Origin of the sequence: Brevundimonas basaltis, assembly GCF_014202075.1 — a bacterium.
Lineage (GTDB): Bacteria > Pseudomonadota > Alphaproteobacteria > Caulobacterales > Caulobacteraceae > Brevundimonas > Brevundimonas basaltis.
In genome coordinates this window covers 1-96,079 of the sequence record NZ_JACHFZ010000007.1, presented here as the reverse complement: position 1 = coordinate 96,079, position 96,079 = coordinate 1, and the positions used below count along the sequence as shown (strand labels likewise).

Annotated in this window: 98 protein-coding genes and 1 pseudogene; 48 read left to right on the top strand and 51 right to left on the bottom strand. The window is 68.8% G+C overall.

The features are described from left to right. Positions 1-156 precede the first annotated feature (156 nt). The 18 genes from ftsH to HNQ67_RS13425 all read right to left on the bottom strand — a co-directional run bounded on the left by ftsH (position 157) and on the right by HNQ67_RS13425 (position 14,906). On the bottom strand, positions 157-2,088 hold the full coding sequence (gene ftsH / locus HNQ67_RS13510; protein WP_183256314.1) for an ATP-dependent zinc metalloprotease FtsH: 1,932 nt from the start codon (positions 2,086-2,088) through the stop codon (positions 157-159). Further along, positions 2,085-3,443 carry a tRNA lysidine(34) synthetase TilS gene (gene tilS / locus HNQ67_RS13505; protein ID WP_425486351.1) on the bottom strand — a complete coding sequence of 453 codons (1,359 nt, stop codon included), beginning with the start codon at positions 3,441-3,443 and terminating at the stop codon, positions 2,085-2,087. The genes ftsH and tilS overlap by 4 nt, the downstream gene beginning before the upstream one ends. After that, on the bottom strand, positions 3,440-4,312 hold the full coding sequence (locus tag HNQ67_RS13500) for a tol-pal system YbgF family protein (RefSeq protein ID WP_183256312.1): 873 nt from the start codon (positions 4,310-4,312) through the stop codon (positions 3,440-3,442). The genes tilS and HNQ67_RS13500 overlap by 4 nt, the downstream gene beginning before the upstream one ends. A gap of 110 nt (positions 4,313-4,422) precedes the next feature. Then, positions 4,423-4,974 carry a peptidoglycan-associated lipoprotein Pal gene (pal, locus tag HNQ67_RS13495; protein WP_183256329.1) on the bottom strand — a complete coding sequence of 184 codons (552 nt, stop codon included), beginning with the start codon at positions 4,972-4,974 and terminating at the stop codon, positions 4,423-4,425. A gap of 125 nt (positions 4,975-5,099) precedes the next feature. Next, positions 5,100-6,476: a Tol-Pal system beta propeller repeat protein TolB gene (tolB, locus tag HNQ67_RS13490; protein ID WP_183256310.1), complete on the bottom strand. Its 1,377-nt coding sequence runs from the start codon at positions 6,474-6,476 to the stop codon at positions 5,100-5,102. Between the two features lie 82 nt (positions 6,477-6,558). Beyond that, complete coding sequence (locus tag HNQ67_RS13485) at positions 6,559-7,353, bottom strand: energy transducer TonB (protein WP_183256308.1); 795 nt, start codon at positions 7,351-7,353, stop codon at positions 6,559-6,561. A gap of 5 nt (positions 7,354-7,358) precedes the next feature. Further along, positions 7,359-7,823 (bottom strand): ExbD/TolR family protein, encoded by a 465-nt coding sequence (locus tag HNQ67_RS13480; RefSeq protein ID WP_183256306.1) that lies wholly within the window; start codon positions 7,821-7,823, stop codon positions 7,359-7,361. 2 nt (positions 7,824-7,825) lie between these two features. Then, positions 7,826-8,572, bottom strand: coding sequence for a protein TolQ (gene tolQ, locus HNQ67_RS13475; RefSeq protein WP_183256304.1), 747 nt, complete (start codon positions 8,570-8,572; stop codon positions 7,826-7,828). Between the two features lie 129 nt (positions 8,573-8,701). Next, positions 8,702-9,151, bottom strand: coding sequence for a YbgC/FadM family acyl-CoA thioesterase (locus HNQ67_RS13470; protein WP_183256302.1), 450 nt, complete (start codon positions 9,149-9,151; stop codon positions 8,702-8,704). Then, a complete protein-coding gene (locus HNQ67_RS13465; RefSeq protein WP_183256300.1) occupies positions 9,148-9,528 on the bottom strand; it encodes a hypothetical protein in 381 nt (126 codons plus the stop codon). Before HNQ67_RS13465 ends, HNQ67_RS13470 begins: the two co-directional genes overlap by 4 nt. A gap of 52 nt (positions 9,529-9,580) precedes the next feature. Beyond that, entirely contained in the window at positions 9,581-10,615 is a 1,035-nt protein-coding gene (ruvB, locus tag HNQ67_RS13460; protein ID WP_183256298.1) for a Holliday junction branch migration DNA helicase RuvB, read from the bottom strand. Then, positions 10,612-10,836, bottom strand: coding sequence for a hypothetical protein (locus HNQ67_RS13455; RefSeq protein WP_183256296.1), 225 nt, complete (start codon positions 10,834-10,836; stop codon positions 10,612-10,614). Before HNQ67_RS13455 ends, ruvB begins: the two co-directional genes overlap by 4 nt. 110 nt (positions 10,837-10,946) lie before the next feature. Beyond that, positions 10,947-11,564, bottom strand: a complete 618-nt coding sequence (ruvA, locus tag HNQ67_RS13450; protein WP_183256294.1) for a Holliday junction branch migration protein RuvA — start codon at positions 11,562-11,564, stop codon at positions 10,947-10,949. Beyond that, positions 11,561-12,067 carry a crossover junction endodeoxyribonuclease RuvC gene (gene ruvC, locus HNQ67_RS13445; RefSeq protein WP_183256292.1) on the bottom strand — a complete coding sequence of 169 codons (507 nt, stop codon included), beginning with the start codon at positions 12,065-12,067 and terminating at the stop codon, positions 11,561-11,563. The genes ruvA and ruvC overlap by 4 nt, the downstream gene beginning before the upstream one ends. 57 nt (positions 12,068-12,124) lie before the next feature. After that, positions 12,125-12,817: an MgtC/SapB family protein gene (locus HNQ67_RS13440; protein ID WP_183256290.1), complete on the bottom strand. Its 693-nt coding sequence runs from the start codon at positions 12,815-12,817 to the stop codon at positions 12,125-12,127. A gap of 68 nt (positions 12,818-12,885) precedes the next feature. Then, positions 12,886-13,281 (bottom strand): cupin domain-containing protein, encoded by a 396-nt coding sequence (locus tag HNQ67_RS13435; RefSeq protein WP_183256289.1) that lies wholly within the window; start codon positions 13,279-13,281, stop codon positions 12,886-12,888. An 80-nt stretch (positions 13,282-13,361) separates the two neighbouring features. Next, positions 13,362-14,060, bottom strand: a complete 699-nt coding sequence (locus HNQ67_RS13430; protein ID WP_183256287.1) for an MgtC/SapB family protein — start codon at positions 14,058-14,060, stop codon at positions 13,362-13,364. Positions 14,061-14,132: 72 nt separating this feature from the next. Beyond that, positions 14,133-14,906, bottom strand: a complete 774-nt coding sequence (locus HNQ67_RS13425) for a YebC/PmpR family DNA-binding transcriptional regulator (protein ID WP_183256285.1) — start codon at positions 14,904-14,906, stop codon at positions 14,133-14,135. 169 nt (positions 14,907-15,075) lie between these two features. Here HNQ67_RS13425 and HNQ67_RS13420 point away from each other — a divergent pair, with 169 nt between their 5' ends. Then, positions 15,076-15,276 carry a hypothetical protein gene (locus HNQ67_RS13420; RefSeq protein ID WP_183256283.1) on the top strand — a complete coding sequence of 67 codons (201 nt, stop codon included), beginning with the start codon at positions 15,076-15,078 and terminating at the stop codon, positions 15,274-15,276. 1 nt (position 15,277) lies between these two features. Here the strand turns inward: HNQ67_RS13420 and HNQ67_RS13415 are convergent, their stop codons facing one another. Then, positions 15,278-15,715: a thioesterase family protein gene (locus tag HNQ67_RS13415; RefSeq protein WP_221247905.1), complete on the bottom strand. Its 438-nt coding sequence runs from the start codon at positions 15,713-15,715 to the stop codon at positions 15,278-15,280. A gap of 76 nt (positions 15,716-15,791) precedes the next feature. Between HNQ67_RS13415 and HNQ67_RS13410 the strand changes: the two genes are divergently transcribed. Genes HNQ67_RS13410 through HNQ67_RS13400 form a run of 3 tightly spaced genes read left to right on the top strand, consistent with a single transcriptional unit; the run spans position 15,792 to position 18,895 of the window. Continuing rightward, positions 15,792-16,919 (top strand): zinc-dependent alcohol dehydrogenase family protein, encoded by a 1,128-nt coding sequence (locus HNQ67_RS13410; protein ID WP_183256279.1) that lies wholly within the window; start codon positions 15,792-15,794, stop codon positions 16,917-16,919. A 48-nt stretch (positions 16,920-16,967) separates the two neighbouring features. Beyond that, entirely contained in the window at positions 16,968-18,467 is a 1,500-nt protein-coding gene (putP, locus tag HNQ67_RS13405) for a sodium/proline symporter PutP (RefSeq protein ID WP_183256276.1), read from the top strand. Between the two features lie 2 nt (positions 18,468-18,469). After that, on the top strand, positions 18,470-18,895 hold the full coding sequence (locus tag HNQ67_RS13400; protein ID WP_183256274.1) for a hypothetical protein: 426 nt from the start codon (positions 18,470-18,472) through the stop codon (positions 18,893-18,895). On the opposite strand, the gene HNQ67_RS13395 is transcribed toward HNQ67_RS13400, so the two are convergent. The 7 genes from HNQ67_RS13395 to lepA all read right to left on the bottom strand — a co-directional run bounded on the left by HNQ67_RS13395 (position 18,882) and on the right by lepA (position 26,224). Beyond that, complete coding sequence (locus tag HNQ67_RS13395) at positions 18,882-19,154, bottom strand: hypothetical protein (protein ID WP_183256272.1); 273 nt, start codon at positions 19,152-19,154, stop codon at positions 18,882-18,884. The two genes, HNQ67_RS13400 and HNQ67_RS13395, sit on opposite strands and share 14 nt — an antisense overlap. Before the next feature lie 680 nt (positions 19,155-19,834). Continuing rightward, entirely contained in the window at positions 19,835-21,061 is a 1,227-nt protein-coding gene (locus HNQ67_RS13390; RefSeq protein ID WP_183256270.1) for a type II restriction endonuclease, read from the bottom strand. Further along, a complete protein-coding gene (locus tag HNQ67_RS13385; RefSeq protein WP_183256268.1) occupies positions 21,039-21,515 on the bottom strand; it encodes a very short patch repair endonuclease in 477 nt (158 codons plus the stop codon). Before HNQ67_RS13385 ends, HNQ67_RS13390 begins: the two co-directional genes overlap by 23 nt. After that, on the bottom strand, positions 21,508-22,689 hold the full coding sequence (gene dcm, locus HNQ67_RS13380; protein ID WP_183256266.1) for a DNA (cytosine-5-)-methyltransferase: 1,182 nt from the start codon (positions 22,687-22,689) through the stop codon (positions 21,508-21,510). Before dcm ends, HNQ67_RS13385 begins: the two co-directional genes overlap by 8 nt. Positions 22,690-22,838: 149 nt before the next feature. Beyond that, complete coding sequence (locus HNQ67_RS13375; protein WP_246347612.1) at positions 22,839-23,687, bottom strand: NYN domain-containing protein; 849 nt, start codon at positions 23,685-23,687, stop codon at positions 22,839-22,841. 21 nt (positions 23,688-23,708) lie between these two features. Further along, positions 23,709-24,413 (bottom strand): enhanced serine sensitivity protein SseB C-terminal domain-containing protein, encoded by a 705-nt coding sequence (locus HNQ67_RS13370; protein ID WP_183256264.1) that lies wholly within the window; start codon positions 24,411-24,413, stop codon positions 23,709-23,711. 2 nt (positions 24,414-24,415) lie between these two features. Next, on the bottom strand, positions 24,416-26,224 hold the full coding sequence (lepA, locus tag HNQ67_RS13365; RefSeq protein WP_183256262.1) for a translation elongation factor 4: 1,809 nt from the start codon (positions 26,222-26,224) through the stop codon (positions 24,416-24,418). A 226-nt stretch (positions 26,225-26,450) separates the two neighbouring features. Here lepA and HNQ67_RS13360 point away from each other — a divergent pair, with 226 nt between their 5' ends. Together HNQ67_RS13360 and HNQ67_RS13355 are read left to right on the top strand one after the other, a co-directional pair. Next, on the top strand, positions 26,451-27,584 hold the full coding sequence (locus HNQ67_RS13360; protein WP_183256261.1) for an efflux RND transporter periplasmic adaptor subunit: 1,134 nt from the start codon (positions 26,451-26,453) through the stop codon (positions 27,582-27,584). A 2-nt stretch (positions 27,585-27,586) separates the two neighbouring features. Then, positions 27,587-30,664: an efflux RND transporter permease subunit gene (locus tag HNQ67_RS13355; protein WP_183256258.1), complete on the top strand. Its 3,078-nt coding sequence runs from the start codon at positions 27,587-27,589 to the stop codon at positions 30,662-30,664. 69 nt (positions 30,665-30,733) lie between these two features. Here HNQ67_RS13355 and HNQ67_RS13350 read toward each other — a convergent pair whose 3' ends face one another. After that, positions 30,734-31,138 carry an Ig-like domain-containing protein gene (locus HNQ67_RS13350; protein ID WP_183256256.1) on the bottom strand — a complete coding sequence of 135 codons (405 nt, stop codon included), beginning with the start codon at positions 31,136-31,138 and terminating at the stop codon, positions 30,734-30,736. Between the two features lie 191 nt (positions 31,139-31,329). Next, positions 31,330-33,948, bottom strand: coding sequence for a TonB-dependent receptor (locus tag HNQ67_RS13345; RefSeq protein WP_183256254.1), 2,619 nt, complete (start codon positions 33,946-33,948; stop codon positions 31,330-31,332). 442 nt (positions 33,949-34,390) lie between these two features. Here HNQ67_RS13345 and HNQ67_RS13340 point away from each other — a divergent pair, with 442 nt between their 5' ends. From HNQ67_RS13340 to HNQ67_RS13265, 16 genes are all read left to right on the top strand, one after another. Next, the gene (locus tag HNQ67_RS13340; protein ID WP_183256253.1) at positions 34,391-37,255 is read left to right on the top strand and encodes a monovalent cation/H+ antiporter subunit A; all 2,865 of its coding nucleotides are present in this window, start codon (positions 34,391-34,393) and stop codon (positions 37,253-37,255) included. Then, positions 37,252-37,599: a Na+/H+ antiporter subunit C gene (locus HNQ67_RS13335; RefSeq protein ID WP_183256251.1), complete on the top strand. Its 348-nt coding sequence runs from the start codon at positions 37,252-37,254 to the stop codon at positions 37,597-37,599. The genes HNQ67_RS13340 and HNQ67_RS13335 overlap by 4 nt, the downstream gene beginning before the upstream one ends. Beyond that, positions 37,596-39,137: a monovalent cation/H+ antiporter subunit D gene (locus tag HNQ67_RS13330; protein ID WP_183256248.1), complete on the top strand. Its 1,542-nt coding sequence runs from the start codon at positions 37,596-37,598 to the stop codon at positions 39,135-39,137. Before HNQ67_RS13335 ends, HNQ67_RS13330 begins: the two co-directional genes overlap by 4 nt. Further along, on the top strand, positions 39,134-39,625 hold the full coding sequence (locus HNQ67_RS13325) for a Na+/H+ antiporter subunit E (RefSeq protein ID WP_183256246.1): 492 nt from the start codon (positions 39,134-39,136) through the stop codon (positions 39,623-39,625). Before HNQ67_RS13330 ends, HNQ67_RS13325 begins: the two co-directional genes overlap by 4 nt. Further along, positions 39,622-39,903: a K+/H+ antiporter subunit F gene (locus HNQ67_RS13320; RefSeq protein WP_183256244.1), complete on the top strand. Its 282-nt coding sequence runs from the start codon at positions 39,622-39,624 to the stop codon at positions 39,901-39,903. The genes HNQ67_RS13325 and HNQ67_RS13320 overlap by 4 nt, the downstream gene beginning before the upstream one ends. After that, entirely contained in the window at positions 39,900-40,337 is a 438-nt protein-coding gene (locus HNQ67_RS13315) for a Na+/H+ antiporter subunit G (RefSeq protein ID WP_183256242.1), read from the top strand. The genes HNQ67_RS13320 and HNQ67_RS13315 overlap by 4 nt, the downstream gene beginning before the upstream one ends. A 67-nt stretch (positions 40,338-40,404) precedes the next feature. Continuing rightward, on the top strand, positions 40,405-41,820 hold the full coding sequence (locus HNQ67_RS13310; RefSeq protein ID WP_183256240.1) for a protein adenylyltransferase SelO: 1,416 nt from the start codon (positions 40,405-40,407) through the stop codon (positions 41,818-41,820). A 301-nt stretch (positions 41,821-42,121) separates the two neighbouring features. Next, a complete protein-coding gene (locus HNQ67_RS13305) occupies positions 42,122-42,544 on the top strand; it encodes a DoxX family protein (RefSeq protein ID WP_183256238.1) in 423 nt (140 codons plus the stop codon). A 75-nt stretch (positions 42,545-42,619) separates the two neighbouring features. Further along, positions 42,620-43,105 carry a MerR family transcriptional regulator gene (locus tag HNQ67_RS13300; RefSeq protein ID WP_183256236.1) on the top strand — a complete coding sequence of 162 codons (486 nt, stop codon included), beginning with the start codon at positions 42,620-42,622 and terminating at the stop codon, positions 43,103-43,105. Positions 43,106-43,109: 4 nt separating this feature from the next. Further along, complete coding sequence (locus HNQ67_RS13295; RefSeq protein ID WP_183256234.1) at positions 43,110-44,897, top strand: acyl-CoA dehydrogenase C-terminal domain-containing protein; 1,788 nt, start codon at positions 43,110-43,112, stop codon at positions 44,895-44,897. A 185-nt stretch (positions 44,898-45,082) separates the two neighbouring features. Beyond that, positions 45,083-46,246, top strand: coding sequence for an acyl-CoA dehydrogenase family protein (locus tag HNQ67_RS13290; protein ID WP_183256233.1), 1,164 nt, complete (start codon positions 45,083-45,085; stop codon positions 46,244-46,246). Between the two features lie 38 nt (positions 46,247-46,284). Next, the gene (locus HNQ67_RS13285; RefSeq protein ID WP_183256231.1) at positions 46,285-46,542 is read left to right on the top strand and encodes a type II toxin-antitoxin system Phd/YefM family antitoxin; all 258 of its coding nucleotides are present in this window, start codon (positions 46,285-46,287) and stop codon (positions 46,540-46,542) included. Beyond that, a complete protein-coding gene (locus tag HNQ67_RS13280; RefSeq protein ID WP_183256229.1) occupies positions 46,539-46,799 on the top strand; it encodes a Txe/YoeB family addiction module toxin in 261 nt (86 codons plus the stop codon). Before HNQ67_RS13285 ends, HNQ67_RS13280 begins: the two co-directional genes overlap by 4 nt. Continuing rightward, positions 46,796-47,554 (top strand): 16S rRNA (uracil(1498)-N(3))-methyltransferase, encoded by a 759-nt coding sequence (locus HNQ67_RS13275; protein WP_183256227.1) that lies wholly within the window; start codon positions 46,796-46,798, stop codon positions 47,552-47,554. Before HNQ67_RS13280 ends, HNQ67_RS13275 begins: the two co-directional genes overlap by 4 nt. 99 nt (positions 47,555-47,653) lie before the next feature. Next, positions 47,654-49,015 carry a glutamate--cysteine ligase gene (locus HNQ67_RS13270; protein ID WP_221247904.1) on the top strand — a complete coding sequence of 454 codons (1,362 nt, stop codon included), beginning with the start codon at positions 47,654-47,656 and terminating at the stop codon, positions 49,013-49,015. 67 nt (positions 49,016-49,082) lie between these two features. Next, positions 49,083-50,693 (top strand): ATP-binding protein, encoded by a 1,611-nt coding sequence (locus HNQ67_RS13265; RefSeq protein WP_183256223.1) that lies wholly within the window; start codon positions 49,083-49,085, stop codon positions 50,691-50,693. Here HNQ67_RS13265 and HNQ67_RS13260 read toward each other — a convergent pair. Next, entirely contained in the window at positions 50,690-50,980 is a 291-nt protein-coding gene (locus HNQ67_RS13260) for a DUF8200 family protein (protein WP_183256221.1), read from the bottom strand. The two genes, HNQ67_RS13265 and HNQ67_RS13260, sit on opposite strands and share 4 nt — an antisense overlap. Before the next feature lie 137 nt (positions 50,981-51,117). Here HNQ67_RS13260 and HNQ67_RS13255 point away from each other — a divergent pair, with 137 nt between their 5' ends. The 8 genes and pseudogenes from HNQ67_RS13255 (at position 51,118) to HNQ67_RS13220 (ending at position 56,419) form a co-directional block, all read left to right on the top strand. After that, positions 51,118-51,705, top strand: a complete 588-nt coding sequence (locus HNQ67_RS13255) for a TetR/AcrR family transcriptional regulator (RefSeq protein WP_183256220.1) — start codon at positions 51,118-51,120, stop codon at positions 51,703-51,705. A gap of 24 nt (positions 51,706-51,729) precedes the next feature. Continuing rightward, a pseudogene (locus HNQ67_RS13250) lies at positions 51,730-51,858 on the top strand (DUF72 domain-containing protein); the annotation flags it as partial. 35 nt (positions 51,859-51,893) lie between these two features. Continuing rightward, positions 51,894-52,448, top strand: coding sequence for a hypothetical protein (locus HNQ67_RS13245; RefSeq protein ID WP_183256218.1), 555 nt, complete (start codon positions 51,894-51,896; stop codon positions 52,446-52,448). Continuing rightward, a complete protein-coding gene (locus HNQ67_RS13240) occupies positions 52,445-53,197 on the top strand; it encodes a DUF72 domain-containing protein (RefSeq protein WP_183256216.1) in 753 nt (250 codons plus the stop codon). Before HNQ67_RS13245 ends, HNQ67_RS13240 begins: the two co-directional genes overlap by 4 nt. Then, entirely contained in the window at positions 53,194-53,565 is a 372-nt protein-coding gene (locus HNQ67_RS13235) for a GFA family protein (protein ID WP_221247902.1), read from the top strand. The genes HNQ67_RS13240 and HNQ67_RS13235 overlap by 4 nt, the downstream gene beginning before the upstream one ends. 61 nt (positions 53,566-53,626) lie before the next feature. After that, positions 53,627-54,685, top strand: a complete 1,059-nt coding sequence (locus HNQ67_RS13230) for an NAD(P)-dependent alcohol dehydrogenase (RefSeq protein ID WP_221247901.1) — start codon at positions 53,627-53,629, stop codon at positions 54,683-54,685. Positions 54,686-54,847: 162 nt separating this feature from the next. Next, positions 54,848-55,573 carry an acetoacetyl-CoA reductase gene (gene phbB / locus HNQ67_RS13225; RefSeq protein ID WP_183256214.1) on the top strand — a complete coding sequence of 242 codons (726 nt, stop codon included), beginning with the start codon at positions 54,848-54,850 and terminating at the stop codon, positions 55,571-55,573. Between the two features lie 99 nt (positions 55,574-55,672). Then, positions 55,673-56,419 carry a DUF4908 domain-containing protein gene (locus HNQ67_RS13220; RefSeq protein WP_246347611.1) on the top strand — a complete coding sequence of 249 codons (747 nt, stop codon included), beginning with the start codon at positions 55,673-55,675 and terminating at the stop codon, positions 56,417-56,419. A gap of 7 nt (positions 56,420-56,426) precedes the next feature. Here HNQ67_RS13220 and gloB read toward each other — a convergent pair whose 3' ends face one another. Further along, the gene (gene gloB, locus HNQ67_RS13215; RefSeq protein WP_183256210.1) at positions 56,427-57,155 is read right to left on the bottom strand and encodes a hydroxyacylglutathione hydrolase; all 729 of its coding nucleotides are present in this window, start codon (positions 57,153-57,155) and stop codon (positions 56,427-56,429) included. Between the two features lie 44 nt (positions 57,156-57,199). On the opposite strand from gloB, the gene HNQ67_RS13210 reads away from it, so the two are divergent. The 5 genes from HNQ67_RS13210 to HNQ67_RS13190 all read left to right on the top strand — a co-directional run bounded on the left by HNQ67_RS13210 (position 57,200) and on the right by HNQ67_RS13190 (position 61,896). Next, complete coding sequence (locus HNQ67_RS13210; RefSeq protein WP_183256208.1) at positions 57,200-57,940, top strand: methyltransferase domain-containing protein; 741 nt, start codon at positions 57,200-57,202, stop codon at positions 57,938-57,940. Positions 57,941-57,989: 49 nt separating this feature from the next. Continuing rightward, a complete protein-coding gene (locus HNQ67_RS13205) occupies positions 57,990-58,493 on the top strand; it encodes a SixA phosphatase family protein (RefSeq protein ID WP_183256206.1) in 504 nt (167 codons plus the stop codon). Further along, a complete protein-coding gene (locus HNQ67_RS13200) occupies positions 58,490-58,846 on the top strand; it encodes a DUF952 domain-containing protein (protein ID WP_183256203.1) in 357 nt (118 codons plus the stop codon). Before HNQ67_RS13205 ends, HNQ67_RS13200 begins: the two co-directional genes overlap by 4 nt. After that, on the top strand, positions 58,837-59,874 hold the full coding sequence (locus tag HNQ67_RS13195; RefSeq protein ID WP_183256201.1) for a quinone-dependent dihydroorotate dehydrogenase: 1,038 nt from the start codon (positions 58,837-58,839) through the stop codon (positions 59,872-59,874). The genes HNQ67_RS13200 and HNQ67_RS13195 overlap by 10 nt, the downstream gene beginning before the upstream one ends. A 66-nt stretch (positions 59,875-59,940) precedes the next feature. Then, complete coding sequence (locus HNQ67_RS13190; RefSeq protein WP_183256199.1) at positions 59,941-61,896, top strand: ATP-binding protein; 1,956 nt, start codon at positions 59,941-59,943, stop codon at positions 61,894-61,896. Here the strand turns inward: HNQ67_RS13190 and HNQ67_RS13185 are convergent. Beyond that, a complete protein-coding gene (locus HNQ67_RS13185) occupies positions 61,854-62,303 on the bottom strand; it encodes a very short patch repair endonuclease (RefSeq protein WP_183256197.1) in 450 nt (149 codons plus the stop codon). The two genes, HNQ67_RS13190 and HNQ67_RS13185, sit on opposite strands and share 43 nt — an antisense overlap. 63 nt (positions 62,304-62,366) lie before the next feature. Continuing rightward, entirely contained in the window at positions 62,367-62,852 is a 486-nt protein-coding gene (locus tag HNQ67_RS13180) for a peroxiredoxin (protein ID WP_183256196.1), read from the bottom strand. A 128-nt stretch (positions 62,853-62,980) separates the two neighbouring features. On the opposite strand from HNQ67_RS13180, the gene HNQ67_RS13175 reads away from it, so the two are divergent. After that, a complete protein-coding gene (locus HNQ67_RS13175) occupies positions 62,981-63,550 on the top strand; it encodes a YqgE/AlgH family protein (protein WP_183256194.1) in 570 nt (189 codons plus the stop codon). Positions 63,551-63,643: 93 nt separating this feature from the next. Here HNQ67_RS13175 and HNQ67_RS13170 read toward each other — a convergent pair whose 3' ends face one another. From HNQ67_RS13170 to coxB, 11 genes are all read right to left on the bottom strand, one after another. Beyond that, a complete protein-coding gene (locus tag HNQ67_RS13170; protein WP_183256192.1) occupies positions 63,644-65,311 on the bottom strand; it encodes a putative bifunctional diguanylate cyclase/phosphodiesterase in 1,668 nt (555 codons plus the stop codon). A 46-nt stretch (positions 65,312-65,357) separates the two neighbouring features. Next, entirely contained in the window at positions 65,358-65,948 is a 591-nt protein-coding gene (locus HNQ67_RS13165; RefSeq protein WP_183256190.1) for a GNAT family N-acetyltransferase, read from the bottom strand. 24 nt (positions 65,949-65,972) lie between these two features. Next, the gene (locus tag HNQ67_RS13160) at positions 65,973-67,184 is read right to left on the bottom strand and encodes a M16 family metallopeptidase (RefSeq protein ID WP_183256188.1); all 1,212 of its coding nucleotides are present in this window, start codon (positions 67,182-67,184) and stop codon (positions 65,973-65,975) included. Positions 67,185-67,234: 50 nt separating this feature from the next. Next, positions 67,235-67,948 carry an SURF1 family protein gene (locus tag HNQ67_RS13155; protein ID WP_183256186.1) on the bottom strand — a complete coding sequence of 238 codons (714 nt, stop codon included), beginning with the start codon at positions 67,946-67,948 and terminating at the stop codon, positions 67,235-67,237. Beyond that, complete coding sequence (locus HNQ67_RS13150; protein WP_343054929.1) at positions 67,949-68,266, bottom strand: DUF983 domain-containing protein; 318 nt, start codon at positions 68,264-68,266, stop codon at positions 67,949-67,951. Between the two features lie 71 nt (positions 68,267-68,337). Then, the gene (locus HNQ67_RS13145) at positions 68,338-69,246 is read right to left on the bottom strand and encodes a cytochrome c oxidase subunit 3 (RefSeq protein WP_183256184.1); all 909 of its coding nucleotides are present in this window, start codon (positions 69,244-69,246) and stop codon (positions 68,338-68,340) included. A gap of 51 nt (positions 69,247-69,297) precedes the next feature. Next, positions 69,298-69,861, bottom strand: a complete 564-nt coding sequence (locus HNQ67_RS13140) for a cytochrome c oxidase assembly protein (protein ID WP_183256182.1) — start codon at positions 69,859-69,861, stop codon at positions 69,298-69,300. Beyond that, entirely contained in the window at positions 69,858-70,034 is a 177-nt protein-coding gene (locus HNQ67_RS13135; RefSeq protein WP_183256181.1) for a hypothetical protein, read from the bottom strand. Before HNQ67_RS13135 ends, HNQ67_RS13140 begins: the two co-directional genes overlap by 4 nt. Before the next feature lie 3 nt (positions 70,035-70,037). After that, the gene (gene cyoE / locus HNQ67_RS13130; protein WP_183256179.1) at positions 70,038-71,006 is read right to left on the bottom strand and encodes a heme o synthase; all 969 of its coding nucleotides are present in this window, start codon (positions 71,004-71,006) and stop codon (positions 70,038-70,040) included. Between the two features lie 78 nt (positions 71,007-71,084). Beyond that, on the bottom strand, positions 71,085-72,749 hold the full coding sequence (gene ctaD, locus HNQ67_RS13125; protein ID WP_183256177.1) for a cytochrome c oxidase subunit I: 1,665 nt from the start codon (positions 72,747-72,749) through the stop codon (positions 71,085-71,087). Between the two features lie 24 nt (positions 72,750-72,773). Further along, positions 72,774-73,769 (bottom strand): cytochrome c oxidase subunit II, encoded by a 996-nt coding sequence (gene coxB, locus HNQ67_RS13120; RefSeq protein ID WP_183256175.1) that lies wholly within the window; start codon positions 73,767-73,769, stop codon positions 72,774-72,776. 241 nt (positions 73,770-74,010) lie between these two features. Between coxB and HNQ67_RS13115 the strand changes: the two genes are divergently transcribed. The 3 genes from HNQ67_RS13115 to HNQ67_RS13105 are packed head-to-tail and all read left to right on the top strand — an operon-like array spanning position 74,011 to position 75,731. Further along, positions 74,011-74,391: a helix-turn-helix transcriptional regulator gene (locus tag HNQ67_RS13115; protein WP_183256173.1), complete on the top strand. Its 381-nt coding sequence runs from the start codon at positions 74,011-74,013 to the stop codon at positions 74,389-74,391. Then, complete coding sequence (locus HNQ67_RS13110) at positions 74,388-74,960, top strand: DUF1700 domain-containing protein (RefSeq protein WP_183256172.1); 573 nt, start codon at positions 74,388-74,390, stop codon at positions 74,958-74,960. Before HNQ67_RS13115 ends, HNQ67_RS13110 begins: the two co-directional genes overlap by 4 nt. 12 nt (positions 74,961-74,972) lie before the next feature. Then, positions 74,973-75,731 (top strand): GIN domain-containing protein, encoded by a 759-nt coding sequence (locus tag HNQ67_RS13105; protein ID WP_183256169.1) that lies wholly within the window; start codon positions 74,973-74,975, stop codon positions 75,729-75,731. 72 nt (positions 75,732-75,803) lie between these two features. Here the strand turns inward: HNQ67_RS13105 and HNQ67_RS13100 are convergent, their stop codons facing one another. Continuing rightward, positions 75,804-76,064 carry a hypothetical protein gene (locus HNQ67_RS13100; RefSeq protein ID WP_183256167.1) on the bottom strand — a complete coding sequence of 87 codons (261 nt, stop codon included), beginning with the start codon at positions 76,062-76,064 and terminating at the stop codon, positions 75,804-75,806. A 161-nt stretch (positions 76,065-76,225) separates the two neighbouring features. Between HNQ67_RS13100 and tldD the strand changes: the two genes are divergently transcribed. Beyond that, entirely contained in the window at positions 76,226-77,656 is a 1,431-nt protein-coding gene (gene tldD / locus HNQ67_RS13095; protein ID WP_183256165.1) for a metalloprotease TldD, read from the top strand. A 34-nt stretch (positions 77,657-77,690) separates the two neighbouring features. Here the strand turns inward: tldD and HNQ67_RS13090 are convergent, their stop codons facing one another. Beyond that, positions 77,691-78,644: a TraB/GumN family protein gene (locus tag HNQ67_RS13090; RefSeq protein WP_343054928.1), complete on the bottom strand. Its 954-nt coding sequence runs from the start codon at positions 78,642-78,644 to the stop codon at positions 77,691-77,693. Between the two features lie 168 nt (positions 78,645-78,812). Here HNQ67_RS13090 and HNQ67_RS13085 point away from each other — a divergent pair, with 168 nt between their 5' ends. Next, a complete protein-coding gene (locus HNQ67_RS13085) occupies positions 78,813-80,849 on the top strand; it encodes a TonB-dependent receptor plug domain-containing protein (protein ID WP_183256163.1) in 2,037 nt (678 codons plus the stop codon). Between the two features lie 6 nt (positions 80,850-80,855). On the opposite strand, the gene HNQ67_RS13080 is transcribed toward HNQ67_RS13085, so the two are convergent. Then, the gene (locus HNQ67_RS13080) at positions 80,856-82,511 is read right to left on the bottom strand and encodes an amidohydrolase (RefSeq protein ID WP_183256162.1); all 1,656 of its coding nucleotides are present in this window, start codon (positions 82,509-82,511) and stop codon (positions 80,856-80,858) included. 86 nt (positions 82,512-82,597) lie between these two features. Here HNQ67_RS13080 and HNQ67_RS13075 point away from each other — a divergent pair, with 86 nt between their 5' ends. Continuing rightward, entirely contained in the window at positions 82,598-82,924 is a 327-nt protein-coding gene (locus HNQ67_RS13075) for a hypothetical protein (protein WP_183256160.1), read from the top strand. Further along, on the top strand, positions 82,921-83,352 hold the full coding sequence (locus tag HNQ67_RS13070; RefSeq protein ID WP_183256158.1) for a DUF488 domain-containing protein: 432 nt from the start codon (positions 82,921-82,923) through the stop codon (positions 83,350-83,352). The genes HNQ67_RS13075 and HNQ67_RS13070 overlap by 4 nt, the downstream gene beginning before the upstream one ends. Here the strand turns inward: HNQ67_RS13070 and HNQ67_RS13065 are convergent. Together HNQ67_RS13065 and HNQ67_RS13060 are read right to left on the bottom strand one after the other, a co-directional pair. Then, positions 83,349-85,523 (bottom strand): 3-hydroxyacyl-CoA dehydrogenase NAD-binding domain-containing protein, encoded by a 2,175-nt coding sequence (locus tag HNQ67_RS13065; RefSeq protein ID WP_183256156.1) that lies wholly within the window; start codon positions 85,521-85,523, stop codon positions 83,349-83,351. The two genes, HNQ67_RS13070 and HNQ67_RS13065, sit on opposite strands and share 4 nt — an antisense overlap. Positions 85,524-85,540: 17 nt before the next feature. Continuing rightward, complete coding sequence (locus HNQ67_RS13060) at positions 85,541-86,746, bottom strand: acetyl-CoA C-acetyltransferase (RefSeq protein WP_183256155.1); 1,206 nt, start codon at positions 86,744-86,746, stop codon at positions 85,541-85,543. A 366-nt stretch (positions 86,747-87,112) separates the two neighbouring features. Between HNQ67_RS13060 and HNQ67_RS13055 the strand changes: the two genes are divergently transcribed. Next, positions 87,113-87,667, top strand: coding sequence for a hemerythrin domain-containing protein (locus tag HNQ67_RS13055; RefSeq protein WP_183256153.1), 555 nt, complete (start codon positions 87,113-87,115; stop codon positions 87,665-87,667). 77 nt (positions 87,668-87,744) lie between these two features. After that, on the top strand, positions 87,745-88,248 hold the full coding sequence (locus HNQ67_RS13050) for a CAP domain-containing protein (protein ID WP_183256152.1): 504 nt from the start codon (positions 87,745-87,747) through the stop codon (positions 88,246-88,248). Between the two features lie 129 nt (positions 88,249-88,377). Here HNQ67_RS13050 and HNQ67_RS13045 read toward each other — a convergent pair whose 3' ends face one another. Next, entirely contained in the window at positions 88,378-89,373 is a 996-nt protein-coding gene (locus tag HNQ67_RS13045; RefSeq protein WP_183256150.1) for a KpsF/GutQ family sugar-phosphate isomerase, read from the bottom strand. A gap of 123 nt (positions 89,374-89,496) precedes the next feature. Between HNQ67_RS13045 and otsB the strand changes: the two genes are divergently transcribed. From otsB to HNQ67_RS13030, 3 genes are read left to right on the top strand one after another with little or no spacing between them, the layout of a single operon-like run. Next, complete coding sequence (otsB, locus tag HNQ67_RS13040; protein ID WP_183256316.1) at positions 89,497-90,285, top strand: trehalose-phosphatase; 789 nt, start codon at positions 89,497-89,499, stop codon at positions 90,283-90,285. Further along, positions 90,282-92,066, top strand: coding sequence for a glycoside hydrolase family 15 protein (locus HNQ67_RS13035; protein ID WP_183256148.1), 1,785 nt, complete (start codon positions 90,282-90,284; stop codon positions 92,064-92,066). The genes otsB and HNQ67_RS13035 overlap by 4 nt, the downstream gene beginning before the upstream one ends. Before the next feature lie 55 nt (positions 92,067-92,121). After that, complete coding sequence (locus HNQ67_RS13030) at positions 92,122-93,516, top strand: alpha,alpha-trehalose-phosphate synthase (UDP-forming) (RefSeq protein ID WP_183256146.1); 1,395 nt, start codon at positions 92,122-92,124, stop codon at positions 93,514-93,516. 6 nt (positions 93,517-93,522) lie between these two features. Here the strand turns inward: HNQ67_RS13030 and HNQ67_RS13025 are convergent, their stop codons facing one another. Beyond that, a complete protein-coding gene (locus HNQ67_RS13025) occupies positions 93,523-94,725 on the bottom strand; it encodes an acetyl-CoA C-acyltransferase (protein WP_183256144.1) in 1,203 nt (400 codons plus the stop codon). Between the two features lie 103 nt (positions 94,726-94,828). Then, complete coding sequence (locus HNQ67_RS13020; protein ID WP_183256143.1) at positions 94,829-95,737, bottom strand: SDR family NAD(P)-dependent oxidoreductase; 909 nt, start codon at positions 95,735-95,737, stop codon at positions 94,829-94,831. Between the last annotated feature and the right edge of the window lie 342 nt (positions 95,738-96,079).

Below are 96,079 nucleotides of genomic sequence, written 5' to 3'. Positions count from 1 at the left end.
TTCAGGACGCTCGATCACGAACCGGGAGCAAGGAAAACAACGGGTTGGGCGTTTTCGATAGGCGGATTGCACATTAACTTGCAGCGCAGCAATTGGCGTTTTCCTTCTCCCTCAAGGGGAGAAGGAAAGCGAGCGCCCATCCTCCGCCGCAGAAGGTCAGTGCACCGTCGAGGGGGCCTCGACAGACGTGCCGTCGGAGACGGGGGTGATGGGGACGGAGACGGACGGGCCGGCGTTGGGAAAGTTGCTCTCGTCGCGGTTGGGGGCGACGCCCTTCTCAAGCAGGTCCTTGATCTCCTGACCCGACAGGGTTTCGTATTCGAGCAGGGCCTGGGACAGTTTCTCGTGGTCCCCGGCCTTGTCGGTCAGAATCTTGCGGGCGGCCTCCCAGCCCTCGGTGACAAGGCGGCGAACCTCGACGTCGATGATGCGCGCCGTCTCCTCCGAGACGTTCTGGCTGCGGGCGACCGAATGGCCGAGGAAGACCTCTTCCTGGTTCTCGCCATAGGCCACGGTGCCGAGCTTTTCGGAGAAGCCCCAGCGGGTGACCATGGCGCGGGCCAGCTTTGTCGCCTGCTCAATGTCGGAGCTGGCGCCCGAGGTGATGTTCTCCTTGCCGAAGATCAGTTCCTCGGCGACGCGGCCGCCGGCCATGATGGCGATGCGGTCGATCATCTGCTGGTATTTCATCGAATAGCGGTCGCCCTCGGGCAACTGCATCACCATGCCGAGGGCCCGGCCGCGCGGCACGATGGTGGCCTTGTGGACGGGATCGGCCATCTTGACGTTCATGGCGACGATGGCGTGGCCGGCCTCGTGATAGGCGGTCAGCCGCTTCTCTTCCTCGTTCATGGCCATCGACTTGCGCTCGGCGCCCATCATGACCTTGTCCTTGGCGTCCTCGAAGTCGCGATGGGTGACCATGCGGCGGTCCTTGCGAGCCGCCATCAGCGCCGCCTCATTGACCAGGTTGGCGAGGTCGGCGCCGGAGAAGCCGGGGGTGCCGCGGGCGATGGTCTTGACGTTGACATCGGCGGCGAGGGGCACGTCCTTCATGTGCACGCGCAGGATCTTCTCGCGGCCGGCGACGTCGGGATTGGGCACGACGACCTGGCGGTCGAAGCGGCCGGGGCGCAGCAGGGCCGGATCGAGCACGTCGGGACGGTTGGTGGCGGCGATCAGGATGATGCCCTCGTTGGATTCGAAACCGTCCATCTCGACCAGCAGCTGGTTGAGGGTCTGCTCGCGCTCGTCATTGCCGCCGCCCAGACCGGCGCCGCGGTGACGGCCGACCGCGTCGATCTCGTCGATGAAGATGATGCACGGGGCGTTCTTCTTGGCCTGTTCGAACATGTCGCGGACGCGGCTGGCGCCGACGCCGACGAACATCTCGACGAAGTCCGAGCCGGAGATGGAGAAGAAGGGCACGCCCGCCTCCCCCGCCACGGCCCGGGCCAGCAGGGTCTTGCCGGTGCCGGGAGGGCCGACCAGCAAAGCCCCTTTCGGAATCTTGCCGCCGAGGCGCTGGAATTTGCCCGGGTCCTTGAGGAAGTCGACGACCTCCTGAAGCTCTTCCTTGGCCTCGTCGACGCCGGCGACGTCCTCGAAGGTCTTGCGACCCTTGTGCTCGGTCAGCAGCTTGGCCTTGGACTTGCCGAAGCCCATGGCCCCGCGCGCCCCGCCCTGCATCTGGCGCATGATCAGGATCCACAGGCCGATGATCAGGATGAAGGGCAACAGGGTGATCAGGGCGCCGACCCACATGCTCTGGCGGGTGCTCTTGACGTCGACGGCGGCGCCGGCGGCGTTGAGGCTCTCGATCAGGTCGCCGTTGGGCAGGGTGGTGACCACCGTGTGCAGGCTGTCGTCGGTCTTGGTGACGGTCAGGGTCTCGTTCTTGACCTCGACGGCCTTGATCTCGCGGGCGTCGCGCGCGGTCAGGAGCTGGGTGTAGGTCATCTCCTGCGGCTTGGCGGAATCCGCCTGCTGGCCGGGCGTGGCGATGGGGCCGCCGCGATTGACGGCCACATAGATGGCGAGCGCGCCCAGGATGACCGTGCCCCAGATGGCCAGATTGCGAAGGTTCATTCTCGTCTCGATCCCTGGAAGCGCGGCGCGCTCCCGTCTTCGGTGAAGTCAGCGCCAGAAAATAGGTGGTTCCGGGGCGTTGCGCCATGCGCGCGCGGCTCCAGTTCCGATTCATGCGTCATTCGGTCCAGCGCGAGGGCCAGTCTCTGTTCGACCAGCGAACGCGCCACGGCGACGGTTGCTGCAAGAACCGGGGCGGTTGCTTCGTTCCGGATCAGCACAGGCAGGGCGCCGCGGGCGGCGGGCGGCAGGCGGTTCAGCCGCGCCCGGTCGGCCTTCGACAGGGTGGACAAACGGCCGGCGGCGGGGACCACGGACCAGCCGGGCCCGGCGGCGGTGATCGCCCAGCGGCCGTCCCAGACGGCTTCCTCGCCGGGCGGCAGCGGCAGGGCCGGCGCCGAACGACGGGCGAATTCGCCGCACTCGCGGGTGACGAGGACGTGATCCGCGGCGGCCTCGACGCGCGCGCCGCAGAGGACGGCGGTGAAGGTCTCGCCGACGCGGAGATGGTTGAGCAGACGGTCGAGGCGGTCGCCGCGCGGGGGGCGGTCGCCGCCGCCGACGCAGACGAGGACGGCGGCGAGGGTGCGGGCGGAGATGACGCGGTCGATGCTGAATGATCCCTCTCCCATCGGGAGAGGGTCTGAGCACACGAGAGCGGAACGAGCGTCCTTCGGCGAAAGGGTGAGGGTCGAACCCCCAGGCGCGGCTTCGCCCGATGGGAGAAGGGACGCACGAGCTCGGGCCCGCGCGTATGTCTGATCGTCGTTGGCGGGGTCGTCGATCCAGTCCCTGCCCTGCCCCTTGAGCCAGTCGCGCAACTCGGCGCGGCCGACGTCGAGCATCGGGCGGAGCAGCATCAACCCCCTCCCCTCCGGCCAGGCCGGGGACGGCGACCAGTCGCGCAGTCGGCCGAGGCTGGCGCCTTCGGCGCGCATGAGTTCGGACTCAGCGATGTCGCCGGCGGTGTGGGCGAACAGGATCACCCGGGCCCCGGCGCCGCGCGCGGCCTCGGCGATCAGGCGGTGACGGGCGGCGCGGGCGGCCGCGGGCAGACCCGTGGCGGGCTTCGGCCCCGTCCACGACAGGGCGCGCCATTCGGCCCCGGCGGCGCGAGCGGCTTCCCCGGCGAAGGCGGTCCAGCGTGCGCTGTCGGGGCTGAGGGCATGGTCGACGGTCAGGGCCAGCAGGGGGCGGCCATGGTCGCGCGCCCAGCCGGCGGCGACCTGAAGCAGGGCGATCGAATCGCCGCCGCCGGACAAAGCCAGCGCCAGCGGACGGGCGCTGTCGGTCTCAAGCCGGGCGCTCAGCCGGGCGCGGACGCGATGGACCCAGTCCGGGACGGTCGGACTCAGCCGGCTCTCCGGGCCGGACAGGCGAAGCGGGTGCGCAGTTCGCCCGCGCGGGTCCGCAGGGCGGCGCTGCCGGCGGCGGCGTAGCGGCGGTCGAATTCGCCGAGCGCGGTGCACGCCTGGGTCTTGCGATCGGTGGCGTTCAGCGCCGTAGCCAGCTCCAGCACCGTGGCGCCGGCCCAGGGCGTGGTCGGCCAGCCGTCGAGGGCGGCGGCGTAAAAGGCCACCGCGCCCGCCTGATCGCCGGCCGAGACGCGCAGGTCGCCGAGCCGGGCGTTGGCCTCGCGGGCCTGGGGGGTCGCGGGCCAGGCCAGGGTCACGGTCTGCAGGGCGCGGTCGCCCATGGCCGGGTCGGACGCGGCCAGCCGGGCGGCGGCGGCGAGGTCGCGTGCGGCGTCGCCGGTCGGCGAGGTCGAGCTGATCGGGGCGTTGAGCGCCGTCTCGCGCTCCGCGGCGGCGGCGACGTCGCGGAGCCGGGTCTCGGCGGTGCGGACACGGGCCTCGAGGGCGGCGTTGTCGCGGGTGGTCTCGTCAAGCTGGAATGTCAGCCGCTCGAGATCGCCGTTGACGCGCTGCAAGGTGGCCTCGAGGTCGTTCAGGCGCCGGTCCATGATGGTGACACGACTGGTCAGGGCGATGACCTCGGGATCGGGCTCGACGATGACCGGCTGGCCGGCCGCGTTGCGCTGGGTCAGGGCCCGCTCGATGCGGCGGACGTTGCGGTCCAGCTGATCCAGCCGGCGCTTGTCCCACTGGATCGGCTCCATGGGCTGGGTCTGGGCCACGACCGCGGTCGTGCCGGCGATCAGGACGACGCCGACGGCGGTGACGAGGGCGTTTCGGGAACGGAGGGCGGAGGGCAGCTTGAGCATGGTTGATTTCGTCCCACCGATTTGAGGCCGCCGCAAGGCCGCGGCCCGGTCAGAAGAAAGGGGCGGCCGATGGACGACCGCCCCCCTCCAATATCACAGACGTCGCCGGTTCAGCGCGTGGCGCCGCTGACGATGGCGGTGTGGGCGTTGCGGTTGCGGGCCCAGGCTTCCTCGTTGGAGCCGGCCGCGATCGGGCGTTCCTTGCCGTAGCTGATGGTGTCGATGCGGGCGGCCGAGATGCCGCGGCTGACGAGGTAGGTGCGCACCGATTCGGCCCGGCGGGCGCCGAGGGCGAGGTTGTATTCACGGGTGCCGCGTTCGTCGGCGTTGCCCTCGATGCGCACGGTGACCTGCGGATAGCGCTGCAGCCACGCCACCTGGGCGTCGAGACGCGGATAGGCGTCGGTGCGGACCTCATAGCTGTCGAGGTCGAAATAGACGCGGTCGCCCACATTGACGACGAAGTCCTGCTCGGAGCCCGGCATGGCCGCGCCCATGTTGCCGCCGTCGACCGGACCGGTCGGCGCGGTCGGATACTGCGGGCCGGTGACCGGGCCGGGACCGCCGGCGGGACCGTCGACGGGGCGGCGCGGGGTGCAGGCGGCGATGGCCGTGACGGCCACGCCCACGGCGGCGAGACGGAGGAGGGTCGAGGTCTTCATCATGGCTAAACTCCGTAGGGTGAGAGGCCTCGGCCTCCAGCTTTGCTTTAAAACTCGGGTACTGTCGCGCCAGCGGTTTCGCCAGCCGCGATAACGCGGAATTGAGCGGAAAGGCTCCGCTTTGGTCAGGTCGGGCAGCTGTCGGGGCCGCCGCCGAGGTTCGTGGGCTGCTGGTCGAGAAGCGGCGACCAGGCCGGATCCGAGCCGCGGCCGTCATAGCCCGCCTGGCTGACCACGCGGCCGGACAGATCGACGGTCCACAGCCGTGTGTCGCCGCCCGGCGACTGGCGCGCGAACATGATGTAGCGGCCATTCGGGGCCCAGGAGGGACCCTCCTCGAAATAGCTGGACGACAGGATGCGCTCGCCGGTGCCGTCGGGCCGCATGACGCCAGTCGAGAAGCGACCGCCGCCCTGTTTGGTGAAGGCAATCAGGTCGCCGCGCGGGCTCCAGTTCGGGGCGGTGTAGATGCCGCCGCCGCGCGAGATCGGGCGCTGGCCCGAACCGTCGGCGCGCATGACGTAGAGCCGGGCCGAGCCGGACCGGTCGGAGGTGAAGACGATCTGGCTGTTGTCCGGGCTGAACGACGGCGAGGTGTCGATGCCCGGATCGTTGGTCAGGCGGCGCACCTGGCGGCTGGCCAGGTTCATGACATAGACGTCGGTGTTGCCGCCCCGGATGATCGAGAAGGCCATCATCGACCCGTCGTTCGAGAAGCGCGGGGCGAGCACCTGGCCGTCGAACTGGCCCAGCGATTCCGTGCGGCCGGTCGACAGGTTCTTGAGGTAGATGCGGCTGTAGTCCTTGCCGAGCGCGACGTAGGTGATCTCGTTGGGATCGTTCAGCGAGAAGCGCGGCGACATGATGATCTCCGCGCCGTCGGTCAGGTAGACGGGGTTGAAACCGTCCTGATCCGAGATGGCGAGGCGGGACAGGCGGTTCAGCTGGGTGCCGCTCTCGGACACGAACAACACGCGGCTGTCGAACAGGCCGCTTTCGCCGGTCATGCGCTGATAGACCACGTCGGCGATCTTGTGGCCGATACGGCGCCACTGCTCCGGCGTGGCGGTGAAGCGGTAGGAGGCCAGCTGGCACTGGCGGTAGGGGTCGTAGAGGCGGAAGCCGTAGTCGTTGCGGTTGTCCGGACGCGGCGTCACCGAGCCGTAGAGCACCGCCTGCGCTCCGATCGAGGTCCATTGCGGGAAGTTCGGGGCGTTGGCCAGGGTCAGGCCGGTCTCGACGAAGCTCGCCGGATCGAGCGGCTCGAAATAGCCCGAGCGGCGCAGGTTGGCGCGGATGACCGTCGACAGGTCCCGACCGTTCTGGCCGGAGAAGTCGGCGACGGCGATCTGGAACGGGCGAAGGTTGGCCTCGGTGATGTCATAGACCTGCTCCTGCCCGCCCGGCGTCTGCGGCCCGCCCTGCACCTGCGCGAACAGCGGAGTCGCGGCGGTGGTGACGCCGAGGACGGCGAGTAGCTTCAGGGCGATCAAGGGTCTCATCAGGTTCCGGTCCATTGATAGATCAGAGCGTCACAGAGAGTCGGGACAATGCGGCGACTTTCAGGCCCGCGCGCCCTGACGGCTACTGATTTGCGCATACCAGGTCCGCCCGGAACCTGAGGGTTATCGCCTGCTCCGTCCACCCCTCGGGGACGCGCAGCGGCTGGGCCGCCGCGATGGCGCGCCGCATGGTGTCCACGGCGCTTCGCCAGGCCGGGCCGCTGCCCTGATCCAGGAAGTTCGGGCCGTCGGTGATGCGGCCGTTCGCGCCGACGGTGATCCGCACCGGGACGATGAGGTCGCCCGCGCCGGGGATGTCGCACTGGAAATCCCAGCGATCCTGGATCTGACCGGCGATATTCTGGATTTGCGGGCCGGTGGCGCGCCCGGCCGTGCCCGCACCGCGCTCGCCGCTGGGCGGTCGTGGCGCCGACGGAGGGGCGTTCGGGCGTTTCGCCAGCTCCGACAGATTCAGCCCCTCCTCGCGCGGGGGCGTCGGCGGATTGGGCCGGGGCGGCGTGGGACGCGGCGGCGTCGGGCGCGGCGGCGTGGTCTTTTCCGGCGGACGCGGCGTGGAGGTCGGGGCGGGCCGCGGCGGCGGCGGCGCCGGTTGGGGCGGCGGGGGTTGGGGCGGCGCGGGCTCGGGCGGCGGCGGCTCGGCGACCTCGGCCGGCGAGTCGGCCGCCGGTTCGTCGGAGGGGGCGTCCGCCGGGCCGGCCGGGACGACCATTTCCGAGATGATCGACACCGGCACCGAGTTGACCAGCGGCGGGGGCGCGCGGTCGTCGGGGCTCAGGCTCAGGGCCAGCACCACGCCGCCGATCACCACGAGGTGAACGACGACGGATCCGATCAGGGCCGAACCGGGACGCTCCAAGGCGGTCAGCCCCCCTCGCTGGACGCGGCGGCGGTGTCGGTGATCAGGTTCAGCTTGGTGAAGCCCGCCGTGGACAGCCGCGCCATCACGCGCACGACGGCCTGATAGGGCGCGCGGCCGTCGCCCCGGATGGAGATCGACTTCTCACGCGCCGCGGCGCCGCCCGCGTCGGAGACCCGCGCGATCAGATCTTCCCAGGAGACGAGGTCCTCGCCGACGAAGATCTCGCCGTCGCGGCCGACCGTGACCACGATCGGGTCGTCAGTGGCCTCCATGGCGCTGGCTTCGGTCTCCGGAAGGTCGACCGGAACGGCCACGTTCAACAGCGGGGCCGAGATCATGAAGATGATCAGCAGCACCAGCATGACGTCGACCAGCGGGGTGACGTTGATCTCGCTCAGGGGCCGTTTGCGGGCCCGTCTGCGGCCCCGGACGTGTCCGCCCGCGCCGCCGCCGCCTCCCATGGCCATGCTCAGAGCTCCCGACGGCTGTAGTCGCCGGACGGCGGGGCGGCCGGGCCGGACGAGGCGCCGAGGCGGCGCGCCACGGCGGCCTGCAGGTCATCGGCGAAGCTTTCCAGCCGGCCGGTGAACTTGCCCGCGTCGATGGAGAATTTGTTGTAGGCCATATAGGCCGGGATGGCTGCGGCGAGGCCGATGGCGGTGGCCAGCAGAGCCTCGGCGATGGGCCCGGCCACCGTGGTCAGGTTGGTGTTGCCCGCCAGGCTGATCTTGCCGAAGGCGTTCATGATGCCCCAGACCGTGCCGAACAGGCCGATGAAGGGCGAGGCGGTGGCGACCACCGACAGCACGCCGAGGCCGGCCTCGACCCGCTGGCCCTCGCGAGCGATCAGACTATCCAGCGCCCGGTCGATGCGGGCCATCAGCATATTGCCCTGCCCCTCGGTCAGCGGACCGCGGGCGCGCGCCTCACGCCAATCGGCGAGGGCGACGACCAGCATGCGCGGCAGCGGGTGGACCGGATCGGGGCCCGCCTGCTGGGCGATCTCTTCCAGCGGGCGCCCGGAGCCGACGGCCTTTTCGAAGGCGCTCGCCTGACGGTTCATGGCGGCGAAGCGAAAGGCCTTGTCGATGATCACCGCCCACGACCACAACGAGGCGACGGCCAGGCCGATCATGATCGCCTGAACGACGAAATCGGCCTCCATGAACAGGGCCAGGGGGTTGAGCATCGTCGACGCTTCGGCGGGGGTGGTCATTCGGTCGTCCTCTTTCGTCCGTGTGTCCTGTGCACCGGACGGGCGTGGCGGATGTGTGGCGATTCAGGCGGGTCTAACGAGGTCTGGCCCAACCGTCACCTTACTGCACGTGACAGGTTCGCGATGTGGTCAGGGTTCGCCCGTGAGCCATGGACGGACCTTGTCGACGAGGAGCCGGGTCGGGCGGCGCGGACGGCCGTCCAGGTGGATCGAGACGACCTCAACCTCGGCCGCGCACAACGCCTCCGCGCCACGCGTGATGGTCTGGGAGATCAGCAGGCGCGGGCCCTTGATGGCGGTGTAGCGGGTGCGCACGACCAGTTCCTCGTCGATCCGGGCCGGCTTGAGGAAGGTCAGCGACAACCTCGAGACGACGAAGGCCATCGGCTGATCGCCGTCGAGCAGTTCGGCGTGGCCGACGCCCATCAGGCGCAGGGCGTCGGACCGGCCCCGCTCGAAAAAGCGGACATAGGCGCCATGATAGACCAGGCCGGTGAAGTCGGTGTCCTCGTAATAGACGCGGATCGGCAGGCGATGCTCGCGGGCTTCGAAGCGGCCGGCGGTGGGGCGGTCGGTCATGGGCGGCCCCCCGTCCCGAAATTGGGCGCACGGGTCAGGAAACCCGGGCAGACGTCGCGCAGCATCTCGTCGAATTCGGCCTTCAGCGGATCGGTCTCCAGCAGGATGCGGTTGGGGCGGGAGATGAAGACGACCAGATCTTCGCCAGCCGAGACATAGCCGCACACCGCCCGGCGGCGGCCCCGTTCGGTGTAGCGGACCACCGCGCTCCGCCCGATATGGTCGCGCAGCTGGGCTCCGGCGCGCTCTTCGGGCGAGGGCGCGCCGCCGCCCAGCCCCCCGGCGCGGGTCGCCAACCACAGGATCACGGCGCCGAGGATCAGCACAGCGGCGCCGAGCACCGCGATCAACCGCTCGACCCTGATCCTGCGCGCCATGCCGCCTCCGTTCGGGGGCGAGCATGACGGGGTTCGGCCGCCCCGTGAAGGGTCACTTGCCGCCGAACAGGCCGCCCTGTTCCGGCGATCTCGGCGGTTCGGTCAGGCCGAGGTGGGCGTAGGCACGGGCGCAGGCCATGCGGCCGCGCGGGGTGCGCTGGATGAAGCCCTGCTGCAGCAGATAGGGCTCGATGACGTCCTCGACGGCGTCGCGGGCCTCGGCGATGGCGGCGGCGAGGGTGTCCATGCCGACCGGACCGCCGCCGTAGTTCTCGATCAGGGCCTTGAGGAAGCGGCGGTCGTTGGCGTCGAGGCCGGCCTCGTCGATCTCGAGCCGGCTGAGCGCCCGGGCGGCGGCGAGTTTGTCGATCGAGGCCGAGCCCTCGGCGCTGGCGAAGTCGCGCACCCGGCGCAGCAGGCGGCCGGCGACGCGAGGCGTGCCGCGCGACCGGGAGGCGATTTCGCGGGCCCCGTCCTCGGCGATCGGGGCGCCCATCTTGCGGGCCGCGCCCATGATGACCTTCACGAGCTCGTCGGGCGTGTAGAACTCCAGCCGCAGCGGAATGCCGAAGCGGTCGCGCAGGGGCGTGGCCAGCAGGCCGGCCCGGGTGGTGGCGCCGACGAGGGTGAAGGGGGCCAGGTCGATGCGCACCGAGCGGGCCGAGGGTCCCTCGCCGATGATCAGGTCCAGCACATGGTCCTCCATGGCCGGATAGAGGATCTCCTCGACGGCCGGGGCGAGGCGGTGGATCTCGTCGATGAACAGCACGTCGCGCGGTTCGAGATTGGTCAGGATGGCGGCGAGGTCGCCGGCCTTGGCGAGGATCGGGCCGGAGGTGGCGCGGAAGCCGACGCCGAGCTCGCGCGAGACGATCTGGGCCAGGGTGGTCTTGCCGAGACCCGGCGGGCCGAACAGCAGGACGTGGTCGAGCGCCTCGCCGCGCTGGCGGGCCGCGTCGATGAAGACCTTGAGATTGCCCTTGGCCTGCTCCTGGCCGACGAACTCGGACAGGGTCTGGGGCCGCAGGGCGCGGTCGTAGGTTTCGCCGGGGGCGGGATCGGGAGAGATGATGCGGTCGTCGGTCATTCTGAACCCGCTACCCGCCTGCACGGCTCCAGAACCACCGTTCGCGTCTGCCTCCCTCCACCCTCCCGAGCCTCTTGGATGGCTTGGCGGTCCATGCGGCAATCGACTCCGCCCGCGCGATATTCGATCCGATCGAGATCCGCGATCAGGCGGCGGATTGCGATCGCATCGCCATCGTGGAGCAGACCGGCTTCCTCGACCATGCCGCCGGAGAGATGCATCGTGATCCAGATCGGTTCACCCGTCTGATTCCGGACCTGTCCGACTCCCGACGTGCATCCCGAGAGTGCGCCGCAAAGCATCGCCATACCCGCTGCGGCCAGACCCCGCCTCACCGCCCCAGCTCCTGCAGGGCCGCGCGGATCACGGCGGACAGGTCGGCCTCGTCGCCCAGCCGGATCAGGGCCTGGTCGACGGCGCGGCGGGCGTTGACCTCGGCGACGCCGAGGCCGAGCAGGGCCGAGACGGCCTCGCCGGTGACGCTGGGGACCGGGGCGGCGGTTTCGGCGTGGACCCCGGGCGCGGAGGGGGTGAAGGAGACGTCGCCGAGCGGCTTGCCCTTGAGCTCGGTGACGATGCGCAGGGCCAGCTTGGGGCCGACGCCGTTGGCGCGGGCCACGGCCGCCTTGTCTTCCCGCGCGACGGCGGCGGCGAGTTCTCCGGGCGGCAGGACGTCGAGCACCGACAGGGCGGCCTTGGGGCCGACGCCCTGGATGCCGGTCAGGGTGGTGAAGGCGCGGCGCTCGTCGCGGGTCAGAAAGCCGTAGAGGCGCGGGCCGCTTTCGGCGTTCCAGGTCGATTCGATCTGCAGGGTCGCCTCGTCGCCGGGAGCCGGGAGGCGCTGCAGGGTGCGGGCGCCGCAGACCACGACATAGCCGACGCCGGCGCAGTCGATCAGGCAGTGATCCGCCTCGACCTCGGCCAGCACGCCTCTGAGCCGGCCGATCATGCGGCCCCCGCGAGGAGCGCCCGCTTGCGCAGCTGGGCGTGGGTGATGGCGACGGCGAGGGCGTCGGCGGCGTCGGCCTTCACATCGCCGGCGGAGGGGAGCAGGCGTTTGACCATGAAGGCGATCTGGGTCTTGTCGGCGTGGCCCGCCCCGACCACCGCCTTCTTGATCAGGTTGGGCGAATATTCGGCGACGCCGAGCCCATGCCGGGCGGGGGCCAGCATGACGGCGGCGCGGGCGTGGCCGAGCTTGAGCGTCGAGGCCGGGTTCATGTTGACGAAGACCTCCTCGATCGCGGCCTCGTCGCAGGCATGGGCGGCGCAGACCTCGCCGATCGCCTCGAGCAGGAACAGCAGGCGCTGGCTGAACGGGGCGGTCTCGGGCGGCGCCACGACTCCGTGGGCGATCCAGCGCAGGCGCGAACCCTCGACCGCCACCACGCCCCAGCCGGTGCGGCGCAGGCCGGGGTCGAGACCGAGGATGCGAGTCGCTGCGTTCGTCATTCGTTCCCTTCATGCCCCAAACGAGGTTGACGAACAATGACCGCCGGGCGGCGCGCGTCAGTTGTCGCGCGGCAGGACCGAGAACCCGGCCAGGCCGGTGTTGGCCGACAGCTGGCGGACGAGGTGGTCGATATCGAGCGGCATCCGTCCCCGGGCCTTGATGTGATGCTCGTGCAGCTGGCCGTCGGGGCTGAGGACATGGCCGATCTGGACGCACTTCAGGGCGCTGTCCGCGAGCAGGGCGCGCAGGGCCGCCTCGTCCGGCGCCCGCCCGCGGGTCCAGCGCAGATGCAGGTCCATGACCCCGATCTGGGGCAGGCGGGCGTCGAGCAAGCGCAGGACCGCCAGCACGCCGAGGGTGGCGATCGAACCGATCAGCGCCAGGTTCAGCATGCCGACGCCGAACAGCACGCCGATGGCCGAGGTCACCCACAGCGAGGCGGCCGTGGTCAGGCCCTTGACCGAGAAACCCTCGCGGAAGATCACGCCGGCGCAGAGGAAGCCGATGCCGGTCAGCAGGCCGTGAGACATCCGCGTCGGATCGATCACCACGGTCTGGTCGGCCAGGGCCGTGAAGGCCCAGGTGGACTGGTGCATCGCCGCCAGCATCAGCAGGCAGGAGGTCAGACAGACCAGAATATGGGTGCGGAACCCGGCCGGATGACCGTGCCAGGTCCGCTCGACCCCGATCAGGCCGCCCGCGGTCATGGCCGCCAGCACCGGCCAGATGAGCGCCCAATCCAGATCCATCGTTTGCTCCGGCGACTGACGAATCTTCAGCCTAGGCCGGTCAGGGCGACGCGATCAAGAATGGCGAACTATTCGGTGGTCTTGCCGTCGAAATGTTCGTCGGCGGCGTCGGCCTCGGCCTTGGTCTTGTGGACCACGCCCTCGCGGTGCTCGGGCGGGCCGTAGAGGGTGTAGAGCGCCAGGGGCTTGTCGCCGGTGTTGACGACATTGTGCCGGGCCCCGGCCGGGACGATGACGGCGTCGTCGTCCTTGATCGGCGTGGCCTTGCCGTCGATCCGCACCTCGCCCGAGCCGCTTTCGACGCGGAAGAACTGGTCGTGGTCCTCGTGGACCTCGGCGCCGATCTCCTCGCCGGGCTGCAGGGTCATCAGCACCAGCTGCAGATATTTGCCGGTGTAGAGCACGCGCCGGAAGTCGGTGTTCTCGACGGTGAGCTTCTCGATATCGGCGACGAAACCTTGCATGACGGTCCTTTCAGCATTGGGGAGACGGGGTGGATATGGGTCCCGGCGGCGGCGGGGCAAGGCGACGCGGCGCCGGGGCCTCAGTCGTCGCGAGGGTCGAGGCGGTAGGCGGTCACGCCCTCGATGGCGCGCAGCCGGGCCGCCAGCGCCTTGAGCGGCTCCTCTCCCATCGCCTTGAGCCGGAACAGTCGGCGGACGGTCTCGCCGCCTTCGATCAGCTCGTGGCGCCCGCCGGCGGCGCGATTGCCTACGCCCGCGAAGGCCGCCTCGACCGCCGCCTCGGCGGACGGGTCCTCGCGTCGCCACGCCACCTCGGCGTCGATACGGAGATGCTGGGGAAAGCGGGCGCTGACCAGCCTGAGAACCGCCAGGATGACGACGGTCAGCACCGTTCCGCTCACCCCGAGCCAGAACAGGCCGGCGCCGAACAGCAAGCCCAGGGCTGCGGTGATCCACAGCGAGGCGGCCGTGGTCAGGCCGTGGATCGAGAAGCCCGCGCGGAAGATGACGCCCGCGCACAGAAAGCCGATGCCGGTCAGGATCCCGTGGGCCATGCGGGTCGGATCGCTGACGATCCGGGTTCCCGGCAGGATGTCGAACCGCCAGGCTCCCTGCGATACGGCCGCCTCCATCAACAGGGCCGAGGCCAGGCAGACCAGGATGTGTGTGCGGAAGCCCGCCGACCGGCCTCGCCATTCGCGTTCGAACCCGATCAGGCCACCGGCGGCGACGGCGGCGAGCAGCGGCAGGACGAAATCGGGCAGGTCGCTCAGGTCCATGCCGAGCCAACGGCGGGCCGGTCGCGGGGGTTCCGGCCGGCGCCCGCCCTGCTCAGCCCGGGCTGACGACCGTCAGCCCGCGTATTTCGCCAGGTCTTCGTCGGAGATGTCCTCGTTCGAATAGACGTTCTGCACGTCGTCCTCGGCGTCGAGGGCGTCGAGCAGCTTCATCAGCGTGCCGACCGCCTCGCCGGTGACCTGAACTTCGGACTGGGGCTTCCAGACGATGGCCGTCGATTTCGGATCGCCGAGGATTTTCGACATGGCCTCGGCCACCTCGTTGAGATCCTCGAACTTCGTCCAGATGGTGTGGCCGGGGGCGTCCTCGTAGATGTCCGGCTTGACCAGATCGCTCTCGACGTCGTCGGCGCCTGCCTCGATGGCGGCCTCCATCACCGCGTCCTCGCTGCCCGCCTCGGCCGGATAGACGATCTGACCGACGCGGTCCCACATGAAGGCGACCGAGTTGATCTCGCCCAGGGCCCCGCCGTTCTTGGTGAAGGCGGCGCGGATGTTGGAGCCGGCCCGGTTGCGGTTGTCGGTCAGGGCCTCGACGATGATGCCGACCCCGCCCGGGCCGCGGCCCTCGTAGCGGATTTCCTCCATGGTGTCGGCGTCGCCGCTGGAGGCCTTGTTGATGGCCCGCTGGATGACGTCCTTGGGCAGGCTCTCGGCCTTGGCGTTGTTCACCGCCAGACGCAGGCGGGGATTCATGGCCGGGTCCGGCAGGCCCGACTTGGCGGCCACGGTGATGTCCCGCGACAGCTTGGAGAACAGCTTGGACCGCTGCGCGTCGGCGCGGCCCTTGCGGTGCATGATGTTCTTGAACTTGGAATGGCCGGCCATGAGGATCTCTGCTGTAGGCGCTATCGCTCGCCGCGCGGCGGCTCGCTGCTTAGCGCGGGCGCGGTCGCGGTTCGTCGGCGGGCCGTCTAGCCGATGGCGGAGCGGCTGTCACGGGCAGGAACCGCGAGGCTGGCGAGGCATTTCCCGAGGGACCCGACGGAGCCGCGCCATGACCGCCGAAGACGCCATCTACGACGCCGACCTCTACACCGACGAGGACCTCGACGAGGCCGACATCGTCGAATGGTACGAGGCCCGCCCGGTCACCGTGCCCGCCGCCGTCGCCACCGGCGCCATCGTCGGGGCCTTCGCGCTGGGCGTGCTGACCGCTGTCGGCGCGCTGGCGCTGATGGGTCGACTGGACGACTGACCTAGGTCTTCAGGCTCTCCAGAAAGCCCCGCATCTTGTCGTCGACCGGGACGGGTCGCTTGGTCTCGCGGTCGACGTAGACGTGGACGAAATGGCCGACCGCGGCCGCCTCCTCCTCGTTGTTGCGGAACAGGCCGATCTCGTAGCGGACCGAGGAGGTGCCGACGTGAGCCACCCGCACGCCGGCCTGGATCTCGTCCGGGAAGGCCGTCGGCGCGAAGTAGCGGCAGCCGGTCTCGGCGACCAGGCCGATCACCTGGCCCTGGTGAATGTCGAGCAGGCCGTTGACGACCAGCAGCCGGTTCACGGCCGTGTCGAACCACGAGTAGTAGACGACATTGTTGACGTGGCCGTAGACGTCATTGTCCATCCAGCGCGTGGAGATGGCCTGGAAGCGGCGATAGTCGCTGCGCTTGGTCCGCTCGATGGTGCCGGTCACGCACGTTCTCCCCATTGTTGTCGACGCCGAGCCTTGGGCTTGGCGGACCCGGCGTCAAGCGCCTAGCGTTCCCACCATGCAGACCACCGCCGCCGTCCTCAGAGCCGTGGGCGCCCCTCGCCCCTATGCCGACAGCCGGCCGTTGGCGATCGAGACCGTGACGCTGGACCCGCCGGGTCGCGACGAGGTTCTGGTCGCCGTCAGGGCGGCGGGCCTGTGTCATTCGGATCTCAGCGTAGTCAACGGCGACCGGCCGCGGCCGATGCCGATGACGCTGGGCCACGAGGCGGCGGGGGTGGTCGAGGCGCTGGGGCCGGGCGTCGGCGATCTCGCGGTCGGCGATCACGTGGTCATGGTCTTCATGCCGAGTTGCGGCCATTGCGATCCCTGCGCCAGCGGGCGGCCGGCCCTGTGCGAGCCGGGCGCGGCGGCCAACGTGCGAGGTGAGCTGTTGGGCGGGGGCGTGCGCCTGCACAGCGAGGCGGGCGATCTGCATCATCACCTCGGCTGTTCGGCCTTCGCCAGCCATGCGGTGGTGTCCCGCCGCTCGCTGATCAAGGTCGACGCCGACCTGCCGTTCGAACATGCCGCCCTGTTCGGCTGCGCGGTGCTGACCGGGGTCGGGGCCGTGGTCAATACGGCGAAGGTGCGCGCGGGACAGTCGGCAGCCGTGGTCGGGCTGGGCGGAGTGGGGCTGTCATCGGTGCTGGGGGCGCTGGCCAGCGGGGCGTCGCCGGTGGTGGCCGTGGACCTGAGCGAGGACAAGCTGGCGCTGGCGCGGAGCCTTGGGCCGGTCAGAACCGTCAACGCCAGCGACGCCGACGCGGTGGACCAGGTGCGGGCCCTGACCGGGGGCGGGGCCGATTTCGTGTTCGAGATGGCCGGCAGCGTGCGGGCGCTGGAGGCGGCGTGGAAGATGACCCGGCGGGGCGGGACCACGGTGACCGCCGGGCTCCCCCCGCCCGAGGCCGCCCTGGCGGTCAACGTGGTGCGGCTGGTGGCCGAGGAGCGGACGCTGAAGGGGTCGTACATCGGCACGTGCGTGCCCTCGCGCGACATTCCCCGCTACGTGGCCCTGTTCCGCGAGGGGCGGCTGCCGGTCGACCGGCTGCTGAGCGGGACCATCCCGCTGGAGCGGATCAACGCGGCCTTCGACGATCTGGCCGAGGGCCGAGCGGTGCGCACGGTGGTGACCTTCCCCTGATCCCCCCGGGGGTGGACCCCGTCGGCGCAACGCTGCTACGCCTGCGTCATGGAAATCGGCGCATTCATCTCTCTCGGCCTCTACTTCGTCGTGATGCTGGGCATCGGGCTCTACGCCTATCGCGAGTCGACCAGCGACGTGTCCGGCTACATCCTCGGCGGGCGCAGGCTGGGGCCGGCCGTGGCCTCGCTGTCAGCGGGGGCCTCGGACATGAGCGGCTGGATGCTGCTCGGCCTGCCCGGGGCCATGTACCTCAGCGGCCTGTCGTCGGCGTGGATCGCCATCGGCCTGTTCATCGGGGCGCTGGCCAACTACCTGATCGTGGCCCCGCGGCTGAGACTGCACACCCAGCTGGCGCGCGACGCCCTGACCATCCCCGACTATTTCGACAAGCGCTTCCTCGACCGCACCCGCCTTCTGCGCATCATCTCGTCGGTCGTCATCGTCATCTTCTTCACCCTCTACACCTCGTCCGGACTGGTCGCGGGGGGCAAGCTGTTCGAGAGCGCCTTCGGCCTCGACTACGGCTGGGGCCTGATGATCACCGCCGGCGTGGTCATGGCCTACACCCTGCTGGGCGGTTTCATGGCGGTCAGCCTGACCGACTTCGTGCAGGGCTGCATCATGTTCGTCGCCCTCGTACTCGTGCCGATCGTGGCCCTGACCCAGGTCGGCGGCGTGGCCGAGACGGCGAGCGCCATCCGCAGCATCGATCCCGGCCTGCTCAACCTGTTCGAGGGCGCCACGGTCATCAGCGTCGTCTCGGCCATGGCCTGGGGCCTCGGCTATTTCGGCCAGCCCCACATCATCGTCCGCTTCATGGCCGTGCGCTCGGTCCGGGACGTGCCGATGATGCGCAACATCGGCATGAGCTGGATGCTGGTCACCCTGATCGGCGCCCTGGGCACCGGTCTGGCCGGCCTCGCCTACGCCAGCCGCACCGGGCTGGAGGTCAGCGACCCCGAGACCATCTTCATCCTGCTGTCCGACGTACTGTTCAACCCGCTGGTCACCGGCTTCCTGCTGGCGGCCATCCTCGCGGCGATCATGAGCACCATCTCGTCGCAGCTGCTGGTGTCTTCGTCCTCCCTGACCGAGGATTTCTACGCGGTCTTCCTCCGTAAAGACGCCCCCCAGAAGGAGCTGGTGATGGTCGGCCGGATCACGGTTCTGGCCGTGGCCGTGGCGGCGGGCGTCCTCGCCTGGAACCCGCAGAACAGCGTGCTCGACCTCGTGTCGCAGGCCTGGGCCGGCTTCGGCGCCGCCTTCGGCCCGCTGGTCATCCTGTCGCTGACGTGGAAGCGGATGACCCGCAACGGCGCCCTCGCCGGCATGATCGTCGGCGCCGCCACCGTCCTGTTCTGGACCTATGCGCCGGTGCTGGCCGACGGCGCCAAGCTCGGCTCGGTCATCTACGAGATCGTGCCCGGCTTCATCCTCTCCTTCCTGGCCATCGTCGTCGTCAGCCTGATGGGCAAGGCCCCGACCGGCGAGGTCGCCGAGACCTTCGACGCGGTGCAGGCCCAGCTGAAGGCGCCGAAGGCGTAGCCATGCGCCGCCTCGCCGACCTGCCCGGCGTCGACGCCCTCGAGCTGAAGGCGCTGATGAAGCCGCGCATCGCCGATCCGGACGAGCGCCACGACCACCCCGAGGTCGACGCCGTCGCCGTCGAGGCCTTCGGCCTGACCCTCGACCAGGCCGAGGCGACCGCCCTGCCCGCGGACTGGCCCGATCATCTGAAGGATCTGCATCGCCAATCCCCCGCCCAACTGGTCGAGGCCTTCGAGGCCGAGGGCTGGGACGTCACCGACAAGAAGCGCAAGCCGCTGCGCGTCCTGCCCCTGTTCGCCCTGCCGCTGGCGCTGGCCGCGCGCGGGGTGGCGGGGACCCTGCCGTTCATGCCCGAGCCGGACCATCCGGAGACCGGTTGGGGCGCCGGGCTGAAGGCCGAGGCGGGGCGGTTCAGGACGCGCTGAGGGCGGCATCGGCGGGGGCGTCTTCGGGGACGTCGGCCTCGTCGCCGCCGTCGCCCTGTTCCCAGAGAAACAGCAGCGGCGGCAGGATGAAGTCCGCGTATCGCGGGCGATGGCCCTCGAGCAGGCTCCACTGAAAGAAGCCCTCGCGCTCGCAGTTCGGCTCGATCTCGCCGCGCGCGATGCGGACGAGGCGGCGGCGCTGGACCTCGCGGATGACGATGGCGTTGATGCGGATGCGGGAGGGGCGGCGTCTTTTCATGGGGGCTCCGGCGTGGGGTCTGACAGACGTGCGTCATCGTCTTCCGGGGCGCGGGCCGCGGAAGGTGGGGAGGGCGCGGGGCGACCGGGCCTCGCCCGGTGCAATCGTGAATACCGTTTCGGCGAGACAGGCTGCCCCGCGCGGCCGTTTTCCGCACACTCCCCCGGCTGGCGGCCCGATTGAGGCCTTACCGGATCGGGACGGAGCCCTTGCGGGACCCCGCCCCGGGTCGGACGTGACCGCATGTAGCGGCATCGGCCCGAACCTTGAGCGCGCGGCGAGCAATCAGACGCCATCCATCGACGTCGGAGAGGACCCCGGGACTCTCCATCGCCCCGGCTTCATCGCTCGACCACAGCCCGCCGCCATCGAGGAACGTGGATCCGACGCCCTCCCCACCGACGGGATGCCCCTATCCTAAACCCCCTCCGCCCTCAGGCGGGTTCAGGACGCTCGATCACGGACGGAGTCCGGGAAAAACAACGGGTTGAGCGATTTGAATAGGCGGATTGCACATTAACTTGCAGCGCAGCAATTGCCGTTGAGAGCTGAGGTTCATCACTACGGGCACGACGATTCACAACGGACACGAGGGGGCCGATCCCGGTTTTGCGCCTTGCGGGTCCCACCTGAAAGCTGATCGTCTCCCGCCGGGAGACGCCGATCCCGGACGGAAGCGATCAGGCGGCGCGGCGCCGGACCAGAGCGAGGAAGTCCTGGAGCGAGAAGAGCCAGGCCCTCTGATCGGAGAGATAGCTAGTTTGGATCGGGGCCGGCACGACGAGTTGGAGGTCGGCCGCCCGCATCTCGTCGGTCTGGTTTCTGGAGATGCCAGGTTCAAGGGTGACGAGGTGCTTGCGCCGCACCCGCGCCCCTTCCGACAGAACCTGCCGCCAACGGTCCTTACAGGTCGACTTGGCGCCGAGCAGCGTCAACCCGTCGTCGGGGAAACGGTCGTCCCGATAGGCGGCGGCACCCGGAAACAGGAAATCCGGCTTCTTGTTCCCCTCGGTCCGGCCGCCCCGCTCGAAGGCCAGGCCATGCGCCTCAAATATGCTGGCGAGGTGGTGCTCAAGCGAATATCCCGCCCGGGACTTCCGCCGATTCTGGACGCTCAGGGAAAAGGCTATGAAGCCGTGAACGTCGGTCCGGCTCGCGGCGACGAAGCCGGTACGCAGCCGCTCATCGATGATGTGCCGCTCGAGCGTGAAGAAGAGCGTCTCTTCCAACTCCAGCCAAGCCATCAGGGTCGAGTCCGGCTCGCCCTTCGGATCGACCTCCGGACACAGGTCGCGTGCAAAGGATGAAAAGGCAGCCGTACCAGGAAATTTCGGGCCAAACGCCTTGAGGAGGGCTTCAAGCCAATGATCGTCTGCGACCGGGACCTCAACCTCGATCGCTTCGAGAATCTGGCGCGCCGCGAAGCTCAGCGCCCCCTGATCAGTCTCGCGGATATCTCTCTGGGAGAACTGCGCCGTGGGTGGCTCCAAGTCGAAGAGCCAGAGCAGTTGCTGCTCGATATCGCTGCCCGCCCGGCACAGGAGAACCGTCAAGCGCGCGTCTCGGCCGAGGCAGACAAGCAGCGTATCGCCCTCGGAGGCCTGGTAGACCACCGGTTCCGCCTCCGCTGTGTACAGGAGCCGCGGCTCCGGACGACGGTGCGGCTGGTTCGCGCGGGAATCGTACCAGGTCGCCGTCGCGTCCAGCCGGACCGGAGCCTCCTCGTCCGTCAGCCACATATAGGTGCAGGGGATTGAGCGACGGGTCGAGGGCGGGCCCAGAAAGGCCTGAAGAATCCGCGTGCCCTGAAATTCGTGACCATTTGAAATGGCCGGATCGACTTCCGTGCCGCTGAGCCGCTTTGTGCCCACGCCCACGAAGTAGTCAGCCAGATACCCCCGCTTCATTGGCCGTCCCGATCTCCAGCAAGGCCTCGTCGCTGTGGAGCCAACGAGCGATTTCGCTCACCACCTCCGGCAGGTCGGCCAGCCGCAACCGTCCCTTTATGGAGCATTCCCAGACGACCGCAACGCGCCAACCAGCGTCCTGAAGGCGAGCCATCGCAGCCGCATCCACCTCCCGGTTCCGTCCGATCTTCTCCCGCCAGAACTCCGGCCGCGTCTTCGGCCATTTGAACAGGTGGCAGTCGTGGCCGTGCCAGAAGCAGCCGTGGACGAAGATCACCGCGCGATACTTCGGCAGGCACAGGTCCGGGTTCCCCGGCAGGTCCTTGCAGTGCAGCCGGTAGCGAAAGCCCCGCGCGTGGAGCGCCTTGCGGATCAGCAGTTCCGGTTTGGTGTTCTTGCCCCGGATGCCGGACATCATCCGGCTGCGGGTCGCCGCATCGACGACGTCAGCCAAGCGCGGCCTTCGGCCGTTTCCCGAGCGCGGCGAAGAGGTGCGGCTTCATATGTTCGGCGACGGCTTTCACGGCCGGCACCACAACAGAATTCCCGAACTGGCGATAGGCCTGGGTGTCCGAGACGGGGATGATGAAGTCATTCCCTTGAGGCGCGTCAAAGCCCATCAGCCGGGCGCACTCGCGCGGCGTCAAACGGCGCGGCGCCTTGCCGTCCTCCTGCTTCACCAGGATTTCCGAACCGTCCTTGTAGTAGCGGGCCGACAGCGTGCGAGCGACGTCGTCCGGCCCGACCAGCCCGAATCCGAAACCGTTGCCCGCCGCCTGATGCTTTTCCTTGTACCGCTGGAGATAGCTCCAGAGGTGGTTTGTCAGGGTGTATTTGTCCGACACGCGACCGGAGTTGCCGACAGTGAAGCGCTGATCCGGAACCTCAGAACCGTCCCCGGGATGGAGGATGTCCACCAGCTTCGGGGCGGCGTCCGGCAGCTTCATGTCGGCGAAGCGGAAGCCCTGGTTCTCGCGGAAGCCGATGATGAAAATCCGCTCGCGGTGCTGGGGCGTCCAGTGGCGGCCGTCGATCACCCGGAAGTCGATGGTGTAGCCGAGCTCCTCGGTCAGGACGTCCTTGATCGTCTGAAACGTCTTGCCCTTGTCGTGGCTGACGAGGTTGCGGACATTCTCCAGTAGGAACGCCGCCGGGCGGTGATGGGCGATGATCCGGGCGACATCGTAGAACAGAGTCCCCTGGGTCTTGTCCTCAAAGCCGTGTGCCCGCCCCAAGGCGTTCTTCTTCGACACCCCGGCGATGGAGAACGGCTGACACGGAAAGCCAGCCAGCAGGACGTCATGAACCGGGATCTCCGACGCCTCGATCTTCGTGATGTCGCCGTTGATCTCGTGATCGTCGTCCGGGAAATTCGCCCGGTAGGTCTTCTGGCTGTACTTGTCCCACTCCGAGGTGAAGACGCAGCGGCCGCCGATCGACTCGAAGCCCCGGCGCAGGCCGCCGATGCCCGCGAACAGGTCGATGAAAGTGAAGTCGGCGCCCTCGGAATCCTTGTCGCCCTGGATCAATGTCAGCTCAGGCGGCTTCGCCGCCGGGCGCACGGGACCAGGGATCAGGCCGAGGTCGACCGCCTTGTCGGCCGTCGCCTGGCCAGCCTGTTTCACCATGAGGGCATACTCCGACACGGTCGACTCCGCGCTTGTTCAGGGTGGCAGACTGGAGAGATTCCGCCAGGAGAACAAGTCAGGAACAACCTGATCATGAACAGCTTTCCGGTTTCCTACCGGAGCGTCGCCCGCGCCGTTGAGAGGAGAGCTTACGCCCGGTCCCGCACCCGCATCGCCCCGCCCGAGCTGGTCTCCACCTCGAACCGGCCTGTGGCGCGGATCAGGTCGGACAGTTTGGCGTAGCCGTAGGAGCGCTGGTCGAAGTCGGGGTAGGCGTTGCGCAGGCGGTTGGCGATGCCGCCGGCGTTGACCCAGCCGGCGCCGTCCTCGTCCATGTCGGCGATGACCGTGGCGATCAGGCGGGCGGCCTCGGACGGGGGGCGCTTGCCGGGGACGGGGGTCGCGCCCTCGCCCGAGGCGGCGGCGGGGGCCTTGCGGGTGCGGCCGGCGCCGGAGCCGGAACCGGCGGCGGCGGGCTCGTCGTCGTTGTCGGAGACGGCGCGGCCGGTGAGGTTCTCGGTGTAGATGAAGCGGGTGCAGGCCTGACGGAAGCTTTCGGGCGTCTTGCGCTCGCCGAAGCCGTAGACGTCGACGCCCTCTTCGCGGATGCGCGAGGCCAGACGGGTGAAGTCGGCGTCGGAGGAGACGAGGCAGAAGCCGTCGAAGCGGCCCGAGTGGAGCAGGTCCATGGCGTCGATGACGAGGGCGATGTCGCCGGAGTTCTTGCCCTTGGTGTTGGCGAAATTCTGCTGCGGCTGGATGGCGTAGCGGGCGAGGACTTTCGTCCAGCCCTGAATCTGGTTGGAGGCGAAGTCGCCATAGATGCGCCGGGCGGAGGCCTCGCCGAGGGTGGCGATCTCGGTGAACAGGGCCTCGGCGATGCGCGGCGAGGCGTTCTCGGCGTCGATGAGGACGGCGAGGCGGGGGGCGCGGGCGGAGGCGCTGAGGGAGTCGGTCGCCATGGTGCGGTCCTCGCGGGGCGGTGAGGTCGACAGCATGCGGCGCTTCGGGCCGATACGCTATCGCGGGGCGACGATTTCCAGACCGACGCCGGGCGCCTCGGCCGGAGAGCCGACGACGACGTCGAGACGGGCGTCGAGCGTCAGATCCTTGAGCGCGCGCTCCATCAGCACCGGCACGGCGGCGTCGCCGTCGGCGCGGATGTCGAGCAGGAAGCCCTGCTCGCCGTCGCGCCAGCGGGCCAGGGCCAGCCAGACGGCCTTGACCGCGGGCGCGGCCGAGAACTCACGGGTCAGGGCCTCGACGAGGCCGGGCGGGGTGTCGGCGGGCCGGGCCACCTCGGTCGGGTAACGGTCGGCGGGCAGCGGATTGGGACGGCCGATCAGCGAGGCCATGGCGTCGGGGCTCCAGCGCACGCCATAGCCGTGGCCGGGATTGAGCACGGCCGGATTGGCGCGGATGGCCTCGAGCAGGTCGCGGCCGGGGAAGGCGACCGGGTCGGCGGCCTCGCCCATGACGGCGGAGGCGCGCTCGGCGGCGGTGAAGAGGGCGGTGGCGGCGGGACCGCCCGGCTGGGCCACGCTGCGCAGGCGCAAGACGTCGTCGGCGACCTCGCCCGGGGCGCGCACGGCCCACAGCGGGTGATCGGGCACGGCGGCCTGGAAGGCGGCGCGCTCTTCCGCCCCGCCCGAGGCGGCGGCCATCAGCAGGCGCTCGAGATCGTTGAGCGGCTCGAACGGGGGGCGGGCGGCGGCGTCAGTCATGCTCAATCCTCATCCATCTTCAGCGCCGCGATGAAGGCCTCCTGCGGGATCTCGACCTTGCCGAACTGGCGCATGCGTTTCTTGCCGGCCTTCTGCTTCTCGAGCAGCTTCTTCTTGCGGGTGGCGTCGCCGCCGTAGCATTTCGAGGTGACGTCCTTGCGCAGGGCGCGGACGGTTTCGCGGGCGATGATCTTGCCACCGATGGCGGCTTGGATGGGGATCTGGAAGAGGTGGGGCGGGATCAGCTCCTTCATCTTCTCGACCATGCCGCGGCCGCGGGTCTCGGCCCGGCCGCGGTGGACCAGCATCGACAGGGCGTCGACCGGCTCGGCGTTGACGAGGATGCTCATCTTGACCAGGTCGCCGGCCTTGTAGTCGGTCAGCTCATAGTCGAACGAGGCATAGCCCTTGGAGATGGATTTGAGCCGGTCGTAGAAGTCGAAGACGACTTCGTTGAGCGGCAGTTCGTAGACCACCAGGGCGCGGGCGCCGACGTAGCTGAGCTCGATCTGCTGGCCCCGGCGGTCCTGACACAGCTTGATGACGCCGCCGAGGTACTCGTCGGGGGTCAGGATGGTCGCCTTGATCCACGGTTCCGAGATTTCCATGATCTGCATCACGTCGGGCAGGTCGGCCGGGTTGTGCAGGTCGATCTGGGAGCCGTCGCGCAGGTCGATCTTGTAGACCACGCTGGGGGCGGTCGCGATCAGGTCGAGATTGAACTCGCGGCTGAGGCGCTCCTGGATGATCTCGAGGTGAAGCAGGCCGAGGAAGCCGCAGCGGAAGCCGAAGCCGAGGGCGGCGCTGGATTCCATCTCATAGGTGAAGCTGGCGTCGTTGAGGCGCAGGCGGCCGATGGCGGCGCGCAGGTCCTCGAAGTCGGCGGCGTCGACCGGGAACAGGCCGCAGAAGACCACGGACTGGACTTCCTTGAAGCCCTTCAGCGGTTCGGCGGTGGGCTTCTTCTCGTCGGTGATGGTGTCGCCGACGGCGGCGTGGGCGACCTCCTTGATCTGGGCGGTTATGAAGCCGACCTCGCCGGCCGAGAGCTGCTCGACCGGGGTGTTCTTGGGCAGGAAGACGCCGACGCGGTCGACCAGGTGGGTCGAGCCGGACTGCATCATCTTGATGCGCTGGCCGGCCTTGAGCACGCCGTCGAAGACGCGGACCAGCAGGACGACGCCGAGATAGGGGTCGTACCAGGCGTCGACCAGCATGGCCTTGAGCGGGGCGGCGGGGTCGCCCTTGGGCGCCGGCAGGCGGGTGACGATGGCCTCGAGCACCTCCTCGATGCCGAGGCCGGACTTGGCGCTGGCCATGACCGCCTCGGAGGCGTCGATGCCGATGACGTCCTCGATCTGCTCGCGCACCCGCTCAGGCTCGGCGGCGGGCAGGTCGATCTTGTTGAGGACCGGGACGATCTCGTGATTGTTGTCGATGGCCTGATAGACATTGGCCAGGGTCTGGGCCTCGACGCCCTGCGACGCATCGACGACCAGCAGCGAGCCCTCGCAGGCGGCCAGCGAGCGCGAGACCTCATAGGCGAAGTCGACGTGGCCGGGGGTGTCCATCAGGTTGAGGACGTAGTCGAGGCCGTCGCGGGCCTTGTAGTTGAGGCGCACGGTCTGCGCCTTGATGGTGATGCCCCGCTCCTTCTCGATGTCCATGTTGTCGAGAACCTGGGCCGACATCTCACGCGCGGTCAGGCCGCCGGTGTGCTGAATCAGCCGGTCCGACAGCGTCGACTTGCCGTGGTCGATGTGGGCGACAACGGAGAAATTCCGGATACGTTCGATGGGAGGGGTCGTCATGGCCGCGCCGGTAGCACGGCGGGGCCGGATCGCCAACGCGGACAGCGGCGGGACAGCCTCCGTCACAGCATTTGTGGCGGATTACATCGACGTAAGACGGCGGATTGGCGTTTGAGAAGAGACCCCGGAACGGATATTCAACGGTCGATGACAAGGCGGCCGCATCGGCGGCGCCCGGGCGCGGCTCATCCCCTTCCGCGCCCCAAGGGACTCAGGCGTGGCGAACATGAAGCGGAATAATTGGGCCGGCGCGGCCGTCCTGACCCTAGCGCTGGCGCTGGCCGGTTGCGGCGGCGACGAGGCGGCCAAAAAGGCCGAGGCCAAGGCCAAGGCGGACGCCGGGGGCAGCAGTCAGACAGTGACGGTGGCGACCGCCGCGCTGCGCAACCTGCCCCGCACCGTCACGGCGTCGGGCACCGTCTCGGCGTGGGAAGAGGTGCCGGTCGGGGCCGAGACCGGCGGTCTGACCGCCACGGCCGTCTATGTCGACGAGGGTCGCTACGTCCGGCAGGGCCAGCCGCTGGTGCAGCTGAACGACGCCCTGCTGCGCGCGCAGCTGAGCCAGCAACGCGCGGCGGTGCAGACCGCCGAGGCCAACGCCGACCGCGACCAGGCGGCGCTGGACCGGGCCCAGGAGCTGAAGGAGCGGGGTTTCCTCAGCCAGGCCTCGCTGGACACGGCCCTGGCCAACAAGCGGTCGTCGGACGCCAGTCTGCTCGCCCAGCGCGCGGCGCTGTCGGAAACCCGGACGCGGCTGTCGCAGGCGACCATCCGCGCGCCGGTGTCGGGTCTGGTGATCAGCCGCAACGTGACCCGCGGCCAGATCGTCTCGCCCGGAACAGAGCTGTTCCGCATCGTCCGCGACGGCCGGCTGGAGCTGGACGCCCAGGTGCCGGAAACCGAGCTGGGACTGGTGCGGTCGGGCCAGGGCGCCGTGGTGAGTTCGGATCAGGTGGGCGAGACCACCGGCTCGGTGCGGATCGTCACCCCGGAAGTCGATCCCCAGACCCGGCTCGGCATCGCCCGGATCAGCCTGAGCGGCGGCGGTTTCCGCCCCGGCATGTTCGCGCGCGCCCGCATCGACGTCGGGGCCAATCCCGCGGTGACGGTGCCGACCGCGGCGGTGCTGTACCGTGAGAACAAGCCGGGGGTGTTCATCCTCGACAGTCAGGGCCGGGCCCGTTTCCGGCCGGTGGTGATCCAGACCCGGGGCAGCGAGTGGACCGCGGTCGACGGCGTGACGGCCGGTTCGCGCATCATCGTTCAGGGCGCCGGCTTCCTCGGTGAGGGCGACCGGGTGCGGGTGGCGCCGGCCGTCCAGCCCGCGGCGACGGCCAAGTCGGCCGCCAAGGCGGGCTGACCATGAACAATATCTCCGCCTGGTCCATCCGGAATCCGATCCCGGTCATCCTGCTGTTCCTCGTCCTGACCATCGCCGGCGTGGTCGGCTTCAGCACCATGGGGATCAACAACAATCCGGACGTCGAGGCCCCGATCATCTACGTCGGCGCGGGACGACCGGGCGCTGCGCCGAGCGAACTGGAGACCCAGGTCACCCGCCTGATCGAGGATGCGGTGGTCGGGCTGGGCGGGGTCAAGTCGATCGATTCCACGGTCGGCGACGGCTATTCGACGACGATCATCGAATTCGAACTGGCCACCGATGTCGAGCGGGCCACCAACGACGTCCGCAACGCCATGGCGCGCCTGCGCTCATCCCTGCCGCAGGACATGCAGGAGCCGACGGTCCAGCGGATCGACATCACCGGCGACAGCCTGATCACCTATGTGGTGCAGTCCCCGACGCTGTCGCCGGAGCAGCTGAGCTGGTTCGTCGACAATGAGGTCAGCCGCGCCTTGCTGGCCATCCCCGGCGTCGGCGAAGTCAATCGCGGCGGCGGGGTGGACCGCGAGATCCGGGTGGAGATCGATCCCGACCGTCTGGCGGCGCGCGGGGTCACCGCCGCCCAGGTCAGCCAGTCGCTGGTGTCGGCCAACAGCGACCTGCCGGGCGGCCGCGTGACCGTGGCCGGATCGGAGCGCGCCATCCGCGTTCCCGGCGCCGCGGACTCGCTGGAAGAACTGCGCGAAACCCGCATCCCGCTGGCGGGCGGCGACAGCGTGCGTCTGGGCGATCTCGGCCGGATCGAGGACTCCTGGTCCGAGCCGAGGTCCTTCGCGCGCCACGACGGTCAACAGGTCGTCACCTTCAACATGCTGCGGTCGCGAGGGGCGAGCGAGGTCAAGGTCGCCGAACGGGTGCGCGAGGTCGTCGCTGAACTGGACGAGTCCAATCCGACGGTCTCGATCCAGCAGATCACCTCCAATGTCGAATATATCGAGGAAAGCTATATCGCCTCGGTCGAGGCCCTGCTGATCGGCGCCGCCCTGGCCGTGCTGGTGGTGTTCCTGTTCCTGAGGGATCTGCGGGCGACGATCATCGCCGCGGTCGCCCTGCCGCTGTCACTGATCCCCACATTCGCGGTACTGGCGGCGACGGGGCAGACGCTGAACGGCGTCACCCTGCTGGCGCTGTCGCTGACCATCGGCATCCTTGTCGACGACGCGATCGTCGAGATCGAGAACATCGTCCGGCATATGCGCGACGGCAAATCGCCCTATGACGCGGCCATCGAGGCCTCCGACGAAATCGGCCTGGCCGTGGTCGCGACCACGGCCACCATCATCGCCGTATTCGCCCCGGTCGGCTTCATGCCCGGCATCATCGGCCAGTTCTTCATCGCCTTCGCCCTCGCCGCCTGTGTGGCGGTGTTCTTCTCGCTGGTCGTGGCGCGGATGCTGACGCCGCTGATGGGCGCCTATCTGCTGCGCCATTCGACCAGACACCACGACGCCGATCCGTTCTGGATGGCGCCCTATCTGAGGGCGCTGCGGATATCGCTGGGGCACCGCTGGAAGGTCGCCGCGGCCGGCATCGTCATCTTCGCTGTCTCGATCTTCCTCGGCATGCAGGTGCCGGCCGAGCCCTTCCCCGCCGGCGATCAGGGGCGGGCCTCGTTCAGCGTCGAATTGCCGCCGGGCGCGACGCTGCAGGAGACCGACGCCGTGGTCGAGCGGGTCACCCGCGTGCTGGCCGAACGCCCGGAGGTGGAGTCGGTCTACAGTTCGATCAGCGTGGCCAGCGCCCGGATCACCGCCGATCTGGTCGACAAGGGCGACCGGCGATTGGACCAGCAGGCGTTCACCCGGTTGATGGTCGATCAGTTCCGTGACGTTCCGGGCGCCCGGATCGGCGCGGGCGGCGGCGGCGGCGGCGGGCCCGGGGACGGGACCCGCTACAGCCTGTCGCTGCTGAGCGACAACGGTCCGGCGCTGGAGGCCGCGACGCGCGCGGTCGAGGCCGAGATGCGCGGCGTCCCCGGCCTGGCCAATGTGGTCAACACCGCCTCGATCGCACGGCCGGAAATCCTGGTCACGCCCAAGCCCGACCAGGCGGCGCTGATGGGGGTCTCCACCGGGGCCATTTCGCAGACCGTGCGGGTGGCGACGCTGGGCGACGTCGAGCAGAACCTGCCGAAATACAATCTGGGCGACCGACAGATTCCGATCCGGCTGATGCTCGCCGAGGCGGCGCGCCAGGACCTGTCCGTGATCGAGAACCTGAGAGTGCCGACGGCGACGGGTTCAGCCGTGCCGCTGGGGGCGGTGGCGGACGTCACCTTCGGGGCGGGTCCGTCGGAAATCAGCCGTCGCAACCGGTCGCGGATCGGCACAATAACCGCCGAACTGGACGGCATCACCGTCGGCGAGGCCGCTGCGCGGGTCCGGGCGCTGGAGTCGGTCAAGAATTTGCCGGCGGGGGTGCGCGAGGTGCCGTCGGGGGACACCGAGTTCCTGGCCGAGATGGTCAGCGGCTTCGCCATCGCCTTCGGTTCGGGCCTGCTGCTGATGTATGCGGTGCTGGTGCTGCTGTTCCGCAGCTTCGCCCTGCCGGTCACCATCATGGCCGCCCTGCCGCTGGCCATCGGCGGCGCCTTCGTCGGCCTGTTGCTGGTCGGATCGAGTTTCTCGATCTCGTCGCTGATCGGCATCCTGATGCTGATGGGGATCGCGGCCAAAAACTCGATCCTGCTGGTCGACTATGTGATCATGGCCCGCAAGGACGGCATGACCCGGCATGAAGCCCTGCTCGACGCGGCCCACAAGCGGGCCCGGCCGATCATCATGACCACCGTGGCCATGGGCGCCGGCATGATGCCGATCGCCATCGGCCTGGGGGCCGACGTCGCCTTCCGTCAGCCGATGGCCATTGCGGTGATCGGCGGCTTGATCACCTCGACCTTCCTCTCGCTGCTCTACATCCCGGCCATCTTCACCATCGTCGACGACATCGCCGGCTTCTTCGTGCGGCGCATGCACCGGATGTTCGAGGGCCAGCGCCAGACGCCGGGCCAGCCGAAGCCGGCGGAGGCGGATTAGGGACAGCTCGAGGCGGGCAGGGACCAGGGGCCAGGGGCGTGCCTCCTGTTCGCCCGCGCCGAAGGCGTGTCACCAGCGGTCGACCGAGACGTTGAGGCTGTCAGAGGCGGAACAACCCCTGCCGTCGTCGACGGTTACAGTCACGGTGTAGGTCCGCGGCTGGACGCCGCGCAGGTCCCAGCGGACGGTGGAACCCGCGCCTATGAGGCGGCCGCCCGTGACGTTGTAGTCGTACGTCAGTTCATCCCTGTCCGGGTCGGTCGCGGCCACCGTCAGGGTAACCGCGCGATCGGCGGTCTCTCCGACGCTTGAGGCGGTGGATTGCAGACTGGCGGCCGGCGGCCGGTTGCCCTTGGCCGCCGCGCTGGCGCAGCTGGCGCCGGAGGGCGACTGGGCCTGGGCCGACACGGGGCCAGCCGGCGAGGCCAGGGCGACCCCGGCCAGGATCACAGCGGATCGTCGCAGCGTGCGCATGCCTTCCTCCCGATTGCAGCTTTTCGGGAGACTAGCCTCTCGTCGGCGACTGTCCACCGCTGGAGGTCAGGCCGCGCCGCGGCGACAGCCGGGTGAAGCTGGCCGTGTGACGCGCGCGACGCTCGACGGGCAAAGCAAAACCGGCCGGGGTTTCCCCCGGCCGGCTGTGCCGTTCCGCCCCGCGGCGGTGATCAGTATTTGAAGCGCAGGGTCGCGCCGTAGGTGCGCGGCGCGCCCAAGAAGGCGTCGTAGGTCTGGCTGTCCAGCGCCGGGTTGTAATATGTGCCGTTGGGCTGGACCGTGCTCTGGAACGCCGAGCCTTGCAGCGGGGCGTTGTAAGCGACCTGGATGTACTCCTCGTCGGTCAGGTTCTGGACCCAGAACTCGGCCGTCCAGCGCTCATCCGCGCTGCCGACCAGGAAGCGGCCGTTCAGCGTGGTGTAGGCGTCCTGCTGCTTGGCGGGCAGCAGGTCGGAGCCGGTGTTGTAGTCGCTCATATATTTGCCGGCGAGGCTGAAGCCGATGCGGACGTCGTCGCCGATGTTGCGGTCGAAGTTGATCGCCAAGGTCGACGACCATTCCGGCGCAAACGATGCGCGGGCTCCCGGCAGCAGGGACAGCTGCGGGAAGTTGCCCGGCGCGGCGAGGTCGGCGGCGGTGAAGTTGCCGTACTTGGCGTCGGTCCAGGTGACGCCGCCCTGGAAGCTCAGGCCTTCGACCGGCGAGAACCACAGGAAGTCGGCGTCGACGCCGCGCGAGGTGAGCTCGGGGATCGACTCCACCACGAAGGCGGTGCCGAGGAAGGTGTTGAGCTGGAAGTCGTCGAACGTCTGGTCGAAATAGGTGGCGTTCAGCAGCAGGGTGCGATCCAGCAGCGTCATCTTCACGCCGGCTTCATAGCTGTCCACCACTTCCGACGGGAACAGGGTCGAGGCGGCCGGGGTGATGCCCGACTGCACGCGGTCCAGGTTGTAGCCGAAGCTCTTGTAGCCGCGGGCGTACGACAGATAGGTCAGGACCGACGGGTTGATGCGGTAGGACGCCTTGACCGTGCCGCTGAGCTCGCTGTCGTCGAACTTTTCGGAGACGGAGCGGTTGTTGAAGGCCGAGTTGGCCCACGGCAGGCAGATGGTGGCGAGGACGGTCGGGGTGTTGGCCCCGAGAACCGCGCCGATCGCGCCGGAGTTGGCCAGCGCCGCGCTGCAGGTCGTGCCGTTGCCGTTGGTGTTGGTCTGCTGGCCCCGCAGCTTCTTCTCATCGATGGTGTAACGCAGGCCGAGGGTCAGGTCGAAGGCGTCGGTGACGTGCCAGGTGTTGTTGGTGAACAGGGCGAACGAGTTCGAATCCTGTTCGTAGTTGTCCCGGTAGGCCTGACCGACGACGAAGCCGGGGCCGGTCGCCGCCGTCGGACCGGCCGGCGACATGCCGCCGGTGGCGAGACAGCCGCCGAAACCCGCAGCGGTCTGGCCGGGCCGGGTGTAGCAGCCGATGGTCGCGGGGCTGACCGGAAGGGCCGGGTTGACCGCGTTGATGCGGGCGCTGAGCAGGAAGGACAGGAAGGGGGTGTAGTCCGCACCCAGATACCAGCTGTCGGCGCGACCGATCTGCTCATTGGTGACGAAGAGGCCGACCAGCCAGTCGAGGCTGTCGGTTGCGCCGGCGAGGCGGAACTCCTGGGTCGTATTCTCGACATCGAATCCGAACTCGCCGTCCTGTTCGCGGTAGGCGATGTCGGCGCCGGTGTAGTCGATCTCGTGGCCGAGGCTGGACGTCCACTTGCGCCACGAGGAGACGGAGGTCAGGGTCGAGCCGCCGAGGAACGACGGCATGTCGACGTTGGCCTCGAGCGACCAGCCCTTGTCCTCGACCTCCTGACCGCTGTCGCGGTTGGCGTAGCCGGTGCGCGAGAACGGCAGCGGGCCGAAGCCGGCCGCAGGCGGACGCTGGCCGGTGCCGTTGGAAAGGCCGTCGATGAACGGATAGGTCGGGCCGGTGCGGATCTGGGTGCCGATGCAGCAGTATTCGTCGCGCGACGAGTAGTCGGCGATGAAGCGGATCGAGGTGTTGTCGTTCGGCAGCCACAGCAGTTGACCGCGGACGGTGCCGAAGTCCTGGTTGTTGTCGTCGGTGTTGGTGCGCGGGCCGTCACCGGTGTCGATTTCCATGAAGCCGTCGCGCAGCCGGCGGCCGGCGTACAGGCGGAAGGCCAGGGTGTCGCTGATCGGGCCGGTGACCGAGCCCGACACGGCCATGGCGCCGTAGTTGCCGACGGTGGCCTCGGCCCTGAAGCCCGGAGTGAACGACGGGGCCTCGGTGATGATGTTGATGACGCCGGCCGAGGTGTTCTTGCCGAACAGCGTGCCCTGCGGGCCCTTCAGGACCTCGATGCGCTGCAGTTCGCCGAGGTCGCCGAAGCCGACCGAGTTGCGCGAACGGTAGACGCCGTCGATGACCACGCCGACCGAGCTTTCCAGGCCGGGGTTGTCGCCGACCGTGCCGACGCCGCGGATACGGGCGGTGGTCGAGGCTTCCGACGAGGTCGAGGTGACCGTCATGCCGGGGGTGAGGATCTGCAGGTCCTTGATGTCGCGAACGCCGGCGTCCTCGAGCACTTCCTGCGACAGGCTGGTGACCACGATGGGCACGTCCTGCAGGTTCTGCTCGCGCTTCTGGGCGGTGACGATGATGTCGTCGACGGTGGCGCGCTCCTGGGGCGCATCCTGGGCCGAGGCGGCTCCGGCGAAGCCGAAGGCGACGGCGCCGACGACGGCGGCGGACGCAGTGGTGCGAAGAAGGTTGGTAAGGCGCATGGTCGCTCCCCGACAATGGCCGGGGCGCCCGGTGTCCGGTCGCCGCGGCGTTTCCTGATCCCTGGCCCGCGCCCTTCTTGCGGAGCGCGGAAACTCCAGCATTCGGGGTAATCCAAGCGGGACTCCGCCACAAGCATCGGGGCCCGGCGCGGCCTCATTTCAGCCGTGGCGCAAGCCAGACTGTGACGCAAAAGCGACAGAAACCGATGACCTTAGGTCAATATTCGCCCCTGTGTGGGCCAGTATTGGCCCCGCCACGGGCGAAATCGTTCCCATGGCGCGAGTGTTGCGCCGGTCGGGGCGCCGGGCAGCCGGCGCCGCGCCGATCGGCCTGCGGCGATACTTCGCCGAAAAAACGGCGCGAGGGGGGAGAAATCCGCGCCGCCACCCTCTATCAAGACCGGCCCGCGCCCCGCCTGTGTGACGCTTCCGAGGCCGATTCTTGCTCTTTCTGCTCGCCCTTCTTCCATTGATCGGAGCCCTCGCCCCGGCGCTCGCCATCCGGCGTGGCCGTAACGCCGCCGCCCTCGCCGCCGGCGCCGTGACCCTGGCGGCGCTGGTCGTGCTGGCGGGCATGGCGCCGGGGGTGATGGACGGGGAGACGGTGCGGGCCGGCGTGCCGTGGATCCCGGCCCTCGGGCTGAACGCCAACCTGTTCCTCGACCCGCTGGGACTGATGTTCGCGGGGATGATCCTCGGCATCGGCCTGCTGATCATCATCTACGCCCGCTTCTACCTCGCGGCGGCCGATCCGATGGGCCGGTTCTTCACCTATCTGCTGCTGTTCCAGGGGGCGATGCTGGGCATCGTCCTGTCGGACAACGTGCTGCTGCTGCTGATCTTCTGGGAGCTGACCAGCCTGTCGTCCTTCCTGCTGATCGGCTTCTGGCGTCACTCGGCCGAGGCGCGGCAGGGCGCGCGGATGGCGCTGTTCGTCACCGGCGGCGGCGGCCTGGCCCTGATCGGCGGTCTGATGATCCTCGGCCATATCGCGGGATCCTACGATCTGACCGTGATCCTGCAGCAGCGCGAGCTGATCCAGGCCTCACCGCTGTACCTGCCGGCCCTGCTGCTGATCCTCGGCGGCTGCTTCACCAAGTCGGCGCAGTTCCCGTTCCACTTCTGGCTGCCGCACGCCATGGCCGCCCCGACGCCGGTCAGCGCCTATCTGCATTCGGCGACCATGGTGAAGGCCGGCGTGTTCATGCTGGCGCGGCTGTGGCCGGTGCTGGCGGGGACCGAGGCCTGGTTCCTGATCGTGGCCACGACCGGGCTCGTGACCATGGTGTTCGCCGCCTGGGTGGCCCTGTTCAAGGACGATCTGAAGGGGCTGCTGGCCTATTCGACGGTCAGCCACCTGGGCTTCCTGACCCTGCTGTTCGGCATCGGCACGCCGATGGCGGCGCTGGTCGGGGTCTTCCACATCATCAATCACGCGACCTTCAAGGCGGCGCTGTTCCTGAACGCGGGCATCGTCGACCACGAGGCGGGGACGCGCGATCTGAAGCGGCTGGGCGGGCTGTTCGGCCTGATGCCGATCGCCGGCACGCTGGCGCTGATCGCCGGGCTATCGATGGCCGGGGTCCCGCCGCTGAACGGCTTCATCTCCAAGGAAATGATGCTGGAGGAGGCGGCGCACACCGTCTGGCTGGGCCAGCCGTGGGTGTTTCCGGTGCTGGCGACGCTCGGGGCGACGCTGTCGGTGGCCTATTCGCTGCGCTACATCGTCCATGTCTATTTCGGACCGCGCCGGGACGACTATCCCAAGACGCCGCATGATCCGGGCATTGGCCTGTGGGGGCCGCCGGCGGTGCTGACGGCGCTGGTCGTGGCCATCGGCCTGGCCCCGGCTCTGTTCGCCGGCCCGCTGGTGGATGCGGTGGCGGAGGTGGTGACCAACGGCGCGGCGCCACACGTTCACCTGGCTCTGTGGCACGGGGTGACGCCCGCCCTGTTCATGAGCGTCATCGCCATCGCCGTCGGCGCCCTGGCCTTGGTGGTTCACGGGCGGCTGGCGCGGTTGTTCGAGGCCATGCCCCTGCCCCGGGCCAAGACCCTGTTCGACGCCGGGGTGGCGGGGGCGGCGACCCTGTCGCGACGCGGCGTCAACGCGATTCACAACGGCTCGCTGCAGCGAGCCATGGCGGCGCTGATCGCGACCGCGGCGGTGGTCGGCATCGCCGGCTTCCTCAGCGCCGACTATGCGGGAGGCGAGCGGCCAGGCGTGCCCGCGTCGGCGGCCGCCGTGGCCGGCTGGATCGCCCTGGTGACGGCCACGGGACTGGTCGTCCTGTTCCACCGCGCGCGCTACGTCTCGCTGATCTACATCGGCATCGTCGGGCTGATCATCTCGCTGGCCTTCGCCCATCTGTCGGCCCCTGACCTGGCCCTGACCCAGATCTCGGTCGAGGTGGTGACCATCCTGCTGATGCTGCTGGCGCTCAATCTGCTGCCCAAGACCACGCCGGCCGAGACCCCGCCGTGGCGGCGCATCCGCGACGGCGCAGTGGCCTGTGTCGCCGGCCTCGGCGTCGGCGGCGCGGCCTGGGCGGTGATGACCCGGCCCCTGGACAGCATCTCGGGCTATTTCTGGGACAACGCCTATTCCGGCGGCGGCGGGACCAATGTGGTCAATGTCATCCTCGTCGACTTCCGCGGCTTCGACACCTTCGGCGAGATCATCGTGCTGGGCATCGCGGCGCTGGGCATATTCTCGCTGCTGGAGACGGTCGGGACCGGGGCCAGCGGCCGGCGGGTGGCGGCGTGGAAGCCCGACACGGTGCGATCGCCCGAGCACCACCCGATGATGCTGGTCGTGGCCACGCGCCTGCTGCTGCCGCTGGCCGTGGCGGTGGGGCTGTACATCTTCCTGAGGGGGCATAACCAGCCGGGCGGCGGCTTCATCGCCGGACTGGTGATCTCGATCGCCATCCTGATGCAGTACATGGCCTCGGGCTACAGCTTCGCGGACCGGCGCCTGCGGGCCGACCATCACAGCCTGATCGGCGCGGGGGTGCTGACCGCCGCCGCCACGGGCCTCGGCTCGCTGCTGTTCGGGGCGCCGTTCCTGACCAGCGCCTTCGACTATTTTCACCTGCCGCTGATCGGGGAAATCGAGCTGGCCACGGCCATGCTGTTCGACATCGGCGTGGCCCTGACCGTGATCGGGGCGGTGATGCTGGCCCTCGCCCAGCTGTCGCGGGTGGCCCAGAGCGCGGAAAAGCAGCCGCCGCTGGAGACGCTGGAGGCGATGGACGTCGACCCGTCGCGCACGCCCGCCGCAGCGCCGACGGAGGCCGGCCAATGACCATGGAGTTGCTCGTCGCCTCGGCCATCGCCGTCCTGACCGCCGCCGGAGTCTATCTGGTGCTGCGCGGACGAACCTTCCCGGTGGTGCTGGGACTGGCCTTCCTGTCCTATGCGATCAACCTGTTCCTGTTCGCCATGGGCCGGCTGGTGATCGACCGGCCGCCGATCTACGACAAGGCGGCGGAGGCCTATACCGACCCCCTGCCCCAGGCCCTGGTGCTGACCGCCATCGTCATCGCCTTCGGCATGACCGCCTTCGTGGTGGTGCTGGCGCTGCGCACCTTCCTCGAGACCGGCGTGGATCACGTCGACGGCCATGAAGATGCGGAGGACGCGTCGTGACTCCCGCGATCTCCCTGCTGGTCGCGGCGGCGGTGGTGCTGCCCGCCGTGATGGGCGCGGCCAGCCTGCTGCTGTTGCGGCATCGGCTGGATACGTCACGACTGGTATCGCTGGGCTCTTGCCTGACGCTGGTCGGCATCGCCGCCGCCCTGGTGATCCACGCCTCGGGCGGGACGACCGAGAGCTACGCCCTCGGCAACTGGCGGGCGCCGTTCGGCATCGTGCTGGTGCTGGACCGGTTGTCGGCCATGATGCTGCTGCTGACCGCGGCGCTGGCCACGGCGGTCATGACCTATGCGGTAGCCACGGGGATGGACCGCAAGGGCTGGCATTTCCACCCCCTGTTCCAGTTCCAGCTGCTGGGACTGAACGGCGCCTTCCTGACCGGGGACCTGTTCAACCTGTTCGTCTTCTTCGAGGTGCTGCTGATCGCCTCCTACGGGCTGATGCTGCATGGACAGGGACCCCAGCGATTGAAGGCGGGGGTCAAATATGTGGTCATCAACCTGGTCGGTTCGACGCTGTTCCTGGTCGGCGTGGGCCTGCTCTACGGCGTGACCGGGACGCTCAACATGGCCGATCTGGCGGTCCGGGTGGCCGCCGCGCCGGTCGGCGATCAAGGGCTGATCGCCGCCTCGGCCCTGGTGCTGACCGTGGTGTTCGCCCTCAAGGCCGCGCTGGCCCCGCTGCATTTCTGGCTGCCGGGGACCTATTCGGCGACGACCGGCGCGGTGGCGGCCCTGTTCGCCATCATGACCAAGGTCGGCGCCTACGCCATCATCCGCACCGGCACGCTGATCTTCGGCGCGGAGGCCGGGGCGGCGGCCTTTGTGGCCGGACCGTGGATGCTGCCGGCTGCGATCGCGACCACCTTCATCGGCTTCATCGGCCTGTTCGCGGCCCGCGGCCTGCGCGACATGGCGGCGTGGTCGGTGGTCGGCTCCATGGGCGTGCTGCTGAGCGCCGTCGCCGTGTTCACCGCCGAGGCCATGGGACCGGCCCTCTACTATATGCTGCATTCGACGCTGGCGGGCGCGGCCCTGTTCCTGGTCGCCGATCTGATCGCCAAGCGGCGGGGGGTGCATGTCGACGCCCTGACGCACGCCCCGCGGTTCTGCCAGGCGGGCGTGCTGTCCGGCCTGTTCTTCCTCGCGGCGATCGGCATTGTCGGCCTGCCTCCGCTGTCGGGCTTCGTCGGCAAGCTGCTGATCCTCGACGGGGTGCGCGAGGCGCCGGCGGCGGCGTGGATATGGGGCAGCATCCTGATCACCACCCTGATCGGGGTGTTGGCCTTCGCACGGGCGGGCAGCCGCCTGTTCTGGAAGAGTTCGGAGCTGGAGGGAGAGATCCCGACCCGGGTGCTGCGGGGCCGCGTGGTCGGGGTCGGGGCCGCGGCCGCGCTTGTCGCCGCGCTGGGGCTGTTGGCCGTGTTCGGCGGACCGGTGACGGCCTATACCGAGGCAACGGCGACGCAGCTGTTCGCGCCGCAGGGCTATGTCGAAGCCGTGCTCGGCAAGAACGCGGGAGGCCGCCGATGATCCGCCGCCTGCTGCCCCACCCGGCCCTCAGCGTCCTCGTCGCCGTGGTCTGGATGCTGCTGGTCAACGAGTTCACCGTCGGGGCCGTGCTGCTGGCCCTCGTCGTCGGGGTGGTGGCCCCGCTGGTGACCAGCCGGTTCTGGCCCGACCGCCCGAAGATCCGCTTCGGCCCGGATTTTCTCGGCTACGTCGGGATCGTGCTGTGGGACATCGTCGAGGCCAATTTCCAGGTGGCCTGGATCATCCTGACCCGCCGCAACCGCGACCTCCGCTCGCGCTGGCTGGTGGTGCCGCTGGAGCTGCGCTCGCCCGAAGCCATCACGGTGCTGGCCGGGACCATCAGCCTGACCCCGGGGACGGTGACCAGCGATGTGTCCGCCGACGGCCGCGCCCTGTTGATCCACGCCCTCGACGTCGCTGATCCGGAGGCCGAGGTCGCCCGGATCAAACAGCGGTACGAGACCCGACTGCTGAAGGTGTTCCGATGACCGGCTCCCTTTTGCCCCTCGCCCTGGCCTTCGCCCTCACCTGCATCAGCGTGGCGATCCTGCTGAACCTGTACCGGCTGGTGCGGGGGCCGACACTCGGAGACCGAATCCTCGCGGTCGACACCCTGACCATCAACGCCATCGCCCTGATCGTGGTGTTCGGCGTGGCCCATGGGACCCAGACCTATTTCGAGTCGGCCCTGCTACTCGCCATGGTCGCCTTCGTCGGCACGGTCGCCTACTGCAAATTCCTGCTGCGTGGGGACATCGTCGAATGAGCCTGGTCGCAGAAATCCTCGTCGCCCTGCTGCTGGTCATGGGCGGCGGCCTGATCCTGATCGGATCCTGGGGCCTGGCCAGACTGCCGTCGCTGATGACCCGGCTGCACGGTCCGACCAAGGCCAGCACCCTGGGGGTGGGCGCCTGCCTGATCGCTTCGATGGTCTATTTCCCGGCGTCCGGAGGCGGGTGGTCGGCGCAGGAGCTGCTGATCACCGTCTTCCTGCTGCTGACCGCGCCGATATCGGCGAACATGATCGCCAAGGCCCACCTGCACCGTCAGGGTCACGGCATCGATCCCAATCCGGCGGACGGCATCGTCAGGGGCCTGCCGCGGACGCCGGGCGGCAAGGACTGGGCGACCTTCCAGGGCGCGGCCAACGATCCCGCTCCGGACCCCGAACAGGTTCCGCCGGCGCGCCGGAGCGACTGACCGGCGGAGGCGAGCGGGTGAGGCGACGCCCATTGCGGCCGTCGACGGGAGGGGGCATTTGGCGCGCATGCCCGCCGCCCCCGCCTACCGTCCCGAGCCGCGTTTCTTCGATCTGGGGGCCGACTATGGCGACGCCGTCGAGGCGGCGGCGTTTCCCGAAAACCGCCTGCGCTTCCGCAACGACCGGGCGGCCGCGACGGTGGGGCTGGAGACGCTGACGGACGCGGAATGGGTGGCGTATTTCGGTCGGTTCGAACCGCTGCCGGGACAGCCGGGGCCGGTCGCCATGCGCTATCACGGGCACCAGTTCCGCACTTACAACCCCGACCTGGGCGACGGTCGGGGGTTCCTGGCGGCGCAGGTGAGGGCCGACGACGGCCGGCTGCTGGATCTGGGCACCAAGGGGTCGGGGACGACGCCGTGGTCGCGCGGCGGGGACGGGCGGCTGACGCTGAAGGGCGGGGTGCGCGAGGTGCTGGCGGCGGAGATGCTGGAGGCGCTGGGCGTCCCGACCAGCCGCGCCTTCAGCCTGATCGAGACCGGCGAGGAACTGCAGCGGGGCGACGAGCCGTCGCCGACGCGATCCGCGGTGCTGGTGCGGCTGTCGTACAGCCATGTGCGCTTCGGGACCTTCCAGAGGGCGGCCTATATCGGACGGCCGGACATGATCGAGGCGCTGGTCGAGCACGCGCGGTCGCTCTACCACCGGGATGTCACGGCGGGGGATACGCCCGGCTTCCTGCGGGCGGTGGTCGAGGCCTCGGCCCGGCTGGCGGCGCGGTGGGTCGCGGCGGGGTTCGTGCACGGGGTGCTGAACACCGACAATCTGAACGTCACCGGCGAGAGCTTCGACTACGGGCCGTGGCGGTTCCTGCCGCATTACGAGCCGGGGTTCACGGCGGCCTATTTCGATCAGTTCGGGCTGTACGCCTTCGCGCGTCAGCCGGAGGCGGTGTTCTGGGCCCTGACCCAGTTGGGCGGGGCGCTGAAGACGGTCGCCGACGCGGAGCCGCTGACCGACGCGCTGAACGGGTTCGGGCCGGCCTATATCCGCGAACTGCGGACGGCGTTCGCGGCCCGGCTGGGCGTGGTCAGTCTGGGCGAGGCGGCGGACCAGCGGCTGCTGGACACGACGCTGGCGCTGCTGCGTCAGGGCGGCGAGGCGCTGCGCTGGGAGCCCCTGTTTCACGACTGGTTCGGCGGCTTCGCCTCGTCGGCGCGGGCGCTGGGCGGGCCGCGCGGCAAGCTCTATCAGGGCGAGGCGTTCGACGCCTTCCGCCTTGCGCTGTTCGAGCATGAGCCGGATCGCCCTGAACGGCTGGAGCATCCTGTGTTCGCCGCGGCCGGGCCGGAGGAGATGCTGATCGACGAGGTCGAGGCGATCTGGGCCGCGATCGACGACGGCGACGACTGGCGGCCGTTCCACGACAAGGTCGCCCGGGTGCGCCGGGCGGGCGAGGCGTGGAGGCTGTCAGGCGGCTGACAGCCGGCCGGCAACAGCGTGGCCACGGCAGGCTCCATGGGCGGCCTCCCCGCGTCAGGCCAGGAACCGCTGGCGCACCCCATCGGGATCAAGCCTGCCGCGTCGCGGTCTTAAGGCGCCCGAAACCCCGCCCGCATTACAGAGAATTATGGATACGGCCACGCTTTGGCCGTGGGGCGTTCGCAGAAGGCGGTCACGGATGGTTACGGTCTCGCTTCGCGCACTTGCAAAACGGTTCGGGCAATCCGACATCGCATCTGTTGCCAATAGAACGAGCGCTCCTCCCCGGGCGTCCCATAGAATGACTTCTCAGACCCTCTCCCCCGCCCGCTCGCGGCTGAACGCGAGCCGCCGCAACCTGACGCTCTGGACGCTGCAGGGCTGGCTGGCGATGTTCTTCATCGCGGCGGGTTACGCCAAGCTGAGCGAGCCGATGGCCAACCTCGTCGAGCTCATGCGCTGGCCCGCCCTTGTGCCGCCGGACATGGTCCGCGGTCTCGGCGTCGCCGAGATCATCCTCGCCGTTCTGGTGCTGGCTCCGCTGGTGTCGTGGAAACACGGCCGGCCGCTGCTGGTCATGGCGGCCTCCGGCCTGCTGGCGCTGGAGGCCGTGATGCTGGCCGTCCACGCGACAGGCATGGATGTCGGCCCGGCGGTGACCAATCTGGTGCTGATCGCCATGACCGGCACGGTGTTGTGGAAGCGGGCGCGGGAAGTGCGCTGACGGGCGAGGCAGCCGGCAGCCTCGCCTCGAAACCTTCCCTTTACGTGCACGTCAAGATCGGCTTATCTGGCGGCCATGGCGACCGCCGACGACCATCGCACCTATTCGATCCGCCAGCTGTGCCGCGAGTTCGGGGCGACGGCGCGGGCGCTGCGCTTCTACGAGGACAAGGGGCTGCTGACCCCGGCCCGAAAGGGTCAGACGCGGGTCTATGACGCGCGCGACCGGGCCCGGCTGAAGCTGATCCTGCGCGGCCGCCGCATCGGCTTCAGCCTGCTGGAGATCCAGGAGATGCTGGATCTGTACGACCACGACAATCACAACGCCCACCAGATGGCCGTCGCCCTGCGCCGCCACCGCGCCCAGATCGAGGCGCTGAAACAGCAGCGCGAAGACCTCGACGCCGCCATCGAGACGGCCGAGGAGGCCTGCGCCGTGATGGAGCGCAAGCTGGGCGAGCACCGGCCCGACCTGCTGCCCGGCGCCGACGAATACGCGACCCTGCTGAAGTCGCGCCTGAACCCCGACCACCACGTCCAGCCCTTCAAAGCGAGAGCGTAACTCCATGACCTACAAGGCGCCCGTCCGCGACCTGACGTTCATCCTCAACGAGGTGCTGGAGATCGACCGCTACGCCAACCAGCCCGGTTTCGCCGACGTGTCGTCGGACCTGGTCGGCCAGATCCTCGAGGAAGGCGCGAAATTCGCCGAGGAGGTCATCGCCCCCCTGAACCGGATCGGCGATCAGGAAGGCTGCAAATGGGACGACGGCAAGGTCACCGGCCCGACCGGCTGGAAGGAAGCCTACCAGCAGATGGTCGAGGCCGGCTGGCCCGCCCTGTCGGCCCTGCCGGAGCACGGCGGGCAAGGGATGCCGTCGGTGGTGGCCATGGCCTTCGGCCAGATGACCGCCGCCGCCAGCGCCGCCTTCTCGATGTATCCGGGGCTGACGGCCGGCGCCTACTGGGGGCTGAACGCCAATGGATCGGATGAGCTGAAGGCGAAATACCTGCCCAAGATGGCCACCGGCGAATGGGGCGGCACCATGAACCTGACCGAGCCGCAATGCGGCACCGATCTGGGCCTGATCCGCACCAAGGCCGTGCCGAACGGCGACGGCAGCTACAACATCACCGGCCAGAAGATCTGGATTTCGTCGGGCGAGCACGACTTCACCGACAACATCATCCATTTGGTGCTGGCCCGGATCGAGGGCGCGCCGGAAGGCATCAAGGGCATCAGCCTGTTCGTCGTGCCCAAGGTGTTCGTCAACGACGACGGCAGCCTCGGCGAGCGCAACGAGGGCGTCGGCTGCGCGGGCCTTGAGCACAAGATGGGCATCCACGGCAACGCCACCTGCGTCATGGCCTATGAGAACGCCAAGGGCTGGCTGGTCGGGACCGAGAACAAGGGCATGGCGGCCATGTTCGTGATGATGAACGAGGCCCGGCTCGGCACCGGCCTGCAGGGCCTGTCGATCGGCACCGCCGCCTATCAGGCCGCCGTCGAATTCGCCAACGACCGCCTGCAGGGCCGCAGCCTGACCGGGGCGAAAAACCCGGACGGACCGGCCGATTCGATCATGGTCCACCCGGACGTGCGGCGGATGCTGCTGGAGGCCAGGGCCATCGTCGAGGGCGGCCAGGCCTTCATCCTGTGGACGGCGCTGCAGGCCGACCTGCAGCACTCGAACGACGGGGCCGAGGCCCAGAAGGCCAGGGACTACATGGGCCTGATCACCCCGGTGCTGAAGGCCTATCTGACCGACAAGGGCTTCCACGCGGCCAGCCTCGCCATGCAGGTGCACGGCGGCAGCGGCTATACCGAGCATTTCCCGGCCAGCCAGTATCTGCGCGATGCGCGGATCACCATGATCTATGAGGGGGCCAACGGCATCCAGGCGCTGGATCTGGTGGGGCGCAAGCTGCCGGCCAACGGCGGGCGGGCGATCATGACCTGGTTCGCCGACATCGACGCCTTCGTGTCGGAAAACGGCGACGCGGGCGAGACGGTGAAGCCCTTCATCGACGGCCTGGCCGACGCCAAGAAGAAGCTGCAGGAAGGCACCATGTGGCTGATGCAGAACGGCATGCAGAACCCCGACAACGCCGGGGCGGCGAGCACCGACTATCTGCACATCTTCGGCCTGACCGCGCTGGCCTATTGCTGGGCGCAGATGGCCATCGCGGCGCAGAAGCAGGTGGATGGGGGTTCTGACGATCCCTACTACGCCAACAAGCTGATGACCGGCCGCTATTTCGTCGAACGCATCCTGCCCGACGCCGGCGCGCATCTGGCCAAGATGAAGACCGGCGCCGAGGTGCTGATGCAGATGCCGACGGAGGCGTTCTAGAGACCCCTCTCCCGAGGGGAGAGGGAGGGGCCCGCTCGCGCCAGCGGGTGGGAGGGTGAGGGCGTCCGGCGGAAGACGTCTTCGCACCGTAGCCCCTCACCCTTTCGCGCAAGGACGATCGCTGGCGCGATCGTGCGCTCAAGCCCTCTCCCGTCGGGAGAGGGACCAGTGAAGCGGATTTGATCATGAACGTCCTCAACGTCCCCGAACCCGAGTTCATGCAGGAAGAGGAGATCACCCTCTTCTCCGACTCCGTCGGCAAATGGATCGACGAGCATGCGCCGCCGGAGAAGGTCCAGGAGTGGATCGCCAACTCCAGCGTGCCGCGCGCGCTGTGGAATGCCTCCGGCGAGGCGGGGCTGCTGGGGCTGTCGATGCCGGAAGAGGACGGCGGCATGGGCGGGGACTACCGGCACGAGGTGGTGCTGATGCGGCAGCTGGGCTGGAAGGGCGCGGACCACTTCGGCATCTCGCTGCACAATGCGATCGTCATGCCCTACATCTGGCACTACGGCACCGATGAGCAGAAGGCGCGCTGGCTGCCGCGGCTGCAGTCGGGCGAGCTGGTCGGGGCCATCGCCATGACCGAGCCGGGCGCCGGTTCGGACCTGCAGGGGGTCAAGACCACCGCCATCAAGCAGGGCAACCAGTATGTGGTGAACGGCTCCAAGACCTTCATCACCAACGGCCAGCTGGCCAATTTCATCATCGTCGTGGCCAAGACCGATCCGTCCGAGGGCGCCAAGGGCACCAGTCTGATCGTGGTCGAGACCGACGGGGCCGAGGGCTTCGAGCGCGGTCGGAACCTGCACAAGATCGGCATGGAGGGGAACGACACTTCCGAGCTGTTCTTCAACGACGTGAAGGTCCCGGGCGAGAACATCATCGGCGGCGGCGAGGGTCAGGGCTTCATCCAGCTGATGCAGCAGCTGCCGCAGGAGCGGCTGAATATCGCGGTGCAGGGCGTGGCGGCGGCCGAGCGCGGGCTGAGCGAGACCCTGGCCTATGTGAAGGAGCGCAAGGCGTTCGGGAAGCGGGTCATCGACTTCCAGAACACCCAGTTCAAACTGGCCGAGGTGAAGACCAAGCTGACCGTGGCCAAGGTGTTCGTCGACCACTGCATCGGCCTGCACCTGAAGGGCCAGCTCGACGCCGCGACGGCCTCGATGGCCAAATACTGGGTCACGGACATCCAGGGCGAGGTCATCGACGAGATGCTGCAGCTGCACGGCGGCTACGGCTATATGAACGAATATCCGATCGCCCAGCTGTACAAGGACGCGCGGGTTCAGCGGATCTACGGCGGGACGAACGAGATCATGAAGCTGCTGATCGCGCGGACGCTGTAGGTCTTGCCTGAACGTACAGAATTCTGTACATTAGATGCATGAACGCGATCTCCGTCACCGAACTGCGCAAGACTCTCGCCGCGACCATCGACAGGGTCACGGCGGATCACGACTACACCATCATCACCCGCGAGGGCGGCAAGCCCGCGGCCGTGCTGATGTCGCTCGAGGACTTCGCGTCCTGGCAAGAGACGGAGTACCTGCTGCGTAGTCCCGCCAACGCTGCGCGCCTGCGCGAGGCGGTCGCCGAACTCGACGCGGGCGGCGGGCAGACCCGCGACCTGATCGAGGAATGAAGCTCATCTTCCAGGCCCACGGTTGGGAAGACTATCTCCATTGGCAGGAGACCGACCGGAGGATGCTCCGCAAGCTCAATGGCCTCATCCGGGAATGCCTGCGCACCCCCTTCACCGGCACGGGCAAGCCTGAACCATTGAAGGGTGAGTTCTCCGGCTGGTGGTCGCGCCGAATCGATCAGGAGCACAGACTGGTCTACCACATGGCGGATGACGCCCTGTTGATCGCCCAGTGCCGGTATCACTACAGCCGATGATCCGCCTCCACGTCCCCCAGCCCCTGTCCGCCGGCGCGCCCCTCCTGCCGACGCTGGACCAGTCGCGCTATCTGACCCAGGTGATGCGGCTGAAGGCCGGCGATGCCCTGCTGGCGTTCAACGGCGTCGACGGCGAGTGGCGGTGTGTGATCGCCGAGGTCCTCAAGAAGGGCGTGGTGCTGAAGGCCGAGGAACAGGTCCGGCCGCAGACCACCGGACCGGACGTACATCTGCTGATCGCCGTGGTGAAGAAGTCGGCGCTGGAGTTCGCGGTCGAGAAGGCCACGGAGTTGGGCGCGGCGCGGATCGGGCTGGTGACGACGCGGCGGACGCAAGGGGACCGGGTGCGGATGGACCGGCTGGAGGCCATCGCGGTCGAGAGCGCCGAACAGACCGGGCGGCTGGATGTGCCGGGGATCGACCTGCCGGTGAAGCTGGAGGCGCTGCTGGACGGCTGGGACGGGGAGCGGCGGCTGATGTTCTGCGACGAGACGGGCGGCGCGCCGGCGATGACGGCCCTGGCGGGGGCGGCCCCCTCCACCGCTTCGCGGTCCCCCTCCCCCAGAGGGGGAGGAACACCCTGGGCCATATTGATCGGGCCGGAGGGCGGGTTCGCGCCGGAGGAGCGCGAGCGGCTGAGGGCCCTGCCCTTCACCACCGCGGTGTCGCTTGGGCCTCGGGTGCTGCGGGCGGATACGGCGGCGACGGCGGCGCTGACCCTGTGGCAGGCGGCGGTCGGCGACTGGGAACGCTGAGACCCAAGGCGGGCTTATCGATATCGACGCGGAATGGGGCTTGAGCATACGGCCCGGCCCGCCCATCTAGCGGCGACATCCTGGGCTGAGAAACATCGCATGGCTAACGCCGAACCGCTGACCCGCGAAGACCTTATCGGCGCCATGTCGAAGGGGTCCAAGCCCAAGTCCGAATGGCGCATCGGCGCCGAACACGAGAAATTTGGCTTCGACATCTCGACGCTGCGGCGCCCGGCCTATGAGGGGCCGAACGGCATCAAGGCCATGCTGGAGGGCCTGACCCGGTTCGGCTGGCGCGAGGTCAGCGAAGCCGGCCACGTCATCGCCCTGGAGCGGGAGAACGCCGAGGGCTACACCGCCTCGATCAGCCTGGAGCCCGGCGGCCAGTTCGAACTCTCGGGCGCGCCGCTGAGGGACATCCACGACATCTGCGACGAGACCGGCCGCCACCTGATGGAGGTCAAACAGGTGGCCGACCAGATCGGACTCGGCTTCCTCGGCGCCGGTTTCGATCCGATGTGGCGGCGCGAAGACGTGCCGATCATGCCCAAGGGCCGCTACGGGATCATGCGGGCCTATATGCCGAAGAAGGGCTCGCTGGGCCTCGACATGATGCTGCGCACCTGCACCATCCAGGCCAACCTCGACTTCGACAGCGAGGCCGACATGGTGGCCAAGTTCCGGACATCGCTGGCCCTGCAGCCGGTCGCCACCGCCCTGTTCGCCTGTTCGCCGTTCACCGAGGGCAAGCCGAACGGCTTCCTGTCGGCCCGCGCCAATGTCTGGACCGACACCGATCCGGACCGCACCGGCATGCTGGATTTCGTGTTCGAGGACGGTTTCGGCTTCGAGCGCTACGCCGACTATGCGTTGGACGTCCCGATGTATTTCGCCAAGCGCGACGGGCGCTATGTCGATCTGTCGGGCCAGTCGTTCCGCGCCTTCATGGACGGCCGGCTGGACGCCCTGCCCGGCGATCGGGCCACGAAGAAGGATTGGGCCGACCACCTGACCACCCTGTTCCCCGAGGTGCGGCTGAAGGCCTATCTGGAGATGCGCGGCGCCGACGGGGGGCCGTGGAGCCGGATTTGCGGCCTGCCGGCGCTGTGGGCCGGGGTGCTGTACGACGCGCCGTCGCTGGCGGCGGCCTGGGACCTTGTGAAGGACTGGGACATCGCCGACCACGAGCGCCTGCGCCGCGACGTCACCCGGCTGGGGCTGAAGGCGGAGGTGGCCGGCCGGTCGGTGCGGGACGTGGCCGTCGATCTGGTCGACATCGCCCGGCACGGGCTGAAGAACCGCGCCCGCTTCTCGGGCGGGATGGTCGACGAGCGCGGCTATCTGTCGGAGCTCGAAGACATCGCCGACAGCGGGGTCACCCCGGCCGAACGGCTGCTGGAGTTGTATCACGGCGACTGGCAGGGCGACGTCAGCCGCATCTACCGCGATTTCGCCTATTGATCGCAATGCGCCCTTAACCGGGAGCGTGTAAGCCTGTCCTGTAAGGGATTTGGGGCAGACCACCAGCATGAGTTGCAGCGCGCCAGCCGCCTTGTACGACGGGGCCCCTGACGGGTCCGGCGTCAGCGCGGCGGCCGACGCCGACGACCTCGCCCGCTTCTTCGACGTGTCGCTCGATCTTCTGGTTATCCGCGATCTGGAGGGGCGTATCGTCAGGGTCAGCCGATCCTGGCAGACGGCGCTGGGCCATTCGCCCGCGGAGATGCGCGGCAAGGTCCTGCTTGATCTGGTGCATCCGCAGGACCTGCCCGCGACGCGCGAAGGCGTCGTCGAGGTCGAGAACCGCCGCCCCGGCGATCCGGTGCTGGGCCAGATCAACCGCTACCGTCACAAGGACGGCAGCTACCGGACGCTGGAGTGGCGGGCGCAGCGCTTTGGCGACCGCATCTACGCGGTGGCGCGCGACGTCACCGACCGGGTCGCGGCGGAACAGGCGTTGCTGGACGCCAAGGCGGCGGCCGAGGCGGCCAACCGGGCCAAGTCCGACTTCCTCGCCAATATGAGCCACGAGATCCGCACGCCGCTCAACGGCGTGATCGGGATCGTCGACGCCCTGTCGCGCACGCCGCTGTCGGACGAGCAGTCGGAGATGGTCGGGCTGATCCGCAGTTCGGGCGACACCTTGGAGCGACTGGTCTCGGACATCCTCGACGTCTCCAAGATCGAGGCGGGGCAGCTGACCCTTGAGTGCCGGCCCTTCGATCTCGAGGAAGCCCTGGAACCGCTGGCGATGAACCGTGCGCGGGCCGAGGACAAGGGCCTGGCCTTCCACGTGCACCGCTCGCCGGAGGCGCGGGGGCTCTTCCTGGGGGACAGCACGCGGATCCGCCAGGTGCTGGGCAACCTGCTCTCCAACGCCGTCAAATTCACCGCCGAGGGGGCCGTGTCGGTGTCCGTCGAGGTCTGGTCCGACGATCCGGAGGGACGCGGCCCCGGCCATCAGCTGGCCCTGACCGTCGAGGACACCGGCGTCGGCTTCGGCTCGGCTCACGCGGCGCGCCTGTTCGACCGCTTCAACCAGGCGGACGGCACCATCACCCGCCGCTTCGGAGGCACGGGCCTCGGTCTGTCGATCTGCCGCTCTCTGGTCGAGATGATGGGCGGCCAGATCGAGGCGCGCTCGACGGTGGGGGCCGGAAGCCGCTTCCGCTTCGTGCTGCCGCTGAAGCGCGCCTGCAGCCTGGCCGACTACGACGCCCGCGAGACAGAGGCCGCGCCGACCACCCTGCCGGAGGCGGGGCGGGCGCTGCGGGTCCTGCTGGCCGAGGACCACCCCACCAATCAACGGGTCGTCCAGCTGATCCTCGTCAGTCAGGGCGCCGAGGTGGTGATCGCGGGCGACGGCGCCCAGGCGCTGACGGCGTTCGAGGCCGGACCATTCGACGTGGTGCTGATGGACATGCAGATGCCTGTCATGGACGGACTCAGCGCCACCCGGGCGATCCGCGAGCTCGAGGCCCGGACCGGCCAGACGCGCACGCCGGTGGTGGTGCTGAGCGCCAACGCCATGGCCGAGCACCGCGAGGAGGCCCTCGCGGCCGGGGCCGACATCCACGTCGCCAAGCCGATCACCGCCGCCAGCCTGCTGGCCGGCATCGAGGCCGTGATCGGAGCCTAGGCCGCGTTGCAACGAGCCAGATCGGACTCTGTCAGGGCGACGCCGTTGCGCTCATAGCGGATCACCGGGCCGAAACGGGCGACGAAGCGGCGGCACTCGCGCAACACGGGCTGGGAATCGCCGCGGCCGCGGGCGACGCAGGCGCCGTCGGGACCGCAGGCCCACGACCGGCCATCCAGAATGACGCGGCGCGCCTCGCCCGGCACGGCGAGGGTGGCGGCGGCGTCGAGAGCGGGGGCGGGCTGAGCGACGACGAGGGTCGCGGAGATCAGGGACATGAGCAACATCGGAGCCTCCTTGGGGCTGGTCAGAGCGGCCGGTTCGTGCAAAAGTGACCGACCGTGCACATATGGGTGACCGACCGGTCACTTTGTGTCAATCGGAAAGTGTCCGTTCGGATACTTTTGTTTCGGAGTCGTTTTGAATGCCGCCCAAAGGCGCCGCCACCCATGCCCGTCTGATCGACGAGGCGATGACCCAGGTGACCGTGCGCGGGCTCGCCGCCGTCAGCCTGCAGGACGTCGCGGGCGCCGCCGGCGTGTCGAAGAGCGCGGTGCTGAAGCATTTCCAGTCGAAGGATGCGCTGCAGATCGAACTGGTCGACACGATGATCGAACGGTTCACCGAGGCGGTGTGGCGGCCGGCCGAGCCCCTCGCCCCGGGCCGCGAACGGCTGGACCGTATCTTCCAGGGCGAGCTGGACTGGATCGACGGCGAGGACCGCCCGGGCGGCTGCCCGCTGAAGGCCGCGGCCATCGAGCTGGACGATCAGCCGGGCCCGCTGCGCGACACGCTGAAGACCAGCCAGCAGCGCTGGGCCAAGGTGCTGAAGCGCGAGTTTCGTGCGCTGAATCCGAACGCGGACGACGCCACGCTGGAGGTGCTGGTATTCCAGTTCAAGGGCATCGTCCTGGCCTACGGCCACTCACGACGGCTGCTCGACGACGAGACGGCGCGGGCGCAGGCGATGGCGGCGTACCGGATGCTTGTGGCGTCAGCCCCGCGGTCCTAGGTCTCGGTCGACAGGGAGAGGATCATGGCTGGAACCATCCGGGTGGGCGTCGGCGGCTGGACCTATGAGCCGTGGCGGGGCGTCTTCTATCCGGACAAGCTGAGCCAGAAGAAGGAGCTGGCGTACGCCTCGGGCAAGCTGACCTCGATCGAGCAGGAGTGCGGGGTTAAGCACCTTGTGAGCGGCATATGACGACCTCGGCCAGAACCAAGATCTTCGGATTGTTGGCTGCCGCGCTGGTCGCCTGGGTGCTGACCGTCGTATTTGATCTGGCCCCCATGGTTTTGGTCCCGCTGACAGATCGCATTTTCGGAGCGGAGATACCGACCGGCATCGATCCAGTTCAGCTCAGAAACATCATCACGCTATACGCGGCATTCGGCCTGCCAATCGCCGTCCCGTTCGTGCTGATTGCGGGGTATCCAGTCTGGAAACGCTCGGAGAGTCGTGGCCGTACGCACAAAAGAGACGCGATCTGGTTGGGCGCGATCGTCGGCTTGCTGCTCGGACTGGCCTTTGCCGCCTACATCTTCGTCTACGGCTTACAGACGATGGCTGACCCAAACTCGAGCTTCAACTCCTGGAGCTACGGGTATCAGATGACTGCTGATGGCATGCCCACAGCTCTCGGGTGGGCGTTCCAACTGCTCGACATCGTCCTGACTGCCATCACGGGCGCTGCTGCGGGACTGACGGCTTGGACGGTTGCGACGCTCATGGAAGCGCGAAGGAGACCGGCGTGACTGGAAATATCTACGTGGGCGTCGGCGGATGGACGTACGAACCATGGCGCGGGGTCTTCTATCCACAAAGACTGCCGCAAAAACAAGAACTTGCCTATATGAGTGTAACTCTGCAGTCACTGGAGATCAACGGCACCTACTATTCCGGCTTCAGGCCTGAGACCTGGATGAAGTGGCGCGACGAGACGCCGGAGAACTTCGTCTTCGCGGTCAAGGCCAGCCGGTTCTGCACCAACCGGAAAATCCTGTCTGAGGCCTGCGAGAGCGTCGGAAGGTTTCTCGATCAGGGACTGACGGCGCTGGGCGACAAGCTGGGGCCGATCAACTGGCAGTTCATGGCCACCAAGAAGTTCGATCCGGTGGACTTCGAGGGCTTCCTGAAACTGCTGCCGAAGGAGAAGGACGGAATCCGGCTGCGCCATGCGCTGGAAGTGCGCAGCGCCACCTTCGACACGCCGCAGTTCCACGACCTGGCGGCGCAATACGGCGCGGCGATCGTCTACGCCGAGGACGACGATGCGCCGGAGTGGCCGCGCATCGATCAGGACACCGCCGACTTCAAATACGCCCGGCTGATGTCGAGCCGCGAGGACGAGCCGACCGGTATGACCTCGACGGAACTGGACGCCATCGCGGACCGGGCGCGGGATTGGGCGAAGCGGGGCGATGTGTACGCCTACTTCATCGCCGGGGCCAAGGTGCGCAACCCGGCGGCGGCGCAGGCGCTGATCGGGAAGTTGGGACAGTGACCGGCCGGGTGCGGGGCAGCTGCCATTGCGGCGCCCAGCGGTTCGCCGCGCCGGCGCCGGACAGCGTGACGCGCTGCAACTGCTCAAGCTGCACCAAGCGGGGCACAATGGCCGCCTATTACGCGCCGGGCGAGGTCGAGCTGAACCTCACCCCGGAGACCCTCGCCGCCTACCAGTGGGGCGACCGGATGATGACCTTTCACCACTGCGTGACCTGCGGCTGCGCCGTGTTCGCCGAGTCGGACGCCTGGACGACGGACGAGGGCGAGGACCGGCCGGCGCGCATCACCCTGAACGCCCGGCTGTTCGACGACCTCGATCTGGACGCCGTGCCGGTGCGCCACGTCGACGGACGCAACGGCTGGTGATCTTGCGGGTGCGCTGCCGCGTAAGCACCTGTGTCTGATCGCCCAGCCCCGAGGAGCCCTCATGCCCATCGCCACCCGCGCCTTCGCCGCCGTCGCCTCCGACAAGCCGCTGGAGCCCTGGAGCTTCGACCGGCGCGATCCGGGGCCGGACGATGTCGCCATCGAGATCAAATACTGCGGTGTCTGCCATTCCGATCTGCATGTGGTGAAGAACGACCTCGGCGGCACCCGCTATCCGATCGTGCCGGGCCACGAGATCGCCGGGGTGGTGACGGCGGTCGGCGATAACGTCAGCCGCTTCAAGGTCGGCGACCGGGTCGGCGTCGGCTGTATGGTCGACAGCTGCCGGACCTGTTCGTCCTGTGTGGAGGGCGAGGAGCAATACTGCGTCCCGGGGATGACCCAGACCTACGGCTCGGCCGATCCGAAAGGCGGCGAGGTGGGCCAGGCCATCACCCAGGGCGGCTATTCGGACCGCATCACCGTCGATCAGAACTATGTCCTGCGCATCCCGGACAGCCTGCCGCTGGACGCCGCGGCGCCGCTGCTGTGCGCGGGCATAACCACCTACAGCCCGCTGCGGCACTGGAAGATCGGACCCGGCTCGAAGGTGGCGGTGATAGGTCTGGGCGGCCTCGGCCACATGGCGGTCAAACAGGCCGCGGCCATGGGGGCGGAGGTCACGGTGCTGTCGACCTCGGACCGCAAGAAGGCCGACGCCGAGCGGATGGGGGCGAAGCATTTCCTGATCAATTCGGACAAGGCGGCGATGCAGGCGGCGGCCGAGAAATTCGACCTGATCATCAACACCGTCTCGGCGACCCACGAGATCGCCAGCCACGTCCAGCTGCTGGCCCGCGACGGGACCATGGTCATGCTGGGTCTGACCACGGAGGGACTACCGGTCTACGCCATGGGCCTGCTGTGGCGCCGGCGGTCGGTGGCCGGTTCGCTGATCGGCGGCATCCGGGAAACCCAGGAGATGCTGGATTTCTGCGCCGAACACGGCATCGCCTGCGATATCGAGACCATAGCGCCGGACCAAATCAACGAGGCCTATGAGCGGATGTTGAAGTCCGACGTGCGCTACCGCTTCGTCATCGACATGGCGCGGCTCTAGAGACGAGGGGCGAGGGGCGAGGGGCAAGGGAGAGAACGGGTCCCAAACCAGCACCGGGCTACCGGCTTCGACCCTCGCCCCTCGACCCCCGTCTCCGCCGCCGCTACACCTGTTCTTGAAGGCCCGCCGTCAGAGCGGGCCATGCAGGACAGGGAAACGGACATGGCACGAGTGGCTCTGGTCACGGGCGGCACCCGCGGCATCGGCAAGGCGATCGTTCAACGTCTCAAGGAGGACGGCATGGCCGTCGCCGCCGGCTACTCCGGCAATGTCGAGGCGGCCGAGGCCACGGCGAAAGAACTGGGCGTGATGGTGGTCAAGGGCAATGTCGGCTCGTTCGAGGACTGCCAGCGCGCCGTGGCCGAGATCGAGGCCGAGCTGGGGCCCATCGACACCCTGGTCAACAACGCCGGCATCACCCGCGACGGCTTCTTCCACAAGATGACCGCCGACCAGTGGTCGGACGTGATCCGCGTCAACATGGACAGCGTCTTCAACATGACGCGGCAGGTGATCAACGGCATGCGCGACCGCGGCTTCGGCCGCATCGTCAACATCAGTTCGATCAACGGCCAGAAGGGTCAGATCGGCCAGGCCAACTATTCCGCCGCCAAGGCGGGGATGATCGGCTTCACCAAGGCCCTGGCGCTGGAGAACGCCCGCAAGGGAGTCACGGTGAATTGTATCGCCCCCGGCTACATCGACACCGAGATGGTCGGGGCCATGGACGAGAAGGTGCTGGCCGGAATCATCGCCCAGATCCCGGTCGGAAGACTCGGAAAAGGCGAGGAAATCGCCGACATGGTGTCGTGGCTGGCCGGTGAACGTGCCGGATATGTCACAGGCTGCACCCTGTCGCTGAACGGCGGTCAGTATCTGGTCGGCTAGGGCAGGCCCGCCCAAAATCCGCCGCGCGACGATTCCACGACATAGACCATGGAGTTGACGGCAAGGGTCAGAACGGCGGGACGGCCGCTTCCGACCGCGATGGCGATCGCCCTCGCGGCGGCCGTGCTGTCGCTGCTGCCGATCGGCGCGGAGGCGGCGGCCCAGAACCGCGGCAACGTCCAGGCGGAGCAGAGCGACAGGCTTCGCGATCGCCGGCCGGCGTCGCCCACCCTGCCCCCCGTGGGCCGCTATGTGGCGGAATCGGGCGAGGGCTTCATCCTCGACCGTTCGGGACGCCACCCGCTGCTGCGCTTCGAACGCCGCGACGAGACCTGGGTGCTGAGGCCCAGCGCCGCGCCGCGCGGCGACGTCATCTATCGCAACGACGCGGGCGAACAGGTGCTGCGGGTCACGCCCGGCGGCGGCATGACGGTCTATACGCCACGCGCGCCCAGCGGATCGCCCGCCTCGTTCACGGGCTCGGGCCAGAGCCTGACGCCGCCGACCCTCGGGCCGCACCTGCTGTTCCGCCTGATGGCCCAGCGCAGCTACATGGTCAGCCAGGCGGTGGGCGGCCGCCTCGTCGAGGTCAATCTGGACGTCGATGAACAGTTCGAGTCGCTCAGCGTCGAGGCGATGATCGTCACCACCGACGCCGTCATCCGCATCGCCCGCTCGCCGACCGCGCGGCAGTACATCGCCGACCTGCGCAGCATCACCATCGTCGAGGGCTCCCGCGCGGGGGTGACCTATGCGGGCGGGCGACTGACGGTCACGGTCGATACGCGCCAGGGCATGGCCGGACGTCCGTCCTCGGCCCGGGTGATCCGCGCCATCCTGCCCTGAGGGCGGACTAGCCGGCGAAGCTGTCCTTGGCCGCGCGCCGGGCCGCGAATTCCGCGGCGTCGGCGGCGCGCAGGAAGGGATTGAAGGCCTTTTCCGCCCCGATGGTGGTCGGGACCGTGGGCTGGCCCCGGTCCCGCGCCGCAAACACCTCGGCCGCCCGCGCAGCCATCTCCGGCCGGTCGTCGAGGCTGAGGGCGAAGCGGGCGTTGGCGGCGGTATATTCGTGGGCGCACCAGACCGTGGTCTCGTCCGGCCAGGCGGCGAGCCGGCGCAGGCTGTCCCACATCTGTTCCGGCGTGCCCTCGAACAGCCGGCCGCAGCCCAGGGCGAACAGGGTGTCGCCGACGAAGGCCTGCCCGCCGGCGGCGTCGCGATAGACGATGTGACCGAGGGTATGGCCGGGCGTATCGGTCACCTCGAGCCCCGTTTCGCCCAGCGTCACCGCGTCGCCGCCGCGCACGACGCGGTCCAGCGGCGCCGCCTTTCGCACTTCTTCCGGGCCGACGATCTCGCAGCCGGCCGCGGCCTTCAGCGCCGCATTGCCCTGGGTGTGGTCGGGGTGCCAGTGGGTGTTCAGGATCAAGTCCAATCGACCCCAGCCCGACCGCTCCAGCTCGGCCAGAATGGCCTCGGCGTCGGGCGTGTCCACCGTGGCCACGGCGCCGGTGGCGGCGTCACGCACGAGGAAACCGTAGTTGTCGGAGAGGCAGGGGAACAGGCGAACATCGAGGGGCATGGCGCATTCTAGCAGCGGCCCCTTCCGCGGCCTATGGTGACCGGATGCGGCGCAGCATCGAAGAGCTTCGGACCTTCTACGGCGAGCCGGCCGGCGCGCTGGCCCGGCGCCTGCTGGCGCGGCGGCTGGATGACGCCTGGGGCGAGGCCGCCAGCTGCGACGTGCTGGGGATCGGCTATGCGACGCCGTGGCTGGACGCCTTCGTGGGGGCGCGGCGGGTGGTGGCGGCGATGCCGGGCGGACAGGGCGTCGAGCTGTGGCCGCCGGCGGGGCGCAATCGCACCGTCCTGGTCGACGACCGCCGCCTGCCGTTCAAGGCGGGAAGCTTCGACCGCATTCTGCTGGTCCATGCGCTGGAAGAGGCCGAGGACGCCGCCGGTCTGCTGACCGAGGCGGTGCGGGCCCTGTCGCCCGCCGGGCGCATCATCCTGATCGCCGCGGCCCGGGGCGGCCTGTGGGCCCGCGCCGAGGCGACCCCGTTCGGCCACGGCCGCCCCTTTACCCGGCGCCAGCTGGAGCGTCTGGTGCGCGGCGCGGGTCTGGAGCCGACCGCCTGGTCGCAGACGCTGTATGTGCCCCCGTGGGGGCCGTTGCTGCCTCTTGCCGACGGCTTTGAACAGGTCGGCCGCCGCGTCATGCCGGGCGCCGCCGGGGTGATCCTGCTGGAGGCGACGCGGCGGGCCTACGCCCGGGTCCATCCCGGCGGCGCCGTCGCTCCGGCCACGGCTCTCGCGCCCGTCATGCAGCCCCAACCGGCGTCGCGCAGCCGTCGGCTCGGCGCCTGAAGCGCTGCTCACGCTTTGCAGCCCGCCCGTCAGGCCCTAAAGGGCGGGCATGCAGAAACTGATCCTGATGCGGCACGCCGAGGCCGAACGGTCCGCCGGTTCGGGCCGCGACCGCGATCGCCCGCTGTCGTCGCGCGGCCGGGCCGACGCCGCCGCCATGGGCCGGGCGCTCGCGGCGCGCGGCCTGCGCCCCGACTTGGCCCTGGTGTCGCCGGCCACGCGGACGCGCCAGACCTGGGACCTGCTCCACGACGCCTTCGGCGACGTCCAGATCCGTGATGACGAGCCCCTGTTCAACGGCGGCTCCGACGTGCTGCGCCGGCTGATCGAGGACGCCGAAGACGAGGCCGGCTGCCTGATGGTGGTGGCCCACAATCCGGGCGTCCATCTGCTGGCCGTGGAATATCTGATCGAGAGCGCCGCCTCGCCGTCCGTGCTTGAGCGGATGACCGGCGGCTTTCCGCCCGGGGCGGCGGCGATCTTCAGCGTCGACGCGGCCGGCCGGCCGGTGCTCGAAGGCTGGCTGCCCCCACGCGACCTCGCCGCCGCATGAGCGACCCCATCTACAAGCTGGCCGATCGCGCGGAGTGGGCGGAGGCGCGCGCGGCGGGGGCTTACAACGGGTCGGCGGTCGACCGCGCCGACGGCTACATCCATATGTCCACGACAGCCCAGCTGGCCGAGACGGCGCGGCGCCACTATGCGGGGCGAGAGGGACTGGTGCTCGTCGCCCTCGATCCGGCGGCGATGGGCGATGCTCTGCGATGGGAAGCCTCGCGGGGCGGCGACCTGTTTCCGCATCTCTACGGGCCCCTGCCGATGACGGCGGTGCGCGTGGAGCGGACGCTGGCGGTGCGCGACGACGGCGCGATGATCTTCGACGACGGGGCGACCGGATGGCCATGACCGACATCGGCGCCGCCCTGTTGCGGACTCTCGAGCCCGAGACAGCGCATCGGCTGGCGATCCATGCCCTGAAGCTGGCCCCCCTGCCCGCCCCTCTTGCCGACGATCCGGTGCTGGCGACGACCGTGGCGGGCCTGCGGTTGTCGAACCCGGTCGGGCTGGCGGCCGGTCTGGACAAGAATGGCGAGGCCCTGCGCGGATTGGCGCGGCTGGGTTTCGGCTTCGTCGAATGCGGCTCGGTCACGCCGCAGGCGCAGCCCGGCAATCCGCGGCCCCGGCTGTTCCGCCTGACGGAAGATCGGGCGATCATCAACCGCATGGGCTTCAACAATGAGGGTCTGGAGGCCTTCGCCGGCCGACTCGCCAAGCGGCCGGTCGGGGCCGTGGTCGGGGCCAATCTGGGGGCCAACAAGGATACCGAGGACAAGGCCGCCGACTATGTCGCCGGGCTGAGGCGGCTGAGAGGCCTGGCCGATTACGTCACCGTCAACGTCTCCTCGCCGAATACGCCCGGCCTGCGCGACCTGCAGGGGCGCGCCGCCATGGACGACCTGCTCGGCCGGCTGGCCGAGGCCCGGGCCGACGACCCGACGCCGGTGTTCCTCAAGATCGCGCCCGACCTGACGGGGGCGGAGATCGCCCTGATCGTCGAGGCTGCACTTGATCACGGCATCGACGCCCTGATCGTCTCCAACACCACCCTGGAGCGGCCGGAGAGCCTGCGCTCGTCGCAACGGACCGAGGCCGGCGGCCTGTCCGGCGCGCCGCTCAAGCCGGGTGCGCGCGCCGCCCTGCGCGCGGCCGCCGAGGCCGCCGGTGGACGCCTGCCGCTGATCGCCGTCGGGGGGATCGACTCCGGGGCCGAGGCCTATGACCGGCTCCGCGCCGGCGCCTCGGCGGTGCAGGTCTACAGCGCCCTGGTTTTCGAGGGGCCGGGACTGGTGGGGCGGATCAAACGCGACCTCGCCGCCCGTCTGAAGGCCGACGGTTTTTCCACAGCCGCGGAGGCGGTCGGAGCAGCCCGTTGACGGAGCGTTAGGGCAAGCCGGGCATGATGCGGCACGGGCGAATTCGCCCGGTCCCGGGGGAGCCGCATGGCGATCGCCAAAGCCGAAACGCCTGCCGCCGCCCCCGACTCCTGGGCCGGCGCCATCCGCCAGAGGCGCAAGGCGCTGCTGCAGCGGCTGGGCATGGCCTCGGCCAGCGCCCTCGTCTTCAGCCCCCTGCTCGGCTGGTCGCTCAGCGCGGCATGGGTGCTGGGCTATTTCGCGGTGCAGATCGTCGACCTGTGGATCTTCGGTCCGGTCAACGACGGCAAGACCGAGCGCCTGCGCGGCGTCCGTCGGTTCGCCGGCTACGCCGTGCTGGCCGCGAACGCCGGCTATTTCGGCAGCCTGGCCATCCCGCTGTGGCTCGCGGGCGGCGCCATGGGCGGCATCTGCGCCTCCATGCTGCTGTCGGCCGGGGCCATCTATTCGATGATCAATGCGCCGCGCTCGAAGTCGGTGCTGGTGCTGACGGTTACGCCGCAGTTCCTCTATCTCGCCTCGATGCCGTTCTTCATGGCCGCCTATGGCGCGTCGCCCGCTTTCGTGACGGCGGCCGCGGTCGCGGTGGGGGTCTTCATCACCTACTGCCTTTCGACCTGGCAGCGCATGAACCAGGCCCGGATCGCGGAAAGCGCGGCGCGGATCGAGGCCGAAGAGAAACGCGCCGACGCCGAGCGGATCATGGAAGGCCGAAGCGCCTTTCTCGCCGCCGTCGGTCACGACCTGCGCACCCCGATCAGCGCCATCCTGACCGGCTCGGCCGAGCTGGAGCGTGGCGCGTCGGATGGCGCGGCGCGCGCCCAGGCACGACTGATCAGCGACGCCGGCTTCATGATGAAGGCCCTGCTCGACGATCTGCTCGATCACGCCAAGCTCGAGGCCGGACATATGACGGTCGAGGCGGTGGACTTCGACCTGCGCGACCTGCTGAACCAGTCCGCCCGGCTGTGGCGCGGCCCCGCCCGGGCCAAGGGCCTGAAGCTGCGCCTCGAAGGCGCCGCCACCGTACCGTCCGCAGTCCGGGGTGATCCGATGCGGTTGCGGCAGGTGCTCAACAATCTGATCTCCAACGCCATGAAGTTCACGGAAGAGGGGTCGATCACCCTGCGCCTGAACGTCTGGCCCGAGGACACGGGCGGCCATGCCTTGCTGATCGATGTCGTCGATACGGGGCCGGGTATGACCGACGACCAGATGGCGCGGCTGTTCACGCCATTCGACCAGACCGCCGACGGCGTCAGCGCGCGTCACGGGGGCACCGGCCTGGGCCTGTCGATCAGCCGGCATCTGGTCGATCTGATGGGCGGCCGCCTGACCGCGCGCAACGGCATCGACAGGGGGGCCATTTTCACGCTGTCGCTGCGTCTGGAAGCCGCCGAGTCCAAAACCGCGGTGACTCCGACGTTCGACCAGGAAAGCCGCGACGCGGTCGCCCGGGCCCTGTCGACCCGTCCCTCGACCCGACCGGCGGCCCCGGCCACGCCCGGGCCCGCCGCGCAGGCCCTGACGGCAGGCCCGGTCGAGCCCGATCCGGCCGCCGTCGCCTCACCGCTCTCCGACGACCACGTAGGGGACGAGGACGAGGGCCGCGCCATGCGGGTGCTGGTCGTCGACGACCACGACATCAACCGCAGGGCCATCCAGCTGATCCTGCAACCGCTCGGCTGCGACATCGACACCGCGGCCGACGGCCTTGCGGCGCTGAAAATCTGCGAGACCGCCAGCTTCGACCTGATCTTCATGGACGTGCGGATGCCCGAACTAGACGGGCGCGAGACGACCCGCCGCATCCGCGCCGGCGGCGGACCCAACGCCCACGTCCCCGTCATCGCGGTAACGGCGGACACGGCGCCCGAGGACATCGCTGCCTGCACAGCGGCCGGGATGACCTATTTCGTGCCCAAGCCGATCACCCCGCCGATGCTGCTGGGCGCCATCAACCAGGTGATGGCCATGGCTCAGTCCGGGGACGAGTCCGGGATCGAGACCGCGGCCGCCTGATCACAGACGGCGGCGACCAGCCGGTCGGCGAAGTCCGGGGCCTTCATTCCGCATTCCCAGACCGTCACGACGCGCCAGCCCGCCGCCTGCAGCGCCGTGGCCGCCGCCGCGTCGCGAGCGCGATTGCGGTCGATCTTGGCCGTCCAGTAGCCGGCGTTGGCCTTGGGCGGGCGAGCGCCCCGGGGGCAGTCGTGGCCATGCCAGAAGCAGCCATGCACGAACACCGCCGCACGCCGCCCTTTCATGACGAGATCCGGTCGCCCCGGCAGATCCCCGCCGCCGAGCCGGTAGCCGATCCCGGCGGCGCGGAAGATGCGGCGCACGGTCAGTTCCGGCCCGGTGTCATGCCCCTTGACCCGCCGCATCACGGCGCTGCGCTGATCCGGGGTGAAGACGTCGGTAGTCATCGCACGATCACGGGCTCCCGCCGCGCTCAGGCGGAGAGCCGCCGCGCGGCGAGCGGCGGCGCCCTAAAGCTGCGTCAACAGATGCTCGGCCGAGGACACCTTGAACTCGCCCGGCTGTTCGACATTCAGCTTTTCGACGACGCCGTCCTTGACGATCATCGAATAGCGCTGCGAGCGCTCACCCATGCCGTAACCCTTGGCGTCCATCGACAGGCCGAGGGCGCGGGTGAAGTCGCCGTTGCCATCGCCCAGCATGACGATGTCGTCCTTGCCGACGCCCTGGCTGTCGGCCCAGGCGCCCATCACGAAGGCGTCGTTGACCGACAGGCAGGCGACGGTGTCGACGCCCTTGCCGGCCAGTTCGTCGCGATGATCCTTGAAGCCCGGCAGATGTTTGGCCGAGCAGGTCGGGGTGAAGGCGCCCGGCACGGCGAACAGGGCCACGGTCTTGCCGGCGAAGACATCGTCCGTCGAGACAGGCTTGGGGCCATCGTCGGTGGCGCGGGTCAGGTTGGCCGAGGGGATACGGTCGCCGATCTGGACGGTCATGGCAGGCTCCAATGGAGGATGAGGACTCAAGAACGCTCTGGGCAGATAGGCGTTGCCGGCAGCCGCGCCAAGCCTTCCACCGCCCCGCCGGCCTTGCGCCGGCCGCGCGCCGTCCCGATGATAGGGTCATGGACGAATTCCATTCTCTCACGGGCCGGCTGCTGGTGGCCATGCCGGGCATCGGCGACCCCCGCTTCGAGCACGCCGTCATCCTGGTCTGCGCCCACCGTCCGGATCACGCCATGGGCCTGCGGCTGGACCGGCCCGCGCCCGGCGTCGACCTGAAGGCGGTGCTGACCAAGCTGGAGACCCCGGCCCCGGACTCGGCCGCCGACCGCGCGGTGATGGTCGGCGGGCCGGTCGAGCGCGAGCGCGGCTTCGTGCTACACACCGACGACTGGCTGGTCGAGGACGCCTCGCTGTCGTTCGGCGAGGGGCTGGCCATGACCGGCACGCGGGAGGCGCTGGCGGCGATGGTCGACCCGACCATGGGACCGCGCCGGTCCATGCTGCTGCTGGGCTATGCGGGCTGGGGCGAGGGCCAGTTGGAGGACGAACTGGGCGACAACGTCTGGCTCACCGCCGAGGCGGACGCCGACCTGGTCTTCGATCCCGACTACGAGGGCAAATGGGCCAAGGCGCTGGCGGGTCTGGGCGTCGATCCCGCCCAGCTGTCAGGGCAGAGCGGGCGGGCGTAAGCGCTATTCGCCTCCCGACCGGGGGGCCCGGTCGATCGCAGCCTGGCGCGACCCGGCATAGACGGGGCGACAAAGCCGTCCGTCAGGCCTGGATCAGGCCGAGCGCGCCTTGATTGGCGCCGATCCGTCGGCGAGCGATTCGTTCAGATAGACCTCGGCCTCCTGGGCCGGCAGGGCCGGGGCGTAGCCGAAACCTTGGCCGTAGTGGCACTGGGCGTCGAGCAGCAGGCCGGCGAGGCCGGCGTTCTCGACCCCCTCGGCGACGACTTCCAGCGACAGGTCGCGGCCGAGGTTGACCACCGACTTGACGATCTTGGCCGAGCCTTCGTCCTTGTCCATGGTCAGAACGAAATAGCGGTCGATCTTCAGCGTATCGAACGGCAGCTTGGCCAACCAGGTCAGCGACGAGAAGCCGGTCCCGAAGTCGTCCAGCGCCAGCGAGGCGCCGGCGTCCCGCAGCTTTTTCAGGGTCTCGGCGGCGCGCGAGGTGTCGCGCATGATGTCGCCCTCTGTGACCTCCAGCTTGAGCGCGCCGCGCGGCAGGCCGGCCGCGGCGATGATGCGGGCCACGTCCTCGACCAGACTGGCCCGTTCGATCTCGCCCACCGACAGATTGACGCTGCAGAACAGCTTGCCCGCCCCGGGGTGTCGCGCCAGCCATTCGGCCAGCTGGCGCGCCGCCTGGGTCATCATCAGCAGGCCGAGCTCGTTCATCAGGCCCATCTCATCGGCGAGGCCGAGGAATTCGTCGGGCGGCACCAGGCCGCGCTTGGGATGGCGCCAACGGGCGAGGGCCTCGAACCCGGCCACAGCCCCGGTCGCCAGGTTGACGATGGGCTGGTAGAAGGGCTCGATCTCGCAGCGCACGAAAGCGTTGCGCAGGTCACCCTCGAGCGCCAGCCGCGACAGGCTGTCGGACTCCAACGCCCGCCCGTAGGCGGCCGCCCCGCCCCGTCCCGCGGTCTTGGCCTGTTCGACAGCCAGTTCGGCGCGGCGCAGCAGTTCGGCGGCGTCGGGGGCGTCCGGCCCGCCCTCGGCGGCCACAGCGCCGATCGATACGGTGGGATAGATGTCGAAGCCGGCTACCCTCAGGGGCTGCTCCAGCGCCTCGCGCAGCCGTTCGGAGGCCGCGCCCGCGCCGCGAGACAAGATCACTGCGAACTCATCCTCTCCGACCCGGGCCGGGTTGGCGTCCTGGGAGAAGGCCCCGTTCAGGCGCGAGCCGAGCGCCGCCAGCACCAGATCAGCGCGCTCGTGGCCGAGAGCCTCGTTCAGCCGGCGCAGTCGATCGACGTCGGCGACCACCAGTTCGTAATCGCCCGGCTGGGTCAGGGTCTCGCCGACGCGGGCGAGGAAGGCCCGGCGGTCGAGCAGGCCGGTCAGATGATCCCGGTGCGAGGCCGCGAACTTGGTTTCGAGCGCCACCACCCCGGCGGCCCGCAGGCCGTCCTCAAGCCAGACGCCCCGCCAGATGCAGGTTTCTGCGTCGCGCATGCGCAGGCGCACGGCGACCTCGGCACCCTCGTTCTGCGGCTTGAGAATGCGCTCGGCCAGCGAGCGATCGGACGGCACCGCCACGGCCGTGAAGGCGGCCCCGGAACACTCCGGCGCCAGCGGGCCGAGGCCCAGCGCCCGCGTCGCGCCGGTAAAACGCATCTGGTCTTCGGACGGGGTCCAGATCCACAGCGCCGTGTCGGCGGCGGCCAACGCCTCGATGGCGGTCGTCGCGTCCCAGGTCAGACTTCTGGAGCGAGTGTTCAAAACGCGTGACCGATCCCGAGTTGACGGCTCCGAGGATCAGCCACGGTCAGCCGCCACGCCCGGCCGCGTCGTTGACGATGCCGAACAGGAGATGATCTGCCCAAGCGCCGTTAATTTTGAGATAAGCCCGCGCCTGTCCTTCCAGCACGAAGCCGGATTTTTCCAGCACCCGCCGCGAGGCGAGGTTGGCCGGCACGCAGGCCGCCTCGACCCGGTGCAGCTTCAACTCGTCGAAGGCGTGGCCCACCAGGGCCCGCACCGCCGCGGTGGCGTGCCCCTGCCCCGCCCGGGTCTGGCCGATCCAGTAGCCCAGGGTGCCCGCCTCGGCGACGCCGCGGCGCACGTTCGACAGGGTGATGGCCCCGACCAGCGCTTGGTCGGAGTCGGCGAAAATGAAGAAAGGCCAGGCGTTGCCGGCGTCGGTTTCGCGGGCGTAGATCGACAGGCGGCGCTTGAAGGCGGCGCGGGTCAGGTCGTCCTCCGGCCAGGTCGGCTCCCACGGCCTCAGATAGGCCTGCGAGGCCTGGCGCTGGGCCGCCCACGCCTCGTAGTCCGAGGCGCGCGGCGAGCGCAGGGTGACGCCGTCGCCCTTGACGCTCGACCCGGCCGCGTCGTTGATCCAGTCCAGAAGGGCCATGGCCACAGGATAGCCGCGCCGGGGTCAGCCGAAAAGGGCGGCCCGGAAGGCGGCGCCGGCCGGCGCGGCGGCCTTGGGGCCCAGCACGGCGGTCGCGGCGCGGCGCGGGACCAGAGAGGCAGCCGCCGCGGCGCGGATGTCGTCGACGGTCTGCGCCAACGTCCGCTCGGCCATGACGCCGGAGGTGATCGGAGCGCCGAAGATCAGCACCTGGGCCGCCGCTCGTCCCGCCCGCGCCGCCGGGCTCTCGTCCGACATCCACAAGCCGGCGTTCATCACGGCCTTGGCCCGCGCCAGCTCCTCCGCCGTCGGCCCGCCCTCGGCCAGCGCCCTGATCTCGGCGGCGCAGACCCGGGCCAGTTCGACGGCCCGGTCGGCCGAGGCCCCGGCGTAGACGCCGAGCAGGCCGGCGTCCTCATAGGGCTCGTGATAGGCGTCGATGGCGTAGGCCAGACCCCGCTCCTCGCGCGCGCTCTGGAACAGGCGCGAGGCCATGCCGCCGCCGAGGATCTCGGTCATCAGCCGCGCGGCGGCATAGGACGGATCCCGCGCCGATGGGGCGGGCAGCTGAAACACGATGTTGGCCTGTTCGATGCGCCGGGTCAGGGCCGCGTCGCCGCCGGTGAAGCGCGGGGCATCGGGCGCCGCCGCGGGGGTGGCGGTCTGGTCGCCGAACCAGCGCTCGGCCAGGGCCAGCAGTTCAGTCTCGTCCACCGCGCCGGACGCCGCCACCACCATCCGGTCGGGCGAATAGAGCCGGGCCCGCCAGTCGCCGATCGAGGCCCGGGTGATGGGCTTCAGACTGGCCACCGATCCGAGGATAGGCCGGCCCAGCGGCTGACCGTCGAAGGCCTGCGTCTGGGCCATTTCGAAGACGTGGTCGTCTGGGGTGTCGAACGCCTCGGCGATCTCCTGCGCCACCACATCCTTCTCGCGCTCGATCTCGTCGGGGTCGAGGGTCGGGCGGAACACCAGGTCGGACAGAATCTGCATGGCCAGCGGCAGGGAGCCGTGCAGGGCCCGCACCTCGAAACTGGTCCGTTCATAGCCGGTCGAGGCGTTCAACGAGCCGCCCTCGGCCTCGATCCGCTCGACGATGTCGCGCGCGCCCATGTCGCCCGCGCCCTTGAACACCAGATGCTCGAGGCAGTGCGACCAACCGGAGCGGGCCTCGTCCTCCCATTTGGCCCCGCCGCGCACGGCCACGGTGAGAGCGAGGGTGCGCAGGCCGGGCATCGGATCGCAGACGACGCGGACGCCATTGGACAGGGTGTGGAGGGCGGCGGTCAGGATGAACTCTTTTCCGGATCGCCGCGCAGTTTCCCGCGAAGCAGGGCGATGTAGACACCGGCCAACGCCGCCGCCAGTCCGAACCAGGTGATGGCGTAGCCGAGGTGGTTGTTGGCGAAGGCGGCGGGCGGCGCTGAAGGCTGCAGGCCCTGCCAGTCGGGATTGGACGAAGTGACGGCGAACAGGGTCCAGGGCGCCGGGGGGCCATCCACGCCGAGCGCTCTCGCCATGGCGTCGGTGTCGCGGGCGTAGAAGCGGCGACCCTCGGCGGCCAGCGCCATCGGGCCGGGCGCGGGGGTGGTGCGGACCTCGGCGACCAGACGCACCGGCGCGTCCGACGGGCTTTCCCGCGGGCGGGCCGAGATCGAATCCTCGACGAATCCGCGATCGACCAGCAGGGCCCGGTCGACGCCGGAGGGACGGCACACCGAGATCAGGCGGACGCCTGGCCGGCCTTCATGGATCGACTGCAGTTCGACGAAGGGCGCGGCGGCCAGTCCGGGGCAGTCCAGAACCACGCGCCGGAACTCCACGTCGTCCTGACGCAACACCTCCGCGACCGGCGCGGGAGGCACGGCGGCCGCGGCTTCGGCTTCCCGGATGAGCCCTTCCTTCCACTGCAGCCGCTGCACCTGCCAGACGCCGAGCGTAACCAGCACGGCGAACGACAGGAGCGAGGCGATGGTCAGAATCCACGGAAACCGGCGCATCTAGCAACGCTCCGTCCGGTTGCGCATCTGCAGGGCGACCATGACGCCCTTGCCCGGCCGCATCAGGCCCAGCGACAGGCCGAGGACCAGCGGCAGGGCCACGGCCAGCAGGACCCAGATCGGCGGATTGTACGCCAACTGAACGAACAGGGCGCCGAACACCACCGGGGCGCCGGCGATCTGCATCACGAAGACGGCGGCGCCGTCGCCGGTGTTGAGCCGGGTGAAGTCGAAGCGGCAGGCCGCGCAGCGGTCGACGACCTTGAGGAAGCCGGCGAAGAGCGGGCCCCGGCCGCAGTTGGGACAGCGGCACAGCACCCCATCAAGCAAAGAGGCGCGGGACTGTTCGTCCCGCGCCGTTTGAAGCTCATGCCCTGTGGGGCCGTCCGTCACCCGAAGACGACGTAGACGAAGGCGAACAGGAACAGCCAGACCACGTCCACGAAATGCCAGTACCAAGCGGCCGCCTCGAAGCCGAAATGCTTCTGCGGGGTCATCTGGCCGGCCATCAGGCGCAGCAGGCAGACGGCGAGGAAGATGGTGCCGATCAGGACGTGGAAACCGTGAAAGCCGGTCGCCATGAAGAAGATAGAACCGTAGAGGCCCGAGTTCAGCGCCTCGTCGTTGAAGAACAGGTGCTCGTGGATAATGTGATAATATTCATACCCTTGCACGGCCGTGAACAGGACGCCGAGGGCGACGGTGATGGCCAGGCCGATCTTGGTCGCCTTGCGGTCGCCGGCCTGCAGCGCGTGGTGCGCCCAGGTCACCGTCGTGCCCGAGAGCAGCAGGATGATGGTGTTCAGCAGCGGCAATTGCCAGGCGTCCAGCACCTCGACGCCCTTGGGCGGCCAGGTCGACCAGGCCGCGGCGGTCTCGGCCCAGTTGCCGATCTCCGGAATCTGGGCGCGGGCTTCGTTGAAGACCGCCATTTCGAAGAACATCCAGAAGAAGGCGGCGAAGAACATCACCTCGGATGCGATGAACAGGATCATGCCGTAGCGCAGGCCGATCGAGACGACCGGCGTATGATCGCCCTGGCGGCTTTCCTTGATCACGTCGGCCCACCAGCCGAACATCGACACCAGCACGCCCGCCAGTCCGGCGAAGAACAGGGGCTTGCTGCCGGCGGCCAGCAGAGCCGACGCCAGCGGACCGGAGTCGGCCGGGACGAGGCCCTTCATCCACACGACGGCGCCGACCATCATCACCACGACGGCGAGCGAGGAGACGAGCGGCCACGGGCTGGGATTGACCAGGTGGTAGTCGTGATGCGGAACGGCGTGGGAGTCGGCCATCTGGGTCTCTTGCAACGGTCGAGGGTCGTGTGGGGGAGGCTATAGCGTCCGCTATGCCGCCGCGCCAGTGGCTGAAGCGGGGTTTGCGCCGTCTTGCGCGCCCTTGGTCGGATAGAACGTGTAGCTGAGGGTGATCTCGCGCACGCCGCGGCTCTCACGGTCGGTGGCGATCTCGGGGGCGACGAAATACTGGACGGGGAATTTCATCGTTTCGCCGGGCTGGATCGTCTGGCTCTCGAAGCAGAAGCACTGGAGCTTCTGGAAATAGGGACCGGCCCGCTCCGGCACGACGTTATAGGCCGCTGTCGCCGCGATCGGCTGGTCCGAGGTGTTGGTGACGTTGAAGAAGGCGATGCCGGTCTCGCCGATACGGACCCGCTGGCTGACCTGTTCGGCCCGAAAGGTCATCGGCAGGCCTCGCACATTGGTGTCGAAGCGGACCAGCACGGTCTCGTCCAGCATGACGTCGGGCGCGGCCTCGGCCTTGCGCACGGTGCCGTCGAAGCCGGTGACCTGGCAGAACAGCTGGTAGAGCGGCACGGCGGCGAAGGCGGCGCCAGTCATCGCCATGACGGTGACGACGCAGGCGATGGCGATCAGATTCTTGCGGTTCACGACGCCGCCCCTGCGATCTGGCCGGCCGTGGCGGCCTCTTTGCGGTCGTCGAGATTGCCCTTCATCTTCAGCACGGTGGTGGTGAAAACCAGCACGATGAAGACGATCAGGGCGCCGGCCAGGGCGAGATTGCGCTTCTTGCGGGCCGAGAGCTGCTCGGGGGTCAGGCGCATCGGTCAGAGCCTCATCATGGACGTCATGCTTTCGACCAGCAGGGCCGCGAACAGGGCCATCAGGTACAGGATCGAGAAGGCGAACAGGTTGCGGGCCGGTTTGGCCTCGGCGCGGACATCATACAATGCGGCCTCTCGCCCCACGGCCTCGGCCTTGTCCGGCTGATCGCCGGCCCGCGACCGCCATAGACGGAAGGCAAGGAACAGGAAGCCCGCGCCGCCCGCGATCGAGACGGCCAGATAGATCGCCCCGCCGAGGCCGGTCAGGCCGGGCGCGACGGCGACGGGCACGAAGACGAGGCTGTAGAGCAGGATCTGCAGGCGGGTCGACTTCGCGCCGCGCGCCACCGGCATCATCGGGATTCCGGCCTTGGCGTAGTCGCCCGCCGAATACAGGGCGAGGGCCCAGCTGTGCGGCGGGGTCCACAGGAAGATGATCAGGAACAGCAGCCATGCCTGCCACGAGGCCGCCCCGGTCGCCGCGGCCCAGCCGATGACCGGCGGAAAGGCTCCGGCCGCCCCGCCGATGACGATGTTCTGGGGCGTGCGTCGTTTGAGCAGCAGGGTGTAGAAACCGGCGTAGTAAGCGATGGTCAGGGCGAGCAGGCCGCCCGCCAGCCAGTTGGTCGCCATGCCCAGCAGCATGACCGAGAAGACCGACAGGATAACGCCGAAGCTCATGGCGTCGTTCTTGCCGACCCGGCCCGCCGCCACCGGCCGGCCCCGCGTGCGGCGCATCAGGGCGTCGGTTTCGCCTTCCAGCGCCATGTTCAGCGCCCCTGCCGCGCCCGCGCCCACGGCGATGCAAAGGATGGCGATGGCGGCCGTCAGCCAGCCGATCTCGCCGTCGGCCACGACGAGGCCGGTCACCGCGGTGAAGATGACCAGCGACATGACGCGCGGCTTCAGCAGCTGGAAGAAGTCTTCCGGCTGGGCGGTGGAGATCGAGGTCGGAGAGGCGGTTCTGTTCATCGCGCTTTCAAAAGGCCAGAGGCCGCCCTTTCGACTGAAAGAGCGGCCCCCGTCGTGTCAGTTCCGGTCCAGCCGGTCCTAGTGGTCGTCCTTCTTGACCACCGGCAGCTCGTTGAACTGGTGGTGCGGCGGCGGCGAGGACAGGGTCCACTCCAGCGTCGTGGCGCCCTCGCCCCAGGGATTGTCGACGCCCTTCCGGCGACGCACGGCGGCCTCGACCAGCATGATCAGGAACACCAGCACGCCGACCGCCGTGATGACGTAGCCGATCGAGGAGATGTGGTTCCAGTAGGCGAAGGCGTCCGGATAGTCGACGTAGCGACGCGGCATGCCCTGCAGACCGAGGAAGTGCTGCGGGAAGAACACCAGGTTCACGCCCACAAACATGATCCAGAAGTGGGCCGCGCCGAGGAACTCGTTGTACTTCACCCCGAACATCTTCTCGAACCAGTAGTAGAAGCCCGCGAAGATGGCGAAGACGGCGCCCAGCGACAGCACATAGTGGAAGTGCGCCACGACGTAGTAGGTGTCGTGCAGGGTGTAGTCGATGCCGGCGTTGGCCAGCACCACGCCCGTGACCCCGCCGACGGTGAACAGGAAGATGAAGCCGATCGCCCACAGCATGGGCGTCTTGAAGCTGATCGAGCCGCCCCACATGGTGGCGATCCAGCTAAAGATCTTCACCCCCGTGGGCACCGCGATGATCATCGTCGCGGCCACGAAATAGGCGCGCAGGTTGATGCTCATGCCGACGGTGAACATGTGGTGCGCCCACACGATGAAGCCGACGAAGCCGATGGCGACCATGGCGTAGGCCATGGCGAGGTAACCGAAGATCGGCTTCTTCGAGAAGGTCGAGACGATGTGCGAGATCATGCCGAAGCCCGGCAGGATCAGGATGTAGACCTCGGGGTGGCCGAAGAACCAGAACAGGTGCTGGAACATCACCGGGTCGCCGCCGCCGGCGGGGTCGAAGAACGACGTGCCGAAGTTGCGGTCGGTCAGCAACATGGTGATGGCGCCGGCCAGGACCGGCAGCGACAGCAGCAGCAGGAAGGCGGTGATCAGCACCGACCAGGCGAACAACGGCATCCGGTGCAGGGTCATGCCCGGCGCGCGCATGTTGAAGATGGTGGTGATGAAGTTGATCGCGCCGAGGATCGAACTGGCGCCCGCGACGTGCAGCGAGAAGATCGCCAGGTCCATCGCCGGGCCGGTATGGCCCATGGTCGACAGCGGCGGATAGATGGTCCAGCCGCCGCCGAAGCCCTGACCCGGGCCGCCATCGACGACCATCGACAGGCACAGCAGGATCCAGGCGGCGACCAGCAGCCAGAACGAGACGTTGTTCATGCGCGGGAAGGCCATGTCCGGCGCGCCGATCATGATCGGTACGAACCAGTTGCCGAAGCCGCCGATCATGGCGGGCATGACCATGAAGAAGATCATGATCAGGGCGTGGGCCGTGACAGTGACGTTGTAGCCGTGCTTGGACGCCTCGACGACGCCGAGCTGTTCGACCAGGCCGCCGGCGATGAACACCTGCATGCCCGGCTCGGCCAGCTCCCAACGGATCAGGCCGGACAGGGCGCCGCCCACGATCCCGGCCATGATGGCGAAGATCAGATAGAGGGTGCCGATGTCCTTGTGATTGGTCGACAGGAACCAGCGGGTGAAGAAACCCGGCTTGTGGTCGTGATGCCCGTCGTGATCGTGGGCGAGGTTCGCGGCTGCGGTGGCCATGGTCTTTGGGGCTCTCGCGTATCGTTACTGGGCGGCCGGCGCGGCGGCGGGAAGGTTGGTGAGCGTTCCGACGGGGGCGGCGGGATCAGACTCCATCGCCTCGGAGCCGACATTGCGCGCAGCCGGGGCGCCGGTCGTGCCGGCCTCGACCTGGGCGGCGGTGCCGCCCGGGGCCTGTTCCGCGGCGCGCGGCGCCATCGAACCGCCCTTGGAGGCGACCCATTCGGCGAACTCGGCGCGCGACACGACGTTGATCTGCAGCGGCATGAAGGCGTGATCGACGCCGCACAGTTCCGAGCACTGGCCGTAGAAGACGCCGCGCCGGTCGGCCCGGAACCAGGTCTCGTTGACGCGGCCGGGGACGGCGTCAGTCTTCAGACCGAAGGCCGGCAGGGCCACGGCGTGGATGACGTCAGAGGCGGTGACCAGCAGGCGGACGGTCGCGCCCTCCGGGACCACCATCGGCTCGTCGGCGGCCAGCCGGTAGAGGCTGTGCGGCATGCCCCGGGCGGCGATCTCGTCTTCCGGCAGCATGTTGGAAATGTACTCGGGCACGCCCTGGTCGGGATATTCGTAGGCCCAGTTCCACTGGTTGCCCGTGACCTTCACCGTCAGGTCGGGCTCCGGCATGTTGTGATAGTTGAATAGAAGCCGGAACGAGAACAGGGCGATGAACACCAGGATCAGGACCGGGACCACCGTCCAGATCACCTCGACCAGGGTGTTGTGGCTCCACCGGGCGGGGACCGGGTTGGCCTTCTTGTTGTAGCGGATGACGATCCACACGATCAGGCCCAGCACCAGCAGGCAGATGAAGGTGATGATCGGCATCAGGATGGCGTCATGGAAGAAGTGCGCCTCGACCTTCAGCGGCGAGGCGGCCGGCTGAAGCCCGATGGCGCCGTTCGTCGGCTCGCCCATCCGCTCGGGCTCCGTGTTGCACCCGGCGGCGAAAAGAGCCAGGGCCAGCACGGCGAAGCCGCCGCCGATCAGACCCCGGGCCCGCGTGCCCATCCCCATGCGAGACATCCTCATAAACCGTTCTGCCGCAAGCGCCTGCGAGTGAATCGCAAGCAGACGCCGGGGCGACCGCCCGCAGCGTTTCCTGCGCGGGTCCTTATCGCCCTCCCCCGCGCTTGCCAAGCGATTGGACGCCGCACCCTGCGCGCGCCGCCGGATTAAATCGCTGTCATGTTTTGATAGCTACCTTGCAGAACAAGATACCTTGCGATACCTCTTGGACATCAAGGGAGACGCCGAGGTGCCTGAAACTATTGAAATCCAGCTGAAGAAGGGGGTGCTCACGCTGTGCGTGCTGGCCCTCCTCAATCGCCGCGACAGCTATGCCTACGAGATCGCTTCGACCCTGTCGGACGCGATCGATATGGGCGAGGGGACCATCTACCCGCTGATGCGGCGGATGCAGTCCGACGGCCAGGTCGAGACCTATCTGGTCGAATCAACGACCGGCCCGTCGCGCAAATACTACCGCCTGACCGACGCAGGCCGCCGGGCCCTGGAGATGCAGACCGCCGAATGGCGCGCCTTTGTCACCGCCGTCGAAGGCGTCATGAACGCCGACGCCGATCCGGCCCCGCCGGCCGCCGTCGCCGAAACCACTCAAAGGGGAGCTGAACAATGACCCGCGCTGAATTCATGGGCCGGTTGAGGCGAGGTCTCGTCGGCATGCCGACCGTCGCCGCCGCCGAGATCGCCGCCGACTACGAGATGCATTTCGAGGACGGCGCCGCCGCCGGACGCACCGAGGCGGAAGTCGCCGAAGCGCTCGGCGACCCCGATCGCCTCGCCCGCGAGCTGCGGGCCGAGGCCGGCGCCCGCCGCTGGGACCAGGAGAAGAACCCGTCCGCCGCCGCCGGCGCCGTGTTCGCGGTGCTGGGTCTGGGCGCAATCGACATCCTGATCCTGCTGCCCATCCTGATGACCGTGGTCAGCGTGCTGTTCGGCTTCTTCATGGCGGCCGTGGGTCTGTTCATAGGCGGCGGCGCGGTGATGATCGCCGGACCGCTGGTCGGCTTCCCCGGCGGCGTGCTGACCGCGATCCTGGCCGGCGTAGGTCTGATGGCCGGCGCCGCGGCGATCGGCGCCCTGACCGCCATCGCCACGATCCTGCTGGTCAATGCGACCGTCTGGTTCGCCCGCCTGCACTACCGGCTGCTGAAGCCGGCCCTCGACAACCAGAATCCGGCCTGAGGAGAGACCCGTATGATCCGCACCCTTCTGATCATCACCGGCGCCAGCCTGGTGCTGTGCATCGCCGCCCTGGCCGGGGCCGTGGCCCTCGGCGGCAACGACCTGGCCCGCCACGGCTGGAGCTGGACCTTCAGAGACGGCGACTTCGCCCGGACAGAAAGGTCTGTCACCTTCAAACGCGCGGACAGCGGCCCCAGCGTGACCCGCACGATCGCCTGGGATGGCAGCGAGCGACTCGATATCGATGTCAGCGCCGAGGTCACCTATGTCCAGGGCGACGCGACCTCCGTTGAGATCACGGGCCCACGCGAGCAGGTCGAGGCGCTGCGGCTGACCAGCGGCCGCCTGACCTTCGACCAAAGCGACAGGTCCGAAGTCGTCATGTTCGGGTGGGGCGACAGGGGGCGGCTCAAGATCACGGTCACGGCCCCCTCGGTCCGGACCTTCGACCTCTCCGGTTCGGGCGACCTGATCGTCCGCGATTACGATCAGCCGAGCCTGGCCGTTATAATCAACGGCTCGGGCGAGGTGAATGCGAGCGGCCGGACCGAGACCGTCGATCTGCGGATTTCGGGATCGGGCGAGGCCGATCTTTCGGGGGTCGAGACCCGGGACGCCGACATCCGCATCTCCGGGTCCGGAGAGGCCGCCGTCGGCCCGACCGGCGCCGCCAGCATCAGCATCTCGGGCTCGGGCGATGTGACCCTTACCCGTCGTCCGGATTCGCTCAACCAGAGCATCTCCGGCTCCGGCGAGGTGCGTCAGAACTGATCCGCCGCGTCCGGACGCCTATAGCCAGCAGGGGGTCGGGACCCAGGTCCCGACCCTTCGCCTGTCCAGCGTTTACTGAGCCGGAGTCGTCTGCGGCTGAACGGTCTCGCCCTCCGGCGTGAGCGCGCCATCCTGAGGCTGACTGGCGTTGGCCGCGGCGCGATTGGCGGCGGCCTCCAGTTGGGCGGTGGGGACCGCCGCTTCCGGCATTTCGGTAGAGACCTCGGCTTCCGCGACCGAGGTTTCCGCGGTCGCAGTACGTTCGTCGTCTCCGCAGGCGGACAAGGTCAGCGCGGCGGCCGCCGCGAAGGTCGTCAGCACCATCGTTTTCATGATCGGTCTCCCGACCGGCGGCGAAACGGGAGATCCGCCTTCTCAAACCGCCGGCGTCCCTCTCTCAACCGTCGCCTCCAGCCAGGGTTCCGCCACATTCGGGGTGGGTACCATCGCGCGGAGCCGGTGACTTCACCGCCCCTACGCCCTATCTCAGCGCCATGACCCTGCATGTTCAGCCGCCCGCCATCCTCGAATCCGCCGACACAGCTCCGGACGAGGCGCTCTCCATCCTTCAGAACGCGCTGACCGGGGCCGACGACGGCGAACTGTTCCTCGAGCGGTCGGAGCTGGAATCGCTGGTCTTCGACGACGGCCGGCTGAAATCGGCGGCCTATGACGCGACGGAGGGCTTCGGCCTTCGGGTCGTGGCGGGCGAGACCGCCGGCTACGCCCACGCCAACGAGATCAGCGGACCCGCCCTCCGCCGCGCCGCCGACAGCGCCGCCCTCGCCAAGGCCGGACACGCGGGCGTCGCTGCCGAGGCCCCCCGCGCGACCAACCAGGTGCTGTACGAGCCGGTCGACCCGCTGGCCTCGCCCGCCTTTTCCGACAAGATCGCCCTGCTGTCGGAAATCGACGCCTGGGCCCGGGCCCGCGACCCGCGGGTGGTGCAGGTCTCGGCCTCACTGGTCGGCGAGCGGCGCAATATCGAAATCCTGCGCGGCGACGGCCGGCGCGTCTCCGATCTGCGCCCGCTGGTGCGGATGAACGTCTCGATCACGGTCGAGAAGGACGGCCGGCGCGAGAGCGCCTCGTCCGGGGCCGGCGGCCGGTCCGGGTTCGAGACCTGGATTGCGCCGGACCGCTGGCAAGGACAGGTCGACGAGGCCCTGCGTCAGGCGCTGGTCAATCTGGAGGCCGTTGATTGTCCGGCCGGTGAGATGGACGTGGTCCTCGGCGCCGGTTGGCCCGGCGTCCTGCTGCACGAGGCCATCGGCCACGGCTTCGAAGGCGACTTCCATCGCAAGGGCTCGTCGGTGTTCTCGGGCAAGCTGGGCCAGCGGGTCGCCGCGCCGGGGGTCACCGTCGTCGACGACGGCTCCATCGCCGGGCGCCGGGGCTCGCTCAGCATCGACGACGAGGGCACGCCCACCTCCCGCACGGTTCTGATCGAGGACGGCATCATGGTCGGGCTGATGCACGACCGGTTGTCGGCGCGGCAGTTGGGCGCCCGCGCTACCGGCAACGGCCGGCGCCAGTCCTTCGCCCACATGCCGATGCCGCGCATGACCAACACCTTCATGGAGGCCGGGACGGCGAACCAGGCCGAGATGATCGCCTCGACGAAACGCGGCCTCTACGCGGCCAATTTCGGCGGCGGCCAGGTCGACATCACCAACGGCAAATTCGTCTTCCAGTGCACCGAGGCCTATCTGATCGAGGACGGGAAGATCACCGCCCCGGTGCGTGGGGCCACCCTGATCGGCGACGGGGCCACGGCCCTGACGAAGATCGAGATGGTCGGCGACGACTTCGCCTTCGATCCCGGTGTCGGCGTCTGCGGCAAGGCCGGTCAGGGCGTCCCCGTCGGCATCGGCCAACCGAGTCTCAAGATCGGCGGGCTGACGGTGGGCGGCACGGCGGTTTAGGCAACGGGGACCAAGGCATCCCTGATTCCCGACCCTACTTCCAATCCGGCCCGACCACCACAAAGCCGCGGGCCTCCAATCCATCCAGCACGCCGCCCTCCTCGGCGAGGAGGCGGATCGGGGCGACGCCCATGGTGACGCCGGGCGAGATCAGCGCCGTCTCGATCGCCGCCGCCCACTGCTGGTGAAGCTGCGGCGCGATCTCCGGATCGCCCCACGGCCAGCACTGGTTCAGGGCGCGGTCGATGGGCGAGGCGACGACCTCGGGCACCCGGCGCGCGCGCCAGTCCTGGGCCCGCTCGCGCGCCGCGTCCGGTCCCTGCTCGGCCGCGGCGATGGCGGCCTCGACGCAGGGGACATGGGCCGATTGCGGCGCCTCGATCAGGCTGTTCACCAACTCGTCGCCCCGGACCGTGCCGACCGGGCGCGTGTCTATCCGGGCCCGTCGCGCGGCGCGCCGGATGACGTCCATGGCGTCGTCCCCGCCCCGGCGGCCGCTATAGCCGGCCTTGTCCTGCATCAGGTCGAAGCCGAGAATCAGCAGGCTCTTCGTTCGCCAGTCCTGATTGCGTTCGCCGGCCATCAGCGTGTCCAGCCGCGCCTGCCATTCCGGCGTCAGATAGTCTGCGCTGGTCTGGCCGCGCGGCATTCGGGCGATGGTGCGGATGCGCCAGATCACGCGCAGGAGGTCGGTCACCGAAGCGCGACCTTCCTGCGGCGTCAGGATCAGCTGCGAGCGGGCCGCGGCGGCCTCGAGGTCGTCCGGTCGCCATGACAGATCGCGCGGAATTCCGGTGATGGCGCCCACCAGGATCAGGGTGCTGTCGCCACGGCTGACAGTCCACATCGGCGCGCCGGACCGCCGCGCCAGCACCACGACCTCCTCGACCTCGGCCGCTTCGGGATCCGCCGGCGTCTGGGCGACCGCCACGAGCGGCGTCGCGCACACCAGCATGAAAGCCAGAAGAACGGGGAACAATGATCTCACGATTACCTGCCTGTACAAATATTGAGCACTAAATACTCGCCCAATAAAGACCACAACCATGACAGCCCTGTAATGCTGTCAGAGATTTAATCCACCTGTCCGTCTTGTAACTGGAGCCGGCCGCGACAGGACGCCACACCTTCGTCACACGACAAGGGGAATCCTGCAATGACGAAGACCATCCTTCTGGCCACCACCGCCCTCCTGCTCAGCGGAGGCTTGGCGGCGGCCCAGGACCCCGCGCCGGCTGCTCCGGCGGCGGAGTCAGCCCAGCCCGGGGTGCTGGTCTTCACCCCTGATTTCTTCGCCGACCAGCGGCCGAACACGGCGCTGGACATGGTCGCCCGCGTGCCCGGCTTCTCGATCGTCGACGGCACCGGCAGCCGCGGCTTCGAGGGCTCGGTCGGCAACATCCTGATCAACAGCGCCCGCCCGGCCTCCAAGAACGACACCGGTTCAAGCGTCCTGTCGCGGACCCTCGCCAGCCAGGTCGAGCGCATCGAACTGATCCGCGGCGGCGCGCCCGGCATCGACATGCAGGGCTATTCGGTGGTCGTGAACGTGATCCTGAAGACGGAGAACAGCCGGCAATCGATCCTCACCACCAGCGGCTTCTTCTTCGACGGGGGGCGTGACTCCTTCGCCGGGTCCTACCAGTTCACCGCCCGCGAGGGTGAGCGCACCTGGGGCGTGACGCTCAGCGACGGCGTTTCGATCAATGACTCCAACGGCGAGGGTCGGGTGGTCCGCACGGACGCCAATGGCGTGGTCACCCGCGACGAGGCCTATTTCAACGACTCCTGGGGCGGCGGCCGATCGGTTCGCGGCAATTTCTCCAATCCGCTTTTCGGCGGCAAGATCGATCTGACCGCCCGCTATGGGGTCAATGACTTCCACAACATCCACGCCCAGACCGGCGCCGATGTTCGCCGCGAGAGCCTGTTCGACACCGAGGGCGACGGCGGCGAGTTCGGCGCCGTCTACACCCGCCCGCTGAGCGAGCGACTGAAGATGGAGACGCGGCTGATCCACCAGTGGAACAGCTTCGAGCGCGGATCGACCTCACGCAGCCGCCTGGGCGGAGTCGACAATCCCGAACAGCGGTTCGCCAGCGAAGGTGAGTCCTCCGAGAGCATCCTGCGCGGCCTGGTCCGGTTCGAGCGATCGCCGGCCCTGACCTTCGAGACCGGGGCGGAGATGGCCTACAATATGCTCGAGGTGGACCAGGCCTTCACCATCGGCGGGGTGCCGGTTCCGCTGCCGTCAGCGTCGGTCAAGGTCGAGGAGACGCGGGGCGAGGCCTTTGGAAAAGCCACGTGGCGGATCAGGCCCGAACTGACGCTCGAGGGCGGCCTGCGGCTGGAAAGCTCGACCATCAGCCAGTCAGGCGACGCCGATCAGGAAAAGAGCTTCTTCTTCGCAAAGCCCCGTTTCCTCGCGACCTGGACGCCGATGGAGAATAACCAGGTCCGCGTGCGCTTCGAGCGCGAAGTCGGTCAGCTCGACTTCGGAGACTTCGCCGCCTCGGCCGAATTGCAGGACGGCAACGTGTTCGGCGGCAACGTCGATCTGGAACCGGAGCAGCGCTGGATCAGCGAAGTGATCTACGAACGCCGCTTCTGGGGCGACGGCATTGTCAGCGTCGGTCTCCGTCATGACGAAATCACCGACGCCCTGGACGTGATCCCCTTGAACATGGGGCTGTCCGCGGTCGGCAACATCGGCGACGGCACCCTGGATCAGCTCGCTCTGACCATCGCCGTTCCCACCGACAAGCTCGGCGTGGCCGGCGGCATGTTCCGCTTCCGCAACACCTGGAACCACACTGAGGTCACCGACCCGACCACGGGTGAGATCCGGCCGATCTCTCACGTGCGGCCCAGCCAGGCGGTGTTCTCGTGGGAGCACGACATCACCCGCTGGAAGCTGCAGTACGGCGCCGCCTACATCCCCATCCTCGGCCAGAAGGGCTTCGACCCGGACCAGACCTCGGGCTGGCGCGGCCACGACTATTTCGAGGCCTGGACCGAGTACAAGCCGACTGAAACCCTGTCGATCCGGGCCCAGATCAATATCTGGAACGATTTCAACGTCCAGCGCACGGTCTATGCCGACCGCACACCGGCCCGTCCGATCGCCTTTGTGGAGAACCGCTACATCGATCCCCGGACCTTCTTCCAGGTCCGGGTGCGCAAAACCTTCTGATCCGGCTCAGTCGGCGTGGTGGACCACCACGCCGTCGACCACGGTCAGCACCGCCCGCCCCTTGGGGATGTCGGCTTCGGGCGCGGTCATCAGGTCGACGTCGAAGGCGGTGAAGTCTGCGCGCTTGCCGACCTCGATGGTGCCCAGCTCGTCCTCGCGGAAGCTGGCGTAGGCCGGCCAGAGGGTGAACATCTTCAGGGCCGTCTGGCGGTCGACCGCCTCGTGCGGCCGCCAGTCGGGTCCCTGGAAGCCCTGCAGGTCGCGACGGGCGACGGCGGCGTAGAATTCGATCAGCGGCGCTCCCCGCTCGACGGGGGCGTCCGAACCGCCGACCACGACGACGCCGAGGTCGGCGAGGCTGTGCCAGGCGTAGGCGCCGTCGAGCCGATCGTCGCCGAGCCGGGCCGGCGCGAAATGCAGGTCGCCGATGGCGTGGCTGGGCTGCATCGAGGCGATGATCGGAAGGTGCTGGAACCAGTGGTAGTCCGAAGGGCGGACGATCTGGGCATGCTCGATGCGCCAGCGCACGTCGGCGCCGTTGGGACGATCCTCGGGCCCGACGCCGGCGAGGGCCTGCTGGTACCACTCGGCCACCGAGGCGTTGCCGCGGTCGCCGATGGCGTGGGTGGCGACCTGGATGCCGCCCTTCAGCGCCGCCTGATAGAGGGGCACGATCTCCTGCTCGGTGATCTGCATCAGACCGGTCGTGTCAGGCCGGTCGGCGTAGGGTTCGAACAGGGCGGCGCCGCGCGAGCCCAAGGCGCCGTCGGCGTAGTATTTGATCGCCCGGGTGATGATCCGGCCGTCGGCGACGCTGCGCGGGCCGCCGGCGATCAGCGCCGCCGCGCCGTCGGGCGTTACGCTGTTGTAGACCCGTATCGGCGCCTCGCCCGCCTCGGCCATCGCTTCCATCAGCGGCACGTCGGCCCACGGGGCGCTCATGAAATGCAGCCCGGTCCAGCCGTATTCCGCCTCGACCCGGAAGCCGGCGCGATAGGCCTCGCGCAGCGCTTCGGGGTCAGCCTGGGGCATCAGGCCGCCGACCAGTTGTTCGGCGGCGTCGACCAGCATGCCGGTCGGCTGGCCGGCGTCGTCCTTGAGAATTTCGCCGCCCGGGGGCGCGACGGTTAGGGCGGTGATCCCGGCGGCGGCGAGGGCGGGCGTGGACGCCACCACCGCGTGCCCGTCGGCCCGGCCCAGCAGAACCACCCGACCCGGCGCGGCGGCGTCGAGGTCCTGCCGTGTCAGGAAGCGGCCTTCTGGCCAGTGCGTCTCGATCCAGCCGCGACCGACGATCGGACCCTCGGTGTGGTCTTCGGCCCAGGCGGACAGCCGGGCCATGGCATCGGCGACCGAGGCCGAGCCCTCAAGGTTCAGCGTCAATTCGCGCCAGCCGATTCCGTCGAGATGGGCGTGACCGTCGGTGAAGCCGGGGAACAGGGCCGCGCCCTTGAGGTCGACCACCCGGAGGCCTTCTGCGGGCGGCGCGCCTGCGGCGGTCCCGACATAGGCGATGCGCCCGTCACGGACCTGCACCACCTCGGCCGTGGGAGCCGAGTCCGCGCCCGTGTATATTTTTCCGCCCCGGATCAGCAGGTCCTGCGCGTGCGCGGTAGTAGCCGCTCCGGCGAGGAGCAGGACGAGAAGAAGGCTGCGGCGCATATGACGGTTCCTGAGACTGACGGATGGTGGACTCGCCTTATCGCGGGGCCTGCGTCAAGTTTGACGATAAAGCCGGAGACCCGTCGATGCTCGCCGCCCTGCTCCTTCTCGCCGCCACGAACCCCACGCTTGAGCAGGCGCAGACCTGCCGGGCGCACATGGAGCTGTTCATCGCGGAGTCGGCGCGCGAGTCCGGGCGCGTGCCCGGACCGAGCTGGTTCGTTCGCGACTGGTGGATCGACCGGGCGATCGACGCGGGGTCTCCGGAGGACGATGACGACATCATCGCCGGTCTGATGGACGAGCTAAGGTCGCTGGAGACGACCGACCCCGACCGGTTCGAGGCGGGCCGGTCCGAGTGCGTCGACACCGCCCTGGCGGCAGGCGCCGTGCCGGGGATGGAGCCGGGATGAAGCTGTTCACCATCGGGTATGAGGGCGAACCGCAGGCGGCGGTGATCGACCGGCTGAAGGCGGCGGGCGTGGCGGTGCTGGCCGACGTCCGGGCGGTGGCGGCGTCGCGGCGGGCCGGGTTCTCGAAGACGGTGCTGGGCTCCAGCCTCGCCGACGCCGGGATCGAATACGTCCACCTGCGTGACCTCGGCACCCCCAAGGCCGGGCGGGACGCGGCGCGGAAGGGCCGGATCGGCGAGATGCGCGCGATTTTCGCCGAACACATGCAGGAGCCGCCGTCGCAGCTGGCCTTCGAACGGCTGCGGGAGATCGCCCGGGACCGGCCGACCGCCCTGCTGTGTTTCGAGGCGGACCACGCCGGCTGCCACCGCTCGGCGCTGGCCGAGCGGCTGCAGGCGGAGGACGGCTTCGAGGTGGTGAACCTCTAGGCCGCCGCCTTCTTGCCTTCGAAGTTTCCGTAGAAGGTCTCGCCCTTGGCGGCCATGTCGCGGAGCAGTTGCGGCGGCGAGAAGCGGTCGCCGTATTTCGCCGCGTACTGGTCGGCCTGGGCGACGAATTCCTTGAGCCCGGTCTGGTCGATCATCGTGATCGGGCCGCCGGTCCAGGGCGCGAAGCCCCAGGCCAGGATGGCGCCGACGTCGGCCTCGCGCGGGTCGTCGATGACGCCCTCTTCCCAGCAGCGGGCCACCTCGACGGCCTGGCGGTAAAGCAGGCGGCGCTTCTGGTCCTCGACCACTTCGGGGGTCGAGTCGTTGATCTTGACCGGGGCGAGGTCGGACAGGCCGGACCACAGCTTTTTCGGCTTGCTGTCGTAGTCGTAGAAGCCCTTGCCGTTCTTGCGCCCGTAGCGGCCGAGGTCCTCGACCATGGTCTGGACGATCTTCCAGCCCGGCAGCGGCTCATAGGCGTCGCCGAGGTCGTCCTTGGTCTGTTTGGCGATCTTGACCGACAGGTCCAGCGCGACGTCGTCGTGCATCTCCAGCGGGCCGCGCGGCATGCCGGTCATGCGGCCGATGTTGTCGATCATGGCGGGGGCGTAGCCCTCCTCCAGCATGGCCAGACCCTCGGCGACATAGGTGCCGAAGCAGCGCGAGGTGTAGAAGCCGCGGCCGTCGTTGACGACGATCGGGGTCTTCTTGATCTTCATGATGTAGTCGAGCGACTTCGCGATCGCGAAGTCGCCGGTCTTCTCGCCCAAAATCACCTCAACCAGCATCATCTTGTCGACCGGCGAGAAGAAGTGGATGCCGATGAAGTCCTCGGGTCGGACCGAGGCCTCGGCCAGACCGGTGATCGGCAGGGTCGAGGTGTTGGAGCCGAACACAGCGCCGGCTTCCAGCTGGGCCTCGGCGCGTTTGGTCACGTCGGCCTTGATCTCGCGGTTCTCGAACACCGCCTCGATCACCAGGTCCGAGCCCTTGATCAGGTTGTAGTCGGTGGTGGCGGTGACCGAGCCAAGCAGGGCGTCGAACTTGTCCTGCGTCAGCTGACCGCGCGACAGGCGTTTCTTCAGCAGCTCCTCGACGTGGGCCTTGCCCTTGTCGGCGGCTTCTTGGGTCTGGTCGATCAGGATGGTCTCGATCCCGGCCATGGCCTGCACATAGGCGATGCCTGCCCCCATCATGCCCGCGCCAATGACGGTGACCTTTTTCGGGTCCGACTTCAGCACGCCGGCCGGACGCACCGCGCCCTTGTCGAGTTCCTGCTTGGACAGGAACAGCGAGCGGATCATCCCTTGGGCCTGCGGCGTCATCAGGGTCTTGATGAAGTAGCGGGTCTCGATGCGCAGGGCCGCGTCCATGGGCACCTGCACGCCCTCGTAGACGGCCTTCATCAGGTTCAGCACGGCCGGATAGTTGCCGTAGGACTGCTTGCGCAGCATGGCGTTGCCGACAAGGAAATTCTGGATGCCGGCCGGGTGGTAGGGACCGCCGCCGGGCAGTTTGAACGACTTGTCGTCCCACGGCTGGACGGCCTTGCCGCCGCTCTTGATCCACGCCTTCGCCGCCTCGACCTCGCCGCCGACCGGCACGACCTCATGGACGATGCCGGCGCCCTTGGCGTCATTGGGGCGGAAGGACTTGCCCTCGCTCATGGCCATCATGGCGGCCTGCACGCCGACCAGACGTGACAGCCGCTGGGTGCCGCCGCCGCCGGGGAAGAGGCCGACCTTGATCTCGGGCAGACCGAGCTGGATCTTCGGGCTGTCGCCGACGACGCGATAATGACAGGCCAGCGTCAGCTCGAGGCCGCCGCCGAGAGCGAGGCCGTTGATGGCCGCGGCGACCGGCTTGCCGCAGGTCTCCAGCGCGCGCAGGGCGCCGTTCAGCCGCCAGCCGGCGTCGAAGGCGGCCTGCAGGTCGGCGCCGCCGAGCATGCCCGAGGCCATGTCGCCGAGATCGGCGCCGGCGCAGAAGCCCGAGGCCTTGCCCGAGGTCAGCACCGCGCCCTTGATGGCGTCGTCTGTCTTCACCCGTTCGACCCACTCCGGAATCTCGGCCATGACGCCCGAGGTCAGGGTGTTCATCGACCGTCCCGGGACGTCGAAGGTGATCAGGGCGATGCCGTCAGCGTCGACGTCGATCTTGAAGTTTTCCATGATGTTCAGCTCCCGGATCAAACGCGTTCGATGACGGTGGCGGTGCCCATGCCGCCGCCGATGCACAGGGTGATCAGGGCGGTTTCCTTGTCCGAGCGCTCCAGCTCGTCCAGCACCACGCCGGTGATCATGGCGCCGGTGGCCCCGAGCGGATGGCCCATGGCGATGGCGCCGCCGCAGACGTTGATCCTGTCGTGCGAGATGTCGAGCGCCTGCATGAAGCGCAGCACGACGGCGGCGAAGGCCTCGTTGAGCTCGTAGAGGTCGATGTCGGTCGACTTCATGCCCAGCTTGCCGAGCAGTTTGTTGGTCACGAACTCCGGACCGGTCAGCATGATCGAGGGCTCGGAGCCGATCGAGGCGGCGCCGCGGATTTTCGCCCGGGGCTTCAGGCCCATGGCCTTGCCGGCTTCCAGCGTGCCGATCAGGACGCCGGCCGAGCCGTCGACGATGCCCGAGGAATTGCCGGGGGTGTGAACGTGGTTGACCCGCTCGACCTCGGGGTAGCGCTGGTTGATGACGCTGTCGAAGGCCATCTCGCCCATCATGGCGAAGGACGGGTTGAGGGCGCCGAGGGTCTGCATGTCGGTGTTGGGGCGGATGGTCTCGTCGCGGTCGAGCTGGACGAGGCCGAGCTGGTTCAGAACCGGGATGACCGAGCCCTTGAACCGGCCCTCTTCCCAGGAGCGGGCCGAGCGCTTGTGGCTCTCGACCGCGTAGGCGTCGACGTCGTCGCGGGAGAAGCCCCACTTGGAGGCGATCATGTCGGCCGAGACGCCCTGGGGCACGAAATAGGTCGGGAAGGCCGAGGACGGATCGACCGGCCAAGCCCCGCCGTCGGAGCCCATCGGCACCCGGCTCATGGCCTCGACGCCGCCGCCGACGGCGAAGTCGGCCTCGCCGGCTTTGACCTTGGCCGCGGCCATGTTCACGGCCTCGAGCCCGGAGGCGCAGAAGCGGTTGATCTGGACGCCGGCGACGGTCTGGGCCCAGCCCGAGTTCAGCACGGCGGTGCGGGCGATGTCGGCGCCCTGCTCGCCCACCGGCGAGACGCAGCCGAGGATGACGTCGTCGACCTTCGAGGTGTCGAGGTCGTTGCGGTCCTTCAAGGCATCCAGCACCTGGGTGGCGAGGCTGAGCGCGGTGATCTCGTGCAGGCTCCCGTCCTTCTTGCCCTTGCCGCGCGGGGTGCGAACCGCATCGTAGATATAGGCGTCGGCCATGGAGGATCTCTCGCTGCTGAAGGAGGGTGCGGATTCGAAACTCGGTCGTCAGAAAACCTACGTTTACGTCAACGTCAAGTTTTTTCCCGGAAGCGGCCGAAGTGTCCGGGCCTTCCGAAAATTCGTGGATACTTCGGAGCGGGCGGCTCCCGTCCCCCCTGTATTTAGGGAAAACCAGCGGGATCGCCACCTCGTGGGCGGCTCAGCGTCCACGCCGTCGGGCGGGCAGCGGCCCTGTACGTCGGGCTCCGGACGCATGAAGGCGTCAATTCGCGAGAACGACTCTCACCTTGGCAAGCCACGGGAACACGTGCGCCTTCCGCGACTTAAGCCGCCATAGCCTGCCCACACCAGAGAGGAACAGAGATGGCCCAGACCTACGAAGAGATGGACGCGATCGCGATGCTGAAGGCCGACCACCGCAAGGTGGAGGAGATCTTCGAGCAGTTCGAGAAGGCGACCTCGAAGGCGAAGAAGCAGGAGCTGGCCGAACAGGCCTGTCTTGAGCTGAAGGTGCATACGGTCATCGAGGAGGAAATTTTCTATCCGGCCTGCCGCGGCCAGATCGAAGAAGACCTGCTGAACGAAGCCTATGTCGAGCACGACAGCGCCAAACAGCTGATCAATGAGATCGAGGCGGGCGGGCCGGAAGAGGATTTCTACGACGCCAAGGTCAAGGTGCTGTCGGAGATGATCGAGCACCACGTCGAAGAGGAAGAGAAGCGCTCGGAGGGCATATTCAGCAAGGCCCGCTCGGCCGGTCTCGACATGGACAAGCTGGCCGAGGACATGCGAGCCCGCAAACGCACGGCCATGGAGGAGTTCCAGGCCGGCAAGCCCGCCGAGACGCGGACCATGGCAGGCGACGACGTCGAGAGCGCCATGACCGACGAGCCGCTCAACGAAGGCGCTCCGCGCTGAGGCGTGTCTTTCTCGCACGGCTGGCCGCCCTCGCCCTGACGGCGGGGGTGGTCGGCTGCGCGCCGACGCCGCTGCTGGTGGACCGGCGCCCGCCCCAGGCCCGGCCGGTGGTTCCGGTGGAGGCACCGCGCGAGGCGCCGCCGTCGACCGACGTCGAGAGACGCCTGCTGGCGGCCCACAACGCCGAGCGGACCCGGGTCGGCGTCCCGCCGCTGCGATGGGCGGACAATCTGGAAGCCGAGGCGAGAGTCTGGGCGCGCGAGCTCATCGGCAGCAACACCTTCGCCCACGACCCGACGAGGCACGGTCACGGCGAGAACCTGTGGACCGGCTGGGGCGGCCGCGTCTGGACGCCCGAGGAGATGGTCGGCGAGTGGATCGCGGAAAAGGCGGACTATCGCCACGACGTGTTCCCGAACGTCAGCCGCACCGGCAAGTGGAGCGACGTCGGCCACTACAGCCAGCTGGTCTGGAGGGGCACCACCCACGTCGGCTGCGCAATCGAGACACGCGGCGAACGCTCCGTCCTGGCCTGCCGCTATGCGCCGCCGGGAAACATCGACGGACGGCGGGCGTACTGAAGTGAGTAGGGCTTAGGGCTTAGGGCTTAGGGCTTGGTCGATCTGTGGCCGGGAGCGCGCCTGAAAGCTTCAGCACCTCGTCCCTAAGCCCTAAGCCCCAAGACCCAAGACCTTCGCGCCGGAACCGTCTCAACCCACATACCCCGCCTGCATCAGTTCGGCGATGTGGATGATGGCGACGGGCCGCTGGTCCTCGACCACCAGCAGGGTGGCGATCTTGTTCTGGGTCATCAGGTCGATGGCGTCGCTCATGCGGGCGTCCGGACCGATGACCTTGGGGCGCGCGGTCATCACATCGGCGGCGGTCAGACCGGCGAGGTCGCGCGAGAAGGCTCGGCGAACGTCTCCGTCGGTGACGATGCCGGCGAGGGCCCCGTCTCCGTCGAGCACCGCCACGGCGCCCTTGCGGCCCTCGGTGATGGCGGAGACCACCTCGGCGAAAGTCGCCGACAGCGGGATGGTAGCGGGAGCCGGCGGTCGGTCCCCCATCCAGTCGCGGACGCTCTGCAGGCTCATCCCCAGCTTGCCGCCGGGGTGATGCAGACCGAATGCTTCTGCGGTGAAGCCGCGCCGGTCCATCAGCACCATGGCCAAGGCGTCGCCCAAGGCGAGGGTCATCAAGGTCGAGGTCGTGGGAGCCAGGCCGTTCGGGCAGGCCTCGGCCACCTTGGGCATGGTGAGGCAGACAGCCGAGTTGCGGCCGAGGAAGCTTTGCGGCCGCTGGGTCAGGCCGATGACCGGAATGCCCTCGCGCTGGCAATAGATCAGCGGATCACGAAGTTCGCGGCTTTCGCCCGAGTTGGAGATGGCCAGCAGGGTGACGTCCTTGCGCAGCATGCCGAGGTCGCCGTGGCTCATCTCGGCCGGATGGACGAAGAAGGCGTTGGTGCCGGTGGAGGCCAGGGTGGCGGCGATCTTGCCGCCGATGTGGCCGGACTTACCCATGCCGGTGACGACCAGATAGCCGGAGCGGGACAGGATGATCTCGCAGGCCCGCGCCAGGCTGTCGTCGATCCCGGCCTCGAGGGCCTCCAACGCCGCGATGTTCAGCCGGATGACGTCGCGGGCGCGGGAGGTCATCGCCGCGGGATCGGCGGACAGGACGGGGCGGGCAGCATCGGTCATGCCCGCGATGTGGCGCATCGCGGGCTGTTGCACAATCCGGCGGTGCAACCGGCTGAATGCTGCAATGCGAGAAAATCCGGCCGGGGACTCAACCTTCGCCGCATGAAGGCGTTAGGGTCGGGCATGCCGAACCCCGACCTGAGCACCGATGGCGACGCGCCGACGGCGGCCGCCCCGCCGCCCCTGCCGCCTCCGCCCCTGACCCTGCCCCGCCCCGCCCTGTTCCTCGACATGGACGGCGTGCTTGCGCCGCTGGCCGAGACGCCGGACGCGGTCGTGCCCGACCCCCGGCGCACGGCGGTACTGCGGGCCGTCGCCGATCGCCTGCATGGCCGCGTGGCTATCATCAGCGGCCGGACCCTCGCCGAAATCGACCGCATCGCCGAAGCCAGCACCGCCTCCGCCTCGGGCGTGCACGGTCTGGAGCGCCGGCGTGCCGACGGCTCAATCCACCGCGCTGATCCGGCTCCGGAGGTCCGCGCCGCGGTGGCGGAGTTCGAGAGCTTCGCCCGCAGCCGGCCCGGCATCATCGTCGAGGACAAGGCCGTGTCGGCCGGCCTGCACTACCGGGGAGCCCCCGACGAGGGGGCCGACGCTCTCAGGCTGGCCGGACGGCTGGCCGATGAAACCGGACTGAGTCTCCAGGCCGGCAATCTGGTGGTCGAGCTGAAGACGCCGGGCAGCAACAAGGGCACGGCTCTGCAGGCCTTTATGCGCGAGAGCCCGTTCGCGGGAGCCGTTCCCGTAATGTTGGGCGACGACCTCACGGATGAGGATGGCTTCAAGGCCGCGGAGGCCTTGGGCGGGTTCGGCGTTCTGGTCGGTCCCCCGCGCGATACCGCCGCCCGCCACGGCCTGCCCGATGTGGACGCGGTGCTGGCCTGGCTGAACGCCGTCGAGGAGAGCGAATGACCCCCAACCTGGATCTCGCCCCGATCGGAAACTGCTCGATCAGCGCCCTGATCGACCGGGCGGGGCGCTATGTGTGGGCCTGCGCGCCGCGCGTCGATGGGGATCCGGTGTTCTCGGCCCTGATGGACGGGACCGACCCCGAGCACGGCTTCTGGGATATCGAACTGGAAGGGCAGAAGCACATTAGCCAGGCCTATATCCGCAACACGCCGGTGCTGCGCACCGTGCTGACCGCGGAGGACGGAGCGTCGGTCGAGGTGCTGGATTTCGCGCCACGCCACCCCAAGCACAGCCGCACCTATCGCCCGCTCGCCTTCGCGCGGATCGTGCGGCCGCTGCATGGCTCGCCACGCATAAAAATGCGGTTGCGGCCCTCGGCCGACTGGGGCGCACGGCCGGCCGAGAGGACCAGCGGGTCGAACCATATCCGCTACCTATGCACTGACGTGACCTTCCGGCTGACCACCGACTGCCCGGTATCACACGTCCTCAATGAGCGGACCTTCCGCCTCGAGCGCCCGCACGCCTTCTTCTTCGGCCCCGACGAGGGTTACGACGAGGATGTGGGCCCAGGGGTCTCGGCGGCGTTCGACCGCACCGTAGCCTATTGGCAGAACTGGGTGCGCACCCTCTACCTGCCGCTCGAGTGGCAGGAGGCGGTGATCCGCGCCGCCATAACCCTGAAGCTGTGCGCCTACGAGGAGACCGGGGCGATCGTCGCGGCCCTGACGACATCCGTGCCGGAATTCCCCGAGAGCGGGCGCAACTGGGACTACCGCTACTGCTGGATCCGCGACGCCTATTATGTGGTGCGGGCGTTGAACCGGCTGGGCGCCGTCGACATCCTGGAGAACTATCTGGGCTATCTGCGAAATCTGGTCGACGATTCGGCCGGCGGCCATGTGCAGCCGGTCTATGGCGTGGGGTTGGAGCCGGGCATCGGCGAGCGGATCATCGACAGCGTCGAGGGCTATCGCGGCATGAAGCCGGTGCGGATCGGCAACCAGGCGCATGAGCACCTGCAGCACGACGTGTACGGACAGATCGTGCTGCCGCTGGTGCAGGCCTTCTACGACCAGAGGCTGATCCGGCCCGGGACGATCGACGACTTCCATGCGCTGGAGTCGGTCGGCGAACGCGCCTTCGCCATGCACGACCAGGTCGACGCCGGCCTGTGGGAGTTCCGCACAATCGCCCGGGTGCACACCTATTCATCGGTCATGTGCTGGGCCGCCTGTGACCGACTGGCCAAGGCGGCGGCGCATCTGGGCCTGCAGTCGCGGGCTGAGGTGTGGAAAGAGCGGGCCCGGATCATCCACGAACGGATCGAGGCCGAGGCCTTCCTGCCCGACGAGGGACGGTTCGCGGCCAGCTTCGGCAATCGCGAGCTGGACGCCTCGCTGCTGCAACTGACCGATCTCGGCTTCCTCGACCCGAAAGACCCCCGGCAGGTGAAGACCTTCGAGGCGATCGAACGGGACCTGAAGAAGGGTCCCTACCTGTTCCGCTATGTCGAGGCCGACGACTTCGGGGAGCCGGAGACGGCGTTCAACTTCTGCACCTTCTGGTTCATCGAGGCCCTGCACCTGAACGGGCGGGACGAGGAGGCGCGGGAAATCTTCGAGGAGATGCTGAGCCGCCGCACCCACGCCGGCCTACTGTCCGAGGATATAGCGCTGGAAGACAACGAACTGTGGGGCAACTATCCGCAGACCTATTCGCTGGTCGGAATGATCAACTGCGCGGTCCTGCTGAGCCGGTCGTGGACGGACGCGCGATGAGCCGTTTCGACCGGACATTCAGGGACCTCGCGGACGGGAAGGCGGTTGCCAGCCCATGAGCCGCCTGATTGTCGTGTCAAACCGCGTGGCCGCACCCAGGGACCCCGCCGCCGGCTCGGCGGGCGGACTGGCCATGGCCCTGTCGGCGGCGCTGCGGAAATACGACGGCCTGTGGTTCGGCTGGTCGGGCGAAACGGTCGAGACCTTCACACCCGAGGCCAAGTTCGAGGACCGGGCCGGCGTTACCGTCGCTCTCGTCGACCTGGAGGCGCAGGATGTCGAGGAATATTACAACGGCTACGCCAACAAGACGCTGTGGCCCCTGTTCCATCACCGGGTCGACCTGACCGCCTACGAGCGGTCGTACGGCGAGGGCTACGAGCGGACCAATGCGCGGTTCGCCGAGGTGCTGGCTCCGCTGCTCCGGCCCGACGACCTGATCTGGATCCACGACTATCACATGATCCCGCTCGCCCGGGATCTCCGGCGACTGGGGGTGAAGAACCGCATCGGCTTCTTCCTGCACACGCCGTGGCCGGCGCGGCAGCTGCTGGTCACCCTGCCGCATCACCGGCGGCTGGTGGAGTCGATGTTCGACTACGACCTGATCGGCTTTCATACCCGCGAATGGCTGGACCTGTTCCGGGACTATGTCGCCTCGGAGCCGAGCGTGAACGGCAAACTCCTTCCCAATGACGCCGTGGAGGCCTTCGGCCGAACGGTCCAGACCGGGGTGTTCCCGATCGGCATCGACGTCGACGCCTTCCTGGCCGCGCGCAATTCCACCTTCGGGGCGCGGACCTACGACCGCATGGCGGCGTCGGCGGCGTTTCGCTCGATGATCGTCGGCGTCGACCGGCTCGACTATTCCAAAGGGCTGGAGGAGCGGCTGCTCGGCTATGAGCAGTTCCTCGAAGACAATCCGGACATGCGGGGCGAGGTCTTCCTGCTGCAGGTGACGCCGATCAGCCGCGACGAGGTCGATACCTATCAGGACATCCGGGCCCGCCTCGACGCCCTGGCCGGACGGGTCAACGGCGAATACGCCGACATGGACTGGCAACCCGTGCGCTACATCAACCGGACCTACCGCCGCGACCAGCTCGCCGGCATCTACCGCGCCGCCCGGGTCGGGCTGGTGACGCCGCTGCGCGACGGCATGAATCTGGTCGCCAAGGAGTATATCGCCGCCCAGAATCCGGACGATCCCGGCGTGCTGGTGCTGTCCCGCTTCGCCGGGGCGGCCGAGCAGATGGGCGAGGCCCTGCTGGTCAATCCGTTCAGCCGCGAGGAGTTGTCCGACGCCATCAAGCGGGCGCTGACCATGCCGCTGTCCGAGCGCAAGCGGAAATGGGAATGCCTGATGCAGGTGGTGCGAGACACCGACGTCGGCATCTGGCGCGACGACTTTGTCGCTTCCCTGACGGCGGTGGTGAAGCCGGCCGCCTGATCCGCCTCAGTATATTTCGATGAGACCCGCGGCCCCCATGCCGCCTCCGACGCACATGGTGACGACGCCGTATTTGGCGCCGCGCCGTTTGCCCTCGATCAGGACATGACCGGTCATCCGGGCCCCCGACATGCCGTAGGGATGGCCGATCGAGATGGCCCCGCCCGAAACATTGAGCCGGTCGTCGGGGATACCGAGCCGGTCGCGGCAATGGATCACCTGCACCGCGAAGGCCTCGTTCAGCTCCCAGATGCCGATGTCGTCGACGGTCAGGCCGTGGCGCTCCAGCAGGCGGGGCACGGCGAACACCGGACCGATGCCCATCTCGTCCGGCTCGCACCCTGCGACGGCCATCCCGCGGAAGGCGCCCAGCGGCCGCAGGCCCCGGCGTTCGGCTTCGGCTGCCGCCATGATCACGCTGGCCGAAGCGCCGTCCGACAGCTGGCTGGCGTTGCCGGCGGTGATGAAGCGACCCTCCTTGATCTCCTCGCCGCCGCCGAAGACCGGCTTGAGCGACGACAGACCCTCCAGCGTCGTGTCGGGCCGGTTGCCCTCGTCTTTCGACAGGGTGACCTCCTTCGGCGAAGTCTGGCCGGTCGCCTTGTCGACCACCTGCATGATGGTGGTCATCGGCACGACCTCGGCGTCGAGCCGGCCCTCGGCCTGGGCCGCGGCGGTCCGCTGCTGGGAACGCAGGGCGTATTCGTCCTGGGCCTCGCGGCTGATCCCGTAGCGCGCGGCGACGACCTCGGCCGTCTCCAGCATCGACATATAGATGTGCGGCACGCGCTCGATCAGGGCGGGGTCGCGCAGCCGGTGCAGGTTCATGGTCTGGTTCTGCACCAGCGAGATCGATTCCAGCCCGCCGCCGACGGCGATCAGCTGGCGGTCATGCACCACCTGTTTCGCGGCCGTGGCGATGGCCATCAGGCCGGAGGCGCACTGACGGTCGAGGCTCATACCCGCTGTGGTCACCGGCAAGCCGGCAGCCAGCGCCGCCTGTCGCCCGATGTTGGTGCCGGTCGAGCCCTGTTGCAGGGCCGCGCCCATGACCACGTCCTCGATCTCGGCGGGGTCGACGCCGGCGCGCTCGACCGCGTGCCGGATCGCATGGCCGCCGAGCTGCTGGGCCTGGGTGTCGTTGAACGCCCCGCGATAGGCCCGGCCGATCGGAGTCCGGGCCGTCGCTACGATCACCGCTTCACGCATGGGATGCTCCTTCGTTGCGCTATCGCTCGACGCGCGGCGTCTCGCTGCTTGAGCGCGATGTGGTCGCTGATCTAGCCGTCTGCCCTAACGTCAACGCAAGGGGTCAGCCATTGTGCGCCGTCTGCGCCTTGGTCAGTTCGACCATGCCCTGGGCCGCGCCCATCTCGGGCACGATCTCGCCGCTTCGGTCCGAGATTTCGGCGAAGCGGGCCGCCACCTGCTCGGGCGCGTCTTCTCCAGCGATCCAGGCTCCCTTGGTCAGGGTGATATAGGCGCGCTCGAAGCCGCCGGCCCCGGCGGCGAGAATGCAGCGACTGGGCGCGTCCTCGCTGACCAGGTGCAGCAGGCCCGGCGTGACCATCTCCGGTTCCAGCAAGTCCAGCGGCAGGCGGGCCCCAAGGTCTTCGGTCATGCGGGTGTGGGCGGTGGGAGCGAGGCAATTGACCCGGATGTCGTTCTTGGCCCCCTCGATCGACAGGGTCTGCATCAAACCGACCAGGGCCATCTTGGCCGCGCCATAGTTGGACTGGCCGAAATTACCGTAGAGGCCCGAGGAAGAGGTGGTCATAACGATGCGACCAAAGTTCGCCTCGCGCATGTGATCCCAGACCGCCTTGGTGCAGTTGACCGCCCCCATCAGGTGGACGTCGACCACGAAGCGGAAGTCCTCCAGCTCCATCTTGGCGAAGGTCTTGTCCCGCAAGACGCCGGCGTTGTTGACGAGAATGTCGACCCGGCCCCATCGGCTCATGGCGGCGTCGACCATAGACTGGACGGCGGCGAAGTCGGTAACCGAGGCGGCATTTGCCATGGCCTCGCCGCCGGCGGCTTCGATCTCAGCCACGACAGCCTCCGCGGCGGTCGCCGAGCCGCCCGATCCGTCGCGGGCGCCGCCGAGATCGTTGACCACTACCCGGGCCCCGCGCTGCGCCAGCGCCAGGGCATGTTCCCGGCCGAGGCCCCCGCCGGCCCCCGTCACGATCGCCACCCGACCGTCGAACCTCATCGCCATCCGTCTGCTCCATTGCGTTGACCGGAATCCCTAGCAGGCGTCCCGGATTGACGCAGCCCCGAGCGAATGTGTTGAAACGGCGCCACAGTCGCCGCATTCCAAACGAAAGTCAGGAACCGGAACCGTACAATACCGTTCGGCTCCGGAGCGTCCCGTGTAATGCGTGGGCATTCGGGCAACTATGAGTGTGAGGGATATCATGAAGGTCAAGCTTTTAGCTGGCGTCGCGATGGCGGGGCTGTTTGCAGCCGGCGCTGCGTCTGCCGATCCGAACGGCTGGTACGGCGCGATCGACGCCGGCTACCACATGCCGGAAGTCGATACGAACATCGGCGTTGAGAT

Coding starts and splice junctions, on each gene's coding strand:
- ftsH (WP_183256314.1), bottom strand. CDS start 2,088: ATGAACCTTCGCAATCTGGCCATCTGGGGCACGGTCATCCTGGGCGCG.
- HNQ67_RS13500 (WP_183256312.1), bottom strand. CDS start 4,312: ATGCTCAAGCTGCCCTCCGCCCTCCGTTCCCGAAACGCCCTCGTCACC.
- pal (WP_183256329.1), bottom strand. CDS start 4,974: ATGAAGACCTCGACCCTCCTCCGTCTCGCCGCCGTGGGCGTGGCCGTC.
- tolB (WP_183256310.1), bottom strand. CDS start 6,476: ATGAGACCCTTGATCGCCCTGAAGCTACTCGCCGTCCTCGGCGTCACC.
- HNQ67_RS13480 (WP_183256306.1), bottom strand. CDS start 7,823: ATGGCCATGGGAGGCGGCGGCGGCGCGGGCGGACACGTCCGGGGCCGC.
- tolQ (WP_183256304.1), bottom strand. CDS start 8,572: ATGACCACCCCCGCCGAAGCGTCGACGATGCTCAACCCCCTGGCCCTG.
- HNQ67_RS13470 (WP_183256302.1), bottom strand. CDS start 9,151: ATGACCGACCGCCCCACCGCCGGCCGCTTCGAAGCCCGCGAGCATCGC.
- HNQ67_RS13465 (WP_183256300.1), bottom strand. CDS start 9,528: ATGGCGCGCAGGATCAGGGTCGAGCGGTTGATCGCGGTGCTCGGCGCC.
- ruvB (WP_183256298.1), bottom strand. CDS start 10,615: ATGACCGACGACCGCATCATCTCTCCCGATCCCGCCCCCGGCGAAACC.
- HNQ67_RS13455 (WP_183256296.1), bottom strand. CDS start 10,836: ATGCATCTCTCCGGCGGCATGGTCGAGGAAGCCGGTCTGCTCCACGAT.
- ruvA (WP_183256294.1), bottom strand. CDS start 11,564: ATGATCGGCCGGCTCAGAGGCGTGCTGGCCGAGGTCGAGGCGGATCAC.
- ruvC (WP_183256292.1), bottom strand. CDS start 12,067: ATGACGAACGCAGCGACTCGCATCCTCGGTCTCGACCCCGGCCTGCGC.
- HNQ67_RS13440 (WP_183256290.1), bottom strand. CDS start 12,817: ATGGATCTGGATTGGGCGCTCATCTGGCCGGTGCTGGCGGCCATGACC.
- HNQ67_RS13435 (WP_183256289.1), bottom strand. CDS start 13,281: ATGCAAGGTTTCGTCGCCGATATCGAGAAGCTCACCGTCGAGAACACC.
- HNQ67_RS13430 (WP_183256287.1), bottom strand. CDS start 14,060: ATGGACCTGAGCGACCTGCCCGATTTCGTCCTGCCGCTGCTCGCCGCC.
- HNQ67_RS13425 (WP_183256285.1), bottom strand. CDS start 14,906: ATGGCCGGCCATTCCAAGTTCAAGAACATCATGCACCGCAAGGGCCGC.
- HNQ67_RS13420 (WP_183256283.1), top strand. CDS start 15,076: ATGACCGCCGAAGACGCCATCTACGACGCCGACCTCTACACCGACGAG.
- HNQ67_RS13410 (WP_183256279.1), top strand. CDS start 15,792: ATGCAGACCACCGCCGCCGTCCTCAGAGCCGTGGGCGCCCCTCGCCCC.
- putP (WP_183256276.1), top strand. CDS start 16,968: ATGGAAATCGGCGCATTCATCTCTCTCGGCCTCTACTTCGTCGTGATG.
- HNQ67_RS13400 (WP_183256274.1), top strand. CDS start 18,470: ATGCGCCGCCTCGCCGACCTGCCCGGCGTCGACGCCCTCGAGCTGAAG.
- HNQ67_RS13395 (WP_183256272.1), bottom strand. CDS start 19,154: ATGAAAAGACGCCGCCCCTCCCGCATCCGCATCAACGCCATCGTCATC.
- HNQ67_RS13390 (WP_183256270.1), bottom strand. CDS start 21,061: ATGAAGCGGGGGTATCTGGCTGACTACTTCGTGGGCGTGGGCACAAAG.
- dcm (WP_183256266.1), bottom strand. CDS start 22,689: ATGGTGAAACAGGCTGGCCAGGCGACGGCCGACAAGGCGGTCGACCTC.
- HNQ67_RS13375 (WP_246347612.1), bottom strand. CDS start 23,687: ATGCTGTCGACCTCACCGCCCCGCGAGGACCGCACCATGGCGACCGAC.
- HNQ67_RS13370 (WP_183256264.1), bottom strand. CDS start 24,413: ATGACTGACGCCGCCGCCCGCCCCCCGTTCGAGCCGCTCAACGATCTC.
- lepA (WP_183256262.1), bottom strand. CDS start 26,224: ATGACGACCCCTCCCATCGAACGTATCCGGAATTTCTCCGTTGTCGCC.
- HNQ67_RS13360 (WP_183256261.1), top strand. CDS start 26,451: ATGAAGCGGAATAATTGGGCCGGCGCGGCCGTCCTGACCCTAGCGCTG.
- HNQ67_RS13355 (WP_183256258.1), top strand. CDS start 27,587: ATGAACAATATCTCCGCCTGGTCCATCCGGAATCCGATCCCGGTCATC.
- HNQ67_RS13350 (WP_183256256.1), bottom strand. CDS start 31,138: ATGCGCACGCTGCGACGATCCGCTGTGATCCTGGCCGGGGTCGCCCTG.
- HNQ67_RS13345 (WP_183256254.1), bottom strand. CDS start 33,948: ATGCGCCTTACCAACCTTCTTCGCACCACTGCGTCCGCCGCCGTCGTC.
- HNQ67_RS13335 (WP_183256251.1), top strand. CDS start 37,252: ATGACCATGGAGTTGCTCGTCGCCTCGGCCATCGCCGTCCTGACCGCC.
- HNQ67_RS13325 (WP_183256246.1), top strand. CDS start 39,134: ATGATCCGCCGCCTGCTGCCCCACCCGGCCCTCAGCGTCCTCGTCGCC.
- HNQ67_RS13320 (WP_183256244.1), top strand. CDS start 39,622: ATGACCGGCTCCCTTTTGCCCCTCGCCCTGGCCTTCGCCCTCACCTGC.
- HNQ67_RS13315 (WP_183256242.1), top strand. CDS start 39,900: ATGAGCCTGGTCGCAGAAATCCTCGTCGCCCTGCTGCTGGTCATGGGC.
- HNQ67_RS13310 (WP_183256240.1), top strand. CDS start 40,405: ATGCCCGCCGCCCCCGCCTACCGTCCCGAGCCGCGTTTCTTCGATCTG.
- HNQ67_RS13305 (WP_183256238.1), top strand. CDS start 42,122: ATGACTTCTCAGACCCTCTCCCCCGCCCGCTCGCGGCTGAACGCGAGC.
- HNQ67_RS13300 (WP_183256236.1), top strand. CDS start 42,620: ATGGCGACCGCCGACGACCATCGCACCTATTCGATCCGCCAGCTGTGC.
- HNQ67_RS13295 (WP_183256234.1), top strand. CDS start 43,110: ATGACCTACAAGGCGCCCGTCCGCGACCTGACGTTCATCCTCAACGAG.
- HNQ67_RS13290 (WP_183256233.1), top strand. CDS start 45,083: ATGAACGTCCTCAACGTCCCCGAACCCGAGTTCATGCAGGAAGAGGAG.
- HNQ67_RS13285 (WP_183256231.1), top strand. CDS start 46,285: ATGAACGCGATCTCCGTCACCGAACTGCGCAAGACTCTCGCCGCGACC.
- HNQ67_RS13280 (WP_183256229.1), top strand. CDS start 46,539: ATGAAGCTCATCTTCCAGGCCCACGGTTGGGAAGACTATCTCCATTGG.
- HNQ67_RS13275 (WP_183256227.1), top strand. CDS start 46,796: ATGATCCGCCTCCACGTCCCCCAGCCCCTGTCCGCCGGCGCGCCCCTC.
- HNQ67_RS13270 (WP_221247904.1), top strand. CDS start 47,654: ATGGCTAACGCCGAACCGCTGACCCGCGAAGACCTTATCGGCGCCATG.
- HNQ67_RS13265 (WP_183256223.1), top strand. CDS start 49,083: ATGAGTTGCAGCGCGCCAGCCGCCTTGTACGACGGGGCCCCTGACGGG.
- HNQ67_RS13260 (WP_183256221.1), bottom strand. CDS start 50,980: ATGTTGCTCATGTCCCTGATCTCCGCGACCCTCGTCGTCGCTCAGCCC.
- HNQ67_RS13255 (WP_183256220.1), top strand. CDS start 51,118: ATGCCGCCCAAAGGCGCCGCCACCCATGCCCGTCTGATCGACGAGGCG.
- HNQ67_RS13245 (WP_183256218.1), top strand. CDS start 51,894: ATGACGACCTCGGCCAGAACCAAGATCTTCGGATTGTTGGCTGCCGCG.
- HNQ67_RS13230 (WP_221247901.1), top strand. CDS start 53,627: ATGCCCATCGCCACCCGCGCCTTCGCCGCCGTCGCCTCCGACAAGCCG.
- phbB (WP_183256214.1), top strand. CDS start 54,848: ATGGCACGAGTGGCTCTGGTCACGGGCGGCACCCGCGGCATCGGCAAG.
- HNQ67_RS13220 (WP_246347611.1), top strand. CDS start 55,673: ATGGCGATCGCCCTCGCGGCGGCCGTGCTGTCGCTGCTGCCGATCGGC.
- gloB (WP_183256210.1), bottom strand. CDS start 57,155: ATGCCCCTCGATGTTCGCCTGTTCCCCTGCCTCTCCGACAACTACGGT.
- HNQ67_RS13210 (WP_183256208.1), top strand. CDS start 57,200: ATGCGGCGCAGCATCGAAGAGCTTCGGACCTTCTACGGCGAGCCGGCC.
- HNQ67_RS13205 (WP_183256206.1), top strand. CDS start 57,990: ATGCAGAAACTGATCCTGATGCGGCACGCCGAGGCCGAACGGTCCGCC.
- HNQ67_RS13200 (WP_183256203.1), top strand. CDS start 58,490: ATGAGCGACCCCATCTACAAGCTGGCCGATCGCGCGGAGTGGGCGGAG.
- HNQ67_RS13195 (WP_183256201.1), top strand. CDS start 58,837: ATGGCCATGACCGACATCGGCGCCGCCCTGTTGCGGACTCTCGAGCCC.
- HNQ67_RS13190 (WP_183256199.1), top strand. CDS start 59,941: ATGGCGATCGCCAAAGCCGAAACGCCTGCCGCCGCCCCCGACTCCTGG.
- HNQ67_RS13185 (WP_183256197.1), bottom strand. CDS start 62,303: ATGACTACCGACGTCTTCACCCCGGATCAGCGCAGCGCCGTGATGCGG.
- HNQ67_RS13180 (WP_183256196.1), bottom strand. CDS start 62,852: ATGACCGTCCAGATCGGCGACCGTATCCCCTCGGCCAACCTGACCCGC.
- HNQ67_RS13175 (WP_183256194.1), top strand. CDS start 62,981: ATGGACGAATTCCATTCTCTCACGGGCCGGCTGCTGGTGGCCATGCCG.
- HNQ67_RS13165 (WP_183256190.1), bottom strand. CDS start 65,948: ATGGCCCTTCTGGACTGGATCAACGACGCGGCCGGGTCGAGCGTCAAG.
- HNQ67_RS13160 (WP_183256188.1), bottom strand. CDS start 67,184: ATGCCCGGCCTGCGCACCCTCGCTCTCACCGTGGCCGTGCGCGGCGGG.
- HNQ67_RS13155 (WP_183256186.1), bottom strand. CDS start 67,948: ATGCGCCGGTTTCCGTGGATTCTGACCATCGCCTCGCTCCTGTCGTTC.
- HNQ67_RS13145 (WP_183256184.1), bottom strand. CDS start 69,246: ATGGCCGACTCCCACGCCGTTCCGCATCACGACTACCACCTGGTCAAT.
- HNQ67_RS13135 (WP_183256181.1), bottom strand. CDS start 70,034: ATGCGCCTGACCCCCGAGCAGCTCTCGGCCCGCAAGAAGCGCAATCTC.
- cyoE (WP_183256179.1), bottom strand. CDS start 71,006: ATGAACAGAACCGCCTCTCCGACCTCGATCTCCACCGCCCAGCCGGAA.
- ctaD (WP_183256177.1), bottom strand. CDS start 72,749: ATGGCCACCGCAGCCGCGAACCTCGCCCACGATCACGACGGGCATCAC.
- coxB (WP_183256175.1), bottom strand. CDS start 73,769: ATGGGGATGGGCACGCGGGCCCGGGGTCTGATCGGCGGCGGCTTCGCC.
- HNQ67_RS13110 (WP_183256172.1), top strand. CDS start 74,388: ATGACCCGCGCTGAATTCATGGGCCGGTTGAGGCGAGGTCTCGTCGGC.
- HNQ67_RS13105 (WP_183256169.1), top strand. CDS start 74,973: ATGATCCGCACCCTTCTGATCATCACCGGCGCCAGCCTGGTGCTGTGC.
- HNQ67_RS13100 (WP_183256167.1), bottom strand. CDS start 76,064: ATGAAAACGATGGTGCTGACGACCTTCGCGGCGGCCGCCGCGCTGACC.
- tldD (WP_183256165.1), top strand. CDS start 76,226: ATGACCCTGCATGTTCAGCCGCCCGCCATCCTCGAATCCGCCGACACA.
- HNQ67_RS13085 (WP_183256163.1), top strand. CDS start 78,813: ATGACGAAGACCATCCTTCTGGCCACCACCGCCCTCCTGCTCAGCGGA.
- HNQ67_RS13080 (WP_183256162.1), bottom strand. CDS start 82,511: ATGCGCCGCAGCCTTCTTCTCGTCCTGCTCCTCGCCGGAGCGGCTACT.
- HNQ67_RS13075 (WP_183256160.1), top strand. CDS start 82,598: ATGCTCGCCGCCCTGCTCCTTCTCGCCGCCACGAACCCCACGCTTGAG.
- HNQ67_RS13070 (WP_183256158.1), top strand. CDS start 82,921: ATGAAGCTGTTCACCATCGGGTATGAGGGCGAACCGCAGGCGGCGGTG.
- HNQ67_RS13065 (WP_183256156.1), bottom strand. CDS start 85,523: ATGGAAAACTTCAAGATCGACGTCGACGCTGACGGCATCGCCCTGATC.
- HNQ67_RS13060 (WP_183256155.1), bottom strand. CDS start 86,746: ATGGCCGACGCCTATATCTACGATGCGGTTCGCACCCCGCGCGGCAAG.
- HNQ67_RS13055 (WP_183256153.1), top strand. CDS start 87,113: ATGGCCCAGACCTACGAAGAGATGGACGCGATCGCGATGCTGAAGGCC.
- HNQ67_RS13045 (WP_183256150.1), bottom strand. CDS start 89,373: ATGACCGATGCTGCCCGCCCCGTCCTGTCCGCCGATCCCGCGGCGATG.
- otsB (WP_183256316.1), top strand. CDS start 89,497: ATGCCGAACCCCGACCTGAGCACCGATGGCGACGCGCCGACGGCGGCC.
- HNQ67_RS13035 (WP_183256148.1), top strand. CDS start 90,282: ATGACCCCCAACCTGGATCTCGCCCCGATCGGAAACTGCTCGATCAGC.
- HNQ67_RS13030 (WP_183256146.1), top strand. CDS start 92,122: ATGAGCCGCCTGATTGTCGTGTCAAACCGCGTGGCCGCACCCAGGGAC.
- HNQ67_RS13025 (WP_183256144.1), bottom strand. CDS start 94,725: ATGCGTGAAGCGGTGATCGTAGCGACGGCCCGGACTCCGATCGGCCGG.
- HNQ67_RS13020 (WP_183256143.1), bottom strand. CDS start 95,737: ATGGCGATGAGGTTCGACGGTCGGGTGGCGATCGTGACGGGGGCCGGC.